Source organism: Sediminibacterium ginsengisoli (assembly GCF_900167075.1).
Taxonomy (GTDB): domain Bacteria; phylum Bacteroidota; class Bacteroidia; order Chitinophagales; family Chitinophagaceae; genus Sediminibacterium; species Sediminibacterium ginsengisoli.
Map to the genome: position 1 here is coordinate 576,716 of NZ_FUWH01000001.1, position 101,555 is coordinate 678,270.

At 46.8% G+C, this 101,555-nt stretch carries 84 protein-coding genes, 1 tRNA gene, 1 rRNA gene and 1 riboswitch (1 of these 87 cut by a window edge); of the genes, 51 read left to right on the plus strand and 35 right to left on the minus strand.

The features are described from left to right. Both B5D42_RS02640 and B5D42_RS02645 read right to left on the minus strand, forming a co-directional pair. On the minus strand, positions 1–59 hold the start of the coding sequence (locus B5D42_RS02640; RefSeq protein ID WP_078829865.1) for a LytR/AlgR family response regulator transcription factor. The gene continues 688 nt to the left of window position 1, outside the view; the window shows 59 of its 747 coding nt (coding positions 1–59); its start codon is at positions 57–59; its stop codon lies off the left edge, out of view. Beyond that, complete coding sequence (locus B5D42_RS02645) at positions 37–1,905, minus strand: tetratricopeptide repeat-containing sensor histidine kinase (RefSeq protein WP_078829866.1); 1,869 nt, start codon at positions 1,903–1,905, stop codon at positions 37–39. The genes B5D42_RS02640 and B5D42_RS02645 overlap by 23 nt, the downstream gene beginning before the upstream one ends. A gap of 140 nt (positions 1,906–2,045) precedes the next feature. Next, positions 2,046–2,109: riboswitch (Fluoride riboswitch) on the plus strand. Positions 2,110–2,145: 36 nt separating this feature from the next. Here B5D42_RS02645 and B5D42_RS02650 point away from each other — a divergent pair. The 13 genes from B5D42_RS02650 to B5D42_RS02710 all read left to right on the plus strand — a co-directional run bounded on the left by B5D42_RS02650 (position 2,146) and on the right by B5D42_RS02710 (position 16,916). Further along, a complete protein-coding gene (locus tag B5D42_RS02650; protein WP_078829867.1) occupies positions 2,146–3,450 on the plus strand; it encodes a voltage-gated chloride channel family protein in 1,305 nt (434 codons plus the stop codon). A gap of 86 nt (positions 3,451–3,536) precedes the next feature. Then, entirely contained in the window at positions 3,537–4,382 is an 846-nt protein-coding gene (locus tag B5D42_RS02655; protein WP_078829868.1) for a methylated-DNA--[protein]-cysteine S-methyltransferase, read from the plus strand. A gap of 2 nt (positions 4,383–4,384) precedes the next feature. After that, positions 4,385–5,098 (plus strand): 2OG-Fe(II) oxygenase, encoded by a 714-nt coding sequence (locus B5D42_RS02660; RefSeq protein WP_078829869.1) that lies wholly within the window; start codon positions 4,385–4,387, stop codon positions 5,096–5,098. 6 nt (positions 5,099–5,104) lie between these two features. After that, positions 5,105–5,347, plus strand: a complete 243-nt coding sequence (locus tag B5D42_RS02665; RefSeq protein WP_245825533.1) for an Ada metal-binding domain-containing protein — start codon at positions 5,105–5,107, stop codon at positions 5,345–5,347. Then, positions 5,334–5,942, plus strand: a complete 609-nt coding sequence (locus B5D42_RS02670) for an alpha-ketoglutarate-dependent dioxygenase AlkB family protein (protein WP_078829871.1) — start codon at positions 5,334–5,336, stop codon at positions 5,940–5,942. Before B5D42_RS02665 ends, B5D42_RS02670 begins: the two co-directional genes overlap by 14 nt. Before the next feature lie 44 nt (positions 5,943–5,986). Then, positions 5,987–7,297 carry an MFS transporter gene (locus B5D42_RS02675; RefSeq protein ID WP_078829872.1) on the plus strand — a complete coding sequence of 437 codons (1,311 nt, stop codon included), beginning with the start codon at positions 5,987–5,989 and terminating at the stop codon, positions 7,295–7,297. A gap of 103 nt (positions 7,298–7,400) precedes the next feature. Then, positions 7,401–8,057 (plus strand): Crp/Fnr family transcriptional regulator, encoded by a 657-nt coding sequence (locus B5D42_RS02680; protein ID WP_078829873.1) that lies wholly within the window; start codon positions 7,401–7,403, stop codon positions 8,055–8,057. A 214-nt stretch (positions 8,058–8,271) separates the two neighbouring features. Beyond that, entirely contained in the window at positions 8,272–9,690 is a 1,419-nt protein-coding gene (locus B5D42_RS02685; RefSeq protein ID WP_139366950.1) for an alkaline phosphatase family protein, read from the plus strand. Positions 9,691–9,756: 66 nt separating this feature from the next. Beyond that, positions 9,757–13,077, plus strand: coding sequence for a TonB-dependent receptor (locus B5D42_RS02690; RefSeq protein ID WP_078829875.1), 3,321 nt, complete (start codon positions 9,757–9,759; stop codon positions 13,075–13,077). A gap of 17 nt (positions 13,078–13,094) precedes the next feature. Continuing rightward, positions 13,095–13,601, plus strand: coding sequence for a hypothetical protein (locus B5D42_RS02695; RefSeq protein ID WP_078829876.1), 507 nt, complete (start codon positions 13,095–13,097; stop codon positions 13,599–13,601). Positions 13,602–13,657: 56 nt separating this feature from the next. Next, positions 13,658–14,599 (plus strand): glycerophosphodiester phosphodiesterase family protein, encoded by a 942-nt coding sequence (locus tag B5D42_RS02700; protein WP_217698764.1) that lies wholly within the window; start codon positions 13,658–13,660, stop codon positions 14,597–14,599. Between the two features lie 73 nt (positions 14,600–14,672). Continuing rightward, positions 14,673–15,947, plus strand: a complete 1,275-nt coding sequence (locus tag B5D42_RS02705) for an alkaline phosphatase family protein (protein WP_078829986.1) — start codon at positions 14,673–14,675, stop codon at positions 15,945–15,947. A gap of 9 nt (positions 15,948–15,956) precedes the next feature. After that, positions 15,957–16,916 carry an endonuclease/exonuclease/phosphatase family protein gene (locus B5D42_RS02710; protein WP_078829878.1) on the plus strand — a complete coding sequence of 320 codons (960 nt, stop codon included), beginning with the start codon at positions 15,957–15,959 and terminating at the stop codon, positions 16,914–16,916. Between the two features lie 11 nt (positions 16,917–16,927). Here B5D42_RS02710 and B5D42_RS02715 read toward each other — a convergent pair whose 3' ends face one another. Then, positions 16,928–17,473 carry a 2'-5' RNA ligase family protein gene (locus B5D42_RS02715; RefSeq protein ID WP_078829879.1) on the minus strand — a complete coding sequence of 182 codons (546 nt, stop codon included), beginning with the start codon at positions 17,471–17,473 and terminating at the stop codon, positions 16,928–16,930. A 13-nt stretch (positions 17,474–17,486) separates the two neighbouring features. Continuing rightward, complete coding sequence (locus B5D42_RS02720; protein WP_139366951.1) at positions 17,487–17,795, minus strand: hypothetical protein; 309 nt, start codon at positions 17,793–17,795, stop codon at positions 17,487–17,489. A 36-nt stretch (positions 17,796–17,831) separates the two neighbouring features. Here B5D42_RS02720 and rmuC point away from each other — a divergent pair, with 36 nt between their 5' ends. The 6 genes from rmuC (at position 17,832) to B5D42_RS02750 (ending at position 26,984) form a co-directional block, all read left to right on the plus strand. Next, positions 17,832–19,298, plus strand: a complete 1,467-nt coding sequence (gene rmuC, locus B5D42_RS02725) for a DNA recombination protein RmuC (protein ID WP_078829881.1) — start codon at positions 17,832–17,834, stop codon at positions 19,296–19,298. A 281-nt stretch (positions 19,299–19,579) separates the two neighbouring features. Further along, complete coding sequence (locus B5D42_RS02730) at positions 19,580–21,169, plus strand: M20/M25/M40 family metallo-hydrolase (RefSeq protein ID WP_245825528.1); 1,590 nt, start codon at positions 19,580–19,582, stop codon at positions 21,167–21,169. 194 nt (positions 21,170–21,363) lie between these two features. Continuing rightward, positions 21,364–21,753, plus strand: a complete 390-nt coding sequence (locus B5D42_RS02735; protein WP_078829883.1) for a BlaI/MecI/CopY family transcriptional regulator — start codon at positions 21,364–21,366, stop codon at positions 21,751–21,753. A gap of 21 nt (positions 21,754–21,774) precedes the next feature. Further along, complete coding sequence (locus B5D42_RS02740; protein ID WP_078829884.1) at positions 21,775–23,529, plus strand: M56 family metallopeptidase; 1,755 nt, start codon at positions 21,775–21,777, stop codon at positions 23,527–23,529. Continuing rightward, positions 23,526–24,032: a hypothetical protein gene (locus B5D42_RS02745; RefSeq protein ID WP_139366952.1), complete on the plus strand. Its 507-nt coding sequence runs from the start codon at positions 23,526–23,528 to the stop codon at positions 24,030–24,032. Before B5D42_RS02740 ends, B5D42_RS02745 begins: the two co-directional genes overlap by 4 nt. 147 nt (positions 24,033–24,179) lie before the next feature. Then, the gene (locus B5D42_RS02750; protein ID WP_078829886.1) at positions 24,180–26,984 is read left to right on the plus strand and encodes an outer membrane beta-barrel protein; all 2,805 of its coding nucleotides are present in this window, start codon (positions 24,180–24,182) and stop codon (positions 26,982–26,984) included. Positions 26,985–27,061: 77 nt separating this feature from the next. Here B5D42_RS02750 and B5D42_RS02755 read toward each other — a convergent pair whose 3' ends face one another. The 5 genes from B5D42_RS02755 to B5D42_RS02775 all read right to left on the minus strand — a co-directional run bounded on the left by B5D42_RS02755 (position 27,062) and on the right by B5D42_RS02775 (position 33,586). Then, a complete protein-coding gene (locus B5D42_RS02755) occupies positions 27,062–29,476 on the minus strand; it encodes an outer membrane beta-barrel family protein (protein WP_176112880.1) in 2,415 nt (804 codons plus the stop codon). Positions 29,477–29,572: 96 nt separating this feature from the next. Beyond that, entirely contained in the window at positions 29,573–30,994 is a 1,422-nt protein-coding gene (locus B5D42_RS02760) for a hypothetical protein (protein WP_078829888.1), read from the minus strand. A 452-nt stretch (positions 30,995–31,446) separates the two neighbouring features. Beyond that, a complete protein-coding gene (locus B5D42_RS02765; protein WP_078829889.1) occupies positions 31,447–32,640 on the minus strand; it encodes a pyridoxal phosphate-dependent aminotransferase in 1,194 nt (397 codons plus the stop codon). Positions 32,641–32,728: 88 nt separating this feature from the next. Further along, positions 32,729–33,106 (minus strand): DUF1573 domain-containing protein, encoded by a 378-nt coding sequence (locus B5D42_RS02770; RefSeq protein ID WP_078829890.1) that lies wholly within the window; start codon positions 33,104–33,106, stop codon positions 32,729–32,731. Between the two features lie 12 nt (positions 33,107–33,118). Continuing rightward, positions 33,119–33,586: a DUF1573 domain-containing protein gene (locus B5D42_RS02775; protein WP_078829891.1), complete on the minus strand. Its 468-nt coding sequence runs from the start codon at positions 33,584–33,586 to the stop codon at positions 33,119–33,121. A 172-nt stretch (positions 33,587–33,758) separates the two neighbouring features. Here B5D42_RS02775 and B5D42_RS02780 point away from each other — a divergent pair, with 172 nt between their 5' ends. After that, on the plus strand, positions 33,759–36,149 hold the full coding sequence (locus tag B5D42_RS02780) for a thiamine pyrophosphate-dependent enzyme (RefSeq protein ID WP_078829892.1): 2,391 nt from the start codon (positions 33,759–33,761) through the stop codon (positions 36,147–36,149). 5 nt (positions 36,150–36,154) lie between these two features. Here the strand turns inward: B5D42_RS02780 and B5D42_RS02785 are convergent, their stop codons facing one another. The 3 genes from B5D42_RS02785 to B5D42_RS02795 form a co-directional block, all read right to left on the minus strand. Beyond that, positions 36,155–36,571, minus strand: a complete 417-nt coding sequence (locus B5D42_RS02785; RefSeq protein ID WP_078829893.1) for a thiol-disulfide oxidoreductase DCC family protein — start codon at positions 36,569–36,571, stop codon at positions 36,155–36,157. A 2-nt stretch (positions 36,572–36,573) separates the two neighbouring features. Beyond that, a complete protein-coding gene (locus B5D42_RS02790; protein WP_078829894.1) occupies positions 36,574–37,296 on the minus strand; it encodes a YebC/PmpR family DNA-binding transcriptional regulator in 723 nt (240 codons plus the stop codon). Positions 37,297–37,431: 135 nt separating this feature from the next. Then, positions 37,432–38,934 (minus strand): amino acid permease, encoded by a 1,503-nt coding sequence (locus B5D42_RS02795; protein WP_078829987.1) that lies wholly within the window; start codon positions 38,932–38,934, stop codon positions 37,432–37,434. 156 nt (positions 38,935–39,090) lie between these two features. Here B5D42_RS02795 and B5D42_RS02800 point away from each other — a divergent pair, with 156 nt between their 5' ends. Genes B5D42_RS02800 through B5D42_RS02815 form a run of 4 tightly spaced genes read left to right on the plus strand, consistent with a single transcriptional unit; the run spans position 39,091 to position 43,381 of the window. Beyond that, positions 39,091–40,347, plus strand: coding sequence for a dicarboxylate/amino acid:cation symporter (locus B5D42_RS02800; protein ID WP_217698765.1), 1,257 nt, complete (start codon positions 39,091–39,093; stop codon positions 40,345–40,347). Positions 40,348–40,353: 6 nt separating this feature from the next. Further along, the gene (locus tag B5D42_RS02805; protein WP_078829896.1) at positions 40,354–41,052 is read left to right on the plus strand and encodes a DedA family protein; all 699 of its coding nucleotides are present in this window, start codon (positions 40,354–40,356) and stop codon (positions 41,050–41,052) included. 50 nt (positions 41,053–41,102) lie between these two features. Continuing rightward, positions 41,103–42,338, plus strand: a complete 1,236-nt coding sequence (locus B5D42_RS02810; RefSeq protein ID WP_078829897.1) for an MFS transporter — start codon at positions 41,103–41,105, stop codon at positions 42,336–42,338. A gap of 50 nt (positions 42,339–42,388) precedes the next feature. Further along, a complete protein-coding gene (locus B5D42_RS02815) occupies positions 42,389–43,381 on the plus strand; it encodes a glycosyltransferase family 9 protein (protein ID WP_078829898.1) in 993 nt (330 codons plus the stop codon). A gap of 76 nt (positions 43,382–43,457) precedes the next feature. Here B5D42_RS02815 and B5D42_RS02820 read toward each other — a convergent pair whose 3' ends face one another. From B5D42_RS02820 to B5D42_RS02855, 8 genes are all read right to left on the minus strand, one after another. Next, a complete protein-coding gene (locus B5D42_RS02820; protein WP_176112881.1) occupies positions 43,458–45,887 on the minus strand; it encodes a TonB-dependent receptor domain-containing protein in 2,430 nt (809 codons plus the stop codon). A gap of 308 nt (positions 45,888–46,195) precedes the next feature. Further along, positions 46,196–47,125 (minus strand): malate dehydrogenase, encoded by a 930-nt coding sequence (gene mdh, locus B5D42_RS02825; protein WP_078829900.1) that lies wholly within the window; start codon positions 47,123–47,125, stop codon positions 46,196–46,198. Positions 47,126–47,190: 65 nt separating this feature from the next. After that, positions 47,191–47,703, minus strand: a complete 513-nt coding sequence (locus tag B5D42_RS02830) for a TlpA family protein disulfide reductase (protein WP_078829901.1) — start codon at positions 47,701–47,703, stop codon at positions 47,191–47,193. 25 nt (positions 47,704–47,728) lie between these two features. Beyond that, entirely contained in the window at positions 47,729–48,505 is a 777-nt protein-coding gene (locus B5D42_RS02835; RefSeq protein WP_078829903.1) for an ABC transporter ATP-binding protein, read from the minus strand. A 24-nt stretch (positions 48,506–48,529) separates the two neighbouring features. Beyond that, on the minus strand, positions 48,530–49,744 hold the full coding sequence (gene lysA, locus B5D42_RS02840; protein WP_078829904.1) for a diaminopimelate decarboxylase: 1,215 nt from the start codon (positions 49,742–49,744) through the stop codon (positions 48,530–48,532). A gap of 50 nt (positions 49,745–49,794) precedes the next feature. Continuing rightward, on the minus strand, positions 49,795–50,592 hold the full coding sequence (scpB, locus tag B5D42_RS02845; RefSeq protein ID WP_245825530.1) for an SMC-Scp complex subunit ScpB: 798 nt from the start codon (positions 50,590–50,592) through the stop codon (positions 49,795–49,797). 45 nt (positions 50,593–50,637) lie between these two features. Next, on the minus strand, positions 50,638–51,519 hold the full coding sequence (atpG, locus tag B5D42_RS02850; RefSeq protein WP_078829907.1) for an ATP synthase F1 subunit gamma: 882 nt from the start codon (positions 51,517–51,519) through the stop codon (positions 50,638–50,640). Between the two features lie 122 nt (positions 51,520–51,641). Next, the gene (locus B5D42_RS02855; protein ID WP_078829908.1) at positions 51,642–52,241 is read right to left on the minus strand and encodes a DUF6992 family protein; all 600 of its coding nucleotides are present in this window, start codon (positions 52,239–52,241) and stop codon (positions 51,642–51,644) included. Between the two features lie 161 nt (positions 52,242–52,402). On the opposite strand from B5D42_RS02855, the gene secA reads away from it, so the two are divergent. The 4 genes from secA to B5D42_RS02875 all read left to right on the plus strand — a co-directional run bounded on the left by secA (position 52,403) and on the right by B5D42_RS02875 (position 58,141). Continuing rightward, entirely contained in the window at positions 52,403–55,705 is a 3,303-nt protein-coding gene (gene secA / locus B5D42_RS02860; RefSeq protein WP_078829909.1) for a preprotein translocase subunit SecA, read from the plus strand. An 85-nt stretch (positions 55,706–55,790) separates the two neighbouring features. Beyond that, the gene (gene deoC, locus B5D42_RS02865; protein ID WP_078829910.1) at positions 55,791–56,459 is read left to right on the plus strand and encodes a deoxyribose-phosphate aldolase; all 669 of its coding nucleotides are present in this window, start codon (positions 55,791–55,793) and stop codon (positions 56,457–56,459) included. A 45-nt stretch (positions 56,460–56,504) separates the two neighbouring features. Continuing rightward, entirely contained in the window at positions 56,505–56,942 is a 438-nt protein-coding gene (locus tag B5D42_RS02870; RefSeq protein ID WP_078829911.1) for an SPOR domain-containing protein, read from the plus strand. Positions 56,943–56,953: 11 nt separating this feature from the next. Next, a complete protein-coding gene (locus B5D42_RS02875; RefSeq protein ID WP_078829912.1) occupies positions 56,954–58,141 on the plus strand; it encodes a M20 metallopeptidase family protein in 1,188 nt (395 codons plus the stop codon). Here B5D42_RS02875 and B5D42_RS02880 read toward each other — a convergent pair. The 3 genes from B5D42_RS02880 to B5D42_RS02890 form a co-directional block, all read right to left on the minus strand. After that, positions 58,131–60,809: a TonB-dependent receptor gene (locus B5D42_RS02880; RefSeq protein WP_078829913.1), complete on the minus strand. Its 2,679-nt coding sequence runs from the start codon at positions 60,807–60,809 to the stop codon at positions 58,131–58,133. The two genes, B5D42_RS02875 and B5D42_RS02880, sit on opposite strands and share 11 nt — an antisense overlap. A gap of 89 nt (positions 60,810–60,898) precedes the next feature. Beyond that, entirely contained in the window at positions 60,899–61,723 is an 825-nt protein-coding gene (locus tag B5D42_RS02885; RefSeq protein ID WP_217698766.1) for a GLPGLI family protein, read from the minus strand. Positions 61,724–61,818: 95 nt separating this feature from the next. After that, positions 61,819–62,160, minus strand: coding sequence for a hypothetical protein (locus tag B5D42_RS02890; RefSeq protein WP_078829915.1), 342 nt, complete (start codon positions 62,158–62,160; stop codon positions 61,819–61,821). Positions 62,161–62,391: 231 nt separating this feature from the next. Between B5D42_RS02890 and B5D42_RS02895 the strand changes: the two genes are divergently transcribed. The 10 genes from B5D42_RS02895 (at position 62,392) to B5D42_RS02940 (ending at position 73,530) form a co-directional block, all read left to right on the plus strand. Further along, positions 62,392–63,069 carry a response regulator transcription factor gene (locus B5D42_RS02895; RefSeq protein ID WP_078829917.1) on the plus strand — a complete coding sequence of 226 codons (678 nt, stop codon included), beginning with the start codon at positions 62,392–62,394 and terminating at the stop codon, positions 63,067–63,069. Positions 63,070–63,239: 170 nt separating this feature from the next. Further along, positions 63,240–65,588: an NADP-dependent malic enzyme gene (locus tag B5D42_RS02900; protein ID WP_078829918.1), complete on the plus strand. Its 2,349-nt coding sequence runs from the start codon at positions 63,240–63,242 to the stop codon at positions 65,586–65,588. A 43-nt stretch (positions 65,589–65,631) separates the two neighbouring features. Continuing rightward, the gene (locus B5D42_RS02905) at positions 65,632–66,369 is read left to right on the plus strand and encodes an MlaE family ABC transporter permease (RefSeq protein WP_078829919.1); all 738 of its coding nucleotides are present in this window, start codon (positions 65,632–65,634) and stop codon (positions 66,367–66,369) included. 170 nt (positions 66,370–66,539) lie between these two features. Beyond that, positions 66,540–67,037 carry a DUF4442 domain-containing protein gene (locus tag B5D42_RS02910; RefSeq protein ID WP_078829920.1) on the plus strand — a complete coding sequence of 166 codons (498 nt, stop codon included), beginning with the start codon at positions 66,540–66,542 and terminating at the stop codon, positions 67,035–67,037. 47 nt (positions 67,038–67,084) lie between these two features. Further along, positions 67,085–68,488 (plus strand): MBL fold metallo-hydrolase RNA specificity domain-containing protein, encoded by a 1,404-nt coding sequence (locus B5D42_RS02915; RefSeq protein ID WP_078829921.1) that lies wholly within the window; start codon positions 67,085–67,087, stop codon positions 68,486–68,488. A 42-nt stretch (positions 68,489–68,530) separates the two neighbouring features. Then, positions 68,531–69,394 carry a hypothetical protein gene (locus B5D42_RS02920; RefSeq protein WP_078829922.1) on the plus strand — a complete coding sequence of 288 codons (864 nt, stop codon included), beginning with the start codon at positions 68,531–68,533 and terminating at the stop codon, positions 69,392–69,394. An 8-nt stretch (positions 69,395–69,402) separates the two neighbouring features. Beyond that, entirely contained in the window at positions 69,403–70,545 is a 1,143-nt protein-coding gene (galK, locus tag B5D42_RS02925; protein ID WP_078829924.1) for a galactokinase, read from the plus strand. Between the two features lie 21 nt (positions 70,546–70,566). Beyond that, entirely contained in the window at positions 70,567–70,896 is a 330-nt protein-coding gene (locus B5D42_RS02930) for an L-rhamnose mutarotase (RefSeq protein WP_078829925.1), read from the plus strand. A gap of 3 nt (positions 70,897–70,899) precedes the next feature. Further along, positions 70,900–71,724, plus strand: coding sequence for an amidohydrolase family protein (locus B5D42_RS02935; RefSeq protein ID WP_245825531.1), 825 nt, complete (start codon positions 70,900–70,902; stop codon positions 71,722–71,724). Positions 71,725–71,751: 27 nt separating this feature from the next. Then, positions 71,752–73,530 (plus strand): MutS-related protein, encoded by a 1,779-nt coding sequence (locus B5D42_RS02940; protein WP_078829927.1) that lies wholly within the window; start codon positions 71,752–71,754, stop codon positions 73,528–73,530. 6 nt (positions 73,531–73,536) lie between these two features. On the opposite strand, the gene B5D42_RS02945 is transcribed toward B5D42_RS02940, so the two are convergent. From B5D42_RS02945 to B5D42_RS02970, 6 genes are all read right to left on the minus strand, one after another. After that, complete coding sequence (locus tag B5D42_RS02945; protein WP_078829928.1) at positions 73,537–74,190, minus strand: response regulator transcription factor; 654 nt, start codon at positions 74,188–74,190, stop codon at positions 73,537–73,539. A 192-nt stretch (positions 74,191–74,382) separates the two neighbouring features. Then, entirely contained in the window at positions 74,383–74,856 is a 474-nt protein-coding gene (locus B5D42_RS02950) for a DUF4920 domain-containing protein (protein ID WP_078829929.1), read from the minus strand. A gap of 82 nt (positions 74,857–74,938) precedes the next feature. After that, positions 74,939–76,075, minus strand: coding sequence for a cytochrome-c peroxidase (locus tag B5D42_RS02955; protein WP_078829930.1), 1,137 nt, complete (start codon positions 76,073–76,075; stop codon positions 74,939–74,941). A 7-nt stretch (positions 76,076–76,082) separates the two neighbouring features. Next, entirely contained in the window at positions 76,083–77,606 is a 1,524-nt protein-coding gene (locus B5D42_RS02960) for a DUF6850 family outer membrane beta-barrel protein (RefSeq protein ID WP_078829931.1), read from the minus strand. A 2-nt stretch (positions 77,607–77,608) separates the two neighbouring features. Continuing rightward, positions 77,609–78,991 (minus strand): DUF4876 domain-containing protein, encoded by a 1,383-nt coding sequence (locus B5D42_RS02965; protein WP_078829932.1) that lies wholly within the window; start codon positions 78,989–78,991, stop codon positions 77,609–77,611. Between the two features lie 47 nt (positions 78,992–79,038). Beyond that, a complete protein-coding gene (locus tag B5D42_RS02970; protein ID WP_078829933.1) occupies positions 79,039–81,777 on the minus strand; it encodes a TonB-dependent receptor in 2,739 nt (912 codons plus the stop codon). 255 nt (positions 81,778–82,032) lie between these two features. On the opposite strand from B5D42_RS02970, the gene B5D42_RS02975 reads away from it, so the two are divergent. From B5D42_RS02975 to B5D42_RS02985, 3 genes are all read left to right on the plus strand, one after another. Beyond that, a complete protein-coding gene (locus B5D42_RS02975; RefSeq protein ID WP_078829989.1) occupies positions 82,033–82,824 on the plus strand; it encodes a S1/P1 nuclease in 792 nt (263 codons plus the stop codon). A 219-nt stretch (positions 82,825–83,043) separates the two neighbouring features. Then, entirely contained in the window at positions 83,044–83,592 is a 549-nt protein-coding gene (locus B5D42_RS02980) for an RNA polymerase sigma factor (RefSeq protein ID WP_217698767.1), read from the plus strand. A 9-nt stretch (positions 83,593–83,601) separates the two neighbouring features. After that, entirely contained in the window at positions 83,602–85,044 is a 1,443-nt protein-coding gene (locus B5D42_RS02985; protein WP_078829934.1) for an outer membrane beta-barrel protein, read from the plus strand. Positions 85,045–85,048: 4 nt separating this feature from the next. Here B5D42_RS02985 and B5D42_RS02990 read toward each other — a convergent pair whose 3' ends face one another. From B5D42_RS02990 to B5D42_RS03005, 4 genes are all read right to left on the minus strand, one after another. After that, positions 85,049–86,092 carry an AI-2E family transporter gene (locus tag B5D42_RS02990; RefSeq protein ID WP_078829935.1) on the minus strand — a complete coding sequence of 348 codons (1,044 nt, stop codon included), beginning with the start codon at positions 86,090–86,092 and terminating at the stop codon, positions 85,049–85,051. A gap of 36 nt (positions 86,093–86,128) precedes the next feature. Further along, positions 86,129–87,721 (minus strand): sensor histidine kinase, encoded by a 1,593-nt coding sequence (locus tag B5D42_RS02995; RefSeq protein WP_078829936.1) that lies wholly within the window; start codon positions 87,719–87,721, stop codon positions 86,129–86,131. 109 nt (positions 87,722–87,830) lie between these two features. Continuing rightward, on the minus strand, positions 87,831–89,384 hold the full coding sequence (locus B5D42_RS03000; protein ID WP_078829937.1) for a sensor histidine kinase: 1,554 nt from the start codon (positions 89,382–89,384) through the stop codon (positions 87,831–87,833). 2 nt (positions 89,385–89,386) lie between these two features. Further along, on the minus strand, positions 89,387–89,833 hold the full coding sequence (locus tag B5D42_RS03005; RefSeq protein ID WP_078829938.1) for a response regulator: 447 nt from the start codon (positions 89,831–89,833) through the stop codon (positions 89,387–89,389). A gap of 334 nt (positions 89,834–90,167) precedes the next feature. Between B5D42_RS03005 and B5D42_RS03010 the strand changes: the two genes are divergently transcribed. Further along, positions 90,168–90,815, plus strand: a complete 648-nt coding sequence (locus B5D42_RS03010; protein WP_078829939.1) for a putative polyvalent protein kinase domain-containing protein — start codon at positions 90,168–90,170, stop codon at positions 90,813–90,815. A 233-nt stretch (positions 90,816–91,048) separates the two neighbouring features. Here the strand turns inward: B5D42_RS03010 and B5D42_RS03015 are convergent. Continuing rightward, positions 91,049–91,120, minus strand: a tRNA-Glu gene (locus tag B5D42_RS03015). Between the two features lie 223 nt (positions 91,121–91,343). Here B5D42_RS03015 and gap point away from each other — a divergent pair. The 6 genes from gap to B5D42_RS03045 all read left to right on the plus strand — a co-directional run bounded on the left by gap (position 91,344) and on the right by B5D42_RS03045 (position 96,526). Continuing rightward, positions 91,344–92,357: a type I glyceraldehyde-3-phosphate dehydrogenase gene (gene gap / locus B5D42_RS03020; RefSeq protein WP_078829940.1), complete on the plus strand. Its 1,014-nt coding sequence runs from the start codon at positions 91,344–91,346 to the stop codon at positions 92,355–92,357. A 140-nt stretch (positions 92,358–92,497) separates the two neighbouring features. Beyond that, the gene (locus B5D42_RS03025; protein WP_078829941.1) at positions 92,498–93,712 is read left to right on the plus strand and encodes a phosphoglycerate kinase; all 1,215 of its coding nucleotides are present in this window, start codon (positions 92,498–92,500) and stop codon (positions 93,710–93,712) included. Between the two features lie 99 nt (positions 93,713–93,811). Continuing rightward, the gene (locus B5D42_RS03030) at positions 93,812–94,402 is read left to right on the plus strand and encodes a LemA family protein (protein ID WP_078829942.1); all 591 of its coding nucleotides are present in this window, start codon (positions 93,812–93,814) and stop codon (positions 94,400–94,402) included. Positions 94,403–94,411: 9 nt separating this feature from the next. Continuing rightward, positions 94,412–94,873 carry a TPM domain-containing protein gene (locus B5D42_RS03035; protein WP_078829943.1) on the plus strand — a complete coding sequence of 154 codons (462 nt, stop codon included), beginning with the start codon at positions 94,412–94,414 and terminating at the stop codon, positions 94,871–94,873. Positions 94,874–94,925: 52 nt separating this feature from the next. Then, positions 94,926–95,714: a TPM domain-containing protein gene (locus B5D42_RS03040; protein WP_078829991.1), complete on the plus strand. Its 789-nt coding sequence runs from the start codon at positions 94,926–94,928 to the stop codon at positions 95,712–95,714. A 17-nt stretch (positions 95,715–95,731) separates the two neighbouring features. After that, positions 95,732–96,526: a hypothetical protein gene (locus B5D42_RS03045; protein ID WP_139366953.1), complete on the plus strand. Its 795-nt coding sequence runs from the start codon at positions 95,732–95,734 to the stop codon at positions 96,524–96,526. Positions 96,527–96,600: 74 nt separating this feature from the next. Here B5D42_RS03045 and B5D42_RS03050 read toward each other — a convergent pair whose 3' ends face one another. Beyond that, complete coding sequence (locus B5D42_RS03050; protein ID WP_078829945.1) at positions 96,601–99,069, minus strand: M1 family metallopeptidase; 2,469 nt, start codon at positions 99,067–99,069, stop codon at positions 96,601–96,603. A gap of 115 nt (positions 99,070–99,184) precedes the next feature. Between B5D42_RS03050 and B5D42_RS03055 the strand changes: the two genes are divergently transcribed. The 3 genes from B5D42_RS03055 to B5D42_RS03065 form a co-directional block, all read left to right on the plus strand. Then, positions 99,185–99,919 (plus strand): hypothetical protein, encoded by a 735-nt coding sequence (locus B5D42_RS03055; RefSeq protein ID WP_078829946.1) that lies wholly within the window; start codon positions 99,185–99,187, stop codon positions 99,917–99,919. An 11-nt stretch (positions 99,920–99,930) separates the two neighbouring features. Continuing rightward, complete coding sequence (truA, locus tag B5D42_RS03060; protein WP_078829947.1) at positions 99,931–100,686, plus strand: tRNA pseudouridine(38-40) synthase TruA; 756 nt, start codon at positions 99,931–99,933, stop codon at positions 100,684–100,686. Positions 100,687–101,366: 680 nt separating this feature from the next. Then, positions 101,367–101,555, plus strand: a 16S ribosomal RNA gene (locus B5D42_RS03065); the annotation flags it as partial.

Sequence of the window (101,555 nt, forward strand, 5' to 3'; positions counted from 1 at the left end):
AGGCTGGCCAGCAGCTCCGAAGCGTAAGGTTCATCATCAATGATTATTGTCCTGATCATCTGAGAATTGGTTTCGGATTTTTAAAATTACCACAGTGCCGGCAATATTCCCGTCTTTATCATGTACGTCGGCCATGCTGAAATCATCTGCACTGTATTTGCTGCCATTATAAAGCGCCAGCCTTTCCGCAGTGAGCTTAAGGCCGTAAGATCCCTGCTTTTCCTCTGCATGTGTTTTCATCGCCGCTGCCTTCTCCCTGCCGATCCCGTTATCTGTTATTTTACAGATAAGCGTATTCTTATACAGGGAAAAGTCAATGGTAAGTTTTCCTTTTCTGGACTGGTGAAGTAAGCCATGCCAGATGGCATTTTCGCAGAACGGCTGTAATAAAAGCGAAGGAACGGAGACCATCGATGGCTGGATACCGGCATCGTAATGGATATAGTAATCGAATGCATCTTTAAACCGCAGCTGTTCCATATCGAGATAAAGCTTCAGCATGCTCAGTTCTTCTTCAAGCGTAATAATACTTTTGCCTGAATGCGCAAGTACCTGTCGGATCAGCCTGGAAAACCTTGTCAGGTAATCTGAAGCCAGGTCTGTTTCGTTTTTGACAATAAAATGATTGATGGCGCTGAGGCAGTTAAAAATGAAGTGCGGATTCATCTGTGCCCGTAAAGCCTGCATTTCAAGTTCTGCAGAGCGGTGCTGCAATTGCAGTTTTTCATTTTTATGCCTTAACGCAATGATGAAAAAAATGGAAATGCCCAGTACTGAAATGATTGCAATGCTGCCGATCAGGAAATTACGCTGCTGTTTCAGGAAACGCAATTCATCCGCTCTTTTTTCAAGATCATTCTTTTGTTTGAATGTATAAAGATGCCCTTTGAACTGATCAGACGAAATGCTGTCTTTCAGCTGTTCATATTGTTTGTAATGTTCAAACGCGAGCGTGGTATTTCCTTGTGTGCTGTAGATTTTCGAGAGCAGGAAATGTGCATTCTGCCTGTGTTGCCGCGTGCCTTTCAGATCGCCATCGTGCAGTGCTTCCGTTGCAGTTTGCAGTGCTTCATCGAGGCGGTTCCGGTTATAGTATACATTGCTCAGGCCCAGCAGGGCAGACATTTTGTGATTGATATTCTTGGAGCTGTCCTTTGCATTCAAGTAAACGTCATGATAATAATAATATGCACTATCAAGCTGGTTTTTGAAAAGGAAATAATCCCCGAATTTCAGGTAGATCCTCATATTGCTCGGAGAGCCGTAGCGTGCGTTCCGGTAAAAGGACAAAGCAACGTCCGGTTGTTTCATCGCCATATAAAGATCCCCGAAGCGGGTATTCATTTCGCGGTAATCATAATTACCTCTTGAAGGGTGCAGTGCCGCGGCTTTTCTGAGAAGCTCAAGCGACATTGCATAGTCGCCGATATTTTTATAAAGAACACCCATCTGCACAATCGACAGCAGCATATTCTGCCTGTCGGATACGGTCTTATACAATTCCAGGGCTTCCGTTACAGCAGCAAAAGCTTTTTCATAATTTCCCAGTTCATCGTAGATATTGCTGAGCAGCCTTAATGATGTGGCAGTTTGCCAGGCCTGATCCTGTTTTCGCAGATAGTGTAGCGAAGACTCCATCGTGTCTGCGGCCTCTTTAAAAATGCCCTGGTACCAGATAGCCTGCCCCATGCCTTTCAGCGCACTGCCGATGTAGAAGTTGCTTCCCGTTTCATATGCATAGGAAAGCGCTTTCCTGTAAACGGACAAGGCTTCCTGTGCCCGGAATTCGGCCAGGTAATCACCTCCCTGTCTTGTATACCTGATGCATAGTTGCTCCGCATCCTGCGCTTTCAGCGGACAGAGATACCCGATCATCAAAAACAGCAACATCCAGGAACGCATCATCTGCAGGAGTTAAAAAATAAAACTATTCATTTAAGTACCGGTTCAGGATCTGAGTGAGCCGGTGGCGGTTTTGACTGAGTAAATAACGGCTTTTTGTGCCATTTTCCACCGGGATTATCCTGTGGATTCCATATCTTAGCAGTAATACAGGAAATGGTGTCTTCCTGACCCAACCGCTACAGAGCTGATGACGCCTGCAAATTGTAAACTGGCTTTGCCATCATCCTTTTTTGCAGGTATATGAAACAAATCAAAACAATCATCCCGGGCTTTTCAACTCTGAAGCACGCTGCACAATGGCTGTGTTATCTTCTTGTTTTGGCCATCCTCTCCGGTTCAATGGTTGCCTTATTCCTCTGGTTACTGGAACTGGCAACGGAATTCAGGTGGCAGCATGAGTGGCTATTGTTCCTTCTCCCCGTGGCAGGTGTTCTTATTTACCTGTTATATCGTTTTAAAGGAAAACGTTCCGAAAAGGGGAATGACCTGGTAATCGATGAAATTCACGAACCGGGTGGCGGCATTCCTGTTGGCATGACGCCTTTGATATTATTCTCTACAATCGTAACTCATCTTTTCGGTGGTTCTGCAGGGCGGGAAGGAACGGCGGTGCAAATGGGCGGCAGTCTTGCGGCACTCACCGGGAAATGGTTCAGGTTACCGGCAAACAAAGCCGGAACCCTGCTGATGGCAGGCATTGCTGCCGGGTTTGGAGCCGTATTCGGAACGCCGGTAGCCGGTGCAGTATTTGCGCTGGAAGTGTTGACGGTAGGGAAGCTCAGATACCAGGCTTTCATTCCCTGCATCATAGCAGCATTGCTGGCAGACCTGGTCTGTAATGCCTGGGGGATCTCACATGTACAATACCGCAATTATCTTTCCGAAGATTTGAATGCTGATGTTTTATTACGTTTTAACTGGCTGTTGTTTTTGAAAGTACTGCTGGGCGGGATCCTTTTCGGATTGGCTGCACGCTTGTTTGCAACGGGCTTACATACTTTCAAAAAGATGGTTTCAAAACTGCCCGTACGGGCAGGCTGGCTGGTGCCTTTTGCCGGCGGTTGCATCATTATCGGACTTTCTTACTGGTTGCAGACATCCGACTATCTGGGGCTTGGCGTATCATCAAAAACGGAAGCCGGGACTTCCATCATAAGCGCTTTCCGGCAAAACGGAGCAACAGACTGGAGCTGGTTCTGGAAAATCCTGTTTACGGTTATCACACTTGGCACAGGATTCAAGGGTGGAGAAGTAACACCGCTGTTTTTCATCGGTGCCACACTTGGTAATACCATCGCCGCACATACGGGAGCGCCGGCAGATCTTTTTGCAGCGCTCGGCTTTATCGCCGTTTTCGCGGGTGCAACCAACACGCCGATAGCTTGTACCCTCCTGGGCATCGAACTGTTCGGTCCGGCGTATGCGTTGTATTTTACAGTGGCCTGCTTTGCGGCTTATTATTCCAGCGGCCATAAAGGGATTTACAAATCGCAGCGTGTACCTGTTTCCAAGTTCGACAAATGGCGGCGTACAACAGATGGTTAAAATGTCCGTTATTGAAAATTGCGCAAGTTTCGGGTTATTTTACCGGTATGGCAGTGGTAGTTTTGTACTGTTATACCAATTGAATCATGAAAGCACAGCACCAGGCAGACTTCAGCCGTATCGAAGAAGCCATTGATTATATCAGGGCCAATTTCAAAGACCAGCCAGACCTCGATGAGATTGCAGGGAACAGTCATCTCAGCCCTTATCATTTCCAGCGGTTGTTTACTGCCTGGGCCGGCGTGAGTCCTAAAAAATTCCTGCAGTATATCAGTATTGATCATGCAAAGAAAATGCTGGCAGCGCAGGCATCACTCGCCGATGCTGCTTATGAGACCGGATTATCGGGCACGGGCAGGCTGCACGACCTGTTTATCAGCATTGAAGGGATGACGCCGGGTGAATATAAAAATGGTGGCGAAGGACTGGTTATTTCTTACAGTTATGCAGATACGGTTTTCGGAATGGTACTGGTGGCAGCTACATCTAAAGGTGTTTGTCATCTTGCTTTCTGCGAAGATGAGCAGGACGCGTTTCTTAGATTGAAACAACGTTTCCCCCGAGCCACTTACCGGCATACAAATGACGATCACCAGGCACGTGCTTTACAGATATTTTCGCGTGACTGGAGCAATATCGAAGCGATAAAGCTTCATGTAAAAGGAACAGGCTTCCAGCTGAAAGTCTGGGAATCCCTTTTGAAAATACCGGCCGGTCAACTGACCAGCTACGGTCAGCTTGCAGGAAAGCTCAATCAGCCGAACGCCGCAAGAGCAGTGGGAAGTGCTGTGGGCGATAATCCTGTTGCCTTTCTGATCCCCTGCCATCGGGTAATACAGGCTGGTGGCGCATTTGGCCAATATCACTGGGGCAGTAAACGTAAAACCGCAATGATCGGCTGGGAAGCCGCATTACTGGAAACAAATTCATAATTATGGACATGATACAGGAAAAACTGGAGTCTGTTGAATGGACTTCAGTTTCCGCACAGCTGCATGCGAATGGATATGCGCTTGTGCCGGCATTGCTGGATGCGGAAATATGCGATCAGATCAGTAATCAATATGATCAGCCGTCATTATACCGTAAAAAGATCAGCATGGAGCGATACCGTTTCGGGTTGGGGGAATACAAATATTTCAGCTACCCGCTTCCATTGTTGATACGGCAGGTCAGGACCTTTGTATATGAACGTCTTGTGTTTGTAGCCAACCAGTGGATGCAGCTGTTGAACATCGGCCAGGCTTACCCTGATACGCTTGATCAGTTGCATGAGGCCTGCGTTAAAAAAGGTCAGGACAAACCAACGGTATTAATCCTGAAATATGGCCCCGGGGGTTATAACACGATGCATCAGGATATATACGGCGATCTGTTTTTCCCGTTTCAGCTGGTCATTTTTCTGGATGAGCCGGGAATAGATTATACAGGTGGAGAATTTGTATTGACACAGCAGGTGCCAAGGGCACAGTCTAAAGCAATTGTTTTACAGCCGCGGAAAGGAGATGTGCTGATCTTTACCACTAATTTCAGGCCTGTGAAAAGTTCAAGAGGGTATTACAGGGCGAACATGAAACATGGCGTAAGCGTACTGCACAGCGGTCAGCGGCGTACATTGGGCATTATTTTTCATGATGCAACCAGCTGATGTATGATGCGGCACGATGAAATAAATGATAAATCGTTGCGAAGAGATATCCGGCGCTCTGTAATAACTACCGCAGGTAACCGCAGGTTGAAAATTTATGGTAAATTGAACTGCCGCTCCGGTAAAAAGATGAAGCGCCGGAACCGCGTGTTCTTTGCTTCAGTACATGAAGCGGAAGCAAACGGGTTCAGGCCTTGTGGTCATTGTATGCCGCTTGCCTATAAAGCATGGAAAGATGGAATTGTTTGAACAGGATCATACGGTAAACCTGCTGCCTTACGATGGCACGGTTAATTATTACGGCACCATCATGCCGCCAGAACAGGCTGCGGCCTATTATCAGAAACTGCTGCACGGGATCAGCTGGCAGAACGATGAAGCTTATATTTTCGGTAAGCATTTTATTACCAAAAGAAAAGTAGCCTGGTATGGAGACCGTAATTATCTCTACACCTATTCGAATGCAACAAAGCAGGCACTTGTATGGACGGAGGAATTGCTGCAGCTGAAGAAGCTGGCAGAACAGCTTACGTCCGGTTCGTTCAATTCATGCCTCTTGAACCTCTATCATGACGGATCGGAAGGTATGGCCTGGCATAGCGACGATGAGAAATCATTGGGTCGTAATACCACAATTGCTTCACTGAGCTTTGGCGCCGAAAGAAAGTTCTGCTTCAGGCATAAGCGTACCGGCGATACGGTATGCAGGGTGCTTGAAGCGGGCAGCCTGCTTGTTATGAAAGATGAAACGCAGACGAACTGGCTGCACAGGCTTCCGCCTACCACCAAAATTAAAACCCCAAGGATTAATCTCACTTTCAGAAGTATAGTTGAAACCAACTGAACTGTAACATATACCGGTAGCTGTAATTTTCAGTACATTGTATCATGCAAAACGAAAAGATATCAGCCAGGCAACTGCGCGCCATACTGGGAGGATCTGTTGGTAATCTTGTAGAATGGTATGATTGGTATGCGTATTCAGCTTTTGCCATTTATTTCTCTCCTTCCTTTTTTCCAAAGGGCGATGCAACTGCCCAGCTTTTAAATACAGCCGGCATTTTCGCGCTTGGCTTCCTCATGCGGCCGGTAGGCGGCTGGATTTTCGGACGCATTGCCGACAAGACCGGCAGAAAGAACGCTATGTTATATTCTGTTTTGCTGATGTCTGCCGGATCACTCATGATCGCCTGCACGCCCGGATATGCCTCGATAGGGATTGCTGCACCCGTTATCCTGCTGCTGGCAAGACTTCTGCAGGGATTGAGTGTTGGGGGTGAATATGGCGTGTCTGCTACTTACCTCAGCGAAATGGCCACACGCAACAGGCGTGGTTTCTATTCCAGTTTTCAGTATGTGACGCTGATCGGCGGGCAACTGATAGCTTTAGGCATCCAGCTGATCCTGCAGAAATTCTTACTCACAGACCAGGAACTGCATGAGTGGGGCTGGCGTATACCTTTTGCAATCGGTGCCGTCTTATCCATCATCGCATTATACCTGCGGAGCAGCCTGCATGAGACTGCTGCTTTTGAAGCAGAAAAGAAAACCAAGGCAAGAGGCACTATCCGTATGCTGCTGAGTCACCCACGTGCGGTGCTGACCGTAATCGGTCTTACACTTGGCGGCACCCTTGCGTTTTATACCTATACAACATACATGCAGAAGTTCCTCGTCAATACAGTACATCTTCCGAAAGAGACAGCTACCGTGCTGTCTTTTTGTTCCCTCCTGATCTTCGCCATCATGCAGCCTTTGTTCGGGTTACTATCGGACAGGATCGGTAGAAAACCATTGCTGATCGGTTTCGGGATAACAGGCACCCTGTTCACCGTTCCCATGCTGACGGCATTGAGCCAGGCAACAACCGCAGGCGCCGCGTTTGTATTGCTGCTGCTTGCGCTCTTGATCGTAAGTGGATATACAAGTATCAATGCAGTTGTGAAAGCAGAATTGTTTCCTGCTGAGATCAGGGCTTTGGGTGTTGGTCTTCCCTATGCGGTTACAGTTGCCATATTCGGTGGTACTGCAGAATACATTGCATTATGGTTTAAGGATGCAGGACATGAAACTTATTTTTACTGGTATATCACAGCATGTATCGCTGTTTCGCTTTTTGTATACCTGGGTATGAGAGATACAAAAACACATTCGAGTTTAAACGAAGACGCGCTTTCCGCAACGCGAGGCCAGCTATAATATTAAATCCTTGTTACGTCAATCTTATGTAATTGTTACCAGCGCCTGATTCACGGTTATAAGGCCGTTGTTAACCGATTTGCGCTGTGTGAAAATTACGGGAATGCAGATATTTGCGGCACAACATAGTTCCATGAACAATATCGGTGAAGGTGGATTATTTCAATACCTGTGCAACAAGGGAATTCCGGTAAAGGGTAAGGTTACGAATGTACTGCTGAAGAAAGGCGCACAGCTTTACGGGCCGCCGCAACGGTTCACGAATATTTATGAAATTATATCCGGTGCGGTAAAAGTAGGGCGTTTGTCGCCCAAAGGCGAAGAGCGGATTTATGAGATCCTTGCACCGGGCGAATTTTTCGGGAATCTCGCTGTTCTGGGGGACGATTTCTGCGAATTCTGCAAAACAATGTCTGCAACAGAAGTCAGGTCCTACGACCTGCCTTTTTTCAAACACCTGATCACACACGATCCGGTAGTGGCGGCCTGGTTTTATCCCAAGATCGTTTACCGGTGGAATAAAACAGAAACACTTCTCGCTTATATACGTTCATTCGAACCACGTGAGCGGATACAATTATTATATACGGATCTCCGTAAACAGATCTTCACTGCCGATAACCGACTTGTTTACCTGAATAAATTATTGTCATATACAGATATGGCAGACCTCACTGCAACCACCCGTCAACTTGTTGCAGATACCATGAAAACAGCGGATAAAAATATGATGATTTCCTCCGCCGGAATGATCGGATAATTCAGTTTTAATATTATCAATAATTCTATGTAATCCTTATGTACAAAGGATTGTGCGAATATAACAGGCGCAATGTCAGATTTTAACACCGGTAATGTTAACGTAACTATTTGGTGATTTTCTGAAAACGTATGTTGGCTTGGGGCAGGTATACATTTGCAGCGTTATCTGCAACCCGCATTGTTTAATGCAACTCCTCAAAAACAACATGCTTATGAAAAGCAAACTTTTTGCTGTACTTTCCTCATTGCTGTTATCATCATTAGCCTCAGACTCAAAGGCGCAGAACAGTAACAATGAAAAAAGACTGGCCAGGTACGTGGTATTGATCAGCATTGATGGCTTAAGGCCGGAATTTTATCTCGATCAGTCGTGGCCTGCACCTAACCTGCAATATCTCAAAAACAACGGTGCGCATGCCAAAGGTGTCCGCGGCGTATTTCCCACAGTAACCTATCCGTCACATACAACCGTGATAACAGGGGCATTTCCCGCGAAACACGGTATTTATTATAACACGATCTTTTCTGATTCGGGATCAACCAATACCTGGTATCGCGAAGCAGAACTGATCAAAACACCAACACTCTGGGATGTAGTGAAAACAGCAGGTCTTACTTCTGCCTGTATTTCATGGCCGGTATCAGTTGGTGCACCGGTTGATTACAATGTGCCCGAAGCCTGGGTGAATAACGGTAATTCGATCAATCCGCATGTTACACCAGCAGGCCTTTTTGAAGAGATTCAGCAGGAAGCCACAGGTAAGCTTACTTATGATAAGATGAACCTGAATAACCTGGCGATAGATGAGAACCTGAGCCGCATTGCTTCTTACCTGATCAAAAAATACAAACCCAACTTCACCACACTGCATATTGTTTGCGTAGATCATGCAGAACACAGCGTGGGAAGAGAAGGTGAAGAAGTAAAGAAAGCACTTGCTTCAGCAGACCATGCGGTAAGCAATATCCTCGAAGCGATCACAGCTGCGGGTATAAAAGACAGCACTGCCATCATCATCACCGGTGATCACGGATTTGTAGATGTGAATACAAGTTTTTCCCCTAATGTACTGCTGGCACAGCGCGGATTGATGAGCACAGGCGCAAGGGGCGAATGGAAAGCAATGTTCCACAGCGCCGGCGGTTCTGCTTTTCTCCATCTCAAAAACAGGAACGACCAGAGAACACTTGCAGCTGTTAAAAACATGCTCGACAGTTTGCCTGCATCCGTAAAAAAACTCTTCCGTATAGTGGAACGTGCCGAGCTCGATAAGATCGGCGCAGATCCAAACGCAGCGCTGGCGATAGCTCCTGTAGAAGGTGTGTCCGTATCCGGCAGTGCCGGCGGCGAACTGGTTCGTGCGGGCCGTGGCGGAACACATGGTTATTTCCCCGAATTCTCCAATATCGAAACCGGCTTTGTTGCTTTCGGCGCCGGAATCAACAACGGTGCCGTTGTGCCCAAAATGGGACTTGAAGATATCGCGCCTGTGATCGCCAGACTGCTGGCCTTGCCGTTCAAGGCACCTGATGGCATTTTATTGCCGGGCATCATAAAACAGCCACAGGGAAACAGGGAGCAAAGAGCTGTGATCAACGGAAATATCAACGCCCGGCCTGCAGATCAATAACCCGTTATAAAATCCAATATCTGTTATCCCTGATTGTAATTTTTTTTAAATAGAAACGCTCAATTTATGCGAAACACAAAAAAACTGCTTTACCTGCTTTTCATGTTTTTGCTGCCCTTTGCAGTGGAAGCGCAGGTTACAACCAGTGCTATGACCGGCACTGTAAAATCCCCTGACGGAAAAGGCCTGGAAGGCGCTACCGTTACGGTAACACACCAGCCTTCCGGTACCCGGTATGTGAATGTAACGCGTAAGAACGGTGCATTCGCGATGAACGGACTGCGTGTTGGCGGGCCTTACTCTGTACTGATCGAGTATGTGGGTTTTACAACACAAACGGTAGATGGTATCCAGGTGACACTCGGAGATCCTTATGATCTTAACGTAACACTGGCAGAGAAAAATTCAAGTGAGCTTACGGGGGTTGTCGTTAAATCGATGCTGAGGAAAAGCTCCGGTACGGAAAAAAGCGGTGCTTCTACTGTGATCGATTCGCGCCAGCTGGCCACCCTGCCCACTTTCTCAAGAAGTATCACAGATTTTACCAAGCTGACCCCACAATCGAACGGAGGTACTTCTTTCGCAGGAAGAAGCGGATACTACAATAACCTGAAGGTAGATGGCGCCAACCTGAACAATACTTTCGGCCTTAGTACCGATCCTTTACCGGGTGGTGGTGCGGAACCGATTTCTCTCGATGCATTCGATGAGATCACTGTAAATATTGCTCCTGTTGACGTAAGACAATCCGGCTTTACCGGTGCGGGTATTAATGCCGTTACCAAAAGCGGTACCAATGAATTCCGTGGTACGGCGTTCACTTTTTACAGGGACCAGTCTTTCAACGGAAGACGTTCAGGCGACAATATCCTGCCTCCTGCAGCCACATCTTCATCCAAACAATCATTCGGTTTCAGCCTTGGCGGACCGATCATCAGGAATAAACTGTTCTTCTTCGTGAATGGTGAGTATGAAGTGAACTCAGGTTCAAGGATCACCAACTGGGTGCCATTGGGAAGTACTGTTGTAGGAAGCCAGTCTTCCACGCCGCTCGATTCAATGGCTAAATTATCCAAACACCTGAAAGATGTGTATGGATATGAAACAGGCGCATACGAGAATTATCCTTCTGCAAAAAAGGATAACTACAAGTATATCATGAAGCTCGACTGGAACATTAATACACATCACAAGTTAACTGCCAAATACCAGGATTTCGTAAGTAACGAAGAGCCTTCTTCCATTAACGGGTCTTCCATTATCGGTGGTGGTGGTTTCTTCATCCCGGGTAATACTTCACTGTTATCGAGCCTGCCTAACGGACGTCTCGGCAACCGTTCCATGGTATTTGCCAACTCTGTATATGGGTTCAAGCATATCGTTCGTTCAGGTACACTGGAGCTCAACAGTAACTATCGCAATATGTCTAACAACCTGTTGTTCACTGTAAGCCGTATCAGGGATACACGCGTAACACAAAGTGCAGATTTTCCTTTTGTGGAAATCTTCGATGGTACAACTACAGCGCATAACTATATGAGTTTCGGATATGAACCATACAGCTACAACAACGATGTTGTTAACAATGTATGGAACATTACCAACAACTTTACTTACTATGCAGGAAAGCACACACTTACAGCAGGTATCAGCTACGAGAACAATAAAGTAGGCAACATGTTCATGCCTGGTGCGCAGAGTTATTATGTGTACAATTCGCTCAATGATTTCATCACACAGAAATCACCGCTGTACTTCTCTTATGCCTATTCAATGGTTCCAGGTAAAAAAGCGGTTTATTCTGCAGAACTTACCTACGGACAGGCATCTTTCTACGTACAGGATGAGATCAAAGTGAATCCGAAACTGAAGATCACCCTGGGTATCCGGGCTGAAAGACCTGTATATGTAGAGAAAGCGCTCGAGAATCCGGCGATCACAGCACTTACTTTTCCTGACAAAAACGGTAACCCGGCGCATTACAATGGTCAATGGCCAACTGCGCGTGTGAACATGTCTCCAAGGATCGGTGTAAGATGGGATGTGAAAGGTGATAAGTCGCTCATAGTAAGAGGTAGTACCGGTATTTTCGCAGGTATGGCGCCGTTTGTATGGCTCACCAATATGCCTACCAACTCAGGTATGTACCAGAACAGCGTAGCGTTACGGAACTCGAATCCCGATGAAGCTGCGATCCTGAACAACATTACTTTCAAACCACAGGTAGATGCTTATGCAAGCCTGTTCCCGCCGGTAGCCGGCGCTTCTATTCCAAGCAACATCGTGCTGGTTGACAAGAATTTCAAATTCCCGCAGATCTTCCGTACGGATTTCGCGATCGATAAAAACCTGGGCGATGGTTTTAACCTGACCCTCGAAGGTCTGATCACCAAAGACATCAATGCCATCCGCATGCGTAACGCCAACCTGAAAGATCCTACAGGTGTGGCAAGCGGACCTGATAACAGGCCGCGTTATACTTCAACTGCACCTGCTGATCGTTCTATTTATCCTGGTATCAGCAGTGCGGTAGTGGTTGAGAATACCAGCAAGGGTTATTCAATGGCATTCACTGCACAACTTTCAAAATCATTCTCCAAAGGATTTTACGGATCGCTCGCGTATACACATACACGCGCAAAAGACATATCCGGCAACTCGGGTTCACAGGCTTACTCCATCTGGAACTCAAATGCTACCGTAGGAACATCGAACGAGATGGAACTGTATAATTCTTCTGCCGCATCAAGGCACCGTGTGGTAAGCATCCTGTCTTACAGGCTTGAATATTTGAACCATGGTGCAACCACACTGTCGCTGATCTACCAGGGTTCACCAGGCGGTAACATCACTTACAGGGTGAACGGTGATATGAATGGTGACGGTAACAACCAGGACCTGATGTACGTTCCTGTAAAAGCTACAGACCTCACATTCGAGCCTTATTCTGTAACGGTTAACGGGCTCACGTTCAACTATACAGCCGAACAGCAGGCTGCAGCGCTGGAGTCTTTCATCAACAAATCCCCGTACCTGAGCAAACGCCGTGGTCAGTATGCAGAGCGTAACGGAGGTGTATCTCCATGGTCGAATGACCTTACTGCACGGATCATGCAGGAAGTATTCATCAAAGCCGGCAACCGGAAGCACACTTTACAGATCACTGCAGATTTCAACAACTTTGCCAACCTGCTGAACAGGTACTGGCCTGGCGGAAGAACCACCACCACCACACAGCCGCTGGCATTCCGCAGCTTCAACACAGCTGGTGTTCCGGTTTACCGTATGCAGCAGACCAACGGTGTTTTATATACTGATCCATTCCAGACCGTTACCGGCTCCGGCGGAACCTGGTCAATGCAGTTAGGCGTTCGTTATATCTTTTAACCCAACATCATTTTAATATGAAAAAGAAAGTTTGTTTCTCTGCTTTGCTGATTGGTGTTCTGCTCAGCTCATGCACCAAGAACAATGATTTTATCAAGACAGAACTGGAAAAAGCATTGCCTTCCATCGAGCTTACAAGTCTCGGTCTGATGTTGCAGACAGGGCCTTTTGCGCAAACAGACGTTATCCAGGTTACCTTCGGTGGCGCCGTTACCCAATCAGAGGCAGGTACTTTCGATATCGCATGGTATGATGCGCCTTCTTCAGGTACAGCTAAACTGGTAGACAGCGTTCACTTCAATTCCTGGACAGAAACTGCTGCCACTTCAAACGCCAATAATGCGATTGCAACCACCAGTATTCCCACTTCATACCCGAATACGACAGCCTTTGCCGGTAACCTGCTGCTGAAGCTTACCAAGCTTCCTGCCGGTAACAAGTCGTACACCTTACGTGCCTATGCCCGTACCAAAGACAATAAAATGGCTGCCGTTTCGGTGTCTAAGCTGATTACGATTAAATAAGAAACACTAACTTGAACCTGTTGATATTAACAGGTTCAAGTTATTAAATGAAAGTTATGCGTATCTCAAAGATCTTTTTCCTGCCCTTGCTGGCATTACTGGTTTCAATAACAGTCACTGCACAACGGTCGGAATACTTGTTACAGTTTAAGAACGGGACAGAACTGCAGCAATTTCTGACATACTCCCCAAAAAGAATTCCGTTGATCAGTGCACACAGGGGTGGTCCTGTAAAAGGCTTTCCGGAAAATGCACTCGAAACATTTGCCAATACCATTACTGTACATCCGGCCATTATTGAATGTGATATCACGTTAAGCAAAGATTCGGTGCTGGTATTGATGCACGATGACAAACTCGACAGAACCTCAACCGGTACAGGTGTTATCAAAGAACAGCCTTATGCAGAGCTGGAAAAGTTATACCTGAAGGACAATGAAGGAACGGTAACGAGTTATAAAATTCCGAAACTGGATGATGTGCTGGCCTGGGGTAAGAACAAAGTGATCTTTACCCTCGATGTAAAAAGAGGCGTGCCCTATGCACGTGTGATCGAAGCGATCCGCCGTACGAAAACGGAAAGCTGTTCTGTAATCATTACTTATAATGCAACGCAGGCGGCGGAGGTGGCGAAACTGGCTCCCGATCTGATGATCTCCGTAACTGTGCAGAACAAGGAAGACCTGCAGCGTTTATACGACAATGGTGTTCCATATAACCGCATGCTGGCTTTTGTAGGCGTGCGCGAAGCAGATCCGGCATTGTATGAATTATTGCATGAACACAAGATCCAGTGCATCCTCGGAACATTGGGCAACCTCGACAGGCAAGCAGAAGCCCGGGGCGATCGTTTGTATTATGATATGATCACAAGAGGTGCTGATATCCTTTCTGCAGACAGAACACGGGAGGCAGATGCGATGGTAAATCAATACCGGGAAGACAATAAACTGACCAGCCCGCATATCGTGAAACGTCCTTTAAGGAATGTGCAGTGAGGGCGAAGTGATGGGAAGAATAAGGAACACGCACATGGCCGGAATACAATTTAAAACACAAAGAAAAACAGGGATGAAAAAATATAAAGGCAGCATTTTATTAATGCTGATGCTGGGCATAGCCGTAGGAAACCTGCAGGCGCAGGCTCAGCCGGATACTGCGCAAAAGATCGTTGCAGGAAGGAAAAATACAAGCGTGCAACAATTGAAACCCTATGTGATCCTCATTTCGGCCGATGGATTCAGGCATGATTACGCTGAAAAATATAATGCTGAAAACCTGCTGCGCTTATCCTCGGAAGGAGTGCGGGCAACAGCTATGATACCGGGTTATCCGTCGGTTACTTTTCCCAATCATTATTCCATTGCAACAGGGCTGTATCCTGCACACCACGGGCTGGTAAACAACACTTTCTACGATGCAGCCAAAGGCGGTAATTATTCAATGGGCGACAAAGTAAAAGTGGGCGATGGCAGCTGGTACGGCGGAACACCATTATGGGTACTGGCAGAGCAACAACAGCTGCTGAGCGCAAGTATGTTCTGGGTAGGGTCTGAGGCTGCAGTTAAGAATGTACGGCCTACTTATTATTACAACTTCAACGACAGGATGCCTGTTGCCGACAGGATCTCTGCCGTAAAGAACTGGCTGCAGCTTCCGGAAGAAGATCGTCCGCACCTGATTACTTTTTACCTGTCGGAGCCGGATCATGCAGGGCACCGTTACGGACCGGACGCGCCACAAACAGCCAGTGCCGTAAAAACGGTTGATTCCATCATCAATGTATTAACAGCAGCTGTTGCGTCAACCGGACTTCCCGTGAATTTTATTTTCCTGGCGGATCACGGAATGACAGCCGTTGATACGCTGAATCCGATACCGATGCCGGCAGCGATCGATCCGTCGAAATTTATCATTCCTTCATCGGGAACAACACTGGTACTGCACGCGAAGGATAAAGCAGATATACAGCCAACCTATGAAAAGCTGAAGAGCGAAGAAAAAGATTATAAGGTCTATCTGCGTAGTAATATGCCGGCCAACCTGCATTACAGCGATAAAGACGATAGTCTGAACCGCATCGGGGATATCCTGCTGCTGCCCGAATGGCCAAAAGTATTTTCAGCACGTAAGCCCGGCGCAGGATACCATGGTTTTGATCCTTATACGGTGAAAGACATGCAGGCGACTTTTATGGCCTGGGGGCCAGCATTTAAGAAAGGTGTACAGGCAGGTACCTTTGAAAATGTAAACGTTTACCCGCTGATCGCCAGGATCCTAGGACTGAATTACAACGAAAGCAGCATCGACGGTAAAATAGCAGTATTAAAGGGTATATTGAAATAAGCAGATAACATGAAACAGATACTTGCAATGTTTCTGATTGCGGGCAGTGTCATCACTGCAGTACAGGCACAGAAACTGACAACATACAGGCCCGGAATGGTGTTCCCGGCAGATTATGCACCGGCAAAGGATACACTGGTGGTGATGGCTTACAATACGGAGAATTTCACCGACACCAAAGACAATCCATATATCTCCAACAGGATGGAAGATGATGCAGCCAAAGCAATGGAAGGCCGGGAAGCACTGCTGGCAAAAGCCCTCAAGGCAGCGAATGCAGATATTGTGATGATCGCGGAATTCGAGACCGTTGCTTACCTGAGAGAGATCAACCAGAAGTACGATCTGGGGTACAAGTTCTTTGCTTCTTCAGAAAGCCAGACCTGGTACCAGAATACAATGCTGATGAGCAAAGTGCCGATCGGAACATTCCGTACCTACAATGCTGTTTATTCACCGGTAGAAGGAGAAACAGATAAGAATGGCATGCCGCTTACGCAGACCAACATCAATTCAAGAATGTGGATCGCAGAAGTATGGCCGGCGGCAGACCGTAAATTGTATCTCTGTGGCGTACACCTGAAAGCAGGCCGTAATAAAAGTGATACGGCAACACGTGCAGGCCAGTTCCACCTCTTAAAGGGCGAATTCGACCGCATTCTGAAAGAAGACAAACATGCAGCTATACTGATGGCCGGTGATTTCAATGCAACCCCGGAAAGCGCCGAGTTCCGCATTATGCAGGAAGGAAATAAAAAGAGCAGGCTGATAGATCCGCTGGCAGGAACAGAAGTATATTCTCATCCTGCAAAAGCACCACGCTGGCGGATCGACCATGTCCTGTATAATCAGAATCTTAAATCCAGGATCGTTCCTGGCAGCACAGGACCTGTTTACCTGTTGAGCAGGGAAGAAATGGAGAAACTGAGTGACCATTTGCCTGTGATAACAAAAATACTGGTACGTTAAAACAGGTTGAGTTATGGTGCCGGCAGGAAACTGCCGGTTTTTTTATGCGCTGTCTCACCAAAAGGATAGAATGCAATCCTTTCCCATTTTCCTTTGCTGAAATGAAAACAATCTAACCCTGTTGCCAGTATCGTAAAAGGAACAAAACCAGCCGCCAGTTTTTTGTGTGTTAATGATGCTTTAAAGGCGGTGACCTTATTCTGGATCGTGATATGTGGTTTCAATGGCTTCTGATCTTTAGCGCAGGTCCATTTTTCCAAAGCGTGCTGAAGGCCTGAATGAAACTCCTGTAGTTGCGGGGAATCGATAGTAAATGCCACACCTTTCTTCCATAATACAATTCCCGTTACTGCAAGCTCCATTGCCTGTTGCATGACGGCGGCGGATAAGATCGAGTGAATCTCCTTTTCGTCAGAAGGTAGCCTGTGAAATAATGTAAGGTGCGCGTTGAGCAGGTTGGCATGGGCCGGGTAATGGATATTGCGTAATTCGGTAAAATAGCTGGCTGCATCAGGAGAAATCCCAAGGGTGATGATCAATGGAGGAACTGTAGCCATATTATTCAGCGGTTCAGGTAAACAGGTCGTGCAGTGTTTCAGCAATCACGGGTAAAATTCCCGGTTGTACAGCATGAATTTGTTCCATATTTTCAGGACTGACCACTGCCCTGTAATTCCGTTCTTCATCGGCTTCAAAAACGATCACAACGTCATTAACGGTGATCCGGAAATAATTGGTAAAGCCGGTTGTGTGCATGGTTGCAGGCAATAACATTTCCAGGCCATTGTACCAGATAGGCAATTCAAAATCTTCGGGCATTTGGGAAGAGAGGTTAAAATAGCTATAAATAATGCGGTAAGATAGAAACAATTGTTGCATTTTCGTTTGTTTGCAATTACATAAATCCGATTGACGATGCATATGGAAATCATACTTTACTGTGCCGGAGCTTTTCTGGGTGGCATACTGGTGATGTGGCTGATCAGTATTTCCGCTTCACGCACAAAACAGGCGGAACTGGCTGAACAAAAAGAAAAACTGGTGGCTCTGGAAACCGAGAACCGGTTGCTGGATACGGAACGCGGGAAATTATCAACTGCTTTAAGTACAACGCAGGAGCAGCTGGCCATTACGGGTAAAGCCTGCTCAAAGGCCGAGACACTGGTGCAGCAGCTTGAAATATCGCTCGGCGAGATAAAGGACAATCTTCGCCAGGAAAAAGAAAAGCACTGGCAGACACAGCAGGAATCGGTGCGGCTGCAGAATAATAACCACCGGCTCGGCGCAGAACTTAAGGCAAAGGAAGAGCAACTGGTGGCACAGAAACAACAGCTGGAAGAGATCGGCAGCAAATTCACCAGAGAATTTCAGGTGCTGGCACAGCAGGTACTCGAGGAAAAGACAGAAAGTTTTCACAAACTGCAGGAAAAGAATATGACTACGATACTGCATCCGCTGAAAGAAAACATCGAACAATTCAAAACCGCATTTGAAACAAGATATAACCGCGAGTCGGAAGAAAGGATCAGTTTACGTGAACAGATCAGGTACATGATGGAGCTGAACAATACGCTCTCCACACAGGCGAATGACCTCACCAACGCACTGCGTGGCCAGGTGAAACAACAGGGCAACTGGGGTGAAATGATACTCGAAAGCATCCTGGAATATGCCGACCTGCAGAAGGGGATCCACTATTTTCCGCAGGAAGCCAGTTATGGCGAATCGGGGCAATTACTTCAGCCCGATATTATTGTACGTTACCCCGACCAGCGGGCTATTGTGATTGATTCCAAAGTATCGCTTGTGCATTATGAGCAATACATCACCGCAGAGCATGACCAGCAGAAAGTCGCGATGGATCTGTTGCTGAATTCCGTTTACCGTCATATCGATAATCTCAGCGGCAAACGTTACCAGGATGCAGTTGGCGCGCTTGACTTTGTAATGCTTTTTGTTCCGGTGGAAGGAGCATATATCACCATCATGCAGGCCGACCGGCAATTGTGGCAGTATGCGTACAAAAAAAGAGTATTACTGACAAGCCCCACCAACCTGATCGCAGCCATGAAGCTGGTGTACGACCTCTGGAAAAGAGATGGTATTAACCAGGAAGCACAGCAGATCGCAGAAAGAGCAGTGAAAATCTATGAAAAGCTGGCAGCTTTTGTGGAAGATTTCGAAAAAGTAGGGACACAGCTCGATAAAGCCACCCTTACATTCAGTGATGCACGCAAAAAATTACATACGGGCAGGGGTAATGTGATCAGCCAGGCACTGCAGATGAAACAGAAAGTACATCATACCAAACCCAACCGCGACCTGCCGCCGGAATTATCAGATGAAGCTATGGCCGCAGAACAGGATGGAGAAGAAATATAAGGGAGCCCTGTAAAAACAGCGCTCCCGGAGCTTATGCTTGTCTTGCAATCCATATCTCCCCCTTCTTGAATTCTTTTCCGGATTCATTGCTGATCATAGGATATCGTCATCTGTATTATACCTCAAATATCTTTTTCAGCGAGACAGCTGCAATACCCGCTGGCGGGTATATCGGGAAGTGCCCGGATACGTTTTTTTTTAATATTTACCGGGTTCAGCGGTTATTACCCGGTTCATCATTTTGAGTTCTTCTTTTAAGAAAGGATCATTACATTCGGCTGATGAAAACTAGAGAAACCTCCAACCGCCTTGGTCATTTCAGGAATATGACCCGGTTATTCATTGTTACGATGAGCCTTACGGGCAGCGTGGCAATGGCTCAGACGAAAGATCCGGTGATCGACAAGATCGTAGCCGAAGCCACCACCAATTCACAGCTGGAAAAGCTGGCACACGAACTGATCGACGGTATTGGCCCGCGCCTGGTGGGTACGCCGCAGATGAAGCAGGCGAACGATTGGGCTGTAGCCAAATACAAAAGCTGGGGTATCAGCGCCAAAAATGAGAAATGGGGCGATTGGAAAGGCTGGGAAAGAGGTGTTTCGCATATCGATATGGTTTATCCCCGTGTAAAATCACTGGAAGGTATGCAGCTTGCATGGAGCCCTTCAACCAACGGGAAAACCATTACTGCTGAAATGATCATCCTTGCTGATGTGGAAGATTCAGTAGCATTCGCAAAATGGCTGCCTTCCGTAAAAGGAAAATTCGTTATGATCTCTATGGCTCAGCCAACCGGCCGCCCGGATTACAACTGGCAGGAGTTCGCAACCAAAGAGTCTTTCGATAAAATGAGGAAAGAGCGTGCGCAGACAACAGAAGCATGGCGTAAACGTATGAGCAAAACCGGCTATACTGCCAAAACACTGCCTGTTGCGCTTGAAAAAGCAGGAGCTGCAGGTGTGGTAATGTCGAACTGGTCATCAGGTTTCGGCGTTAACAAGATCTTCAGTGCATATACCACCAAAATCCCTACCATTGATATCGGTCTGGAAGATTACGGTCTGCTGTTCAGACTTACTGAATCAGGTACCAAACCAAAAATTGCGGTAAGGACCGATTCAAAAGATAATGGCGTTGTTCCTGTATTCAACACCATCGGCGAGATCAGGGGAACTGAAAAACCAGAAGAATATGTAATGCTGTCTGCACACTTCGATTCGTGGGATGGCGGAACCGGCGCAACCGATAACGGAACCGGCACACTGACCATGATGGAAGCGATGCGTATCCTGAAACTGGTATATCCTAATCCTAAAAGGACAATCCTTGTAGGTCACTGGGGAAGTGAAGAACAGGGACTGAATGGTTCAAGGGCATTCGTGGAAGATCATCCTGAAATTGTACAAAACTTACAGGCCTTGTTCAACCAGGATAACGGAACCGGAAGGATCGTGAATGTTTCAGGTCAGGGCTTTAAAGATGCAGGAACCTATCTTACGCGCTGGATGGCGAAACTGCCGGATAGCCTGCGTTTGAGGATCAGGTCAAGCTTCCCAGGTTCACCGGGCGGCGGCGGATCCGATTTCGCATCATTCGTAGCAGCTGGAGCACCAGGATTCTCACTCAGCTCACTGGGCTGGTCTTATTCCAACTATACCTGGCATACCAACCGCGATACCTACGACAAGATCGTGTTCGATGATCTGCGCGACAATGCGATTGTAGCAGCGATCATGGCTTATATGGCCAGCGAAGATCCTGAGCGTACTTCACGCGAGAAAGCACCTTTACAGGTAAATCCTCGTACCGGACAACCAGGCACATGGCCTGCCGTTGTAAAACCGATCCGCAAAGGACCAGTTAACTAAACAGCTGATTTCCGGCAATATAACAAGCCCCGTTCACCATAGCTTCAGCAAGGTGAACGGGGCTTTTGTTTTCAATAAAAAAAGGGGAGTATAGAAATACCCCCCGGACACTAGTATGAGAAGATTTTTCACTTCCCGCCACAAATTTATAAGATAATATTTTGTTCGTACGAATATTTTCCTACCTTTAGTTCATGAAGAAGGAAAATCATACTGCCGAACCCACCAAATCCGAACTGGAGATACTGCAGGTACTCTGGGAGAACGGACCGTCTACCGTTCGTTTTGTGAACGACAAACTGAACGAAGAGAAAAGAAGCGTACAGTACACTTCAACCCTGAAGCTGATGCAGATCATGGTTGAAAAAGCATTACTGAACCGCGACGAGTCGCAAATGAAGCATGTGTACAGTGCTGCGGCCGAAGAGCAGCAGACGAAGGGCGCACTGCTGGACCGCTTTGTAGATACCCTGTACAAAGGCTCGGCAAGCAGCCTGCTGATGCAGTTGCTGGGTAACCGAAAAACATCCAAGAAAGAGCTGGAGGAAATGCGTGCGTTGCTGAATAAGATCGAAAAAAAATAAGATCACCACAAAATACCCTTTATGATACAGGTACTGTTCTCCAAGGAACTGACATCCGCTATCTGCTGGACCCTGGTTCATTCCCTCTGGCAGGGATTGATACTGGCGCTTGTAACCGGCGTGACCATGATCGCCACCCGTAAATCGGAAGCCCGTAAAAGATACCGGCTGCTGGTGGCTTTGTTCATGGTTTTTGTGACCGTGAGCATTGCAACTTTCTTTATGGAATGGCAGCACGCTACTGCACTTGCAGAACAGCAGATTCCTGCAGCAGCTGGTTACAGCAGTACAGACAACGCTGTGATCGTACAGGTTGTAACGGATGATAATACTGCCACGTATAACCAGCAACTGATCAGCAGGATGAAAGATTACCTTGATAACAACGCTTCACTGATCGTGACCCTCTGGATGATCATTTTCCTTGCGAGGTTTGTACAATTCACCGGTGAACTGGTCTACGTACAGAGGCTCAAACACCATAGGGTTGTGCCGGTTTCAGGGTACTGGCGCCGCAAGCTTGCATTACTTGCAGAGAAACTGGATCTCGGTAAACCAATCCGCCTGCTCGAATCCGGTATGGTGAAAGTACCCGTGGTTATGGGTGTGCTGAAACCCGTGATCTTATTGCCCGCAGGCCTTATTACCAGGCTGCCCGAAGACGAAATCGAAGCAATACTGCTGCATGAACTCGCTCATATTAAACGCATAGATTATTTCGTGAATCTCCTGCAACGCTTTGCTGAAACATTGTTTTTCTTCAACCCGGCCTTATTATGGTTGTCTTCGATGATCAGGGAAGAAAGAGAGAATTGCTGCGATGATATTGCAGTATCCGTGACCAATAATAAAACACATTTCATCAATGCATTAATCAGTTTCCAGGAATATAATTTATCAAATAAAAATTATGCTATGACATTTCCAGGTAAAAAGAATCACCTGCTGAACAGGGCAAAGCGACTGATCGACAGCAGGAACAAAACGCTTAACACAACAGAAAAAAGTTTTCTCTCACTGGGAATGGGGCTGTTGCTTGTTTTCTCTTTTGCTACAGCACGTACGGTTACGCCGGTGGACAAAAAAGCAACAGAGGAACAAACGGTTGCTGCACACCATGAGATCGATACAGTTTACGCAGGTGGGGAAAAATCCATCAGTTCTTTTAGCGCAGTGGCCGAAGAGCATGCTGCCAGTGACATAATGGATACAGTTCCGGTAGCACCTAAAAGAAAAGCAGTTCCGGCAACCACACCGGCAGCACCCGCAGCACCATCAGTTCCCGGCTCTCCTGCCGCAGTTCCTGCAGCACCGGCCGTAGCTCCAAGATCTTCTGTACCTGCTGATGTAGTTGCACCTGTTCCGCCCGTACCACCCGCAATATCATCCGATTTTTCCAGTAAGTCGACCAACAGTCATACAGTTGATAAAAACAGGGAACTGACAGTAGAAGCAACTTCAAGGGATGGACATGATTACAGGCTGAGGAAAACAAATGATCAGATCAAAGAACTGGTGATCGACGGGGTTAAGATCGATCCAGCATCTTACAAGGACTATAAGGAGTTGATCGATAAGCTTGACTCTCCGGACGATGGCAGAAGATCCATGGATTTCAATAAGTCTGAATGGAAGAAAACAAAACCGCGCGGAAAAGGAGATAATGCTGAAGCCGGTGCGTCATCTGTACCGGATAAATTCACCATGGGCGCGGATGTTAACATGCAGCGTACAAAAGCGAATACTGACGCCAAATGGGAGGGGAAAGCAGAATGAAAAAGACGGACAGCCTCAAAAAAAATAATGGTCAGCATTTTCGTGTTACGCCGGATAAGAAAGCTGCATTAAATGAAGATGTTGTTGCCAAAAACATGCAGGCAGTGAATAATAAAACGCAACAGCGGAATCTTGCTGCAAATAGCGAGGTTATCAAAAGAAAAATTGCAGCCGAGGCACGTAAAGCTGAGAATGAACTAAGAAAGGCGAAACTGGACCAGCAGAACAAGCGCCACAACGAACAACGTAAAGCGGCAGCTGACCAGATGTTAAAGATCGTAGAAGATATCAAAGCCAGCAGCGTAGCTTTTGATATGGACAAGAGCTGGTTCGCACTCGATTCCAAAAGATTTGTCGTGGACGGGCGGGACATGACCGAACTTCTTCACAAATCCTTCAAAGAAAAATATCTTACCAATAACGGCATGGGCTATTATCTCGGCAATGTAAAGCTGGATGGCCGCGGTATTTTCCTTTCTAATAAGGACCTCGCAAGCCGTTGATCCTTTTTACCGACCACTTCTCCCGGTTTTTCTGAAAAACGCCTTCCTCTTTTCCAACCTGTAACCTACTTGTAACTCTTATGCAAAACGAGGGTCTGGCGCTGCCATGCCCGGTCAAAAAAAGAACATAATCGCAACTGACAATTTATGAAAAAGAATTTCCTGGCAGTACTAGGGCTGCTGATTTCTCTCTGTACCTTCTCGCAAAGCGGAACCATTTCCGGAAAACTGATGGATTCGGCATCCGGAAAAGCATTGCCGCTGGCTACCGTCACTGTATTTAAAGCTCTTGACACGGCGATCATTACCTATCGTCTGAGTAATCCCGAAGGCGATTTTAAAGTGCCGGGTTTACCATTGAATGTTCCTTTGCGGATGATCGCTACTTTCTCCGGTTATGGTGCTGTGCGGAAAGAGTTCACATTAACAGCCGAAAAAAACAATTTACAGCTGGATACATTACGCTTATCAACAACCTCCAAACTGCTGGATGAAGTAATAGTGATCTCGGAACGTCCGCCGGTAGTGATTAAGAACGATACCGTTGAATTCAACGCTTCTGCATTTAAAACCCTGCCGAACGCACTGGTGGAAGACCTTTTGAAAAAGCTGCCCGGTGTACAGGTAGATGCAGATGGTAATATCACCGTAAACGGAAAAGCCGTGAACAGGATCCTGGTAGATGGCAAGACCTTTTTCGGCAGCGATCCTAAAATGGCATCGCGCAACCTGCCTGCAAACGTGATCGATAAAGTACAGGTAGTGGATGATAAAGAAGAATTATTGCGCAATGGCGATGATAACATGAACAATGTAGGTAAGGTGGTCAATATCACATTAAAGAAAGGCGTCAAAAAAGGCATGTTCGGAAAAGTATATGCCGGAGCCGGAGACCAGGAACGCTATGAAGCAGGAGCTATCGCTAATATATTCCGTGATACGCTGCAGGTAAGTTTACTTGGCTATGTCAATAACCTGAACCGTCCGGGTTTCAGCTTTACAGAACTGATGCAGACTGCAGGCCTGGAAAGAAGCAACAGCAATCTCAACAGCAGGAGTACCAGCATCTGGAACAATGGCTCCGGCAGCGGGATTTCTGTTAACGGGATCAGCTTTGGCGGATCGCAGAATACAGGAGGTATTGCTGCAAGTAAAGGCTTGGGTATTAATATTAACCACGCACCGAGTTCAAAACAGTCTTTGTTTGCACAGTATTTCTATGGCAATATTCTGATAGACAGGATCAACGAGTCTGACGTAAGCCAATACAGAGGCGACAGTATTATCCGCAACAGTACGGTGGTAACGGGAGATGTGGTTAATAACGCGCATAATATCGGTATCGGCGGAAAATTCAATCCCGATTCTGTAACAACCATCATGGCAAGCGCCAACTATACGATAGGCCTTTCAGACGAAGACCGTTTCAGCAATATTGCCAGCACGCATAACCTGTTAGGTCCGCTGAGCAATGGTCTTATATTGCAGAATAACGAGTCGAAGACCTATTATTACCGCCATAACTTTACATATACGCGGGCGTCTAAAACGAAAAAGGGAAGACGGATCAGCATATCGCATAACCTGGATATCAACAACAACTTCACTGATTTTACCACCAACTCGAATACACATTATATCTATCCTGTGGCATACGATACGCTGCTTGCACAGCTGCGTTCCACAGGTGTTCCTAAAACGAATGCAAATGTGGGCGTGCTGTACAGCGAGCCATTGAACAAGAACCTGATTGCAAGGTTTGGCAGCAGGTACGAGTATTCAAAACTGAATAACAATATCAATACGTTCAATCCAAATGCCGGCAATACTGCCTATGATGTGCCGAATCCGGCATTAAGCAGCACTTTCAATCGTGAAAGCCATTATTTCTATGTATCCGGTGGTCTTGAATGGAAACTGAAAGAACTGTACATCACACCAACTTTAAGATGGCAGATCCAGAATATCGATAATATCTTCAGCGGCTTCCCGATCAAACAGAACCGGAATGACCTGTTACCTGTACTGTCGATCAGGTATAAAACCCTTAATCTGAATTACAGTAAAGATATCTCACTTCCTTTCTACACTTACCTGATGCCTGTTACAGATAATACCAATCCGTATTTTATCTCAAAAGGTAATGCCAACCTTTTACCTGCAGAAAGGCATAACATCTCTCTCAATTACTTTGTGAACAATACCAAACGTAACCTGAGTGTGGGAGCAAATGGTGGCGGCAGCTTCTCGAAAAGCGATGTGATTCAGGAAGTAACTGTAGATAATAAAGGTATTCAGACCAATGTGCCTGTGAATGCCGACGGTACTGATAATTTCTGGTTAAACTACAACATCAACAAACAATACAAAAACAATCAGAAATTCATTGTTTCCTGGAATATGGGCGCTTATTACTCTTATAACAGGAGCCAGCTCTTGTACAATGGAGCAAAAAGCTGGCAAAAATCTTTCCAGATTAACCAGTGGGCCGGATTTAATATGAACTTCAACGATAAGCTTGAACTCAATGCGAGCTATAGTTTGAATAATACCTTTACGAGGTACACTTCCAGCACTTTCACTCCATTGAATGTGGTAACTCATTATGTTAACACTGAAGCGATCCTGCGTTACCCCAAACATGTGATCTGGGAAACCAATATCAACTACAGCTACAACGGAAGTCTGCAGGGCGGTTTGCCTAAAGACATCACCCGCTGGAATGCAGCTGTTAACTTCACGATGCTCAAAGATGAAAAGGGAGTATTGCGTATCGGTGTAAATGATATCCTCGATAAATTCAGAAGCATCAGTATGTATGCTTCCGGCAACAGAACCACTATTTCCCGCACCAACGTACTGGGCAGGTATTTCATGGCAACTTTCACGTACAATATCCGTGCGATCGGGGCTAAGAAAAAAGTGGGTGGCGACAAGTTATTCCTCTTCTAACCAACTATACCCAGAGCAAAAAAATCCCGGCAGGTAATGCCGGGATTTTTATTTGTATGATGCGTTTTAATTGCTGATCAGCCTGCACTTACCCGCCTGATCTCTTCAGAAATACCTGAGTTTTTACGGGTATCCTTAAAGGTTTTGCCAAACCTGTAACTGAATGCAATATTCACCACGCGGGTATCTCTCTTGAGCCTGAAATATTCAGTAGCCTGCTGAAAAGTAGTATTACCGTTCATGGCCTGTGTGTAAAATAGATCACGCACATTCAGTTTCAGACTACCCTTGTTTTTTAATACCTGTTTGGAGATACCAATGCCCGCCTGCCCGGTTGGTTCTGTGATTTCCTGCAGTTCCTGCTGGCTGGTATTGAAGAAGCCGGATAATTCTGCCGCCCAGCCTTTCCCTAACCTGAACTGATTGCCGAGATTCAGATTGGCCTGGGTAAGCGAGGCTTTTAACCTGTTGTACACTGTTCCCTCAATAATACGGTGATTGATGCTTGCCTGGAAAGATAAAGACCACCATGCAGCCGGTGCAAGCTGTGTGCTTACAGATAAGCCAAGATTTTTCATGCTGCCAAGATTGCCCTCTGTGTATACGATGATCCCGCTGGTATCGTTCAGGAATACCTGCGAGAAATAATCGGTAGTGATGCCGTAGCTCGCTGTTGTGGTAAGCAACTGTTTGTACTGGTGGCTTACTTCGAAATTCCAGGTGTACTGCGGCCTGAAGAATGGATTGCCTTTCTGGTAAGTGTATTTATTGATCTGGTATACAAACGGGTTCAGTTTCTGAAATGCCGGTCTGTCAATGCGTTTGCCGGCACTGAATGAAAAACTATGAGTTTCATTCACCTTATAAGTGAGCTGTGCAGTGGGAAAGAGATTGCCGTATTGCCTGGAAAAAGCCGAGTCTTTTCTTGTTGTATTACCTTTTTGTTCGGCATCGTAATCCGTGTATTCAAAACGCAGGCCGGCATCCAGTTCCCACTTGCCGTAATGCTGTGACGCAGACAGATACAGTGCGTGTATCCGTTCTTTATAAACGAAATGATTTGTTTTGGCTGCATCAGGTTCCCATAAACCGTTGTTGTAATAACTGTATGCGGCAATATTATCTGTATTTACCAGCGCTGATTTCCAGCCCGCCTGTAATCTGCCTTTTGATAATTGTTGTGTATAATCGGCCTTTCCTGAAAAAATAACCAGATCCGCAGGAAGAACACCTTTTGAGATCTCTGTGGTGGTTGTTGTCCCGGTAAGTGTGTTGTTGAAGAACTGCTCGCCTTCGGTTCTGTAAGCCAGGTAATCCAGATCAACCGAAATATCCTGTTGTTTGCTGAACGCGTGCCTGAGGTAAATATTGCCGCCATGATTTTTCCAATCACTGGTGGTGCTGTTGGTGCTCAGAATGGAAGAGTCTTTTACTCCCGCTGCGTTCATCCACTGTCCGGGGCTACGGCCATCACCATCCCGGCTCGAATTCAAACCTGTGAATGAGATACCCATGCTGGTTTTGTCACTCAGGAAATAATCAACGCCCCCCCTGCCGGTATTGCTGAAAAGCTTACTGCCGAGGTAGCTGAACTGTTCAAAATAAGATAAGACTGGTTGTTGGTAAGTTCTGTATGCATAGAGATCGGTGAAATTCCGGTTGGCTGTGAGTGCGTAAGAAAGAAAAACGTTGAACCGGTTATTCCTGTAATTCAGGTTGAAGCTGTTGTTGCTTTTATAATAGCGTCCCTGTCCGTAGGCAACAGCCAGGTTCCCGTTCAGTCCTTTCGTTTTTGTTTTTTTTGTTTTGATGTTGATAATGCCGGTGCTTCCGGTTGCATCATATTTGGCAGGCGGGTTGGTCATGATCTCGAGTTGTTCCAGCTGCGATGCGGGCAGGCTGTTCAGCAATGCGATCAATCCTTCACCTGAAAGGTAAGAGGGCTTATCGTCAACAAGGATCAATACATTCTGTCTTCCTTTCAGGGAAATAACACCGCTTTTATCAACACTTACGCCCGGCGATTTTTCAAGTATCTCCAGTGCGGTTGCCCCCACGTTTGTAATGGCTGATTCGATGTTTACAATAGTGCGTCCTGCCTTGAACTCGATCAGTGGTTTTTTGCTGGTAACGGTTACGCCGCTGAGTTCTGCTACGGCTGTCTGTAAATGTAAAATCCCGACATGCCGGCCTGCAGTGTCTGTGGTAAGCTGAACCGGCAGCAGCAGCTGTTTATGACCGGTGTAGGAAACAGATAGCAGGTATTTCCCCGGGGCAATCTGCTCGAGCTGAAACCTTCCCTGTTTGTCGCTGAGTGCAATTTTAATAACGCTGGAATCTTTCTGTTTTAAAAGGTGCACGCTGGCAGATTCAACAGAACGCCCGTCGGCATTCAGGATGGTGCCGCCGAGAGGGGGAAAGGTGGTTTGCGATGATGCTGCAAAGCTGAATGTGAGCAGGCATGCTGCTGTTAAAAAGGAGGAAAGATTCACATGAAATAGTTTAATGAAAAATCTTTCTAAACTCAATCCTTTTTGGCAGGAGGCCAACAATCAAAAAGCGATTTATATAAACGGCAAGAGAAGAGCTTAGCGTACCGGGCAGTCGAGGCGGCTGATCACTTTCCGCCTGCTGAAAGGATGGATATTCAGCATCAGGTAACCCCCGCCGTTCAGTTGCGGATTCTTTTTGAGGATGCCGAAATTATGTATGCCAGCCACCAGCGGACCGATCTTTACTGCTGCCCCGATCCATAACTGACCTTCTGTATTGTACTGTATCGGCAGGTAAGCACCCCAGGCAATGGTTTCCCAGCGCGGTGTAATGGTAAGCAGGTTCAGTTCACGGGTGCGTAGTTTTCTTGCATCGGCACTTGAATAGAAATTAAGGCTCAGGTCGCCGTTGATGTAAACATTCTTCGAGATCCTTTTGTCAACATTCAAAACAAGCCTTGTTGGCATACTGATGCTGAACTGACTGGCGTAAGGTGCAAAGGAACTGAACACAGTGGCAAGTGTATCGTGCAGACCTTCAATATCGTTAACGCCATTGAATTTCCTTGCCAGTGAAGTATCGGTAATATTGGTGTTGAAATTGCCGAACTGCGCAGAATAAATGCTCGACACGAATTTGTTGGCGCCGATATCCATCAGGCTGGCGCCGAATTTCCAGGAGTAACCGGGAAGATTGTCTTCATTTACTTCATTGTAACTGTTCAGGTCATAGATTGTGTATTCAACCCCAAGGCTTAATCCGAAACCTGTTTTGGTGTTTTTCAGGAATTCTTTTGTGGAAGGATTACCGGTTGCTGTCTGGTCGTAGTTGGATGAATAGCCAACCGCCCCTCCGCCTGCAACCAGCATGTATGCCGTATCGGAACCGTTCCTGATCTCCGTGAACGAAAATTTATCGGCTTTGGCAAAAGCGCCTGAAATACTGCGCATGATCTGTAATGTAATACCACCTGTAAGTCTGCCCGAAGATGATTCATGCAGTACCTGGGAATAATTCAGGTCGCCTTCTATCCAGCCTGCATGCGTGAAAAAACCACTCAGGTAAGCAGTATTCCTGTTCTGCTTAAAGAATTCATTATAGCCATTGATGCTGTCAGACCAGTTAAAAGCTGAGGTCTTGATATGGTTATAGGTCCTCGCCCTTAATCCGACAGCGATCGCTTGTTTATCATTGAATTTGTAATGAAAGCCGAGGAGGCCCAGGTCCAGGTTATTATGTAGTCTCCTGTTCGAATAACCGCTTTTGATATTGATGTCTGCGCTGTCGTAATTGCCGAGGGAAAAATGATCAAGCATGAGTGCATTGGTGGCCTGTTTTACCTGGAACGACAATACGTTTACATCCCATTTGTATACGCTGCCAACAGCTGCTGCAGGATTATTCCTGATTGCGGTACTTCCGCCGAAAGGCGAACCATTTACGGAATGATAACCCTGTCCGTATCCGGAACAGAAAAAAATGCATACAAGGAAGATGATACAACTTGTCGTTTTCATGGTACATGGAAATGCCGCATGTTAGGGCGGGTATTTCGGCGCAGGCAAGATAAATAAAAATCAGGCTGACTTACATTAAGTGCGGTTATGTGCAATAATAACACGGCAAGCGGTAAAAAAGCGGTTGTAAACAGAAAGTCCCCTGTAGAAACAGGGGACGTCTTCGATTGCTTGCCATATAAGAAAAAGAGATAAGTAATAATTGTTTAACCCTTGCCCGAACTTCTTTCAGTAGTAAAGCGGTTAGTTTTGATTGATGAATCAAAGATAATAAAGCGATCGGAAATAACAAATATTTATTTTATTAATTAATTATTATTTCAAGAAATATTTAAAATAAATCACTAATTGTTCAAAAAATAATTAAATATAAAATATTTTAATTTGTTTATTTAAAAGAATGCCCGTTTTTTAACGGGCATTCTTTTAAACTTTAAGTGATTGAAAATCAATTATTTTCTTCCCGGATATACTTTCAGCGCCGCTTCCAGACAATCCATGGCCTTGTTTATGTCATTTAAATTTAATACGTATGCCAGACGCACTTCCTGTTTGCCTAACCCCGGCGTGCTGTAAAAGCCGGTAGCAGGAGCAAGCATTACGGTTTGTCCTTCATGAGAGAAGCTTTCCAGCAGCCACTGGCAGAAAACATCTGCATCATCGATGGGTAAGCGGGCAATAGCATAGAACGCGCCGCCAGGGTTGGGGCAGAAAACGCCTTCCATGGCATTCAGTCGTTTTACCAGCAGGTCGCGCCTGGATTTGTATTCTGCTTTGGTTGTATCGAAATAATCTGCAGGCAGGTCAATGGCAGCTTCACCGGCGATCTGTGCAAAGCTGGGCGGACTCAGCCTTGCCTGTGCAAATTTCATGGCGGCGTCGAGCACCGACTGGTTTTTGGTGATGAATGCACCGATACGGCCCCCGCAGGCGCTGTATCGTTTACTGATGGTATCCATGATGATCACATTCTCATCAACGCCTTTCAGGTGCATGGCGCTTACCTGGTGACCTTCATAGCAGAACTCGCGGTATGCTTCGTCGGAGAACAGGTAAAGATTATGGCGCAGAATGATCTCTTTAAGTTGTTCCATTTCTGCGGCACTGTATAAGTAGCCTGTTGGATTGTTGGGGTTGCAGATCACGATCGCTTTGGTGCGGGAAGTGATCTTTTTCTCGAATTCTTCGATCGGCGGAAGGGCAAAGCCGCTTTCGATGGAAGAAGTTACCGGAATAACCTTTACGCCTGCTGCAACGGCAAAACCATTGTAATTGGCATAGAAAGGTTCAGGAATGATCACTTCATCCCCGGCATCGAGGCAGGCCATGAAACCGAACTGAATGGCTTCACTGCCGCCTGTTGTTACAATGATCTGGTTGTGGTTAACCTCTATCCCTACAGAATGATAATATTCCACCAGTTTCCTGCGGTAGCTTTCGTTACCGGCACTATGACTGTATTCCAGTACTTTAAAATCACTGTGCCTTACAGCGTCCAGTACCATTTTCGGGGTCTCGATATCTGGCTGGCCGATGTTGAGGTGATATACTTGGGTACCTTTCTTTTTTGCTGCTTCCGCATAAGGAACCAGCTTTCTGATGGGGGAGGCGGGCATATCCTGGCCGCGTTGACTGATCTGTAACATGCCGCAAAGATAAACGCATGCTCAACGTGGGCAAAACAAAAAAGGCAGCCGGAAAGCTGCCTTTTTAAATATATGATAAGGTTAACCTTTAGCCTTTTTGCCCGGTTGTTACTTCACCCTCGATCGTAAGTACAGTAGGTAGCTGTTCGTGTGCAAATTTGATGTTCACATTTTTCTTGAAAACACCTGGTGTTGCTGCATCGTACGTTACTTTGATCTTGGCCGATTGTCCCTTCAGAATCGCATTTTTTGGATATTCGGGTGTGGTACAACCGCATTCTGCATTGGCAAATTCTATCACAACAGGTTTAGCACCTGTATTCGTGAAGGTAAATTCATGCGTAACCGGTTTGTTTTGTTTGATCTTGCCAAACTTGAAATTCGATTCTTTGAAAGTTATGCCCGTCTGGCCGAAAACAGCCGTACATAAAATAACAGCGAGAATAGTCAGAAACTGTTTTACCATAACTGCGGTTGATTAATTGCTTACTACTTTGGATTTCTGTGGCGCGGGAGCTGCGGTTGCTGCTGCAGGTGCCTGCTCCGGAATACCTTCTCCTGTAAATGTTACCTGTTTGCTCAGTCCGCCCGCGAAATAAATCGTGGTTGGTTTGGTGAATGGTCCCATCGTATTGCTGCTGTAATGGATAGTGATCTTGCTGGTCTGACCCGGAGCGATCTTTTCATTCGGCGTGAAAGTTGGCGCCGTACAGCCGCATGCCGGTTGTACAGATGCAAGGGTAATGGTATCCTGGCTGATATTTTTCATTTCCACCACATACTCAACAGGTTTGCCGAAAGTGATCTTACCCATATTGTATTCTGCATTCTTGAACTCGATTTTCTGAGACACTGCATCTGCAGGTTTTGCCTGCGTGGCAGTATTCTGGGAAAACGCAAAAGAACCGCATACCAGTGCCGCGATCAAAAAGGTTATTTTTTTCATAGTTGTTTCTCTTTTCTGGTGATAAAATTACCAAAACTTCTTTGTACAGCAACCTGCATTTCCAATTTCATGCCATTTTAGGATTTGTTGCGGTTATTGGCGGGTTTGTAACATTTTTTTCATAAAACTAATTTCCGTTAGTCTATTCGCCGGGTAATCCTATTTTTGCTCCATGGAATCAACAACTTCGGTAGAATACAGGAATGATATGCTTTCTTTTGAAGGCTTCAGAAACGCGGTACTGGAAGATTACCGGACTGCTGTTGTCAGCCGGGAAGTGAGTTTGCTGGGTAGGAGGGAAGTACTGACAGGAAAGGCCAAGTTCGGGATTTTCGGAGATGGTAAGGAAGTGGCACAGATCGCAATGGCCAAATTCTTCCGGCAGGGTGATTTCCGGAGTGGTTATTACCGCGACCAGACCTTTATGTTCGCTTCAGGACTGGCTACCGTTGAACAATATTTTTCCCAGTTATATGCCGATCCGGATCTGAAAAACGATCCTTTCAGTGCAGGCCGCCAGATGAATGCCCATTTCGCCACACGTTTCGTGGATGAGAACGGCAACTGGCTCGATCTCGCCAACCGTAAAAATATTTCATCCGATATTGCTCCTACAGCCGGCCAGATGCCAAGAGCGCTCGGTCTCGCTTTCGCCTCGAAATGCTTCCGCCAGTCGAAACATAAAGATGCATTGGAATCACTGAGCCATAATGGTAACGAGATCTGTTTCTGTACCATCGGCGATGCCAGTACATCTGAAGGGCATTTCTGGGAAACCATCAATGCCGCCGGCGTACTGCAGGTGCCGCTTGCTGTTTTTGTATGGGATGATGGCTATGGTATTTCTGTACCCAAACAATTCCAGACAACCAAAGGTTCTATTTCTGAAGCACTGAAGGGATTCCAGAAAACGGAAAATTCGAATGGTTTCAGAATCTTCAAGGTGAAAGCCTGGGATTATGCCGGCATGTGTGAAGTGTTCGAAGAGGCCTTGCAGACGCTTCGCGAAGACCATGCTCCTGTACTCTTTCATGTGGAAGAAGTAACACAGCCGCAGGGACACTCTACCAGCGGCAGTCATGAGCGTTATAAAAGTCCTGAAAGACTGGAATGGGAAAAAGAATGGGATTGCCTGAAGAAAATGCGCGAGTGGCTCATCGAAAACGGACTGGCTGCTGCAGAAGATATTGCCAATATTGAAGCTGACGCAAAAGCCCATGTCCGCGAGAGCCGTAACAAGGCATGGGATAAATATATAGCACCTATCAGGCAGCAGGCTGATAAATCCGCAGAACTGATCAGGGAAATGATGGTGAACGATATCGATGTATATGGCCAGCTGCAGCGTTATGCTGCAGAACTCCAGCAGAACAAGGAACCATTACGCCGCGATGTGCTGCGTACCCTGGCACTTGCTGTTGAAGCGGCCCCGAATTCACCTAATGCCGGTCTGCTGCGCGAATATGCAGATTCGCTGATTGAAGAAAGCAAAGAGCTTTACAACAGTCATTTGTATAACCAGGGGCCGAAGAGTGCATTGAACGTAGAGGAGATCAAGCCATTGATCCCATTCGATGCACCAACCGTGAATGGTTATGAAGTGCTCAACAAATATTTCGACGCACTTTTTGCAAGTAATCCTAAAGTATATGCTTTCGGAGAAGACGTGGGTTATATCGGTGATGTGAACCAGGGCTTTGCAGGCCTGCAGGAAAAGCACGGTAAGGACAGGATACTGGATACCGGTATCCGCGAGCTGACCATCGTAGGACAGGCCATCGGTATGGCGTTAAGAGGCCTCAGGCCGATTGCAGAGATCCAGTACCTGGATTACCTGCTGTACGGGCTGGAACCGTTGAGTGACGATGTAGCTACAACGCATTTCCGTACCAAAGGTCAGCAGAGCTGCCCGGTGATTATCCGTTCACGCGGACACCGCCTGGAAGGTATCTGGCACAGCGGTTCTCCAATGGGTATGGTGATCAACGCCCTGCGCGGGATGTATGTATGCGTTCCACGGAACATGGTGCAGGCTGTAGGTATGTACAATACACTGCTTGCAGGTAATGATCCGGCTATTATTATCGAATGTCTGAACGGTTACAGGCTCAAGGAAAAAATGCCTGCCAACCTGCTCGAATATACCGTTCCGCTCGGTGTGCCGGAAGTGGTGCGCGAAGGTTCTGATATCACGGTTGTTTCCTATGGTTCCATTCTGCGTATTATTGAAGATGCCGCAGTGCGGCTGGAAGCGGAAGGCATCAGCTGCGAGATCATCGACGTACAGACTTTGCTCCCGTTCGATACCAATCATCTCATATTACAATCACTGCAGAAAACAAGCAGGATCATTTTTATCGATGAGGATGTGCCGGGTGGAGCTGCTGCATACATGTTCAACAAAGTAATGGAAGAACAGGGCGGTTACAAATGGCTGGATGCAAGTCCTAAGACCATTACAGGCAAAGCGCATCGTCCGGGTTACGGCAGCGACGGTGATTATTTCAGCAAACCCAATGCTGAAGAGATCATAGCCGGTATCCGTTCGGTAATGAGCGAATAAATATTTTACAGAAATCTATCGCTGGTGTCGGCCGAAGGTATCATACAGCTATCCCGGCGGCCAAACCATTTGTACCTGTTGCGTGCAACATAACGGTATACTGCATTGCGTATAAACGGCGGTATGATGATCAGGCCATATAGTAGCGGCCATAGTCCGTTCAGCTGCCTGCATACCTTTAATGCTGCCGTTGAATACCTGCTGACCCTGCCATTTTCTGCAAGGATAAAGCTGTCTGAATCTGCAGCATCGGTATCGTGAGCCGCGAGGAACTGCCTTGCAGCATCACTCTGCAATGATGCAAAGCGGAAATGTTTATGCGGATCATGTTTGATCACAAACCGAACACTCCGGTTACATAAATTACAAACCCCATCAAAAATTATGACGGGGTTTGTAATCTGATGGTGCTTTTGTATCATGATTATCCCATGTTGTGGAATACTTTGTTAACGTCGTCGTCCTGCTCCAGCCTTTCGATCAGTTTACTTACTTCTTCTGCCTGTTCGTCGGTAACAGGTACCGTGTTGGAAGGGATCCATTCCAGTTCTGAACTCAGTGGGTTAAGGCCTTTATCTTCGAGTGCTTTCTGCAGGTTACCGAAATCGGTGAATGCGCAACGCAAAACGATAATAGGATTGCCGTTATCATCATTGCTTTCGCCGAGTTCATCAAGACCGTGGTCTATCAGTTCCAGTTCCAGATCGTCGATGTTCAGTCCTTCCGGCTTCAGTTTGAATACACCCATTTTTTTGAACTGAAAGCTTACACTGCCGCTTGTGCCCATGGCGCCGCCGCCTTTATTGAAGTGGCTTTTAACATTGGCAACGGTTCTCACATGGTTATCGGTTGCAGTTTCAACCAGCAGGGCAACGCCATGTGGTGCATAACCTTCATACAGGATCTCTTCGTAGTTGGATGTGTCTTTGCCCTGTGCTCTTTTGATAGCTGCTTCCACGCGGTCTTTAGGCATACCAACACTGCGTGCATTCTGAAAACAACGACGCAGCGCCGGGTTAGTGGCAGGATCCGGACCTCCGGCTTTTACAGCAATGATGATCTCTTTACCGATACGGGTAAACTGCTTGGCCATGCGATCCCAGCGGGCAAACATCGTGGCTTTACGAACTTCAAAAATCCTTCCCATGATTTTCTGTTATAGTGTTAAAAGGTACCTGAAAGGCTGCAAAATTAACTCTTACGGGCCAAATTTCAGCTTTATCATAAAAAAAGAAACCGGCCCTTTCCGGGGCCGGTCCTTCATTTCAAAGATATATTCCGGTTAAGGTTGGTTGTTTTTCAGTTTGCTGTGCTTTCTGCTGTACAGGAAATACACAACGAGACCGAGTGCCATCCACGCAAATGCCACTTTCAGGGTCTGGCCGTCGAGTGCAACGATCATACCCAGGCAAACCAGTGCACCGAGCAACGGAACGATGGGCACCAGTGGTGTTTTGAAAGGACGTTCGATGTTTGGTGATTTAACCCTCAGGATCCATACACCGATGCTTACGAGCACGAATGCGAACAGGGTACCGAAACTGGTCAGATCACCAGCAACGTGTCCGGGAACAAATGCCGCGAACAGACCTACGAATACAAACAGGATCCAGTTTGCCTTGTACGGTGTTTTGTATTTGGGGTGCAGGTCACCGAATGCTTTAGGGATCAGGCCGTCGTTACTCATGGTGTAGAAGATACGGCTTTGTCCCATCAGCATCACCAGGATCACTGAAGAGAAACCGGCGAGGATGGCAACGGTTACCGCGGTAGACAGCCAGCCATAGCCCGGCATGTAATTGGAGATCGCGTAGGCAACAGAAGCTTCACGTCCTTTTTCAGGATCAACGAAGTCTTTCCAGTTGGCAACGCCGGTCAGTACGTGTCCGAATAAGATATAAAGAATAGTACAGATTACGAGTGAACCCAGGATACCGATCGGCATGTCGCGCTTTGGATTTTTAGCTTCCTGTGCAGCAGTTGATACCGCATCGAAACCGATGAATGCGAAGAATACGATAGCCGCACCACCCAGTACACCACCCCAGCCATGTTTGAACACGCCGGTATAATCTGCGATCACTTTACCTGCACTGTCCGTTACGGCTGCAGTACCTTCAGGGATCAGGTAAGGAGTATGGTTTTCAGGTTTGATGAACTGCCAGCCGAGTGCGATGAAGATCACAACGATCGCAACTTTGATGAATACGATAATGGCATTAACGGTTGCAGATTCCTGAGTTCCTTTGATCAGGAGCAGGGTCAGCAGCAACAGGATCACCAGTGCCGGTGCATTTAAAAGTCCGGTATGCAGTACGCCTGCAGAGTCTGTAAAGCTTTCAAAGGGACTATGACACCATTCATATGGTATTCGCCCGTCGAAGAGTTTGTTGAGGTATTCGCTCCAAGCGATGGAAACGGTAGCGGCACCCAGTGCATATTCCATGATCAGTGCCCAGCCGATGATCCATGCGATCAGTTCACCCATTGTTACATAGCTGTATGCATAAGCACTGCCGGCGATGGGGATCATGGCAGCGAACTCTGCATAACAAAGGCCGGCAAATGCACAGCCGATAGCGGCAACAATAAATGAAAGGGTAACACCCGGACCTGCGGCCTGGCCGGCAGCAGCAGCGGTTCTCACAAACAGACCCGCACCAATGATAGCCCCGATACCCAATGCAATCAGGTTGCCGGCACCAAGAGTACGTTTCAATCCCTTTTCATTGTCTTCCGCCTGGGCAAGCAATTGAGCCAGCGGCTTCTTTACAAATAGACTCATAAATACAGTTTGGTTGATTTTTTCTTTTAAAAAGTTTCGGAAAAGTAATGATTTCTTCATTTCGCAGGCCAATTCTTTTATAAATAACCTGTTTGCCCTATTACGGAACCCCATTACGACTTATGTCTTATATTGCGACCCTAATTGATGCCCCTTATGAAGAAATCTAACAGGCTTACCCTGTATATTATTATTGCCATGGTAGCCGGTGTTATTCTCGGTTACCTGATCCACCAGGGATCCTCGCCTGAGACCATACAATCTTTCTCTAAGAACATTAAACTACTCACTACCATCTTCTTAAGGCTGGTACAGATGATCATAGCGCCGCTGGTATTTTCTACCCTGGTGGTAGGTATTGCCAAACTGGGCGATCTCAAAACCGTAGGCCGCGTGGGGGGAAAGGCCCTCCTCTGGTTTATTTCAGCTTCCCTGGTAAGCCTTTTGCTGGGTATGCTGCTGGTAAATCTCTTCAAACCGGGTGCGGGTATCGACCTGAGCAATGCAGATGTAAGCGGGGCGAAAGACCTGGTAGGTAAAACCCAGGAATTCAGCCTGGTGAAATTTGTGGAGCATGTATTCCCCAAAAGTATGATCGAGGCCATGGCCAATAACGAGATCCTGCAGCTGGTGGTATTCAGTATCTTCTTCGGTATTGCAACAGCCGCACTGGGCGATAAGGCCAAAGTTGTGGTGAAAGGACTCGACGCAGTGGCGCATGTGATCCTTAAAATGGTAGGATATGTAATGAATTTCGCGCCTATCGGTGTATTCGGGGCTATAGCAGCCGTGATCGCTACCAAAGGACTCGAAGTGTTCGTATTTTATGGCAAATACCTTGCATTCTTCCTGATTGGCATCGCTGCATTATGGCTGGTACTGCTCACCGTAGGTTTCCTGATCCTGAAGAACAGGCTGCCCGAGCTGCTGAAAAAAATATTATCACCATTGATCATCGCGTTCAGTACCACGAGCAGCGAAGCGGTATTTCCAAAACTCACGGAAGAACTGGAAAGGTTCGGCTGTAAGGACAAGATCGTTTCATTTATATTACCGCTGGGGTATTCATTCAACCTGGATGGAAGTATGATGTACATGACATTTGCCAGTATCGCCATTGCACAGGCTTACGGAATCCATCTCGATACGGGTACACAGCTCACCATGCTGATTGTGCTGATGCTTACCAGTAAGGGTATAGCAGGTGTTCCGCGGGCATCGCTGGTGGTAGTAACCGCTACCTGTGCCATGTTCAACATTCCGCCTGAAGGGATCGCACTGATCCTGCCGATAGATCATTTCTGCGATATGTTCAGAACTGCAACCAACGTACTGGGTAATGCACTTGCCACAAGCGTGGTAAGCAAATGGGAAGGCGCACTGGAAGATCATTCCGCAACAACAACAAGCTAATTTATTATGGTACTGTTAGACATATTATCAGCCGGGTTCCACTGGAGCCAGTTACTGCAGCCACAGTTTTATATCGAACACGGTGGCCTCTGGCTGATCCTGTTCGTTGTTTTTGCTGAAACAGGTCTTTTTGCAGGTTTTTTCCTGCCCGGCGACAGTCTTCTGTTCGTTGCCGGTATCTACAGCAGCGATATTGCCAGAGAACTTTATCCTACCGGTAATGAAATACTGGACCTGTTTATGCTGATGGCACTGATCTCAGCGGCAGGTATCGCAGGCAACAGCGTGGGTTACTGGTTTGGCCGTAAAGTGGGGCCGGCCATGTACAGCTGGAAAGAAAATATGCTCTTCAAACAGCGTTACCTGGTACAGGCGCATGATTTTTATGAGAAACACGGCGGCGGTGCAATTATCATCGCGCGTTTTATTCCTATCGTAAGAACATTCGCGCCGATCATTGCGGGTATTGTACAGATGGAAAAAAAGAAATTCTTTTTCTATAACGTGGTAGGTTGTATTGCCTGGGTATTCAGTATGCTGTTTGCCGGACACTTCCTGCAGAAATGGATCCTGGCCGAATTCAATTTCGATCTTAAGAATCACCTGGAAGTGATCGTACTCGGTATTGTACTGGTAACAACCGCACCGGTGCTGATCAAGTTATTGTTTTCAAAAAAAGATCCGTCACGGATAGATAAATTATAAGCGGCATTGATTAAGTTAGTGGTCTGATCCATTCAGAAAACGAACTTGCTATGACCGAAAAGAAATACGGGGTGCTTTCCTTGCCCGTTATTGTAGCTGCACTCGGCTACTTTGTAGATATCTACGACCTGTTACTGTTTACTATTGTAAAAAAAGCAAGCATGCTTGGGGTCGGCGCAACCGATGCCACGATGCTGGCAGACAGTACGCGTGTGATCAACTGGCAGATGACGGGCCTTCTGCTCGGCGGTATTCTCTGGGGTATACTCGGCGACAAGAAAGGCCGGCTGAGTGTATTGTTCGGATCCATCATACTATATTCTGCAGCCAATTTTGCAACAGGTTTTGTGCAGACCGTTAACCAGTACGCATTCTGTCGTTTTGTAGGCGGGTTAGGCCTTGCCGGCGAACTCGGTGCGGGTATTACACTGGTGAGTGAGCTGCTTCCCAAAAACAAAAGAGGTGTGGGTACGTCTATGGTGGCGGGTATAGGATTAAGCGGTGCAGTAGTGGCTTATTTTACGTACCGGCTTACAGACGACTGGCGCTTGTGCTATAAGATCGGTGGTTGCCTGGGTATTGCCTTGTTGTTCCTGCGGGTGAGTGTTGCCGAATCGGGCATGTTCCGCGAAGTGAAACAGGCAGGTGTGGCACGTGGTAATTTCTTTATGCTCATCAATAACCGCAAAAGGTTAAGCAAATATATCTGTGCAATTCTTATAGGATTGCCTACATGGTATGTGATCGGTATCCTCGTAAACCAGAGTGATCGTTTCGGGAAAGCCATGTTCGGCAGCACCACGATCGATTCGGGCCGCTCCATCATGTTCGCTTATGCAGCAATAGCGCTGGGCGATATCTGTGTAGGCCTTGTAAGCCAGTATTTCAAGAGCAGGAAAAAAGCCTTGCTGTTGTTTTACGGGTTAACTGTTGCATCGCTGCTGCTTTTCTTCAGCGGATATAATAATACGGATGGCAGCATGTATACGATCTGCGCCATGCTGGGTTTCAGTACGGGTTTCTGGGCCATATTCATTACCATGGGTGCGGAGCAGTTCGGTACCAACTTAAGGGCTACCGCGGCTACTACCATCCCCAATATGGTCCGTGGAGCTCTGCCACTGATCAACATGATGTTCCTGGATCTGTTCCAGAAAAGCTGGGGCTGGAGCCTGATCAAAAGTGGTATGGTAACAGGTGTTGTGGTAATGGGTATAACACTGATTGCTTATTATTTTACGAAGGAAACCTTCCACAAAGACCTCAACTATATCGAGGAAACATAAGCAGGCCGGAATAACTATCTTTACCGCTCATCTGAAAAGCTTCCCGGTGTATGAAGTTCCTGGTTATCCGGTTTTCCTCTATTGGCGATATTGTGCTGGCAACACCCGCTATCCGCTGCCTTAAACTGCAGGTGCCGGATGCGGAAGTGCATTTTCTTACCAAACAATCGTTCAAAGCGGTTACCGAGGCCAATCCTTATATCGACCGGTTTTATTATTTCAGGGATAACCTCAGTGAACTGATCAGTGAACTGAAGAAAGAACAATACGATTATATCATCGATCTGCACAAAAATTTCCGTACGCTGCGCATCAAAACAGCTTTGCGGACAAAATCGCTGACGTATAAAAAACTAACGCTCCGGAAATTCCTGCTTACCAAGTTCCACATCAACCTGATGCCTAAAAGGCATATCACAGACAGGTCACTGGATACATTGAAACCACTTGGCGTGGTGAATGACGGGAAAGGACTGGATTATTTTATACCGGAATCTGCCGTTGTAAATGCAGAGGATATTCCTACATCGCATGCAGCCGGTTATATTGCACTGGTCATCGGCGCATCATACTATACCAAGAAATTACCGGTAGAAAAATTGCAGGAATTATGCCGGTTGATCCCATATCCAGTTATACTGGTGGGCGGAAAGGAAGATGATAACGAAGCCAGGCAGGTAGCTCTTGTTGATCCCGTTCGCATTTACAATGCGTGTGGTAAATTCAGCCTGAACGAATCTGCCGATCTGGTCCGTAAAGCAAAATTGGTGATCTCGCACGACACCGGTCTGCAATATGTAGCCTGCGCATTCAACAAGCCCGTACTGGCCATATGGGGCGGCACTTCACCCTTGCTGGATGTGGAACCTTATTATCGCTCAACACCGGATGCCGCATCTTATACCAATTTTATCGTGCCGGGCTTATCCTGTCAGCCCTGTTCCAATTACGGTACCAAAACCTGTCCGCTCGGTCACTTCAAATGCATGCGCGAACAGGATCTGCAAAACATGGCCGCCGCTGCGCTGAAAGAACTTTATTAAACCGGAATCAAAATAAAAGGGCGGCCATCTGGCCGCCCTTTCTGTGTCACTATCATTGGTAGTTCTGTGTACAGGATTATTTGATCCTTTTTGATTCGCTTTCAAGACCGGTCTGACGCTGACGTGCACCTGATACCTGGTTGCTTCCGAAGCGGTAAGTGAAAGAAAGACGTACTGTCTGACTTTCCCAGCCGCCTTTACCATTCAGGTATAAGCCACCAAAGTCGCTGACCGCTCGCCATGGGCTTGCCGTTTTCAGGATATCTGTTGCACTGATCTTAACAGTTGCTTTCTTCTGCATGAACTGTTTCTGGAAACCGATATCGAGTCCGCCCTGCGATTTTGTTTTAAATGTTGCTCCCCAGATAGATGGTCCGTTGAACCAGCCGCTTAACTCGGCAGTGTAATCGTTTCCGAGAATGAAAGACTGCTGCATATAAGCACCATACATCGGGATATCACGGCGTATTTCATTCTCGCCGATCTTTCCTTTGAACAACTGGTAGTTGAACCAGAGATTCACATAACCATTCCACCATTTTTTGATTGGCAGCGGTGAACCGATATTAACAGACAGGATATCCTGTGTAGCCAGGTTCTTCTGCTGGATATAAGTAGCATTGAATGTGGTATCGGTTGTTTGTGTTGCATAATCTTTTACATGACTGTAACCAAAAGTTGTATTGATCATAGACATGAACGTATGCGTCAGCTCGATGCTGTTGGTGTACTGCGGACGCAGGAACGCATTACCTTTTTCATAAGTCAGCTCATCCAGCTTATTCTCAAACGGATTCAGGTCCTGGTAAGTAGGCCTGTCGATACGGCGGCTGAAAGTCAGGTTCAGTGTATGCTTCGGGTTCAGTGTCCAGGTTAACGCCGCGCTCGGGAACAGGTCGAAATAGTGGCGGCTAACGGTATTATCCGCCTGAACCAGTCCGTCGCCCCTTGTCAGTACACCTTTACTGTTGGTTTGTTCTCCACGCAGACCAGCCTGCAGGCTCCATTTCTGGCTCAGCTGGCGCTGGTAGTTCACATAAGCTGCATTCACGTTTTCGGTATAATCGAAGCTGTTGCTGCGGCTCAGGATCTTGGTGATCACACCACCTGCTTCATTGAAGAAATCGAATGTGTTTGTTGTTTTCACATAAGACATCTTGGCACCATAACCCAGTTTGCCTTTCCATTTAGGGAATTCAACATCGATCTTTGCTGTATAGATATCGATATCGGTAGGGGTATTGTTACGGTTGATTACCTGCGACAGAACGTTTCCGCTCTGATCGTAATAGTAGTTAGGCTGGTAGCTTTTTCCTGTACCACGGAACAGGCCGTAATCCGCATCGAAGTTGATCTCTTTACCGGCAGTATCTGCATAACGGTAGTTGATGTTGGCATTCAGATTGGTACGGTCGCCCGGAATGCTGTTCGATGCTTTCAGCGATTTTACGAATGCCTTGGTAGGATTATAGTACACATCGGTAGTGCTGTTGCTTGCCCATTCATTGTTACCATAGCTCGCAGTAACCAGTGCACCGATGGTGCTTCTGCTGTTCATGAAGTAATCCGCTCCTGCTTTGAGGCTGTAGTTCTTATTATCGCTGTAGTTCACTGAGCGCTGATCATAGATCGAATCGCGCTGGATACGATACAGGTCCAGCGTGTTTTCATAACGGCCGATATTTACGCCGGCATTGCTGAAGAGGTTCACCTTCTTGTCACGATAGTTCAGGTTTACAGAACCGTTTCCTTTAGGGGTTACCCCTTGTACAAGGCCTGCTGTAACACTACCGTTGGTGCCGAATTTTTTATTCTTTTTCAGGCGGATATTGATGATACCGGCATTACCGCTTGCATCGTATTTGGCGCTTGGGTTGCTGATCATTTCAATCGCTTCAACATCGTTACTGTTGATCCCTTTCAGGTAAGCCGCCAGATCTTTGGTGTTGAGCTGTGTCATTTTGCCGTCGATATAGATCTTAACACCGGTTTTTCCCTTCATGGAAATGTTCTCGTTGTTATCAACCTGTATGCCCGGGCTTTTCTGAAGAAGCTCAAGCGCGTTGCTTCCGGTTGCGTTAATACTGTTCTCTACATTAAAAACAGTTTTATCTGCCTTGATCTCGATCATCGGCTTTCTCGATGTAACGGTAACATCCTGCAGTTTTTTGGTAGCAGGTTCCATCACGATATTGCCTGCATTATAAGCCTGACCTGCCTGCAGATCAAAAACAGGGGAAAATGTTTTTTCATGTCCTACGAGCGCAAAGCTCAGCAGGAATTTACCATTTCCGGGAGCCGTAATGTCAAAGCGTCCCTTGTCGTCGGAAACATCTGCTTTTACCAGCGTGCTGTCCTGTGCTTTTAAAAGTGATATGGTAACAGAAGATAATTCCTTGCCGGTATTATCTTTTACAGTGCCGCTAACTGTGCTTTTGCTTTGTGCAAAGCCGTTGGTAACGGTAATCATCAGCAGTACTACTGCCATGGATACGATCCTTCTCATTCTTGTTGTTTTGTGCTTCATCAGACGCAAAGCACACTGAAATGTTACAGTGGAAATATGTATTTGAGGACGAAACGCATAATTCCGTGACAAGCGGTAGCCCGCACGGAAGAAAAGCAACAGGAAACTGGTAGTAGTTGCAACATCAATTCAATCGCCTGAAATAACAGTACAGTCGTTATTTCAGGCGATTGGTGTTTTTTTTATTAAAACGTTGATTTGCGTATTTATACGTTTTTGTTGCAAAAAAATAAACCCCGGGAATTCCGGGGTTTATTTTTTTCAGAAATTATCTTTCTGTTATGAGATTATAAAGTCTTCAGCACATCGTTCATGCTGCGTACAGCATCTGCGCTTTTGTTGAAGAGTTCTTTTTCTTCGTCGTTCAGTTTGAAATCAACGATCTTTTCCCAGCCGTTCTTGCCAATCACAACAGGAACACCCAGGCAGATATCGCTCTGGCCGTATTCGCCTTCGAGGCTTACGCAGCAGGTAAACAGTTTTTTCTCGTCGCGTACGATGCTTTCAACCAGTGCAGCTCCGGCAGCTCCCGGTGCATACCATGCTGAGGTACCAATGAGTTTGGTGAGGGTTGCACCGCCAACCATCGTATCTGCAACAATCTGTTTTTGCTGCTCTTCAGTCAGGTAATCTGTAACAGGAATACTGTTCCAGGTTGCAAAACGGATCAGCGGGATCATGGTTGTATCTCCGTGACCACCAACAACCAGTGCATTCAGGTCGGCAGGGCTGCAACCCAGGTGCTGGCTGAGCTGGTATTTGAAACGGGAGCTGTCCAGCGTGCCGCCCATACCAATGATACGGTTTTTAGGAAGTCCTGTAGATTGCAGGGCCAGGTAGGTCATGGTATCCATCGGGTTGCTGATCACGATGATGATCGCATCCGGTGAATATTTCAGGATATTCTCGCAAACACCTTTCACGATACCTGCATTGGTACCGATCAGTTCTTCGCGGGTCATGCCCGGTTTACGTGGCAGACCTGAAGTGATCACTACTACATCAGAACCTGCGGTTTTGGAGTAGTCGTTTGTGCTTCCGGTGATACGTGTATCGAATCCCAGCAATGCAGCGGTCTGCATCATATCCTGGGCTTTACCTTCTGCCAGACCTTCTTTGATGTCGAGCAGTACGAGTTCCTGGGCCAGTTCCTTACGGGCAATGTTATCGGCACAGGTCGCACCTACGGCTCCGGCACCTACTACAGTAACTTTCATTTTATCTGAGTATTTAGAATGAGGAATTTTTGACGCTGCAAAGGTAACGCCGGATCATGGAATAATTACCGGTGATTACGCAATAATGACAATAATTCCGGCATTTCCACGCCGGTTTCGAATTCTTTCATGAAAAGACGGTTCTTGTCGTATACTGCCACAAATGGGGTGAATTTTACCTGGTAAAAAGCCGGAATCGCATATTGCGGATCGCGTCCCATGCGTACATTGCTGAACTTATCAAGCCCGTAATATTCCGAAAACGCTTTCAGATCGTTCATGGTATGCCTGTAATTCACCCATACAAAGAATACGTTTTTCAGACTGTCCATGTATTTTACCACTTCTTTCGCTTCGTGCTGGCAATGGCCGCAGTCGGGACTGAAATAAATGATCGCCGTGTAATCCGTTTTAGGCAGCTGATCCTTTGTGAACCAGGTAGTGCTGTCGGTGAGCAGGATCCTGAAATTGGGCATTTTAGGATCTTTTTTATAAGGCGGAAGATTTTCCATTTTCGCCTGGGCAAAAAGAATGCTTGTGATTGCAAGCATACCCATCATCAGGATCATTTTTTTCATGGCTGTCGCTTTTATTCGGTTGAGATTATTTTCCTTCCCTGCTTTCCAGCATGCGCATGTTCTTTGCGTCCTGCAGGAACTCGGATGCGAAAATGAAATTATTCAGGAGTTCGTCTTTACTGAAAATGATGTCTTTGTTGGAGCCTTCCCATTGTTTATGTCCCTGGTAGAGATAAACAATATGATCGCCTATTTCCATCACACTGTTCATGTCGTGCGTAACAACGATCGTGGTAATATTATATTCCAATGTGATCTCCTGGATCAGTTTATCGATCACCATCGATGTTTGCGGATCAAGGCCTGAGTTTGGCTCATCGCAGAACAGGTATTTGGGATTGAGTACGATGGAGCGTGCGATACCCACCCTTTTTTTCATACCGCCGCTGATCTCGGCAGGGTATTTTTTATTGGCATCTTTCAGGTTCACCCTTTCCAGCACTTCATTTACTTTCTTCTTCTTTTCGGAGTGCGATAATTTGGTGAACATATCCAGCGGGAAAAGAATATTCTGCTCAACCGTCATCGAATCGAAAAGTGCATTACCCTGGAAGAGCATGCCGATCTGCTGGCGCAGCTGTTTTCTTTCATCATCCTGCATGGTAAGCATATTCACGCCATCGTACAGGATCTCACCCTGATCGGGCTCGAACAGGCCAACGATACATTTGGTCAGCACCGTTTTGCCGCTGCCGCTGGTACCGATGATCAGGTTACATTTGCCGGCTTCCATTACGGCGCTGATATCGTCCAGGATCACTTTATCGCCAAACTGCTTCTTTATGTTCTTGATCTCGATCATGGTTATGCAAACTACGCTTTTGTTCTAAATCACATCTATCTCATTTCTTAAGAGATCCTCAAAATCGTCTCTTCTGCGGATCAGCTGTGCCTCCCCGTTCTTAACCAAAACCTGTGCCGGTCTGAAACGTGCATTGTAATTGCTGCCCATTTCAAAACCATAGGCACCTGCATTGTAAAAAACGAGCAGATCGCCCTCTCTTACTTCATTCAGCTCACGATCCCAGGCAAAAGTGTCGGTTTCGCAGATATTTCCTGTTACGGTATAGTGTTTCAGCGCACCCTGCGGGTTACTGATATTGCTGATGCGGTGATATGCTTCATAGAACATAGGACGGATCAGATGATTGAACCCGCTGTTCACGCCTGCAAAAGTGGTGGCCGCGTTTTCCTTCAGTACATTCACCTGTGTAATAAAATACCCCGATTCGCTTACCAGGAATTTACCCGGTTCGAACCAGGCCTGGAAATGACGGCCGGTAGCTGCTTCCAGCTGCTGTAATGCGGCTGCAACCTTTTCGCCCAGTAATGTCATGTCTGTTCCGGATTCTCCTTCACGGTATGGCACTTTAAAACCACCGCCCATGTCGAGGAAAACCAGGTCTTTGAAATGAGGAACAAGCTCGCTGAAGATGTCAGCTACTTTCATGAATACATCCACATCCTTGATCTCGCTGCCGGTATGAATATGCAGACCTTTGATCACGATATGGTATTGCGCCATCAGATCCAGGATACCGTTCAGCTGTTCGATGGGAATACCAAACTTGCTTTTTTCATGGCCGGTAGATATTTTAAGATTACCGCCCGCCATGATATTGGGACGAAGGCGTATGCCTACCGGGTAGGAGGAACCGTACCGGCGACCGAATTTTTCAAGGTTCGACAGGCTGTCGATATTTACATTCACACCCAGCTCCACGGCTTCCGCAATTTCACTGAAGGCGATACCATTGCTGGTATATAATACATTGTTGGGATCGAACCCGGCTCTTAATGCCAGTTTTACTTCATTGATGGAACTGCAATCCACCCCGCATCCGAGCGAACGGATATGACGGAGGATATTACTGTTGGTCAGTGCTTTGCAGGCATAGAAAAAACGCGTATCAGCGTTGGCAAAAGCAGTGGTAAGACGATTGTATTGCTCGGTGATCTTTTCAGCATGATACACGTAAACAGGTGTACCATACGTATCCGCGATCTGCGTCAGTTGCTCGTTTGATAAATACTGGGACATGTTGCGAAGATAATCGTCTTCGCGTTCGGAAAATGACAGCCGTAAAATTATTACGCAGGATCCTGAGGGGTTTCTTTTTCATCCGCCTCTTCATCGTCTCCCGCTGTATCACCACTTTCAGGATTTTCTTCCGGTGCTTCTTCTTCAGGATTGCTGTTATCTACCAGTTCGCCTTCTTCGTTAACGGTGAGGGCCGCGGCCGGTTCTTCGCTGGGGATCTCTTCAGAAGAGAGGGCATCCTGTACAGGCTGGTCGGTAAAGTCTTCCGGACTGATGATCGTCCCTTCAACGATCTGTTCAGCGAGTACTTCCTTGATCTTCGGAAGATCGCCGGCATTGTTGATGCCGAAGTAATCCATGAAGTTGCGTGAAGTGGCGTATACGAGTGGCTTGCCGGGCAGTGCCTCGTTACGGCCGCTGATGATGATCAGTTCTTTTTCGAGCAGTTTCTGGATGCTGTAATCGCTGTTCACACCACGGATGGCTTCAATTTCGCCTTTGGTGATCGGTTGCTTGTAGGCAATAATGGCAAGGGTTTCCAGTGCCGCATTGGAGAGGCGTTTCAGGAATTTATCGCCGTTAAGCTGGGCAATGGTCTTATGATAATCTTTTTTGGTAAGGAACTGCCAGCCGCCGCCGCTTTCCCTTACTTCGAAAGGATAGAACTCCGAATTGTATTTTTCGCGCACGCCTTCCAGGGAAGCTTCCACCTGGTCTAAAGTGATCCGCTGTTCCATGAACCCGAAGGCATTGTTGATGAGCTCTACGATATCAAGCGCTGTCAGAGGCTTGTCGCTTGCAAAAATCAATACTTCAATATGGGGTATGATCTGGCTGAGTTCCATCATAAAACTTCTTGTTGAACAGCGAACTTAATTATTTAATGGATACGATTATCCCTGTAAAGCTGCCGCACCGCTAACAATCTCTGTCAATTCGGTTGTGATGGCTGCCTGCCTTGCGCGGTTATAGCTGATCTTGAGTGATTTCAGCAGTTCATTCGCGTTCTCGCTGGCTTTATCCATGGCCGTCATACGGGCACCGTGCTCACTTGCGTTGGAATCCAGTACCGCTTTGTACAGCTGGGTATTCAGGATCTTCGGCATCAGTTCGGCGATCAGTTCTTCACGTGCAGGTTCGAAAATGAAGTCTGTTTTTTTACCACCGGCCTGGTTAGCCACTTTAGGAATAGGGAGGAACTGCTCGGCAACGAAGCGTTGGGTGGCAGCATTCTTGAATTCGCTGTAAATGATCTCCACAGCATCGAATTCTTTCTGCTCAAACGCTTTGGTAGCGGCCTGTGCAGCTGCCTGTACGCTTTCGAAGCGAAGGTTCAGGAAGATATCTTTATAGGTAGCATCTGTTTTGTAACCGGCTTTACCCAGGCTTTCAAAACCTTTTTTACCAATGTTCCAGATGGTTACATTTCCTTTCTGGAACTGGGCTGCATATTTTTCTGAAATCGTATTCTTGGCCAGTTTGATGAGATTGGCATTGAAACCGCCGCAGAGACCACGGTCGCTGGTGATCACGATCAGCAGTACTTTTTCCACCGGCCTTTCCTGTGCGAGACCAATGCTCATATCGCCCTCGCTGCAGCTTACAATATTGCTGAGCATTTCCTGGAGCTTCTGGGCATAAGGACGCATCTGCGTAATGGCATCCTGTGCACGGCGTAACTTAGCCGCACTTACCATTTTCATTGCCTTGGTGATCTGCTGGGTGCTTTGTACACTTTTGATCCTGTTACGTACCTCTTTTAATTGACCTGCCATCTGTTGTAGGGTTTCGGGTTTCTGCTCCGGCGCGGGGCCGGCGTTTCAATTTGGCTGCAAAAGTAGCAGAAACGGTCTGAAATTCCATCTGAAAGAATGAAAAAGATATGAGCCGCTTACAGTCACCGGAAACGATAGGTTAACCCGAGCCCGCTTCCTGCCGCACCCAGCTGCAGCCCGTTCAGCTGGTTTTCCAGCAACCTGCCATTACGGCGGTGGTTAAAATACTGGATCACGTCAAAAACAAGCAGGAAGCTGCCCTGTAACAGCAGGCTGCCCCCGTAACCTTCGGTTTTTTCATTTCCCAGCCGGGTTCCCCGCTCTTTCATATATAATCCGGTTGCTATATATGCAACGTCAAGCCCGCTGTTCAGTAAGAGCAGCTTTTCTGTTTTTTGCTGGGCATTGATATTATCGGTAAGGGTGTAATGCCGGTTCAGCTGTTTCCGGATGCCCAGCAAGCCTATACCCGCCACCGCCAGGTTCACGGTATTCCAGTAAGCATTCATCTGGTGCAGGTGATGTTCGCTGCCTTTGGTATTGCTCGCGGAAATGGTGCCCTGTATAATATTGGCTCCTGCCCAGGCCCCGAGGATATAATAGTTATTCTGATTCATGAGGATCCGGCTCCGGGCAATGGAATCCTGTTCTGCCTGCTGCGCATGACCCGTTGCCAGCCATAAAACCGACGTTATCGTTAATATTTCCCTTATTTTAATCATTTTCAGCCTGTTAAGTTTTCACTAAAGATCAATTGACCGGAAAGAGCACTTCAGTCTATACTCAAATTCTTTACCTTTGGCCGGGTGCCAAATTGGCTTAATTTATTTGTTGCACCGTTTTTGAACTGTTATATTTTTTCTAATAACACGAGACCAAACTTATGTTGAAATTCATTACCAAATTATTCGGGGGTAGCAAAAGCGACAAGGACGTGCAGCAGATCATGCCCGTCATTGAAAAAGTAAACCAGTTCTACCAGCAATACCAATCACTCTCCAACGATGAACTCAGGAATAAGACCGTTGAATTCAAACAACGCATCCAGAACCACCTGGCTGAGATCAACAAGGAAATAGAAGCGAAAAAACAAAGCGCGGAAGCATTATCCGAAGGTGATATCCATGGCCGTGATGCCATTTACCAGGAAGTGGACAAACTGAAAAAAGACCGCGACAAAAAAATAGAAGAGGCATTGAACGCTATACAGGCAGAAGCTTTTGCCGTTGTAAAAGAAACTGCACGCCGTTTCAAGGAAAATCCTGAAATGGTGGCTACTGCCACACCGCTCGACCGCGACCTGAGTGTACGTAAAGATTATATACAGATCAAAGGCGATACTTCCGTATTTAAAAATACCTGGACCGCTGCCGGCGGAACCGTTACCTGGAACATGGTACACTATGATGTACAGCTGATCGGTGGTAGTGTTCTGCATCAGGGAAAGATCGCTGAAATGGCAACCGGTGAAGGTAAAACACTCGTATCTACTTTACCTGCATACCTGAATGCCCTTGCTGCGGAAGGTGTGCATATCGTTACCGTGAATGATTACCTCGCCCGTCGTGACAGTGAGTGGAACGGCCCGATATTCGAATGGCTCGGACTGCGCGTGGATTGTATCGACAAACACGAACCGAACAGCGAAGCAAGACGTAATGCCTATATGGCAGATATCGTTTACGGAACGAACAATGAATTCGGTTTCGATTATCTCCGTGATAATATGGTGCATACGTCACAGGAAATGGTTCAGCGCAAGCACCATTTTGCCATGGTGGATGAAGTGGATTCCGTACTGATCGATGATGCAAGAACGCCGTTGATCATTTCAGGTCCTATCAGCCACAATACAGGCGAACAGCAGTTCTTCCAGCTGAAGCCAAGGATCGAAAAACTGGTGGAGGCGCAGAAAAGAGCCGTGAACCAGTTCCTGAACGAAGCCAAGAAAAAGATCGGTGAAGGGAACGATGATCCGAAAGACGGCGGCCTGGCCCTTTTCCGAGCGCACCGCGGTCTGCCTAAGAACAGCGCCCTGATCAAATACCTCAGCGAACCCGGTATGCGTGTGAAACTGCAGAAAGCAGAGAACCATTACCTGGCAGATCAGCAGCGTGAAATGCCCAAAGCGGATGAAGAACTTTTCTTCTATATCGAGGAAAAGAGCAATTCGGTAGAACTTACCGACAAAGGTATTCAGCTCATTACCGGTGCAGGCGAAGACCCGACCTTCTTCGTTCTGCCCGATATCAGTCTTTCCCTCGCTGCTGTTGACAATGATCCGAATGCAACTGCAGAAGAAAAACTGCATGCGAAAGAAGCCATCATCAACGAATATTCTGTTAAGGCAGACCGGATCCATACTGTACAGCAGTTACTGAAAGCGTATACCTTGTTCGACAAAGACGTAGAATACGTAGTAATGGACGGTGCTGTTAAGATCGTGGATGAGCAGACGGGCCGTATCCTTGACGGACGCCGTTATTCAGACGGTCTGCACCAGGCCATTGAAGCAAAGGAAAACGTGAAGATCGAAGCAGCTACGCAAACCTATGCAACCGTTACCTTACAGAACTATTTCAGGATGTATCATAAGCTGGCCGGTATGACCGGTACGGCGGAGACAGAAGCAGCTGAGTTGTGGGATATCTATAAACTGGATGTGGTCTCCATCCCGACCAACATTTCAATTATACGTAAAGACGAGCAGGACCTGGTATACAAAACCAAACGTGAGAAATTCGGTGCGGTGATCGACGAGATCGTTCGCCTGCGCGATGCGGGCCGGCCGGTGCTGGTAGGTACCACTTCTGTTGAAGTAAGTGAATTACTGAGCCGGATGTTAAGGCAGAAACAGGTTGCACATAATGTATTGAATGCGAAACAGCACGCACGTGAGGCGCAGATCGTAGCAGAAGCCGGTTTTGCCGGAGCTATTACCATCGCAACCAACATGGCGGGTCGTGGTACGGATATCAAGCTCGGACCAGGTGTGAAAGAAGCCGGAGGTCTGGCGATCCTGGGTACAGAAAGACATGAATCACGCCGCGTGGACAGGCAGCTGAGAGGACGTGCCGGTCGTCAGGGTGATCCGGGTTCGTCACAATTCTTTGTTTCACTGGAAGACGACCTGATGCGTATGTTCGGAAGCGAGCGTATTGCAAAAGTGATGGATTTTGCAGGATATAAGGAAGGTGAAGTGATACAGCACAGCATGATCACCAAATCGATCGAGCGTGCACAGAAGAAAGTGGAAGAAAACAACTTCGGCATCCGTAAACGACTGCTCGAATATGATGATGTGATGAACAAGCAGCGTACGGTGATCTATACAAAACGCAGTCATGCCCTGTTTGGCGAAAGACTTGCACTTGATCTCGACAACGCGTTCTATGCGGTAGCAGAAGAAATGGTTGGCGGGTTCAAAGAGCAGAACGACCACGAAGGATTCCGCCTTGCAGTGATCGTGAACTTTGGCATCGATTCATCCATCACTGCAGAAGAACTGAGTAAGCAGAGCGAACAGCAGCTTGCGGAAAGACTGTACGGAGAAGCCATTGCCAATTACGAGCGTAAGAAACGTGACCTGATGGAACAGGCATTACCGGTATTCCAGAATATCCGCCAGCAGCAGGGAAATCATATCGAGAATGTGATCGTTCCTTTCACAGACGGTAAAAAAGGAATGCAGGTGTTATCCAACATGGAAAAGACCCTCAGCACCAACGGAGCCGAACTGCTGAATGCGCTTGAAAGAACCGTAACACTTGCATTGATCGATGATGCCTGGAAAGAGCACCTGCGTGCGATGGACGATCTGAAACAGAGCGTACAGACTGCCACCTACGAGCAGAAGGATCCGCTGGTGATCTATAAAGTGGAAGCATTCGGACTGTTCAAAAAAATGGATGATGAGGTGAACCGCGAGATCGTACAGTTCCTTTGCCATGCAGGCATTCCATTGAACGACGGTGATGAACTGAAAGAAGGGCGTGAACAGAAGACCGATATGAGCCGGATGAATGCCAATAAGGAAAACCCGGACGGTCCGGCAGAAAATGATTATTACGATCCCACACCGGTTAAACAGCAGCCGGTGCAGGTTGGCCCCAAGATCGGCAGGAATGATCCCTGTCCTTGCGGAAGCGGCAAGAAATTCAAAGCCTGCCACGGAGCCGGCGCTTAACAGCGGATCATAACAATAGTAAAAAAGATTTATCACCAAAGTGGTAAATCTTTTTTGCAAAGGGGTGATACCAAAATATGAAAAGATGAAGATCAACCAGTACATAGATCATACGATCCTGAAGCCAACGGTATTGTTGCAGGAAATAGAACAATGCTGCAGGGAAGCGATGGAATACCAGTTCGCTGCTGTATGTGTGCCCCCGAATTTTGTGCGTTCGGCTAAACAGTTCCTGGAAGGGGCCGATGTGAAGATCGCTACAGTGATCGGTTTCCCGTTTGGTTATTCAGCCATTGAAGCAAAGATCGCTGAATCCATCCTGGCCATTGTAGACGGGGCAAATGAGCTCGATATCGTGGCGAATATTTCGGCCATTAAAAATGGCGACTGGCTTTATATTGCCAATGAGATCAACCACCTGATGCCGGTGATCAAAAGCAAGGGTGTAACAGTAAAGATCATCATTGAAAGCGGTGTGCTTACAGAAGAAGAGATCATCAAATGCTGTGATATTTATGGCGCAGCAGGAATAGATTACCTGAAAACATCAACCGGTTATGCGGAAAAAGGTGCTACGGTGGAAGCGGTTCGCCTGTTCAGGTTACACCTTCCGGCGCATGTGCAGATCAAAGCTTCCGGTGGTATCCGCAATTATGCATTTGCCAGAGAACTGATCGATGCAGGTGCAACCCGCCTGGGCTGCAGCGCAAGTGTTGCCATCATGAAAGGGGCGGAAGGTGAAAGCGGTTATTAGACCGCTTTGGCAGTAAATTTGTGTATCTTACTTAAAACAGTGACGATGAAGAATGCAAAACAATGGCTGATAGCACTTATAACTGTTATAGGCGCGATCGCTGCGAATGCGCAGGATTCAATTACTGTAATCAAAGATCCGAGGTTGGATATCCTTACCGTAAAGCAGGCCCAGATCAATAAGCGTACTGCAATGATGACCAGCTCAGGTCTCTATAAGGGCTTCCGGATCCAGGTGATCAGCACCAGCAACCGCGACCAGGCTTTCAAAATAAAATCAGAATTATTATCCCGCTTCCCGGATCAGAAAAGCTACACGATGTACCAGTCGCCTTATTTTAAAGTACGGATTGGTAATTTCATCAAACGCGAAGACGCAGAAAAATTCAGGAAGCTGCTGAATAAATATTATCCGCAGGGCGTTTATGTGGTAGAGGATGCGATTGAATACACATTCAGTGAAGAAGAGGATATCATTCCATAATTCATTCATACATGCTTGAGCAAAAGATAAAAGAACTGGCAGCCAGATATGCAGACGAGTTCATCGCCGTAAGGCACCGGCTGCATGCCAATCCCGAGCTGAGTTACCAGGAGTTTGAAACGAGCCGTTATATACAATCGATGCTGACCTCGTTCGGTATTCCTTTTGAAGTGAAAGCAACTACCGGTGTGCTTGGTATGATCAGGGGAAAGAATCCCGACAGCCGTGTGATAGCTTTGCGTGCCGATATGGATGCACTGCCGATACAGGAAGAGAATGAAGTGGATTACCGTTCGGTGAATGATGGAGTGATGCACGCCTGTGGCCATGATGTACATACAACCATCCTGCTCGGTGCCGCAAAACTGCTCAATGAGCTGAAAGACGAATGGGAAGGAACGGTGAAACTGATCTTCCAGCCGGGCGAGGAAAGAAATCCGGGCGGCGCAAGCTATATGATCAAAGAGGGTGTGCTGGAAAATCCCAAGCCGCAGGGGATCATCGGCCTGCATGTACATCCCGGTCTCGATTACGGCAAGCTTAGTTTCCGAAGTGGAAGGGTAATGGCAAGTGCCGATGAATTATATATTACCATCAAAGGGAAAGGCGGGCATGCGGCAGCGCCGAACCTTACGGCAGATACTGTTCTTATTGCCTCGCACCTGATCGTAAGTCTTCAGCAGATCATCTCCCGGAATAAAAATCCTTTATCGCCATCTGTCTTGTCGATCTGTTCCATCCAGGGCGGACATACCACGAATGTGATCCCGAGTGAAGTAAAGCTCATGGGAACTTTCAGAGCTATGGACGAAGAATGGCGTTTCAAAGCGCATGAGTTGATCCGCAAACAGGCAACAGGCCTTGTGGAAGCTATGGGCGCAGAAATAGACCTGCATATCGATGTTGGCTATCCTACAGTAGATAACGACCCTGTATTCAATGCCAAAGCCTGGAAACTGGCCGAAGTGTATATGGGAAGCGAACATGTGGAAGAAACGGAGATCCGCATGGGTGCTGAAGATTTCGGCTATTACACACAGGTGATCCCCGGCTGCTTCTATCGCTTAGGTGTAAGGAATGCAGAGGAAGGAATCATCCACAACGTACATACACCACGTTTCAATATTGATGAACGTGCCATAGAGACAGGCATCGGCATGATGGCCTGGCTGGGCGCAGCCGTTGATGCTAAAAGTTGAAAACAGCTTTCAGCATGAATACACGTGGCCTGATGGCATAATTGCTTTCGCTGAGATTATTGGCAGTAAGGTTTATTACCGTGTAATTACGCACATCGGTAATATTCAGTATGGAAAAGAACAGGTCTGTTCTGATCCCGGTTAACTTATACTGCAATGATGCATCCGCGAAGAAATTACGGATGGTATTTAACTGCGCCTGTTTTGTATAATAATGTTCAGCCGTAAACTTTAATAAGACTGTATTGCCCGGGATGATATTGATCTCGCCGGCCTGGTTCACCTGTTTCGATGAACGAGCCCCGGTATTGCTGTTGAGCTGCTTACTCCTGGTTTCCGTATAACTGATGTTGTAGGAAGTATTCAGCCAGCGGTTGAATTTTGTTTTTAATGAAAGACCGAAGCTGGTGGTTCCATTGTTGTATTGCAGATAGTTATTGTTCTGCAGCTGGTTCCATTCGCTTGTTCGCCAGGATGCTTTTAATGAGGCTGTTGTCTGCAGCGGGAAGAGATATTTGCTGATATTACCTTGTAACAGCAGGCTGTTAAGATTGTTGGCACCGGGAATAGTGCTGACCTTTTGAAGATTATCGAAGAAAACAGTGCTTGATAAAGTGTTGTTCTCCGTTTTACTGTAAGCTGCCAGCAAGCTCGCGAATAATAACTTTGTTGTTTTTTTGAAATTGAACGACACTCCTGCATAGTGCGTGGCCGATAAAGTATAAGGAACGAGATTGTTCATGAGCACACGGTAATTTTTCAGGATATACCCTGGATAGATCGTTTCCATTGTGCCAGGTGTATTGGTTCGCCTGTAGATAACGGTAAGGTCATGTTCGCGTCCTGTTGCATACCGGAACTTAACAGCAGGCGTGAAGAAATAACGGAAGAATCGCTCATCCGTCTGTAATGAATCATCCCTGAAGCGAATGCTTGTTGCATTAACAGGAAAAGACAATGAGAGCTGTGTTCTGCCGGATATCCAGTCGTAGTCTGCCTGTGCATATAACTTAAGGAACCGGAAATGCAAATGATTGGCAAATGAGTCCGCCAGCACTTGCTCGGAAAGATCCTGTTGTTGTGTAACGATATTGCTCCGCAACTCCTGCCGTTTTGTTGTGAGCCCAACTTTATAGGCCTGTAAAAGATGAAGACCCGGTATACGCAAAACAGCGCTGGTAGTTGTAAAGAAAGAAGGCGCTTTTACAAGCTGTGATAATTGAAGATACGGCTGGTTATTGTTGAATACAGTTTCATTTGTGCCGGGTAGTGCATGCAGTTGTTCAGGATTATTGGTATACTGCTGATAAGCATACAGTTCAAGGATGCGGTTAAGCCTGAATGGCCTTATGATGCTGAACTCATTGGAAATATTGGTTGTTTTCTGCAAAAGTTGCTGCGACTGCATATTGCCGTTGATCACTATAAACGCATTACCCGGATCCGAGCCTGCTTCCGCAACGGTATTGTTGTTCAGGTAAAAGCTTTTGCTGTTCCTGTTCACATTGAATTGTGCCCTGAAGTTGCGTGTGGTAAAACGTGCTTCCTGCCGCTCAGTATAATTTACCGTATCTCCAGGCAGGTAAAAACGGGTAGATCCATTATAATAACGATGCTGGATATCCGACAGGTAGAACAGGTTCAGCTTCAGCTGCAGCTCATCACGGGTTTTGAAAAGGTTATTGAAATTGAGCAGGTTCGCATTATTGAGCAGGTATCTTTGTTTGTTTATATTAGGGCTGCCGGACGTAGTCATCCCCAGGTAAGAATCCGTTGCAGACCTGTCCTGCTGGCCCATCAGATCGCCCTGGTTATGACTTACGATATCATCACGCAGGTCTGCACCATTATTGTTTGACCGGAATGCATTGATGGCTTTATAATTTTTCCTGAACATCATCAGGTTAAGGGTAATATCACGGACATCTTTAATGCCGCCACCTGCTTCTGCCATTCCCATCAGTTTAAGTCTTGCCTTGTCTTTCAGACTTACATTCAATGCTACTTTATCTGTGAGCACGGCATTCTGCAATGCTTTTACGGACTGATGATTTTCGAGCACCTGTATTTTGTCTACCATATCTGCGGCGATGGAATTAGTAGCAATATTGTACCTGTCGTCAAGGAGGTTGTCGCCATCGATATAGAAATTGGAAATTGCTTTGCCATTGTAAGTGATCTTTCCGTTGCCATCCACTTCAATGCCGGGCATCCGTTTCAATACATCGCCGATAGAGCGGTCCTGGCGCTGAACAAAAGAATCTACTGTGTAACTCAGCGTGTCGTTCCTGAACCGTGCAAAAGGGGCATTGTTTTTTACGGTTACGGTAGGGAGCTGTGAAGATGATGCGGCCAAAACAAAATCTGTTGTTTCACCGGCCGCGGACACCTTTTTTTGCTGCTTCTCGTAGCCGATAGCAACAACTTCCAGCCGGAGACTGTCGGCCGGCGTTGCATGGGTAATCCGGATCCTGTAGTTCCCGTTTGCATCGCTCACGGAAAATGCTGAAATGATACCGGATGATCCTTTGTGCAGTGTAATATTAGCCGCAGCTACTGGTTTCCCCTCTGTTGTTCTGACCTGCCCGCTGAAAACAAGTTGTGCAGACAGTTTGCCGGCCAGGCAACATAAAAACAGCAGCAGGTAGATTTTACCGGTCGGCCTCATAGGCAGATAACTTAAAACAGCTATAACCGCATGCAAGCAGCTATACGTTATACCTGTTTATGGAAGATAAGAAAAAATAATATGTTCTGCTAGGGCAACTCTACAGGGTTATTGACCGTATTCACGGGACCGCCGCCTGCCGGTCTTGCGCCGGGAGTTGCACCTCTCATTGAAATAAGTGCACCATTCCCATTACCGGAAAGAAAAGCTTCCGGGTTTTTGTTGATGGCATCCACCAGCCTGGTATATTCGGCGCGTGTGGTAGGAATGATATCTGTTGGCAGTTCTACTGACCTGTTGCTGGCGGTTAATGGCTGGAATCCGGCAAATTTGAAATTCACCTGTTTTTTAAGATCTGAAGCTTCCACGATCAGGCCGGGCAGACCCTGCAGTTTCCACGGACCGTTATTGAAAGGGATACCCGGAGCAAACCAGGCTTCGTAAGTTCGGCCCTTGCATACGCCTGTTGCTTTCTGACAATCGATCCCCATTATTTTCTTTGTTTCATTGGAAATATTCCAGTCTATGACCGGCATTTCATCTTCCATAAAATAATATTTCAGATGAAATTCTTTTGAATAGAGTTTATTGGCACCGATGAACTTGTATAATACAGTAGCTGTGGTAGGTTTTTTACCTGCCGACGATAACCTGATAATACCTCCGGCCTTACGTACGGAATCGATCATGGCAAGGTCAACCGAATCGCGGTATGCCTTGTCATAGCTTTCATAAAGCCCGGCTGTTTTACCCAGCCGTAAGATCATATTTTCTTCATAAAAAACGCCAGGATTGGCGGTATCACGCATGTGTGAGAAATGATACATTGCCTGGGCGATCACGGGCTCTTTCTGCTGCGCGGATAAAGATAAGCCAGCCAGCAGGATCAGGGCGGAGAATACTGTTTTTTTCATCAGAGACATTGGATACTTCTTTTCAGGAATAAATAAATGTAAGAAAAGGCCTGCAGAGATAAGACCGCAGGCCTTTTATAAAAAAGGAAATTGGATTAACAGGCTTCTACCAGCACTTCAGTAACCCATGGGTACTGCTGGCATACTTGCTCAAGAGCAGCCTGGATAGCCATCAGCTGAGAACCTGAGCAGTTAGCGAAATCGGCGCCATTGCCCACCCATGTGCCGCATGAGGTCTGGAATTCGATAGGGTAACTCATCGCAAGCGCAGTTGCTTTGCTGAACTTGACAGTTGTGCCGGCCAGAGATTTGATGTCCTGAACTTTTGTTTTTATTTCAGTAACACCTGCTTTGGTTGCTGGTTCGCTGGAAGTTGCTGCAAAAAGACCTGAAGAAATGAATAAAGTCAGCGCGAGGAGAAAAGATAATTTTTTCATTGTTTGGTTTTTTAAAGGAACAGTTCATGTGCACTCTTTTTACGGGTTCGTATCATCTCCCGTTTCAACGGCCATTGAAAGTCAAAATTTTGATATTTAATATTAGAATAAATCAACAGGTTCCGCAATTGGTGATACCACTACAATTTGGCGGCAGGTAGCCATATATTTCAAAAAAAATAATAACTTCATCCTGTCTATACATCAGATCACAGGCCTATTCCGGATATTATGGTAGCTATTGCACTTGTAGAAGATCATCTTACTTACCATTCAGTGCTGACGGATTTTTTCCGCGGCAGTGATCAATACAGCCTGGATATTATTGCACAGAACGGCCATGATTTTATTAAAAAACTGCAGGATAAGAGAACCATTCCTTCTGTTGTACTGGTAGATATCCGTATGCCTGTAATGGATGGAATCGCGCTTACCCATTTTCTCCGCATCTTATACCCGGACATGAAAGTGATCGGGATCTCTGGTTTTATTGAAAATGATGTGGTTAAAAACCTGTTCAGCAGCGGTGCATCAGGTTATATCATGAAAGCCCGGCCCGATATGGTGCTGAACAAAGCGCTGGATACCGTAATGGCAGGAGGTATCTATGTAGACGAACGTATGGCAGACGACCTGCTGATCGATCTTGCCATAGACCACGACACAGAACCCCGTCGTTTCTATAAACAATTCGGCCTTACCGACCGGGAAATCACCTTCATTATGCTCAATGCAACTTCCCTTACCTATGAGCAGATTGCCGAAACCATGTTTGTAGAACCGAAGACCGTTCAGACCTATTTCGACAGGGTATCGAAAAAGCTGCACGTGAACAGCCGCCAGGGGCTTACCCTGTTTTCGCTGCAAAACGGTCTGGCCCGGCTTGCCAACTACCCGATGCAGCATTAAATTCCGGCATCTTTTTAAGAAATTGTATCTTGCAGCCCGATCCCGGCCGGTTCATAAAAGGGCTATAATCACCTTTTTAGCGTAACCTGTCCGCGGAATGGTACAGGAACCCTGGGCAATGGCGAGGCCGGTATGGTTATACGGATCCTGTGCATCATAAAACTCAACGCATGGCTAAACATAACGATCTCAGAAAAGAACAGGCACTGGAATATCATGCCAACGGACGTCCCGGTAAAATTGAAGTAGTTCCCACCAAAGAATCAAAAACCCAGCGGGATCTTTCGCTGGCGTACAGTCCGGGTGTGGCAGAACCCTGTAAGGAGATCGCAAAGAATACCGAAGATGTTTATAAATACACAGCCAAGGGGAACCTGGTAGCGGTGATCAGTAACGGAACAGCAGTGCTGGGCCTCGGTGATATCGGTCCGGAAGCCAGCAAGCCGGTGATGGAAGGCAAGGGTGTACTCTTCAAGATATTTGCGGATATCGATGTGTTCGATATAGAGATCAACGAAAAAGACCCCGAGAAATTTGTACAGATCGTAAAAGCACTGGAGCCTACATTCGGTGGTATTAACCTGGAAGATATCAAAGCACCGGAATGTTTTTACATAGAGCAGGAGCTCAAAAAGCAGATGAAGATCCCGGTGATGCACGATGACCAGCACGGAACGGCTATCATCAGCGGTGCGGCTTTGCTGAATGCACTGGAACTGCAGAAGAAAAAGATTGATAAAGTGAAGTTCGTGATCAATGGCGCTGGCGCTGCCGCTATGGCCTGTGTGGAACTGTATGCAGGACTGGGCGCGAAGTACGAGAATTTCACCATGTTCGATATTGCCGGCGTATTACACAAAGGACGCACAGACCTGAACGAGGTAAAGAGCAAATATGCGGTGGATGAAAAGAAAAAGAATATCACACTTGAAACAGCGCTGAAAGATGCAGATGTGTTTGTAGGACTCAGTGTGGGCAATGTGATCACTCCCGAAATGGTGAAAAGCATGGCGAGAAACCCCATTGTTTTTGCCATGGCCAATCCAGACCCCGAGATCACATATGAAGCGGCAACAGCGGTACGGAAAGATATTATCATGGCTACGGGCCGGACGGATTATCCCAACCAGGTAAACAATGTACTCGGCTTCCCGTACATTTTCCGCGGTGCGTTAGATGTAAGGGCAACACAGATCAATGAAGCGATGAAACTGGCAGCTGTAAAAGCGCTGGCAGGACTTGCCAAGAAACCGGTGCCGGATATCGTGAACATGGCTTATAACCAAAGTCATATGTCGTTCGGTCCGGAATACATCATTCCGAAACCGGTAGATCCGCGCCTGCTGGCAACAGTGGCGCCTGCGGTAGCCAAAGCTGCGGAAGAGAGTGGCGTTGCACAGAAAAGAATTGAAAACTGGGATGCATACGTGCTGGAACTGAACAAACGTCTTGGCCTCGATAACCAGCTGATCCGTGTGATCGGTAACAAAGCGCGCAAGGATCCGAAACGTCTTGTATTTGCTGAAGCGGATAACCAGAAGATCCTGAAAGCGGCGAGTATTGCATACGACGAAGGAATTGCCTACCCGATCCTGCTGGGTAACCCGGATCGTATAAAGAAGATCGCAGAGAAACATGATATAGACCTGACCGATCTGCCGATCATCGATCCGCGCAGCGATGAGATGGAAGAGAAGCGGGAAGAGTACGCAGAGCTGTTCTTTAAAAAACGCCAGCGTAAAGGGTTCAATAAATACGAGAGCCTGAAGATCATGAAAGACCGCAACCACTTCGGTTGTATGATGGTGGAAATGGGCGATGCCGATGCTATGCTTTCCGGCCTCACCAAAAATTATGCTGAAGCCATCAGGCCGGCACTGCAGATCATCGGAACCGAAGAAGATGTGAAGAAGATTGCCGGGATGTACCTCCTGCTTACCAAGAAAGGCCCGCTTTTCCTGGCCGATACAACAGTCAATTTCAATCCTACTGCACAGGAACTTGCCGATATCACCATGATGGTGGCTAAAGAAGTAAGGAATTTCAACCTGGTGCCGCGTATAGCCATGCTCAGCTACAGCAATTTCGGAAGCAGTGATTCTCCGGAAGCACGTCTCGTAGCTGAAGCAACACGCATTCTCAAGAAAACAGATCCCACGCTGATCGTGGATGGTGAAATGCAGGGAAGCCTGGCATTCAACAAAGAAATACTGAGAGATAATTATCCTTTCAGCGAACTGGTTAACGAGGAGGTGAATGTGCTTATCTTCCCCAATCTTACAGCCGGTAACGTAACCTATAACCTGCTGAAAGAAGTGGGTGGCGCAGATGCGATTGGTCCGATCCTGCTCGGTATGAAAAAGCCGGTACACGTATTGCAGCTGGGAAGTACAGTGCGCAGCATTGTGAACATGGTAACCGTATCGGTAGTGGATGCGCAGCTGAAATGCAAAAGCAATGTACGCGATGTGGCAGAACAGACACATTGGTGGAGACGCTTAAAGAAAAAGAAAAAATAAATGATCTCCTTTAAGGAGGCACTTCATTATTAATCGAATCAAGATGTCTTTTTTCACACATTTAGGTACTTATCTGTTAATGCTGAAAGGCATGTTCACCAAGCCGGAGAACTGGCGCATGTACTGGAAAGAACTGATGCACCAGTCTGTGGAGATCGGCGTTGGCGCTTTGCCTATCGTGGTGATCATTTCATTGTTCCTCGGTGCGGTTACCACCGTACAGACAGCTTACCAGCTGGTGAGCCCGCTGGTGCCCCTTGCCACGATCGCACAGATCGTGCGCGACAGTATGATCCTCGAACTCTCGCCTACGGTACTGAGTATTGTACTGGCAGGTGTGGTAGGAAGCAAGATTGCCAGTGAGCTGGGAAATATGCGCGTAAGTGAGCAGATCGATGCACTGGAGATCATGGGCATCAACACCAAAAGTTACCTCGTAATGCCAAAGATCCTGGCCGCGCTGATCGTGATCCCCTGCCTCATCACTATTTCCGCAGTGCTTGGTATCTGGGGCGGCAGAACTGCCGGTAATATGGCAGGTATACTTGCACCGGATATTTTCGATGTGGGACTGCGCCAGAACCTCAATCTTTATAACATCAATTTCGCATTATACAAATCCTACACATTCGCTTTCATCATCAGCAGCGTTTCTGCCTACTACGGCTATAATGTAAAAGGCGGAGCCCTGGAGATTGGCCGCGCCAGTACCAGTGCAGTGGTGGTAAGCTGTATCCTGATCCTGCTTGCCGACTATGGACTCGCAGCACTGCTGTTGTAAGAGCGATTACATTAAAAAAATGCCGGTTGCTTATTGTATCGCCGGGACTTGCTACATTTAGGTGATAAAAGCAGGCCGTAAGAACAGGTAAGATCGTGTATTGCCATAAGCTCATTTGCTTTATCATTCCTTATGACCTGCTACCGGTAAAAGATAAAAGGTAAGCAGTCATGAATCCAGCATTTCAATCATTTCAGAAACTGGTATCGCATCCGGTGAAGTTCAGGCTTTTTCTCCTGCAGCGGCTGCCTGCTGCTTTTTTTGCAGGACTGCGCCTGCGGCACTTCGATGAAAAGCATACAGTAGTTACTGTAAAGTATAAATGGTTCAATCAGAATCCTTTTAAATCCATGTATTTTGCTGTGCAGTCGATGGCTGCGGAAATGAGCACAGGATTGCCCGCTTTTGCGCAGGTATACAAACGCAATCCGGCCGTGAGCATGCTGGTGGTAAGTGTGGAGAGCCATTATTATAAAAAGGTGACAGGCCTGGTCTGCTTCAGCTGTGACGATGGCCCGGCACTTGCGGAAACTGTACAGCGAACCATCGATACCGGTGAAGCAGTGACTATCACCTGCAATTCAACCGGCAGAAATGAAGCGGGAGAAGTAGTAGCGGAATTCCGGATCACATGGAGTTTCAAGGCAAAGGGTAAGAGAACGGAATAATAAATAAAAGTCCGGACACAGGAAGAGCCGGAGAAAGGAGATACCATATGAAAATAGCATTTCACGGAGCGGCGAGAACCGTAACCGGCTCCAAGCACCTCATCACTTTAAAGAACGGAATAAAAATCCTGCTCGATTGCGGCATGTTCCAGGGAATGGGAAAAGACACGCTGACGTTGAACAGCAGCTTTGGCTTCGATCCGATGTCGGTAGATTTTCTTGTATTGTCGCACGCGCACATCGATCATTCCGGGTTAATTCCAAAACTGGTAAAAGATGGTTTCCAGGGAAAAATATTTGCCACGCCAGCAACAAAGGAACTGGCCGAAATCTTACTCGAAGATTCTGCTACCATACAGAGAGACGATACCCGCTTCATCAACAAAAGGCGCGCGAAACAAGGACTTCCGCCTTATGAACCATTATACGATCTTGAAGACGCAGCCGATGCAAGTGCCTTATTTGAACCCGTGCATTACGGTGAATGGAAAACCATTACACCTGGTGTGGAACTGTTGTATACAGATGCAGGACATATCATCGGCAGCGCAGCGGTTCACCTGCGGATCAAAGAAGACGGGAAAGAGACCAGCATTACTTTCAGCGGAGATGTGGGCCGGTATAATGATGTTATCCTTCGTTCCCCCGAAGTTTTTCCACAGGCAGATTACATCATCCTGGAAAGTACGTATGGCAACAAACTGCACGACGATGTAAAAGGCACGCCCGATACGCTGCTGCAATGGATCACACATACCTGCCTGGAAAAGAAAGGCAAACTGATCATTCCTGCATTCAGTGTGGGCCGCACACAGGAATTACTGTATGCGTTGAACCAGCTGGAACTGGAACACAGGCTGCCGGCTATTCCCATTTATGTAGATAGTCCGCTGAGCAGGGAAGCTACCGAGATGCTGAAAAAATACCCGCAATATTTCAACCGCCGCATCAGGAAAGTAATGGAGACAGATTCGGATCCGTTTGATTTCAAAGGCCTGAAATTCATTAAAACGGTAGACGAAAGCAAATACCTCAACGAACTGCCGCAGCCCTGTATTATCATTTCCGCAAGCGGGATGGCAGACGCAGGCCGCGTGAAGCATCATATCATGAACAATATCAGCGATCAGAAGAACACGATCCTGATGGTAGGTTATTGTGAACCGCATTCGCTTGGCGGAAGACTTATGAACGGTGAAAAAGTGGTGAAGATTTTCGGCGAATTTTATAACGTGGTGGCAGAAGTTGGACAAATGCGCAGCATGAGTGCACATGGCGATTACGATGATCTCTGTCAGTTCATTGCCTGCCAGCTGCCGGGCGAGGTGAAAACCTTATTCCTGGTACATGGTGAATACGATGTGCAGCAGGACTTCGCAAGCCGTCTGCGCCGCAAGGGTTTCAAAGAAGTGGTGATCCCGGCCATGCATGAAGAAGTAGAATTATTATGATGTGATCCAAACGTTCGAACCAGTAGATCCAAAAACAAAAACATGTACACCCGGAATACCAGTAAACAGATCATCCTGCTTTTCATCTGCCTGTTTCCCCTCTTGCTCTCAGCGCAGGAAATGCAATTCTGGCATGGCTTTCGTAAGGAATCCTTTAAGGTAGATACAACGCAGGCATATATCGTGATCCCCGAAAAACCATTGCCCGGTAATCCATGGTTATGGCGGTCTTATTCACCTGAGTTTCATGTTGAGATAGACAGTATACTAGTTACCAAAGGGTTCCACCTGGCATTCCTGAATGTGAACAGCAAGGAGTTATATGGTCAGCCGGCATTGATGACCATCTGGGATCAGTTTTATGACCTGCTTGTGAAACAGAGATCTTTTTCTCCTTGGCCAGCGCTGGAAGGAGCTGTACGTGGAAGCCTCTGCGAATTTGCATGGGCCAAGAAACATCCTGATCGCGTAAGCTGTATCTATTCAGAAAACCCGGTAAGTGAGATCCGCAGCTGGCCCGGCGGAAGCCTGAAAGATGCTGCCATGAAAGGAACAGGCAATGCAGATAACTGGAAACAATTGCTGAAAGCATATGGTTTTACGGAAGAACAGGCGCTCGCATATAAAGACAACCCCAAAGACAACCTGGAGCAGCTGGCATTGCAAAGGGTGCCGCTGTACTTCACATTCGGACTGAAAGATGCTATGATGCCCATGGAGGAAAACGCACTGGTGATTGCGAATAATTATATAAAACTAGGCGGTCCGGTTACCATGTATCCCATGATCCTTGGGAAGCAGGAAGTAAATGGTCATCATGTTACCATCGAAAATCCGGAAACAATCGCAACCTTCATTGTGAACAGCTGGAAGGCAAAAAAGCAACAGTCGGAAAATCCTAAATAGAGATTGCCATGAAACAGCAATTGGAACAGCGTTACAGAACGCTTTACAATGAAGAACCACTCACCGTACGTTCGCCCGGTCGTATTAACCTGATCGGGGAGCATACCGATTATAACATGGGTTTTGTGATGCCTGCGGCTATAGATAAAGCAATTTATATCGCCATCGGTAAAAACAACGAAAACAAAATCAGGCTTTTTGCAGAAGATCTTGGCGAATCCTTCGCGGTTGATGCTGATCAGCTGACGCATACGGGCAACTGGCCGGATTATATCATGGGTGTTGTGTCTGAATTGCATAAAGCAGGGCACCATACCGGTGGCTTTAACGCTGTGATCGGCGGTGATATTCCGCAGGGAGCAGGTCTTTCTTCTTCTGCAGCATTATCCTGTGCTACAGCTTTTGCACTCGGACAGCTTTTTGAGCTTCCGGTATCATCAGTGGATATTGTTAAAACCGCACAGGCAGCCGAGAACAATTTCGTTGGCCTGCAATGCGGTATCATGGACCAGTTTGCAAGTGTGTTTGGCAAAAAAGATCACCTTATCAAACTCGATTGCCGTTCGCTCGAATATGAGTATATCCCTTTCGAACTGGGAGACTGGCAGGTACTGCTTTTTAACAGCAATGTGAAGCATACCCTTGCTTCTTCAGAATATAATACAAGACGTAAAGAATGTGAAGCCGGTATAGCGATCATACGTGAGAAATACCCGGAAGTGAACAGTCTCCGTGATGTTACCGTTGAAATGCTTTCCGAAATGCTGGCCGGCAAAAATGAACTGGTCTACAGGCGCTGCCTGTTTGTGGTGGAAGAGATCGCCAGAGTAAAAGCTGCTGCCGGATGCCTGAGGAATGGCGATATCGATGCCTTCGGAATACATATGTACAATGCGCATCACGGACTCAGCAAATTATATGAAGTGAGCTGTAAGGAACTTGATGTGCTGGTGGATCTTGTAAAAGGAAACCCTGCTGTAGCAGGAGCCAGGATGATGGGTGGCGGCTTTGGCGGCTGTACAATCAACCTGGTAAAAAAAGAAGCCGTTGAAAGCCTTGTAATTCAGGTGAGCAATGCCTATACTGAAACCTTTGGTATTGCACCCGAAGTGTATCGTGTGCAGGTGGAAGACGGAACTTCTGTTTGTTAAGATAAAACGTAAACTGCAAATATGAAAAGATATTGTCTCGCGCTTGACCTTGTGGATGATGCACAACTGATCAGGGAATACGAAGAATACCACCGTGAGGTATGGCCTGCTATTTTAAAAAGTATAAGTGATGCCGGTATTACGGATATGGAGATTTACCGTACCGGTAACCGCCTTTTTATGATCATGGATGCCGATGAAACCTTCAGCTTCGAACGTAAAGCTGCAATGGATGCATCAAATCCCGAAGTGGAAAAATGGGAGCAGCTGATGTGGAAGTACCAGCAGGCATTGCCACTCGCTGCACAGGGTGAGAAATGGATGCTGATGGACAGGATCTTCAAATTATAAGCTATGATGAAAATCGACGCACACCAGCATTTCTGGCAATACGATCCTGTACGCGACAGCTGGATAGACGATACCATGCAGGTGATACGGAGAGATTTCATGCCGGCAGATCTGCAGCCATTACTGGAGCAACACCAGCTGGATGGCTGCGTGGCTGTTCAGGCAGACCAGTCCGATGCAGAGAGTGCATTCCTGCTGAAGAATGCTGCATCCTATCCTTTCATTAAAGGCGTGGTAGGCTGGGTAGATCTTCGCGCTGCAGATATTGAAATGAAACTGTCTGCTTACAGTGTTCATGATAAAATGAAAGGCTTCCGCCATATCCTGCAGGCAGAACCGCAGGAGTTCATGCGGCAGCCTGCATTCCTTAATGGGATCTCCAAACTGAGCAGCTACAATTATACGTATGATGTGCTGATCTATGAACACCAGTTGCCTGCTGCATATGAACTTGTAAGGCAATTCCCCGATCAGCCATTTGTGATCGATCATATTGCCAAGCCAAAGATTGGTAAAGGCGATATGATCGCCTGGAAAAAACAAATACAGGCAATTGCTTCCTGCGATAATGTATATTGTAAAATATCAGGCATGGTTACCGAAGCAGATCATGATCTTGCATACGAAATATATCAGCCATATATGGAAACCGTAACGGAAGCTTTTGGCATCAAAAGAATCATGTACGGGTCTGACTGGCCGGTATGCCTGCTAGCTGCTTCTTATGCAGAAGCAATAGCCATTACAGAACAATATTTTTCTTCGTTCAGCAAAGATGAACAGGCGCTGTTTTACGGGGGAAATGCAGTTGCTTTTTATCAGTTATAAATAAAGCAATTTTAAAAGAAGGGGTTCATGAAAGATTCCGCAGAACAATTATACCGGCAACGTGAACAGGCATTTGAAAGCCAGGCAGCACAATACGTACAGCGCGGGCGCCTGCTCGCGACACTGCGGTTTGTTTTATTTACGCTGGCGGCCTATTGCCTGTACATGGCATTCAGTCTTCGTTTCACCGGAACCTGGTTGTGGTTTGCATTGGCATTGCTTATACTTTTCCTCTATTGCGTAGTGATCTCGGGAGATGTGAAAAAGAAGATTGCATTTCTGAAGCAGCTGGTAAAGATCAATCAGAATGAAATAATCGTATTGCAGCAGGGTGAATCCTTTCTTGATAACGGTAGTGTATTCGGTAAGCAGAAAGGCGCCGCTGCGGATCTTTCTGTGTTTGGTAAACATTCTCTCTACCACCGCCTCAACCGTGCTGCAGGTAAATCCGGAAAACAGGAGCTGGCCGCTTTACTGCAGCAGCCTCATACAGATCCCGCGGCGATCGCAGCTGCACAGGCATGTGTACAGGAGTTGGCGGCACTTACGGATTTCAGGCAGGAACTGCTGGCGGAAACATTGTTGCTGGATGAAAGCGAAGCTCATAACCAGTTCCAACAGCAGACAGATAAAGGTGATTATGATTTCCTCTTTGCCCCGCTGTGCCGCGCACTGGCAATCGGCTGGCCTGTGCTGGGGTTTGCTGCAATAGGAACTGCCATCTGGTATGAGAACCTGTTACCGGTAGCAGCCGTAACAATCTTTGGTTATATCGTACTGCTTTTTTTTCTGCGTAAGATCAACAGGCTGCACGCACAGGTTTCTAAAAGAAGTTATCTCTACGATCAGTATAGCAACTGTTTTAAACATATCAATGCACAGTCCTTTCAGCATCCGCACCTGCAGTCTTTGAAGGATGATACAACGGACGCAAAAAACGGGTTCGAACGTTTGTCGCGTATAACAGGATTATTCGATCTGCGTGTAAGCCTGCCCGGCCTTATCCTGAACGGCCTTTTCCTGCTCGACCTGCACAGCGCAGCCACCTACATGAAGTGGATCCGTAAATACCAGCACCGAACCGGTTTGTGGCTGAAAGCGCTCGGGGAAATGGAAATGCTGAATTCGATCGCGTCCTTTCATGTCAATCACCCCGATTTTATATTTCCTGCGATTGACAATGAAAAACTTTCCATCCGCGCAGAGAAACTGGGGCACCCGCTGATGCAACCGGGAACTGCAGTTGTAAATGACACTTCGATTGGAGTGGATGAAAAGCTGCTCCTGGTAACAGGTTCCAATATGTCCGGCAAAAGCACTTTTCTCCGCACGGTAGGACTGAATCTACTGCTGGCACAATGTGGTGCGCCGGTCTTCGCGGCAAGCTTTGTGTTCTCGCCCATGAAACTGCTCACATCCTTTCATCATATCGATTCCCTCGAAGAAAGCACTTCTTATTTTTATGCAGAACTCAAATCGTTGCAGTCGATCATGCAGGAACTTGAAACCGGTATCCCTGCACTGGTATTGCTGGATGAAGTGATGCGTGGTACAAACTCTGTAGACAAGCACGATGGCACGGCACTGCTGATACGGAAGCTATTGCAATACAACTGCCTTTCGCTGATTGCCACACATGATATAGAACTGGGTATACTTGCAGAAAGATCACCACGGGAGATCTCCAATTACTGCTTTGAAAGCGAACTGACAGCAAGCGGACTGCATTTTGATTTCATCATGCGGCCAGGTGTAGCGCAAAGCAGGAACGCTACTTATCTCATGCAGCAGATGGGCATCGTGTAATGTTGCTCAGACCTGGTGCAAACCGTTCCGGATCGCATACATCACAATATCCACCGGATTACGTGCTTCTATTTTTTTAAGGATAATACGCCGGTAGCCGTCAACCGTTCTGGCACCCTGCGACAATGCGTGGCCTATCTCTTTTGTAGAAAAACCCTGGCAGATCATGCGGATGATCTCGATTTCTTTGGGCGACAATAATTGTTTCTGATCTGTAGTGTATAATCTTTGCCTGATATGATTGGCGGCAGGCTTTAAAATGGACGGACCGTTTTCCCTGCTCTGGATTCGCATCCTGACATTGTCAATGGTATCCAGAAGTTCCTTTTTCTCACAACTTGCAGAAAGAACAGCATGTGCACCCGCATCTTCCGCTTTCGCAATGCACAACTTTTCGTGTGAAGAGCAGATCGCAATAATGCCAGTGAATATTGAAAAATCGCGCACCTGACTGATCGTTTTCAGGATGCTGCTGTCCCGGATGTCTGTATTGATCAGCAGGATATCCGGCGGCATATGTTTCGCTACGGATAACAATGCCTGGCTGTCGGACGCTGTGGCTGTAACGGCAAAGCCGGCTTCCTCCAGTAATAATTTCAATCCATACCTGTAAATCTCATTGTTATCTGCCAGCAGAATGTGTAAACGCGATGTTTGCATAAAGAGGGATTAACTCACTTCAAATTAAAACAGACCGCAATACGGAACAATGGGTAAAATCATGTTTTTTGGACTGTTTTAACCATGGTATAAAATACCGTGTTTTACCGGTAGTTGCAATATGGGAAAAACCCCGGTAAAAGAAAACCCGGCCATGTGGCCGGGTTTCAGCATATTTTGCATAGAATCAGCTTAATCTACAATTACGATACCTTTTGCAGTGAGTTTGATTTCCTGCTGCGGTTTGGTAATCGCCGCGATCTCTTCTTTTGATTTTTTAGCATCTTCTGCATAGTGACGCAACTCTTCAACAGAAGTTGTTTTCAGGCTTGCTTCGCCATCCAGTACAATTGTTTTGCCTACCATTTCAACCGGTACAAAGAAACCATAGTCTTTCATTTTAACGAAAGCTGTAGTTGTATCATTTACCTGGAGTTTCATCCAGCAGCCTTTTTTAGGGCAGACTTCCAGCACTTTCGCCTTGACCTTGGTATCAACAGTAGCTGTTTTTGCAAGTGTTTCAGGCAAAGTTGCAATCGCAACAGCACCCTGAGCGTTAGTGGCAGCGCCAAATGTAGTACCTGGAGTTACAGGGCCTTTGGGTGGTTGTGCATTTACAACACCGGCTACAGCCAGTACGATCAATGAGAATAACACTTTTTTCATGTTTCTGTTTTTAGTGGGTCAAAATTACAATTCAAATACTTCCGGTAATAGCCGGTCATATAAAACTTTGTCAAAATACGGTCTATTTCGGTAGTTCCGGCATTCTTACTTTCCAGGGTTCAGCTGTAATTGCATTCAGAAATGCGATCAGATCGTCTCTTTCTTCCTTCGTCAGGTTCAGTTTTCTGATCAGCGGGTCCGTTTTCGGAAAAAGGGGATCGTTCAGCTGGCCTGGCCTGGGTTTGGGTTGCGGCATGCCCGCATTATACATATTCAGCACACCTTCTATATTGTCGAACAGGCCATTATGCATCCAGGGCCTGGTCCGGATCACGTCCCGCAGGGATGGTGTTCTGAAACGGCCTACATCCTCCGGCTTCTTCGTCACATTGTACAGTCCCAGGTCTTCATTTTCCCTTTTATAATAGGTCAGCCCGATATTATGGAACTCATTATCGGTCAGTAATGGCCCGTTATGGCAGTTCATACACCTCGCTTTCGTCCGGAACAGGTGCAGGCCGCGCAGGGCAGCGTCTGACATGCTCTGGTTCTTACCCAGCAGGAAATTATCAAAATCGCTCTTCCTGCTTACCAGCGTTCTCTGAAAAGCGGCAAGCGCTTCTGTAATTCTTTCGGGATCTACCCCGTTACTACCGAACGCTTTGGTGAAAAGACTGTCGTAACCTTTGATCTTTCTCAGCTTCGATGGAACAATGGCCATATCGCTGTGCATTTCTGCTTCGCTGTTGATAGGGGCAAACGCCTGGTCTTCGAGGCTGTTGCTGCGGCCGTCCCAGAACAGTTTTTTATAGAACCATACATTGAACAGTGTTGGTGTATTGCGTTTGCCTACCTGCTGATCATGTCCCACGGCTTTTTCCCTGCCGTCGGCCCATGAAAGGTCCGGCACATGGCAGGTTGCGCAGGAGATCTGGTTGGAACCGCTTAATCTGGGGTCGAAGAACAACGTCTTGCCCAGCGTGATCAGCGGCTTTAAAGAATCCAGATGCGGTGCGAGCGGGCTTTCGGGTAATACGCCCAGTTCTTTCCATACCACGCCGCTGTCAATAAACGGCTTCGGCCATTTTGAAGCAGGACCACCGTAAACAGCACGAAGGCTGTCGTTATAGGCAGGGTCATTTTTCAACAGGGCAGTTCCCGCTGACGTGAGCAGGATGCAGCAAAGCGGTATAGCAAAAAGAATGAGTAACTTTTTCATAAACGGTTCAAAAATACAGGTTAGCGCTGACGTTGAGTAAAAAGCGGTTTCTGCCGGGAATAAAACCGGCCTGCGGGAATGCGATTACTGCTGCTTCTGCTGATTGCCAGCTGGCTTTGATCTTTAAGCCCATATGCAGGTTGCGGACCAGGCGGTGTGTGCTGGCCGCGATTTCTGCATCGAGCTGCAGCACTTTACTGTCGCGGTAGATATAATCCGGGTAAACGATCCCTTTTGTGAAAACGTTTTCCTGTGTAGCGGGAACATGTATCTGGTTGTTCAGCGGCAGTTTCACAGAAGGCGAAAATCCTGCAGAAAACTGGTCGCGTTCCTTATTATTCCAATAGATATTGTATTGAAGCCCGGGTTGTAATAATTGGTAGGCGATGCTGTGTTCTTCAACCATATCATCCTTGCTCACATCATCATATGCGAGGCTGAAGCCGGCTTCATGTGTAACACGTTTTCCAAAGCGCTGCAGGTAAGTGGCATCTGCATGATTGCTTACATACTGGTAACTCGTGGCATTGAATTCGGCGGCCCAATTCAGTGCGCTTCCGGATAGAAAACTGAACTGTAGTTGTCTGCGGCCGGTTTTATCTGTTAAAAGCAAAGCTGCTTTATAATCTTCAAGCTGGAGATAGCTGAAGAGGGAATAAGTCTGGGAACTACCTGCGTCGCGGGTATTGTCTTCCTCGCGCAGCAGGTAAGAGAATGATGCTTTTGTGTTGATGCCAGCCACTGTGCCGGCATAATTCAGATCGAAGCCGCTGAATTTATCATAGCGGCGCAGACTACCCTGCATTTTGGCAATATGACCGTAACCCAGGCTGAGGTAACTGTTGCGGTCAATATAAAGCTGATTGCCTGCGTAGTTTTTATTTTTATAAGTAATGCTGTTCGTCTCATTGCCATAACCCCAGGTAATACCGGCGCCGATCACATGATCGCCGGCTTTATAAGTAAGCGAAGGGGAGACCTGAATACTGAATAATTTAACATCCGGACGGGGATCCACAGAACGCGTGGTCCAGTGATAATCGTATTTAAACCCGGATGCAAGGAAAAGGCGGTCTTTCAAAAGGGTATAGGATACTATGGCTTTAAGATTGTAGTTCTGACGTTCATAAGCGCCTGCCTTGCCTGCAAAGAAATAATAAGGCTGTACATCTTCGTCGATGCCTTTCATACTCCAGGCAAGACTGTCTTCCCAGATCTTGTTGAACCTGAAACTGCCGGCTACTTTAAACCTGCCGATTGTGCTGATGCCTTCGGTATAGAAATTTGCAGTCGTCGATTGCTGCGCTTCCTGCGAACGCCTGTACGAACCATTAGCGGTATTGAATGAAAGTGATGCCATGCCGGCCTTGTTCACGTCACCCGCTTCAAGCTGCGTGGAATTGCTGTTGATAAAGGCAATGTTATTGCGGCTGATGACCGACCGGTAAAGGCTATCGCCCCCGTTTTTTACTTGCGCGGAAGCAGGGGCGATAGCTGTTGCAAAAACAAGTATGGATATAAGTCTGATCATGATTAATCTACAAAAGAAGATGCTGATTTGGAAGGATCGGCTTTTGTTTTGGTTGCGAAATCATTGGCAGAATTGTTGGTGTCTTTCAGGATCTTTCTGCCACCTACAGTACGCGCTGTTTTGCGCACCAGTGATTGTGAAGTGTACTCGCCGCCGCTGACATTGGTTGGGCCTGCATCCAGCGAGTTCTGAAGACGTTTAGGCACACGTTGTGTTTCCACCACGCGCTGTAATTCCACGGCATCGATCACATATCGTACAGGAACCTGCGGATATAAGGTGGTTGTAGCTGTTACAGATGTTTCAACAGGCGCGGGGTATGAAGGCCATTTTCTCGGATCTGAATCCGGTGCTTTGAAGATCACATAAGCATCACGGCCGAGGTTTTCGAGGATCATATCGTTCATGGAGATCGCAAGAACCACATCGAGGTTAGGCACCGCAGGATTGTCTACATCCCATTTATACGGAGAGAAGGTTGGAGATGATGTTGTAGGAACAAAACTGGCTCTTTTGTAATCCACCAGGTAGCCTTCAAAATCAGCTTTACTCAGATCTATGGTCAATGTGGGATCTGTAATGCCCTGTGTGGTGCCATCATTATTGGCGTACGGTTTGGTATGGTCCAGCGCAGTCTGTGCAATAATGATGCTCTCGCCCGGTTGTACAGGATATTGCTTGCCCGTTCCTTTGATCATGTACATCGATCTTACATATACATAATCTTCATTGGCTCTTGTGCCGGTCATGCCGATCGACTTGCTCCAGTCGTACTGGCTGTTGGAAAGATAGCCTGCATTGGCAGCGTTATTGGTTGTTACATTCGATCCGAATACCTGTGCAAAATACAGGCTGTCAGCATACAGCACCTGGTTAGAATTGTTATACAGTTCAAAGAACTGATCGCGGAAAACCGCGCCACGGCTTGTGTTCGATCCTGCATAATAAATCTGTTTGAATACCCAGTCGCCCAGCTTTCCCGCAGATAATGTAATATCCAGTGTCTGCTGATCTGTTGTTAGCGACTGGCTGGTGGCGTTACCGTTGAATACCACATCTTCATTCACTGCGGTACCACTCAGTTCTGTGTACTTAGCCGCTTTGATACTTACGGTAGCCGTAATGGTATAGTTGCCTGGAGGGATGCTGGGGAAATTTGCAATGCCCGTACTGGTTGAATATGCTTCGTTAACAGTACCGCTTGTGAGGTTGGTGATTTTTACAAGAACACTGTCCTGGCGCAGGCCGAGGCCGCTTACACTGGCTTCGTACGAAAGTTTTACAGAAAAACTGATCGGCTTTACGAAGCCGCCCAGGTCTTTCTTCTTACAGGATACAGCCAGTAAGAAACTGCCTGCCAGCGATAATAGAAGTAGTTTTTTCATCCGTTTTTTATTACAGTTTTATAGAATGGGTTCTGATTGTTTACTTTTTAAAATTGAACCGATAACCCTGCTGTAAGACTCACTGGTGAACCATACACGGTTGTGCTCTGGGTTACGGGATTATAATATTCCGGCCGGAGGTTCAGTACATTGTATGCGCTGAGCGACAGCCTGATCTGTTTATTGATCTCTTTCGCAATGCGCATGTTCAGGTTGCCGTATACGAAAGGCAGCTTTGTCGGCGCTGTATTGCTCATGGCAACACCGTTAACAATAACCACATCCGGATCCAGTTTCAGGTAACCATATACAGGGTTGCTGGAGGAGAAATATGGAATGTCGTGGTACTGCAGGTTCTTGTCGATATAACCGATCGGCTCGTTGCCGTGGTTCAGTGTTTCCGTTGATTTCTGCCAGAATATATCCGCCGACAGGCTGATCACAAAACCGAGTTTGGGAATATGTGTATCGGTTCCGAATTTGGTGGTCAGCGACCAGTTCTTTTTTTCATCCGCATGATAAACACCGTACCAGGCTTCTTTTCCCTGCTGGATATAAGCATTGTCTACCATGATAACACGCCTGTCGGTCGCATTATGATAAGTGCTCAGCGAAAAAGAAGTACCTGCTGTAAAGCTGGTTTGCAGTACAGGAATTTTACGCGTCTGGATCATCCACTCAACACCATAGTTGTTTGAGCTGAGCCCATTCGTGATCACGTAATTACCGGCACCGGCATAAGTGATGGTATTGCCGGTAGGATAATAAGTGATCTTTTGCCCCGGAATAGCTGTATATCCATATTCAGGAAGGTTCAGCGGCTGGAAACGCGAATAGCTGTTGAAGCCGTTGCGGTCCTGCTTCAGGTAAGCAAAGAAGGATGTGCTTCCCCAGGTGTCGTTGTATTTCAATCCAACCTCGAGTTGTGAAGAACGGGATGGCTTCAGATTGCTGTTATCTGGTATGATCTTCTGCGTATACACGAGGAAAAGACTCTGATCCGCATAACCGTTATAAAGGTTCAGTAAAGGAATGTCGAGCCATGCCGGTGCCGGATTACGGTGTGCCATGGTAGGCGATTTGCTGGAAATACCATAAGCTGCATTCAGTTCCAGTTTTTTGCTCAGCATATAGCGCGCGCTCATACGTGGCTGCAGGCTTCCGGTACCGTTCTGGATATCATAGCGGAGTCCCATGCCCAGGTGAACATTGCGGCGCCCCAACCTCAGCGTGATATTGTCCTGCAGGTAAACACCGGCGCTGGTCATATCATTCAGTTCCTTGTAATTGTAAGGACGTTCATTCTGGTTGCTGATATTGATCCAGCGGGGCCTTTCAGGATCAACTACAATGCCTTCACCTTTATTACCACTGCCGCTTATATTCAATCCATAGCTGATGGAATGAAGCATAAGATCGGTATTGAATACACTGATCATGCTGATATTGGCAGCGTAATTTCTCGGTTTCCCGATAATGCGTTCTTCGGCGAGATAAGCGCCCGGAAGGAATATTCCTTCATAAACGCCGGTGGTATCTTTGTTGGCCAATCCTTTCGGCGGACCGTTGAGCAGCCATTGATTATAAGTGTCCTGGTAACCGGAGCTGAAACTCAGGCTCATGTTCATGCTTTTGACAAAACCGCGGCCGAAAGTGATTGAAGTGCGGTTGGAAATGGAAAGACTGCGGCTTTTGGCATAAGTCTTCAGTTCGGCATCATCATCCGGATCAACCTTCACATCATCGAGCCTGGTATTATAATCAAAAGAAAGCGTGTTCTTGATTTTTTTGGAGAGATAGATGGTCCACATCAGGCTGCTGTTAACCCGGTTGTAGCTTTTGATCTTATCGCGCGGGTCCTTGTTGCTGTTGAGGTAACCCAGGCTCAGGTTCAGCGCACCTAGTTTTTTGCCCAGACCAAATCCTTTGGAAAGGGAGAAGTCCGTAGAACCTTCATTGATACGCGTGTTGAACTGGTAACGCGTTCTGCCTGCCTGCCTATTGATGATGATGGCGCCATCGGTTAATTCATTGTATTGTGCGGAAGCTACACCCGATACTACTTCCACGCTTTCGATATTATCTGCCGGGATCTCACGTAGATCGATACCACCGAAAGGCACATCGAAGCTACCGTCTGAACGGCTGCCGAGAATGGAACTGGTCATGCCACGGATAGAGAGACTGCGCGACTGCATATTGGCATCATTCGACTGACGGACCCCGTCGAGGATGATCGCAGTGCCCAGCGAGTTGCTGAGTGCATGGTTGCCGCCGGCATCGCTGCGCAGGGTGATCGTTTGCGGATTCTGCAACTGGGGGGCTGTTGTTGTTTTTCCGGGTAAATTATTCAGGATATCTGCAAGGCTGAAAGCCTGCAGTTGTGCAATCGCTTCGCGGTTGTAAAGTATGGAAGAGTTGGATGCGTTGCCTTTCCGGATCCCGGTCACTTCCACTTTATTGAGGCTAAGGCTGAGATCCTGCAGCCGGATCACCAGGAAATTCCCGAACGCGGCAGCGGAAATGGTTCTTTGTACCACCTGCTTGCCCACATGGCTTACTTCCAGCTGAATTTCACGGGTGCCGGGCAGCACAGGAATGGTGAAACTTCCGTCGATAGCCGTGGAAACGACCAGGTCGCTCTGCGAAATCTTAATGTTACAGAAGGAAAGCGGCGCGTTGGCTGTATCTGTTACTTTACCCCTGATCTCCTTAACTGACTGTGCTTCAGCCCAGAACGGGATGGTCAGAAAGAGGAAAGTAATTGTATGCAACGCTTTGATCATCAATCAGTATAATTAGCGTGCAAAAGTGAGTGCGGTTTTTTGCCGGAAATAACCGGATCGGGAAAAATGATTACGAAATAGGAAAAAAGGTCTGGTATTAGATGTAAATGCAAGCTTCAAATCCGTGATGCGGGTGATATATCAGGGTTTATATATAGGTACGTCATCCGGTCAACACTGTTGCATTGCCTGTTCACAGCATATACTTTAATATTGCATCCGGAAATAAACTTCCATACCACAAAAAACAGCATTATGCAATTGTTGAAAAGAGTACTTGTTATTGCCGCTTTATTTTACCTGCCGTTACAGTCGCAGGCCTGGAGTCTTACGGGGCACAGGGTAGTTGGCGGCATCGCTGAATCTTACCTTACACCGAAAGCCCGGAAGGCAATCACAGCGCTGCTGGGTAATGAATCACTGGCGATGGTGGCAAACTGGCCTGATTTTGTAAAATCGGATCCTGCTTACAATTATTTAAGCAACTGGCATTATATCAATTTCGAGGATGGATTCTCTTTCCAGGCCATGCACGATTTCCTGGAAAAGGATACTTCGGTAAATGCATATACCAAAGTAAATTTCATGGTAAAGGAACTGAAAAAGGGCAACCTGAGCCGCGAAACGAAGATCATGTATGTTAAACTGATCGTACATATCATCGGCGATCTGCATCAGCCCATGCATGTGGGCAGATTGTCTGATCTGGGCGGGAACAGGGTAAAAGTGATGTGGTTCAACGAAGCAACCAACCTGCACGCGGTATGGGATGATAAACTGGTCGATTTTCAGCAGCTCAGCTATACCGAATACATCAATGCGATCAACTTTACTACGGCAGAACAGCGTAAAGCCTGGCAGTCGGACAGCTTCGACAAATGGATCTATGATTCCTATGCGATCAGCCGTAAATTATATGAAGAGATCAAACAGCCCGACCAGAAGCTGAGTTACAGGTATAATTTCGACCATATCAAAACTGTCAACGAACAGTTGCTGAAAGGCGGAGTAAGATTGGCCGGCGTACTGAATGGTATTTTCGGTTAAGCCTCTGCTTCCCGGTCAGGAATGAAAATAATGGCTACTGCAAGAAAGAGAAGCGACAAGATGTTTTTCAGGAAGTGCATAGTTGGTTGATTAGCTTGACGGATTTGGGATTTCTTAACATAAGATGTAACCGAGGTAAAAAAGGTTGGGTGAAAAATATTTTTTTCTGACCCAACCTTTTTTCTGTTTTATGCATCTGTTTTAAAACGAAACAGGATAGTGGATCTGACAAACCAGCTCATACAGGATTGTATCAAGGGGCAACGTCATGCCCAGACCAGGTTATATGAGCTGTTTGCATCTGCTATGTATACCGTTTGTCTCCGGTATGCCGATAGCCGGGAAGATGCGGAAGACATCCTTCAGGAAGGATTCCTGAATGTATTCCAGCATCTGGGGCAATTCAGGGGCGAAGGGTCTTTTGAAGGCTGGATCCGCACGATCATGATCAACTGCGCCCTGCAGCGATACCGCAACCGCGGACAGCTGCAGATAGTGAGTAGTGATAGTGAAGAAGATGACGGATTATATGTTCATGAAGAAGATATTACTTCAAGGATAGAGGTGAAAACGCTGATCGGTATGATCCAGCAGCTGCCGCCGGCCTGCAGAATGGTATTTAACCTGTATGTTTTTGAAGGAATGAAACACCGCGAGATCGCAGCATACCTGGGTGTTTCCGAAGGCACTTCCAAATCCAATCTATCCGATGCACGTCGAATGCTGCAAAAAGCAATCACCAGAAAAATGAATGTGGTAAGCCTGTAAATAATTAAAATGGGAGAAGATTTTAAACATATCGATCAATTGTTCCGCGATAAGCTGGAGGGCCACAGGGAAACTCCGCCTGCTTACGTAAAAGAACGGCTCGATAAAGACCTCGATACGCTGATCCCCTATGCGGAAACTATAAATGCTCCTGCAAAGAGAAATCACAGGTGGCTGGCTGCAGCTGTATTACTTTTACTCCTGTCAGGAACAGTAACATTGATTGTGCGGAATTCCGGCAGTGGCATCAAACAGTTTGCAGGTACTGATCAGTCACAGCCGGCCCGGCAGAGAGCAGCTGCTGAAAGCAATAGCATCACCGGCAGTAACAACCTGGCAGAACAACCGGAAAATAAAGGCAAGCCATCAAAAAATAATAACGTTTCACAGCCTGGCGGAATTCAAAAAGTGGATCAGCGGCATAAGCTTAAATCTGTAATAGCCGGTAACCAGACTTCGGGTATGCATAAGAATTCAGAAGGCCCCGCTGATGATAAGAACGAACTGGTTATTGTTCCTGCTGTAATACAGGAGCAGGCAGCTTCATTGCCACAGGCAGCTGCAGAAGATAATCATTCAACATTCACACAGGGTAACATGGAAACAGCTTATAGGTTGCCTGATCTTTCAGTAAGTGCGCCTCAGCAGATCGGAATGCCTGCTGTTAAAACATTGGCAAAGGCCGATGTGCCGGAACAGGTTTCCAAACCAAAAATAACAGCCAGGAAAGGGTTTTCATTCACTGCATTTTATGCGCCTGAACGCAGCACCAGCTATATGTACCAGAATTTCGCGCAGCACCGCGATGAAAGAAAAGAAGAGATCAGGCGCACAGAGGATGATGCCTACACTTACTCGGCAGGCCTGCTGGCTTCCTACGATCTGAACTCACGCTGGACCATCGAAAGCGGACTGCTGTATTCCGCACACAGCACCACCATACATCCGAAATTCTTCTTTGCAAGACCCGATGATGATGGTGTGGTTAAATTCAAATTCAATTTTTCTTCAGGGTACGGGTTTATCAAGCCTAAAATGCCGTCCTCGCAACCTATTGCAGCGGGAGACAGTCTGCAGTCGATCAGTTCGGAAAATGTGCTGCATTATGTAGGCATCCCGTTAGCGGTTAAATACAATTTTAAAATAGGCAGACTTTCACTCTTTACAAGAACAGGTGTGTCTATCAGGATCCTTACCGACCAGAGCACGGAGACGACTTACTTCAACGGTTTTGTAAAAGAGAACAGTAAGATCGGGCATATCAAAGGACTGCGTCCGAGTTATTTTACAGGGATCGTTTCTGCAGGAGCTGAATATTCGATCGGGAAACACTGGGCGGTGACCTTCTTCCCTTCATTCAATTTTGCACTGACGCCGATCAATAAGGATGCGCCGGTTAAAACTTATGTCAGCACCCTGGGTTTTGTGTCGGGCATAAAATTCAAACTGTAAAGTCTCATTGGTTTTTAGGGAATCGGTCATCCGGTGAATGCAGGGGTCCGAACTCGCTTGTGTAAATCCTGAAAAGCAATATGAGGTAACTGATCAGCAGCGGTCCGAAAATGAAACCCCAGAATCCAAACAGCTGCAAGCCTGCAATCACTCCTAATACGGTTGTGACAGGATGTACATTCCCTATTTTTTTCAATAAAGTGATCCGCGCCAGGTAATCGATATTGCCGGTTACAATAAGACTGTAAATAAGCAGGCCGATACCTTGTGTGGTATGTCCTGTGGAGAAAACATAAATAACGATAGGAATCCATATCAGCATCGTGCCTGCCACAGGAAAAAATGCGAATACGCCGGTAATGAATCCCCACAACACATAATCCTTCACACCAAAGATCCAGTAACCGATCAGTGCGGTGATGCCCTGTATGACAGAAATGAGCGGTATGCCGATGGCATTGGCTCTTACCATGTTTTTTGTTTCGCCAGCCAGTATATGAATGTTCTGATTGCGCAGCGGGATAAAATGATGCAGGGATCTTTCCATCGTTTCTCCATTTGTAAACATGAAATACGATAAAAACAGGAGCATGGCAAGGTTGCCCAGTATCAGTACGGTGCTGTTCAGCACAGACGGGATATAACCGCTGATCTGTTTGGGAAGCTGCGCAATATTGTTCTCTGAAAGCAGTTCCTGCCCTGTCCAGCGCCGGATCTGATCCGAAACGGAACGCAGGCTTTGCATCACCGCATCCTGGTTATTCACCAATGCAGTGATGCGAGACGACAAGAGTTCTGCGGTGAAATAAATAGGAATGGCAATACAGATCACGAACCCGATCATAAAAATGGCCGCCGCCAGGCTGCGGTTCAGCTTTTTCTCTGTAACCAGCCAGTTGTACTGGTTTCGCGCCAGGATATATAAAGTGATCGCCCCGAGAAATCCCGGGAAGAAAAGATAAAGCTCCCTGAACAACAGTAATACCAGGCAGACCATTATGACTAGTAATAGGATCTGTCTTACCCGGTTATTGAATGCGGATATCATGTCTGTAACTTTTGGTGAAAGATATCGATACTGCTGTTACTGATGCGCCAGCGGTAATATGATAATAAAAGACGTGCCAGCATTCTCGCCCGATCGGGCGGTGATAATACCCTGGTGATTGAGTACGATCTTCCGGCAGAGCGCCAGCCCGATCCCTGTTCCCTCATAACTGTCCCTCGTATGCAGTCGCTGGAAGATCTGGAATGCTTTCTCGGCGAATGCCGGATCAAATCCTATCCCGTTATCTGTAAATGTGATGCGTGTGTAATGGTATTGTTGTGAAAGCCCGGGATATGATGCAATTTCTTCTGCCGGCAATATTTTTGCGGAAACAGTGATTTCCGGCGGCGTGTCCTTTTTTGAAAATTTGAGCGCGTTGCTGAAAAGATTGTGAAACAACTGGTGCATGCGGTATGCGATGCCATTGATGACCGGCATTTTGCCAACAGACAGCGTTGCTTTTTTCTCCTCGATCTGTAGTTCGAATTCTGCAATGATCCCATTCATCACTTCACCCAGATCTACAGGTGCCATAGGAATGGCATTGTCTTTCAGTTTTGAATAATCGAGCACATCCCGGATCAGCTGTCCCATACGTTCTGCCGCATCGGTGATCTTGGCAAGGTATTTATCGCGTGTAGCGATATCGATGCTGTCCCTGTACTCGAGCAGCCTGCTCGAAAATACCCTGATCTTCCGCAATGGTTCCTGCAGATCATGCGAAGCGATATAGGCAAACTCTTCCAGGTTTTCATTGGATACTTCCAGCTGGTGCACGGCATGCTGCAGTGAATGCGTTCTTTCTGTAATAAGTTTTTCCAGTTCCTGTGTACTGATCTTCTGATCGTGAATGTCGGTGCAGGTGCTGATATAGCCCTCAAAAAAACCTTCCGGCGAAAACCTGGCGATCACGGCATCCGCGATCCAGCGGTATTGCCCGTCTTTATCGGCAAGACGATATTCGATGGAAAAATTGCTGCGCGCTGTCATGTGATCCTGGCAGATCAGCAGGAAGCGTTCTTTGTCGGCAGGATGAATACCAGTCAGCCAGCCCGTATCTTTTTCCTGCTCCGCATTCCTGCCGCGGAATTCGAGCCAGCTTTTGTTGAAATAATTACATTTCAGGTCTCCGTTGCACATACGGATCATGGCAGTGGTACTATCAGCCGCCAGCCTGAAACGCGCTTCGCTTTCTTTCAGTAATTGTTCTGAGAGTACCTGTTGTGTAACATCAAGCATTGTGCCGATAAGCCTGTAGCTGGTTCCGTTTTTGGTAAAGAAAACTTTACCCTTGGAACGGATCCAGCGGGTGCTGTCCTTGCCGTAAGGGTGAATGCGGTAGATGAGATCATATGTGCCATCGTTCTCTCCCGCCAGCGCACTTTTCAATGCTTCCTGCCTGCGTAAAAGATCTTCGGGATGGAAAACGGATAACATGCGTTCCGTAGTTGCATCTTCTTCCGGCGTTATCCCGAAGAGGTGCCTGCATTGCTGATCTACGGATATATTATGTGTGACCGGATCGTATTCCCAGGTTCCCAGTCCGGTTACTTCTACGGCCAGCTGAATTCTTTCTTTCAGCGTTCGCATCCGTTCTTCTCCGGGCTGATTTGTAGGCGTCAGGTTCATTGGATAGTTAATAGTTAGCTGATATTCTTAACCTAAAATAACGAATATGATAAAGCGTTCCAAGAATGCGGTTGATTATGCAGGAAGCCATCTTCCGAACGGTATCATTTCAGACAGGAATATAAATATGAAAGACTGCGCCCTGGTCCGGTTGACCTTCCGCATAAATCGCTCCTTTATGTTTTTCCATGATCTTCCGGCAGATGGCCAGGCCTATACCAGAGCCTTCATAAGATGTTTTGGGATGAAGCCGCTGGAATACTTCAAAGATCCGTTCCGCATATTCCGGCCTGAACCCGATGCCGTTGTCCTCAACACGTATATGATGGTAATAATGCTCTTTCGCAGGTAATGTATGCGTAGCGCCGGATCCTGCAACAACAGTTGCCGAGATCTTTATCTCCGGCCGAACGTCCGGCCTTGCAAACTTCAGTGCATTGGAAAAAAGGTTGATGAACAGTTGCTGTAACTGGAAAGGAATGCCCTGAACAACCGGCAGGTCCGTCACGGTCAGTGTTGCATTGTTCCGTTGCAATTCTTCCTGCAGCTGGCTGCTGATGCCTGCAATCAGCTGATTGAGATCGGCAGGACGCAATACTGTTTCTGCAGAATCTTCGCGGGCATAGGAGAGCAGGTCGTTGATGAGCGTCTGCATCCGGTTGGCAGAGCGCCTGATCCTTTCGAAATAATCCCTGGCCTTATCGGATAATTGTGCGGCTTCCGTTTCCTGCAATCTTGAAACAAAGGTCTGGATCTTGCGTAAGGGTTCCTGCAGATCATGACTGGATACGTAAGCAAAAGAAGCCAGTTCTTTGTTGCGTTTTTCAAGTGCATCGTAAGCTTCCTGCAATTCCTTCGTTCTTTCCTGTACATTTTTTTCCAGCTCGTTACGGATAGCGAGCTCAGGGCGCAGGTCGCGCATCACGGCACCGATACCGATGGGTTCACCGGTGCGCGGATCGTCTATACGGTGACAGTTATTGTACAGCGGGATGATCTCTCCCGACTCGCCGTTTTTAATGGCAAACTGCCCTGACCATCTTTTCTTTGTCATTACTGCCGGTATGATTTCAGTCTCAACAAAGAATAATTGTTCGGGCGTATGAAATTCTTTGATAGGGATGGTAGTGATATCAGCTTCCGGTGGTATGCCCAGCAGGTTTTTTCCCGCAGGGTTAATATAGCTGTTGATACCGTTCATATCCAGCACCGACATCAGGTCTACGCTGTTCTCGATCAGTGTAAGCAGCTTTTGTTCCTGTTCGCGCCATTCTGTTTCTGCAGTGATGTCCTGCAGGATGCCGTTGAAGCGGATCAGCTCGCCCTTTTCATTGCGCAGCGTTTTGCCCTTGGCCCTTAATACCCTTGTTTTACCGGTGATAGCGCTGGTTACTGCATAAGTTACATCGTACCTGCCATCGCTGTCTGGCTCCATGGCTGCAGCTATGGCTTTTTCGATACGTGGCTGGTCGCCGGGAGCAATACGTTCAACGGCTGCTGAAAGCGGAACAAAAGTAGTATCGGCGGGTAAGCCGAACCATTCTTTTACAAGCGCATTGCAGGTAAAGCTGTTGGTGAAAGGATTCAGGTCCCAGGTGCCCAGTTCCGCGGCTTCAATGGCAAACTGCAGGTGTTCGGGAGTAGGTTCCGGCGAAAGGTTCATGCTCAGTTTTTAATAATGAATTGATCAAGGGGTAATTGTTCACTCATCTGTTGCCAGTCCATGGCCAGTACTTTTTCCAGCATATGCCTCAGGTCGCTGAAGGAAACGGGTTTAACGATATACAGTGCAGCTCCGTGCTGGTAAACATGTTCGATGGATTTGGGCTGTAATGAGGTAGAAAAGATGATCACCGGGATCTTTTTCAGGTCATCGCTGTTCTTGATCTCCTGCAGGCATTCATACCCGTTTTTACAGGGCATGTTCAGGTCCAGGAAAAGAAGGTCCGGCCTGAATGGGGGTTCCTGCTGCAATAACTCCATCAGCTGCTCACCGCCCGAAACGGTAGTTAATTGCAGCCCGCCGGCAACATCCTGTAATGCTTCCAGGAAGATGAGCCTGTCGTCTTCGTCGTCATCGGCAAGAAGGATGGAATGGATGGCTTTGGTCATGGGGTATTAAAGTTAGGGAAAAGGGGGGAAGGTTGCGGAATACTTTGAAATAGACAGACCGGTAAAAGAGGGACGTATAACTTTTGGAAAGCTCTAAACTTTCCAAAAGTTCGCCAATTAAAAGGAGGTAATCAGAGCGCTTATTGTTAATAGAAGATTTAAGAGAAAGGGTTGTCTTTTTATATCCGTTACGGGAATCGAACCCGTATCTGCCCGTAAAACTGGAAGTTTCAGATTGATGTACGGGCTGTATCAAATGTAGTAAGGACGAGAAGTAAGTGCCATTTTTTTATTATTTTTGTAAAAAATGCTGCCTCATGATGTCCGACAAAAAATGGAAAATATCGCTGCAGGAAATGTCATCCAGGGGGCAACGGATCATTGCGCAGCAATCCGAAACATCCTATCTGCGGGCGAAACAGCAGGTAGAACAGTTAAAACGGGATTCGAAAGTAAGCAACTCGTTAAAGAAAAGCAGGCAGACTTCCTAGAAGATTACGCAAAACAGAATGGTTTATGGCTGAATATTCCCTCTTTTGAGCATTATATTGGCGGAGGCTCGGAGGCAAGGGTGTATTTGCATCACGATAACCGTCATGTGCTTAAGATAAATGATGCAGGGTATTATGCTACCTGGCTGGAATATTTCGACAGTGTCTGTTTGCATAACATTTTATTCCCTAATACCAGTTACGAACTTGTTCATCTGGCAAAAGACCTGGCTCCTGATGGTCAAAATAGGCTCCATGCTATAGTACAGCAATCTTACATTACTACCGATCGTGTAGTTGAGCTATCTGAAGTGAAAGCATTCCTTGAACATAATGGATTTGAAAATGTAAGGCGTAATGACTACATCTATGCAGAACTCGGGCTCATATTGGAAGACATGCATGATGAGAATGTGCTCGTACAGCAAGACACATTATTTTTTATTGATACAGTGTTTTACATCGACCCATCATTACGTGAGACAGAATAGCCTTGACGCATTGTCAGGTTATAACTTTTGGAAAGTTTTAAACTTTCCAAAAGTTCGCCAATTTAAAGGGCGAGGTAATCCGGGTGCTTACTGATAATAGACAGCGTAAGAAAAAGACTTATCGTTTTTGTATCCGGTACGGGAATCGAAACCGTAGCGATATAACTTTTGGAAAGTTTTAAACTTTCCAAAAGTTCGTAAAGCAAAAAAGCGCTCAATCTGAGCGCTTTTTGTACCCGGTACGGGAATCGAACCCGTCTTTGCCCCGTGAAAGGGGGCTGTCCTAGCCGATAGACGAACCGGGCGTTTTTTGTCAATCGGGATGCAAAAATAGGGGGGAAATGTTTACTACCAAAAACTTTTTATTTTTTCTTTAAAAAAGAATGGGAACAGCGCGTTCTTCATGCTGGTTTTTACAGGTTTGGAAAACCGTCACGCAGGAACCCTTAATTAAAATTTATCATTAGAATTCTGGCCTTTCGGCGTAAATTCGCTACTCGATTTCCTTATACCAAAAACAAGTTATCAATGAGTACAGTTAAAGTTGCTATCAACGGTTTCGGACGTATCGGCCGTTTGGTGTTCCGCCAGATCTACAATATGGAAGGCGTGGATGTAGTTGCGATCAATGACCTCACCAGCCCTAAAGTGCTGGCTCACCTGTTAAAATACGACAGCGCCCAGGGCCGCTTCGATGCCGAAGTGACTTCAACCGAAGACTCAATCGTTGTTAATGGCGATACCGTGAAAATATACGCTCAGAAAGACCCCGCACAGATTCCATGGGGTACCCATGGTGTTGATGTGGTGATCGAATCTACCGGCTTTTTCACCGATAAGGACAAAGCCCAGGCTCACATCACTGCCGGCGCTAAAAGGGTTGTGATCTCTGCGCCTGCTACCGGCGACCTCAAAACCATCGTATACAATGTGAACCACGATATCCTCGATGGCTCCGAAACCATCATTTCCTGCGCATCATGCACCACCAACTGCCTGGCACCAATGGCAAAAGTGCTGAACGATAAATTCGGTATCGTAACCGGTATCATGACCACCGTTCACGCTTATACCAACGACCAGAACACCCTGGATGCACCGCATGCAAAAGGCGATCTCCGCCGCGCAAGGGCTGCCGCCGCCAATATCGTTCCCAACAGCACCGGTGCCGCCAAAGCGATCGGACTGGTACTGCCGGATCTGAAAGGAAAGCTCGACGGCAGCGCACAACGCGTACCAACCATCACCGGTTCACTGACGGAACTGACCACCGTTCTGGGTAAAAAAGTAACCGCCGAAGAAGTGAATGAAGCCATGAAAGCAGCAAGCAATGAAAGCTTCGGTTATACTACAGACGAAATTGTAAGCTCCGATGTAATCGGTATCCACTATGGTTCACTCTTCGATGCAACCCAGACCAAAGTGGTAACGGCAGGCGAAACACAACTGGTTAAAACCGTAAGCTGGTACGATAACGAAATGAGTTATGTAAGCCAGCTGGTGAGAACCGTTAAATATTTTGCAGGATTGATCTCTAAATAAGTTTTCAGTAACTGATACGGCCGCAGGAAGTCAGGTGTAACGGGTTAGCCGCGTCTCTTGATCTTCCTGCGGTTTTTTGTTTGAAAGCCTTCCGTTTTTAGTATTTTCATATAGCGTTAACTCCAAATACTTATTATTCTATGAACAAATTCACTGCATACAATTTTAAAGATCAGAAAGCGCTTGTGCGTGTCGATTTTAATGTTCCCCTGAACGATTCCTTCGAAATTACCGACGATACAAGGATCAAGGCAACCATCCCAACGATCAAAAAGATCCTTGCAGATGGCGGCAGCGTAATACTGATGAGTCATCTCGGAAGACCAAAAGATGGTCCTGCAGAGAAATATTCTTTAAAACATGTACAGGCCCACCTGGAGCAGCTGCTCAACCAGCAGAACGGTCAGGATGTGGTGAAAGTGCTTTTTGCCGGTGATTGTATCGGCGCGCAGGCTACTGAAATGTCCGCTGCCCTCAAACCAGGTGAAGTATTGCTGCTGGAAAACCTCCGCTTCTATAAAGAAGAAGAAAAAGGCGACCAGGCATTTGCCGAAAAACTCAGCAAGCTGGGGGATGTATATGTGAATGATGCATTTGGTACGGCACACCGCGCGCATGCATCCACGGCAGTGATCGCACAGTTTTTCCCGGGCGATAAAAAAATGTTCGGGCTGGTGATGGAAGGCGAAGTGTCGAGCGCGGAAAAAGTACTGCACAATGGAGCAACGCCTTTCACCGCTATAATCGGCGGCGCAAAAGTGAGCGATAAGATCCTGATTCTCGAAAACCTGCTGGAAAAAGCAACGGATATCATCATCGGCGGGGGCATGGCATACACGTTCATGAAGGCACAGGGTGGCCACATCGGTAACTCGCTTTGTGAAACGGATCGTATCCAGACTGCACTTGATCTGCTGAAGAAAGCTGAAGAAAAAGGCGTTTGCATACACCTGCCTTCCGATTCAGTGATCGCTGATAAATTCGCGGCAGATGCAAATACTTCAACCGCACCTACCAATAACATCCCCGATGGCTGGATGGGCCTCGATATCGGCGAATATGCCTGCGAGCAGTTCTCGAACTGTATCAAACGATCCAAAACGGTATTATGGAACGGTCCGATGGGTGTTTTCGAAATGGAAAAGTTCCAGCACGGAACAAAGGCCATCGCAACAGCAGTGGCGGAAGCAACGGAGAACGGCGCTTTCACGCTGGTAGGCGGCGGCGACAGCGTAGCGGCTGTAAACCAGTTCGGGTTTGCGGATAAAGTGAGTTATGTGTCAACCGGCGGCGGTGCGCTGCTCGAATATTTTGAAGGAAAAATACTTCCGGGGATCGCGGCGGTACAGGGCTGAAAAAAGGTTCGTTGTTCTGTGTAATATTTTAATTAAAACAGCGACTGATAAAGCGATTACTGATATAAAACGTAATTTCAAAGTAAAATCAAGTTAAACATGAGTACAAAGAATTTAACCCTGATTGTAATTGCTGCGCTGATACTCATTCTGGGTGGCTGCGGTTGCAATGGTTATAACGGTCTTGTAAAACAGGATGAAGTAGTAAATAACGCCTGGAACAACGTACAGAGCGATTACCAGCGTCGTGCGGACCTGATCCCTAACCTGGTGAGCACTGTAAAAGGCGAAGCCAATTTCGAGCAGACCACTTTGCAGAATGTGGTGCAGGCAAGGGCAAGCGCAACGCAGATCAAAGTAGATCCGAACGATCTGACTCCTGAGAAACTGCAGCAGTTCCAGCAGGCGCAGGGACAACTGTCGCAGGCACTGGGCCGTTTACTGATGGTATCGGAAAACTATCCTAACCTCCGCGCCAATGATGCATTCCGTGGCTTGCAGGCGCAGCTGGAGGGAACTGAGAACCGTATCAAAGTGTCAAGGAACGACTTCAACAAAGCCGTTGCGGATTACAATGTAAAAGCACGTTCATTCCCGATGAATATCCTGGCCGGTATGTTTGGCTTCAAAACCAAAGAAGGTTTCAAAGCCGAAACAGGTTCAGAGAAAGCACCGGAAGTTAAATTCTAATCCTTCATCATGCTGGGATTATTCAGAAAAAAAGCGGCAGAGTACTTCTCTCCCGAAGAAAAAAAGCTGATAGTGGAAGCTATACAGCAGGCCGAACAAAAGACAAGCGGAGAAGTGCGTGTCTTTATAGAAAGTCGCTGCCGTCTGGTGAATCCTTTGCATCGTGCACTGGAAGTGTTCGCTTCGCTGAAAATGGAAGAAACTGCCCAGCGTAATGCAGTGCTGGTGTATGTGGCTATGAAAGACAGGCAGTTGGCTATCTATGGCGATGAAGGCATACATAGTAAAGTAGGCACCGCGTTCTGGAACGAGGAAGTGCAGAAAATGCTGCAGCAGTTCAACCGCGACAACCATGCGGAAGGCCTTGCCCAGATCATACGCGAAATAGGGGAAGCGCTCGTACAACATTTTCCTTATGATGTCAAAGGAGACAAGAACGAGTTACCGGACGATATTGTTTTCGGAAAATAAAATGAACAACCCCGTTCCGTTTATGAACGGGGTTGTTTCAATCATGAAAGGAATGAAGAGACTTATATATATACTGATCGCGGTGTTCAGCTGGGGAACAACCCTGGCGCAGGATATATTGCCGAAACCTAATCCGCCAAGGCTGGTGAATGATGCAGCAAATGTATTATCCCCAGAGCAACGCGAGATCCTGGAACGGAAACTCGTGGCGCTGGACGACAGCAGCTCCAACCAGGTGGCAGTTGTACTGATCAAAACGCTCAATGATTACCCGATCGAGGATTATGCTGTAAAGCTGTTCCGTGACTGGGGAATAGGGAACAAAAAAACGAATAACGGTGTTTTGATCATTGCGGCTATCGACGACAGGAAAGTGCGGATAGAAGTAGGGTACGGTCTGGAAGGGGCATTGCCTGATATCGTAACAGCAAGTATCATCCGCGACGATATCGCCCCCAATTTTAAAGAAGGGAATTACTACCGCGGCATCGATGAAGCAGTGGAATCCATTGCCAAAGCGGCTGTAGGTGAATACAAGGTCAAAAGAGAAAAGAAAGGCAAAGGAAGTGCCGGAGGATCCATCCTCACTTTCATAATCCTGTTCGTTGTGGTGGTGATTGTTATATCAAGAGGAGGAGGCGGCCGTGGCGGCGGAATGATGAGCAGGCGTGGTTATGGTAACGTGGCCGATGCGATCCTGCTTTCAACATTGCTGAACGGAGGCCGTGGCAGTGGCGGCGGCGGATTCGGCGGTGGCGGTTTCGGCGGCGGCGGTGGCGGCGGCTTCGGGGGATTTGGCGGCGGAAGCAGCGGCGGCGGCGGAGCCAGCGGCAGTTGGTAAACGATAAAAAGTTAAAAATGAAACTGATCAATACATGTATCGCACTTTTCACCTTGTGCGGAAGTCTGAATGCGCAGGTAAAGGCAAAACCCGGCCAGGCATTCAAAGTAACTACAGCAACCGACCTGAACATCAAAATGACATTGATGGGGCAGGATATGGAGGTGAAGAATGTCAGTACGCAGGAGTCGGATTACCAGGTAAAATCGGTAACGGGAGATAAATACGTAATGACCAATACCATAAGACGTGTAAGCGGAAAATTAAGCGCGATGGGACAGGAGCAGCAATTCAATTCCGATGATTCTGCTACCCGCAAAGATCCGCAACTCGCCGATATGATCAGGTTGCTGGATCAGCCTTCTGAAATTATAGTTGAGAAAGGTGTTGTTTCCGGTAAATCAGATCTTGGAGATCTTATGGGATCCATAGCCGGCACTGTCAATAACGACCATGCCAAATACCTGCTGGATATCGATCCTGCAAAATTGAAGCTGGGTAGTAAATGGATGGATTCAACCGGAAATGAAGCATCTAAAAATGTGAATGAATATACGGTTGTTAAAGCCGATGCGCAGACAGTAGAACTGCTGATCCTTACACAAAGCATTGTAAAAGGAACCACCATCCAGAACGGAATGGAACTGAAGACAGACCTGAAAGGCGCAACTACTGCAAAACGCAGTTATAACCTGCTTACAGGTCTGCTGCAAACTGAAGAATGTGACGTAACGATCAGCGGAACGGTAGATATGATGGGCATGAATGCCCCGGTTAATTCACAGGGGAAAATTAAAACGACGGTCCGGTAAATAAACCTGGTACTGTATAAAAGCAAAGGGCGTAATCATTTACGCCCTTTGCTTTTATATGATTCTTTCAGTCATTATGGTTTGCTGCTGATCTTCCTGCGTACATAATCCGCAAGTTCTTTCGCTCCCGCAGCTTCTTTTTTGCCCGCAATAGAAGACAGTACCAGGTTATTGATAAAAGGATCCGTCTCGGCTTTATTGGAAGAGGGGATCGCATCGCGGAATGCCACGATCAGGTCGATACCTTTTTTAAATTTCACTGGATCTTTCACTTCCATCATAAAAGATGCGAAAGAACCCATGAAAGAGAATTTCTCGGAAGATGCAGGCATCGCTTCAAATTTTGCGGCAACAATATCGAAAACACTTTCATCGCCACAGGCAATCAATACATCGGAAATAGCAGCAGGCAATCTTCCCTTGCTTGGTTCTTCCGCCATTTTAGATGCAATTGAAAACGCAGCAGGGCAATCTATCAGGGCCAGCGACTGCAATGCTGCTGCTGCTACAGAGTATGAAGAATCGTTAACAGCTTTCAGGAAAAAATCTTTATACACCGGGTTCTTTTGTGTGCCAAGCAGGTCAATAGCGTCTGCTCTTACCGTTCTTTTCGGGTCTGTTTTTGCCAGCTGCTCAATTTTTTTAAGTGCGGCGGCATCGGGTTGGGCGGCATGGAGGCTGTTCAGTGCTTTGGAGCGGATCCGGTAAAAGGGATCATTGAGCGCACTCAATAAAAGTTCCATTGCGCCGCGTTCTTCAATATGTGCGGCTGCAAAATCGATAGCATTGCTTCTGTCGAGGTAAAGTCCTGCATGTTTGAACTGGAATATATAATCGGCCAGTGTTTTGTCCTCTTTGATCTCGGCAAGCAATACATGATCTGCATCGAAATTAACAAGATCCGGCTTTGAAGATACTTTGAATGCAAAGCTGTCCACGTCATTTTCAACCCATAGCTCATGTCTCTTTTTGCTGTTGCCGGTATAAACATCTACAGTAATTGGTAATTTAAATAGTTTATCTGGCTGTGTTTGTTTCACAGTTAATGTTAGCGTCTGGTTCTGCGCATTGTAACTGTGACTGAATTCAAGACTTGGCTGACCGCTGCCGAAATACCACTGATTGAAGAACCAGTTAAGGTCTTTACCGCTTACCTGCTCAAAAGCCAGCCGGAGTTTATGTGCATTGCCACTCCCGAATTTATAGGTACTGAGATAAAGGTTCAGCGATTTGAAGAACGCAGAATCGCCGAGATAGTTCCGGAGCATGTTGAGGATCCTGCCGCCTTTCTGGTAGCTGACAAGGTCAAACATATCTTCTTTATCACGGTAATAGAATCGTACAAGATCCTTTTTGCCTTCTGTTGCCAGTCTGCTCATATACTGCGCCATTTCGTTGGCATTCTCATAACCGGCTTCGTCCTTTCCGTATTTATGTTCGAACCACAATAACTGGCTGTAATTGGCAAAACTTTCGTTTACGGTAAGATTGCTCCAGCTCTCCGCAGTAACAAGATCTCCGAACCATTGGTGAAAAAGTTCATGTGCGATCGTGCTTTCCCATTCATTGCCATCCAGCAATTCCCTTGCGTCCTGCTGTGCGCTTTCCTGGTGCAGGGTGGCAGTAGTGTTTTCCATCGCGCCGCTCACATAATCGCGGCCAACGATCTGGCTGTATTTTGGCCAGGGGAACTCTACTCCCAGTTTATCTGCAAAAAATGCGATCATTTCAGGCGTAAGGCCAAAGATCTGGCGGGCTACTTTTTCATATTCTTTCTCTACATAATAACTTACTTCTTTACCCTTGTACCTGTCTTTCACGATTGCGTATTCACCCATGCCTATAAAAAAGAGATAGGGAGAATGCGGCAGGGTCATTACCCACTTGTCGGTACGTGTACCATCTGCATTGCGGATCTGGGCGGTAAGCAGGCCGTTCGACAGGGTTACAAATTTTGCAGGAACCGTAAGGCTGAATTCCTGTGTGGTTTTCTGGTTTGGCTTGTCGATGGTAGGAATCCACATGGATGTAGATTCTGTTTCACCCTGGGTCCATACCTGCATGGGCTTATCCTTGTCTTCACCTCTCGGATTGATGAAATAAAGTCCCTTGGCATCCGAAATGGCATTGCTCCCATGAACGGTAAATTCATCCGGCTTGGCCGTATAATCAATGAAAACAGTATAAGCTTCTTCTTTTTTATAGGTTCTGTCGAGGCGGATGTTCAGTTGAAGACTGTCATATGTATATTTCAGCGGAATGGCTGGTCCGGACGCTTTCACAAGCTGCACCTTATTGATGTTCATACCTTTTGCATCGAGCCGTAAGGAGTCTGTAGGGTAAAAGTGTGGCCTGAGCGTGATCCAGGCTTTACCGTTAAGGTAAGAACGGGAGAAATCGAACCTGGCATCGAGCCGGGTGTGAACGAGGTCGTTGATTTTGACAGCAGCGCCCCGGTAATTTGTCTGCCAGTTGGCGGTATCCTGCTGGGAAAAACCGGCGTAGAAGCTAAAAAACGCCAGGATGAACAAGAGTTTTTTCATGCGATCATTTTAGAAGAGATAAAGATAGAAAACGGGCCTCTGTAAGAAATCACAATTTTCGCAGTCCGTCAGCATGTGCCCGATTTTAAAGTATGTTTGTACAAACGAATCAGGTATGAAAGGCGGTAGTAATTTCGGAGGATGGTGCGGATTGTTGATTTTTATCCTTTGTGCAGGTGGTGTACAGGCGCAGCAGGCAAGGTATATTTACATCCAGTCGGAAAACAATCAACCCTATTATGTTTATCTCAACGGGAAGAATTACAGTTCCGGTTCAACCGGTTACCTGCTCATACCACAGCTGACTGCAGGAAAATATACGATCACACTGGGATTTCCGAAGCGGCCAACAGAATATAACTTCAGTTTTGCACTCGCAGAAGAGGATAGAGGGTTTACTTTAAAGCCGGGACTGGACAATTCCTGGACATTGTTCGATCTGGTCAGCTTCGACATGATCCGCGGAACCATGGCAGCAGAGAAGGACAACAGGGCAGTAGCGGCACAAACACCGCCTCCGGCTGAAAAAACAGAAAAGAAACCCGAAGAACCGGCAACTATAGCGGCCCCGGTTGTAAAAGAACCAAAGAAACTGCCGGAAGCAAGAAGCGGAACTACGGTGAAAAAAATATACGAAAAAGGCGGAACAGAAGGGGTGGATATGGTTTTCGAAGTGAATAACGGTAACCGGAAAGACACAGTGATCCTGTTTGTACCTGTACTAAAAGACGAAAAAACTGCAGCCATAACGAATTTATCACCGGCGCGCAATACCGGCAGTGTACAGGATTTGCCCGCACTGTCAATAGCCATGCTGGCCGAAGAGCGAAAAAACTATCCTGTTAAATAACTGAACGGAACATGCCCCGCTATTTTCTGGAACTGATGTATGAGGGAACGCGTTACAGCGGGTTCCAGGTGCAGGAAAACCAGCAGACGATCCAGTCTGAAATGGGCAGAGCGCTCGAGATTCTGTTCCGGCAGCCATTTTTCTTAACGGGCTCGTCCCGCACCGATGCCGGCGTTCATGCCAGGCAGAATTTTTTCCATTTTGATACGGATCTGCCTGTATCGGCCCGCCATATCTACAATCTGAACGCGGTATTGCCACAGGATATAGCTGTAAAAGCCATTTATAGAGTGGGGGACCAGGCACATTGCCGTTTCGACGCATTATCGCGCCGGTACAGTTACCATATTTACAGCAAGAAAGACCCGTTCCGCGTGAATCGCGGCTGGCTTTATCCCTATCCACTGGACCTGGGTCTGCTGAATGAAGCGGCGGCGGTATTAATGGAATACCAGGATTTCAGCAGTTTCTCCAAACGGAATACGCAGGTAAAGACATTTATCTGCCAGCTGATGTTATCGCGTTGGGAAGAGGAGCAGGACGGACTGGTTTATCATGTGCAGGCGAACCGTTTTCTACGTGGCATGGTACGCGGATTGGTAGGTACGATGCTGAAGGTAGGGAGGGGGCAGACGGATATGGCAACCTTTCGTACGATCATCAGTTCACTCGATTGTACGAAAGCAGATTTTACAACACCACCACAGGGATTGTTCTTAGAGCAGGTAGAGTATCATAAAGAGCAACTCAATGCACCACTGCAATAAATGGAACCAGCATCGTATGGATGTTAAACTGTTTAACAGTTTCTGTATCAGAAAAAAATAATCGTCTGAAAGTATTACCAGTAAAGGGTTATAGCGAATCACATCAGATATCTTTTGAAATTTATTTGGTAAAGAAGATAACACGCTTACCTTTGCACCCCTTTACGAAAGGAAGTTCTTTGATGGCAGCTTTGAAATGATGAAACGAAAAAAAAGATCGTAAAAATTCAAAAGAATTTTTGGTAGATAATCAAACGGTCTTATCTTCGCCGCCCGTTCAACAAAACGGTACGGATCATTGAAAAAGCGGGATATAAAAAACGAAGAGAAACACGGAAAAAACTTCGATAATAATTGAAGTAAAATTTGGTGAGAATGAATAAGTTTATATCTTTGCCGTCCGTTTGAAAAAAGCGGTAGTTCTTAGTAAGTTTGCAGGCCAGATAGCTTGGTAAAAAAAGCGAAAAAATATTTGGCTGATAACATAGGTTGCTTTACTTTTGCAACCCCGATTAAACGGGTTGCGATTGAGAAAAGTGGTCGCAGAAGATCTTTGAAAGTTAGGAAACAACAGCACTTGAAAACATAAGAAACAAGTAAGGTTATAAGTAATCAAAAACAATTAATCCGACGTTAATTTCGATTCAAAATTTGAGATTAAGTCAGATCAAACAACATTTACAATGGAGAGTTTGATCCTGGCTCAGGATGAACGCTAGCGGCAGGCTTAATACATGCAAGTCGAGGGGCAGCACAGAGTAGCAATACTTGGGTGGCGACCGGCAAACGGGTGCGGAACACGTACACAACCTTCCTGTAAGTGGGGGATAGCCCAGAGAAATTTGGATTAATACCCCGTAATATTATGA

Coding starts and splice junctions, on each gene's coding strand:
- B5D42_RS02645 (WP_078829866.1), bottom strand. CDS start 1,905: ATGATGCGTTCCTGGATGTTGCTGTTTTTGATGATCGGGTATCTCTGT.
- B5D42_RS02650 (WP_078829867.1), top strand. CDS start 2,146: ATGAAACAAATCAAAACAATCATCCCGGGCTTTTCAACTCTGAAGCAC.
- B5D42_RS02655 (WP_078829868.1), top strand. CDS start 3,537: ATGAAAGCACAGCACCAGGCAGACTTCAGCCGTATCGAAGAAGCCATT.
- B5D42_RS02660 (WP_078829869.1), top strand. CDS start 4,385: ATGGACATGATACAGGAAAAACTGGAGTCTGTTGAATGGACTTCAGTT.
- B5D42_RS02665 (WP_245825533.1), top strand. CDS start 5,105: ATGCGGCACGATGAAATAAATGATAAATCGTTGCGAAGAGATATCCGG.
- B5D42_RS02670 (WP_078829871.1), top strand. CDS start 5,334: ATGGAATTGTTTGAACAGGATCATACGGTAAACCTGCTGCCTTACGAT.
- B5D42_RS02675 (WP_078829872.1), top strand. CDS start 5,987: ATGCAAAACGAAAAGATATCAGCCAGGCAACTGCGCGCCATACTGGGA.
- B5D42_RS02680 (WP_078829873.1), top strand. CDS start 7,401: ATGCAGATATTTGCGGCACAACATAGTTCCATGAACAATATCGGTGAA.
- B5D42_RS02685 (WP_139366950.1), top strand. CDS start 8,272: ATGAAAAGCAAACTTTTTGCTGTACTTTCCTCATTGCTGTTATCATCA.
- B5D42_RS02690 (WP_078829875.1), top strand. CDS start 9,757: ATGCGAAACACAAAAAAACTGCTTTACCTGCTTTTCATGTTTTTGCTG.
- B5D42_RS02695 (WP_078829876.1), top strand. CDS start 13,095: ATGAAAAAGAAAGTTTGTTTCTCTGCTTTGCTGATTGGTGTTCTGCTC.
- B5D42_RS02700 (WP_217698764.1), top strand. CDS start 13,658: ATGCGTATCTCAAAGATCTTTTTCCTGCCCTTGCTGGCATTACTGGTT.
- B5D42_RS02705 (WP_078829986.1), top strand. CDS start 14,673: ATGAAAAAATATAAAGGCAGCATTTTATTAATGCTGATGCTGGGCATA.
- B5D42_RS02710 (WP_078829878.1), top strand. CDS start 15,957: ATGAAACAGATACTTGCAATGTTTCTGATTGCGGGCAGTGTCATCACT.
- B5D42_RS02715 (WP_078829879.1), bottom strand. CDS start 17,473: ATGGCTACAGTTCCTCCATTGATCATCACCCTTGGGATTTCTCCTGAT.
- B5D42_RS02720 (WP_139366951.1), bottom strand. CDS start 17,795: ATGCAACAATTGTTTCTATCTTACCGCATTATTTATAGCTATTTTAAC.
- rmuC (WP_078829881.1), top strand. CDS start 17,832: ATGCATATGGAAATCATACTTTACTGTGCCGGAGCTTTTCTGGGTGGC.
- B5D42_RS02730 (WP_245825528.1), top strand. CDS start 19,580: ATGAAAACTAGAGAAACCTCCAACCGCCTTGGTCATTTCAGGAATATG.
- B5D42_RS02735 (WP_078829883.1), top strand. CDS start 21,364: ATGAAGAAGGAAAATCATACTGCCGAACCCACCAAATCCGAACTGGAG.
- B5D42_RS02740 (WP_078829884.1), top strand. CDS start 21,775: ATGATACAGGTACTGTTCTCCAAGGAACTGACATCCGCTATCTGCTGG.
- B5D42_RS02745 (WP_139366952.1), top strand. CDS start 23,526: ATGAAAAAGACGGACAGCCTCAAAAAAAATAATGGTCAGCATTTTCGT.
- B5D42_RS02750 (WP_078829886.1), top strand. CDS start 24,180: ATGAAAAAGAATTTCCTGGCAGTACTAGGGCTGCTGATTTCTCTCTGT.
- B5D42_RS02760 (WP_078829888.1), bottom strand. CDS start 30,994: ATGAAAACGACAAGTTGTATCATCTTCCTTGTATGCATTTTTTTCTGT.
- B5D42_RS02765 (WP_078829889.1), bottom strand. CDS start 32,640: ATGTTACAGATCAGTCAACGCGGCCAGGATATGCCCGCCTCCCCCATC.
- B5D42_RS02770 (WP_078829890.1), bottom strand. CDS start 33,106: ATGGTAAAACAGTTTCTGACTATTCTCGCTGTTATTTTATGTACGGCT.
- B5D42_RS02775 (WP_078829891.1), bottom strand. CDS start 33,586: ATGAAAAAAATAACCTTTTTGATCGCGGCACTGGTATGCGGTTCTTTT.
- B5D42_RS02780 (WP_078829892.1), top strand. CDS start 33,759: ATGGAATCAACAACTTCGGTAGAATACAGGAATGATATGCTTTCTTTT.
- B5D42_RS02785 (WP_078829893.1), bottom strand. CDS start 36,571: ATGATACAAAAGCACCATCAGATTACAAACCCCGTCATAATTTTTGAT.
- B5D42_RS02790 (WP_078829894.1), bottom strand. CDS start 37,296: ATGGGAAGGATTTTTGAAGTTCGTAAAGCCACGATGTTTGCCCGCTGG.
- B5D42_RS02795 (WP_078829987.1), bottom strand. CDS start 38,934: ATGAGTCTATTTGTAAAGAAGCCGCTGGCTCAATTGCTTGCCCAGGCG.
- B5D42_RS02800 (WP_217698765.1), top strand. CDS start 39,091: ATGAAGAAATCTAACAGGCTTACCCTGTATATTATTATTGCCATGGTA.
- B5D42_RS02805 (WP_078829896.1), top strand. CDS start 40,354: ATGGTACTGTTAGACATATTATCAGCCGGGTTCCACTGGAGCCAGTTA.
- B5D42_RS02810 (WP_078829897.1), top strand. CDS start 41,103: ATGACCGAAAAGAAATACGGGGTGCTTTCCTTGCCCGTTATTGTAGCT.
- B5D42_RS02815 (WP_078829898.1), top strand. CDS start 42,389: ATGAAGTTCCTGGTTATCCGGTTTTCCTCTATTGGCGATATTGTGCTG.
- B5D42_RS02820 (WP_176112881.1), bottom strand. CDS start 45,887: ATGAGAAGGATCGTATCCATGGCAGTAGTACTGCTGATGATTACCGTT.
- mdh (WP_078829900.1), bottom strand. CDS start 47,125: ATGAAAGTTACTGTAGTAGGTGCCGGAGCCGTAGGTGCGACCTGTGCC.
- B5D42_RS02830 (WP_078829901.1), bottom strand. CDS start 47,703: ATGAAAAAAATGATCCTGATGATGGGTATGCTTGCAATCACAAGCATT.
- B5D42_RS02835 (WP_078829903.1), bottom strand. CDS start 48,505: ATGATCGAGATCAAGAACATAAAGAAGCAGTTTGGCGATAAAGTGATC.
- lysA (WP_078829904.1), bottom strand. CDS start 49,744: ATGTCCCAGTATTTATCAAACGAGCAACTGACGCAGATCGCGGATACG.
- scpB (WP_245825530.1), bottom strand. CDS start 50,592: ATGATGGAACTCAGCCAGATCATACCCCATATTGAAGTATTGATTTTT.
- atpG (WP_078829907.1), bottom strand. CDS start 51,519: ATGGCAGGTCAATTAAAAGAGGTACGTAACAGGATCAAAAGTGTACAA.
- B5D42_RS02855 (WP_078829908.1), bottom strand. CDS start 52,241: ATGATTAAAATAAGGGAAATATTAACGATAACGTCGGTTTTATGGCTG.
- secA (WP_078829909.1), top strand. CDS start 52,403: ATGTTGAAATTCATTACCAAATTATTCGGGGGTAGCAAAAGCGACAAG.
- deoC (WP_078829910.1), top strand. CDS start 55,791: ATGAAGATCAACCAGTACATAGATCATACGATCCTGAAGCCAACGGTA.
- B5D42_RS02870 (WP_078829911.1), top strand. CDS start 56,505: ATGAAGAATGCAAAACAATGGCTGATAGCACTTATAACTGTTATAGGC.
- B5D42_RS02875 (WP_078829912.1), top strand. CDS start 56,954: ATGCTTGAGCAAAAGATAAAAGAACTGGCAGCCAGATATGCAGACGAG.
- B5D42_RS02880 (WP_078829913.1), bottom strand. CDS start 60,809: ATGAGGCCGACCGGTAAAATCTACCTGCTGCTGTTTTTATGTTGCCTG.
- B5D42_RS02885 (WP_217698766.1), bottom strand. CDS start 61,723: ATGAAAAAAACAGTATTCTCCGCCCTGATCCTGCTGGCTGGCTTATCT.
- B5D42_RS02890 (WP_078829915.1), bottom strand. CDS start 62,160: ATGAAAAAATTATCTTTTCTCCTCGCGCTGACTTTATTCATTTCTTCA.
- B5D42_RS02895 (WP_078829917.1), top strand. CDS start 62,392: ATGGTAGCTATTGCACTTGTAGAAGATCATCTTACTTACCATTCAGTG.
- B5D42_RS02900 (WP_078829918.1), top strand. CDS start 63,240: ATGGCTAAACATAACGATCTCAGAAAAGAACAGGCACTGGAATATCAT.
- B5D42_RS02905 (WP_078829919.1), top strand. CDS start 65,632: ATGTCTTTTTTCACACATTTAGGTACTTATCTGTTAATGCTGAAAGGC.
- B5D42_RS02910 (WP_078829920.1), top strand. CDS start 66,540: ATGAATCCAGCATTTCAATCATTTCAGAAACTGGTATCGCATCCGGTG.
- B5D42_RS02915 (WP_078829921.1), top strand. CDS start 67,085: ATGAAAATAGCATTTCACGGAGCGGCGAGAACCGTAACCGGCTCCAAG.
- B5D42_RS02920 (WP_078829922.1), top strand. CDS start 68,531: ATGTACACCCGGAATACCAGTAAACAGATCATCCTGCTTTTCATCTGC.
- galK (WP_078829924.1), top strand. CDS start 69,403: ATGAAACAGCAATTGGAACAGCGTTACAGAACGCTTTACAATGAAGAA.
- B5D42_RS02930 (WP_078829925.1), top strand. CDS start 70,567: ATGAAAAGATATTGTCTCGCGCTTGACCTTGTGGATGATGCACAACTG.
- B5D42_RS02935 (WP_245825531.1), top strand. CDS start 70,900: ATGATGAAAATCGACGCACACCAGCATTTCTGGCAATACGATCCTGTA.
- B5D42_RS02940 (WP_078829927.1), top strand. CDS start 71,752: ATGAAAGATTCCGCAGAACAATTATACCGGCAACGTGAACAGGCATTT.
- B5D42_RS02945 (WP_078829928.1), bottom strand. CDS start 74,190: ATGCAAACATCGCGTTTACACATTCTGCTGGCAGATAACAATGAGATT.
- B5D42_RS02950 (WP_078829929.1), bottom strand. CDS start 74,856: ATGAAAAAAGTGTTATTCTCATTGATCGTACTGGCTGTAGCCGGTGTT.
- B5D42_RS02955 (WP_078829930.1), bottom strand. CDS start 76,075: ATGAAAAAGTTACTCATTCTTTTTGCTATACCGCTTTGCTGCATCCTG.
- B5D42_RS02960 (WP_078829931.1), bottom strand. CDS start 77,606: ATGATCAGACTTATATCCATACTTGTTTTTGCAACAGCTATCGCCCCT.
- B5D42_RS02965 (WP_078829932.1), bottom strand. CDS start 78,991: ATGAAAAAACTACTTCTATTATCGCTGGCAGGCAGTTTCTTACTGGCT.
- B5D42_RS02970 (WP_078829933.1), bottom strand. CDS start 81,777: ATGATCAAAGCGTTGCATACAATTACTTTCCTCTTTCTGACCATCCCG.
- B5D42_RS02975 (WP_078829989.1), top strand. CDS start 82,033: ATGCAATTGTTGAAAAGAGTACTTGTTATTGCCGCTTTATTTTACCTG.
- B5D42_RS02985 (WP_078829934.1), top strand. CDS start 83,602: ATGGGAGAAGATTTTAAACATATCGATCAATTGTTCCGCGATAAGCTG.
- B5D42_RS02990 (WP_078829935.1), bottom strand. CDS start 86,092: ATGATATCCGCATTCAATAACCGGGTAAGACAGATCCTATTACTAGTC.
- B5D42_RS02995 (WP_078829936.1), bottom strand. CDS start 87,721: ATGAACCTGACGCCTACAAATCAGCCCGGAGAAGAACGGATGCGAACG.
- B5D42_RS03000 (WP_078829937.1), bottom strand. CDS start 89,384: ATGAACCTTTCGCCGGAACCTACTCCCGAACACCTGCAGTTTGCCATT.
- B5D42_RS03005 (WP_078829938.1), bottom strand. CDS start 89,833: ATGACCAAAGCCATCCATTCCATCCTTCTTGCCGATGACGACGAAGAC.
- B5D42_RS03010 (WP_078829939.1), top strand. CDS start 90,168: ATGGAAAATATCGCTGCAGGAAATGTCATCCAGGGGGCAACGGATCAT.
- gap (WP_078829940.1), top strand. CDS start 91,344: ATGAGTACAGTTAAAGTTGCTATCAACGGTTTCGGACGTATCGGCCGT.
- B5D42_RS03025 (WP_078829941.1), top strand. CDS start 92,498: ATGAACAAATTCACTGCATACAATTTTAAAGATCAGAAAGCGCTTGTG.
- B5D42_RS03030 (WP_078829942.1), top strand. CDS start 93,812: ATGAGTACAAAGAATTTAACCCTGATTGTAATTGCTGCGCTGATACTC.
- B5D42_RS03035 (WP_078829943.1), top strand. CDS start 94,412: ATGCTGGGATTATTCAGAAAAAAAGCGGCAGAGTACTTCTCTCCCGAA.
- B5D42_RS03040 (WP_078829991.1), top strand. CDS start 94,926: ATGAAGAGACTTATATATATACTGATCGCGGTGTTCAGCTGGGGAACA.
- B5D42_RS03045 (WP_139366953.1), top strand. CDS start 95,732: ATGAAACTGATCAATACATGTATCGCACTTTTCACCTTGTGCGGAAGT.
- B5D42_RS03050 (WP_078829945.1), bottom strand. CDS start 99,069: ATGAAAAAACTCTTGTTCATCCTGGCGTTTTTTAGCTTCTACGCCGGT.
- B5D42_RS03055 (WP_078829946.1), top strand. CDS start 99,185: ATGAAAGGCGGTAGTAATTTCGGAGGATGGTGCGGATTGTTGATTTTT.
- truA (WP_078829947.1), top strand. CDS start 99,931: ATGCCCCGCTATTTTCTGGAACTGATGTATGAGGGAACGCGTTACAGC.